The organism is Blautia pseudococcoides, assembly GCF_001689125.2.
Classification (GTDB): domain Bacteria; phylum Bacillota; class Clostridia; order Lachnospirales; family Lachnospiraceae; genus Blautia; species Blautia pseudococcoides.
Genome location: NZ_CP015405.2, coordinates 2,392,672 through 2,508,014, shown reverse-complemented (window position 1 = coordinate 2,508,014; position 115,343 = coordinate 2,392,672). Strand labels below are relative to the sequence as shown.

At 44.3% G+C, this 115,343-nt stretch carries 115 protein-coding genes, 1 pseudogene and 1 riboswitch (1 of these 117 running past the window's edge); of the genes and pseudogenes, 94 read left to right on the top strand and 22 right to left on the bottom strand.

The window, feature by feature from the left end; all coding sequences use genetic code 11:
• Nucleotides 1-262 precede the first annotated feature (262 nt).
• From A4V09_RS11975 to A4V09_RS11965, 3 genes are read left to right on the top strand one after another with little or no spacing between them, the layout of a single operon-like run.
• On the top strand, nucleotides 263-1,489 hold the full coding sequence (locus tag A4V09_RS11975) for a molybdopterin molybdotransferase MoeA (protein WP_065542555.1): 1,227 nt from the start codon (nucleotides 263-265) through the stop codon (nucleotides 1,487-1,489).
• A 17-nt stretch (nucleotides 1,490-1,506) separates the two neighbouring features.
• A complete protein-coding gene (locus A4V09_RS11970) occupies nucleotides 1,507-2,913 on the top strand; it encodes an NAD(P)/FAD-dependent oxidoreductase (RefSeq protein WP_065542554.1) in 1,407 nt (468 codons plus the stop codon).
• Nucleotides 2,900-3,778, top strand: coding sequence for an NAD(P)/FAD-dependent oxidoreductase (locus A4V09_RS11965; protein WP_065542553.1), 879 nt, complete (start codon nucleotides 2,900-2,902; stop codon nucleotides 3,776-3,778). Before A4V09_RS11970 ends, A4V09_RS11965 begins: the two co-directional genes overlap by 14 nt.
• A gap of 33 nt (nucleotides 3,779-3,811) precedes the next feature.
• Here A4V09_RS11965 and A4V09_RS11960 read toward each other — a convergent pair whose 3' ends face one another.
• Genes A4V09_RS11960 through A4V09_RS11950 form a run of 3 tightly spaced genes read right to left on the bottom strand, consistent with a single transcriptional unit; the run spans nucleotide 3,812 to nucleotide 6,410 of the window.
• A complete protein-coding gene (locus A4V09_RS11960; RefSeq protein ID WP_065542552.1) occupies nucleotides 3,812-4,501 on the bottom strand; it encodes a HesA/MoeB/ThiF family protein in 690 nt (229 codons plus the stop codon).
• 52 nt (nucleotides 4,502-4,553) lie between these two features.
• A complete protein-coding gene (locus tag A4V09_RS11955) occupies nucleotides 4,554-5,438 on the bottom strand; it encodes a LysR family transcriptional regulator (RefSeq protein WP_065542551.1) in 885 nt (294 codons plus the stop codon).
• A 15-nt stretch (nucleotides 5,439-5,453) separates the two neighbouring features.
• Nucleotides 5,454-6,410, bottom strand: coding sequence for a TIGR03943 family putative permease subunit (locus A4V09_RS11950; RefSeq protein WP_065542550.1), 957 nt, complete (start codon nucleotides 6,408-6,410; stop codon nucleotides 5,454-5,456).
• Between the two features lie 353 nt (nucleotides 6,411-6,763).
• On the opposite strand from A4V09_RS11950, the gene A4V09_RS11945 reads away from it, so the two are divergent.
• Both A4V09_RS11945 and A4V09_RS11940 read left to right on the top strand, forming a co-directional pair.
• The gene (locus A4V09_RS11945; RefSeq protein WP_157766947.1) at nucleotides 6,764-8,023 is read left to right on the top strand and encodes a lyase family protein; all 1,260 of its coding nucleotides are present in this window, start codon (nucleotides 6,764-6,766) and stop codon (nucleotides 8,021-8,023) included.
• A gap of 76 nt (nucleotides 8,024-8,099) precedes the next feature.
• Entirely contained in the window at nucleotides 8,100-9,215 is a 1,116-nt protein-coding gene (locus tag A4V09_RS11940) for a Zn-dependent alcohol dehydrogenase (protein ID WP_084043564.1), read from the top strand.
• Nucleotides 9,216-9,289: 74 nt separating this feature from the next.
• On the opposite strand, the gene A4V09_RS11935 is transcribed toward A4V09_RS11940, so the two are convergent.
• Entirely contained in the window at nucleotides 9,290-10,081 is a 792-nt protein-coding gene (locus tag A4V09_RS11935) for an IclR family transcriptional regulator (protein ID WP_065542548.1), read from the bottom strand.
• A gap of 157 nt (nucleotides 10,082-10,238) precedes the next feature.
• On the opposite strand from A4V09_RS11935, the gene A4V09_RS11930 reads away from it, so the two are divergent.
• The 28 genes from A4V09_RS11930 (at nucleotide 10,239) to A4V09_RS11795 (ending at nucleotide 42,704) form a co-directional block, all read left to right on the top strand.
• Nucleotides 10,239-11,654 (top strand): lyase family protein, encoded by a 1,416-nt coding sequence (locus A4V09_RS11930; RefSeq protein ID WP_065544755.1) that lies wholly within the window; start codon nucleotides 10,239-10,241, stop codon nucleotides 11,652-11,654.
• A 25-nt stretch (nucleotides 11,655-11,679) separates the two neighbouring features.
• Entirely contained in the window at nucleotides 11,680-12,855 is a 1,176-nt protein-coding gene (locus tag A4V09_RS11925) for an NAD(P)-dependent malic enzyme (protein WP_065544754.1), read from the top strand.
• An 11-nt stretch (nucleotides 12,856-12,866) separates the two neighbouring features.
• Nucleotides 12,867-13,121, top strand: coding sequence for a ubiquitin family protein (locus A4V09_RS11920; protein WP_065542547.1), 255 nt, complete (start codon nucleotides 12,867-12,869; stop codon nucleotides 13,119-13,121).
• Between the two features lie 99 nt (nucleotides 13,122-13,220).
• On the top strand, nucleotides 13,221-15,098 hold the full coding sequence (locus A4V09_RS11915) for an aldehyde ferredoxin oxidoreductase family protein (RefSeq protein ID WP_065542546.1): 1,878 nt from the start codon (nucleotides 13,221-13,223) through the stop codon (nucleotides 15,096-15,098).
• Nucleotides 15,095-16,726 (top strand): BCCT family transporter, encoded by a 1,632-nt coding sequence (locus A4V09_RS11910; RefSeq protein ID WP_065542545.1) that lies wholly within the window; start codon nucleotides 15,095-15,097, stop codon nucleotides 16,724-16,726. Before A4V09_RS11915 ends, A4V09_RS11910 begins: the two co-directional genes overlap by 4 nt.
• A 24-nt stretch (nucleotides 16,727-16,750) precedes the next feature.
• Complete coding sequence (locus A4V09_RS11905; RefSeq protein ID WP_065542544.1) at nucleotides 16,751-17,146, top strand: 4Fe-4S dicluster domain-containing protein; 396 nt, start codon at nucleotides 16,751-16,753, stop codon at nucleotides 17,144-17,146.
• A 252-nt stretch (nucleotides 17,147-17,398) separates the two neighbouring features.
• Entirely contained in the window at nucleotides 17,399-19,327 is a 1,929-nt protein-coding gene (locus A4V09_RS11900) for a molybdopterin biosynthesis protein (protein WP_065542543.1), read from the top strand.
• 162 nt (nucleotides 19,328-19,489) lie between these two features.
• Entirely contained in the window at nucleotides 19,490-20,026 is a 537-nt protein-coding gene (locus A4V09_RS11895) for a phosphatase PAP2 family protein (RefSeq protein WP_065542542.1), read from the top strand.
• Between the two features lie 48 nt (nucleotides 20,027-20,074).
• Nucleotides 20,075-20,902, top strand: coding sequence for a Cof-type HAD-IIB family hydrolase (locus tag A4V09_RS11890; RefSeq protein ID WP_065542541.1), 828 nt, complete (start codon nucleotides 20,075-20,077; stop codon nucleotides 20,900-20,902).
• Between the two features lie 35 nt (nucleotides 20,903-20,937).
• Nucleotides 20,938-22,860 carry a DNA gyrase/topoisomerase IV subunit B gene (locus A4V09_RS11885; protein ID WP_065542540.1) on the top strand — a complete coding sequence of 641 codons (1,923 nt, stop codon included), beginning with the start codon at nucleotides 20,938-20,940 and terminating at the stop codon, nucleotides 22,858-22,860.
• A gap of 10 nt (nucleotides 22,861-22,870) precedes the next feature.
• On the top strand, nucleotides 22,871-25,117 hold the full coding sequence (locus tag A4V09_RS11880; protein ID WP_065542539.1) for a DNA gyrase/topoisomerase IV subunit A: 2,247 nt from the start codon (nucleotides 22,871-22,873) through the stop codon (nucleotides 25,115-25,117).
• Between the two features lie 117 nt (nucleotides 25,118-25,234).
• The gene (locus A4V09_RS11875) at nucleotides 25,235-26,155 is read left to right on the top strand and encodes a magnesium transporter CorA family protein (RefSeq protein ID WP_157766946.1); all 921 of its coding nucleotides are present in this window, start codon (nucleotides 25,235-25,237) and stop codon (nucleotides 26,153-26,155) included.
• A 12-nt stretch (nucleotides 26,156-26,167) separates the two neighbouring features.
• Nucleotides 26,168-27,385 (top strand): transglutaminase domain-containing protein, encoded by a 1,218-nt coding sequence (locus A4V09_RS11870; RefSeq protein WP_157766945.1) that lies wholly within the window; start codon nucleotides 26,168-26,170, stop codon nucleotides 27,383-27,385.
• Between the two features lie 191 nt (nucleotides 27,386-27,576).
• A complete protein-coding gene (gene rimP, locus A4V09_RS11865) occupies nucleotides 27,577-28,041 on the top strand; it encodes a ribosome maturation factor RimP (protein WP_065542538.1) in 465 nt (154 codons plus the stop codon).
• A gap of 44 nt (nucleotides 28,042-28,085) precedes the next feature.
• A complete protein-coding gene (gene nusA, locus A4V09_RS11860) occupies nucleotides 28,086-29,321 on the top strand; it encodes a transcription termination factor NusA (RefSeq protein ID WP_065542537.1) in 1,236 nt (411 codons plus the stop codon).
• 8 nt (nucleotides 29,322-29,329) lie between these two features.
• Complete coding sequence (rnpM, locus tag A4V09_RS11855; protein WP_065542536.1) at nucleotides 29,330-29,608, top strand: RNase P modulator RnpM; 279 nt, start codon at nucleotides 29,330-29,332, stop codon at nucleotides 29,606-29,608.
• Nucleotides 29,595-29,909 (top strand): L7Ae/L30e/S12e/Gadd45 family ribosomal protein, encoded by a 315-nt coding sequence (locus tag A4V09_RS11850; RefSeq protein ID WP_065542535.1) that lies wholly within the window; start codon nucleotides 29,595-29,597, stop codon nucleotides 29,907-29,909. Before rnpM ends, A4V09_RS11850 begins: the two co-directional genes overlap by 14 nt.
• A gap of 16 nt (nucleotides 29,910-29,925) precedes the next feature.
• Nucleotides 29,926-33,009: a translation initiation factor IF-2 gene (infB, locus tag A4V09_RS11845; protein ID WP_084043558.1), complete on the top strand. Its 3,084-nt coding sequence runs from the start codon at nucleotides 29,926-29,928 to the stop codon at nucleotides 33,007-33,009.
• 10 nt (nucleotides 33,010-33,019) lie between these two features.
• Nucleotides 33,020-33,415, top strand: coding sequence for a 30S ribosome-binding factor RbfA (gene rbfA / locus A4V09_RS11840; RefSeq protein WP_065542534.1), 396 nt, complete (start codon nucleotides 33,020-33,022; stop codon nucleotides 33,413-33,415).
• On the top strand, nucleotides 33,396-34,361 hold the full coding sequence (locus A4V09_RS11835) for a DHH family phosphoesterase (protein WP_065542533.1): 966 nt from the start codon (nucleotides 33,396-33,398) through the stop codon (nucleotides 34,359-34,361). The genes rbfA and A4V09_RS11835 overlap by 20 nt, the downstream gene beginning before the upstream one ends.
• Complete coding sequence (truB, locus tag A4V09_RS11830) at nucleotides 34,354-35,274, top strand: tRNA pseudouridine(55) synthase TruB (RefSeq protein WP_065542532.1); 921 nt, start codon at nucleotides 34,354-34,356, stop codon at nucleotides 35,272-35,274. Before A4V09_RS11835 ends, truB begins: the two co-directional genes overlap by 8 nt.
• Entirely contained in the window at nucleotides 35,271-36,197 is a 927-nt protein-coding gene (locus A4V09_RS11825) for a bifunctional riboflavin kinase/FAD synthetase (protein ID WP_065542531.1), read from the top strand. Before truB ends, A4V09_RS11825 begins: the two co-directional genes overlap by 4 nt.
• Before the next feature lie 66 nt (nucleotides 36,198-36,263).
• Entirely contained in the window at nucleotides 36,264-37,922 is a 1,659-nt protein-coding gene (locus A4V09_RS11820) for a Na/Pi cotransporter family protein (RefSeq protein WP_065542530.1), read from the top strand.
• A gap of 169 nt (nucleotides 37,923-38,091) precedes the next feature.
• Complete coding sequence (locus A4V09_RS11815) at nucleotides 38,092-38,844, top strand: C40 family peptidase (protein ID WP_065544750.1); 753 nt, start codon at nucleotides 38,092-38,094, stop codon at nucleotides 38,842-38,844.
• A gap of 167 nt (nucleotides 38,845-39,011) precedes the next feature.
• Nucleotides 39,012-39,278 carry a 30S ribosomal protein S15 gene (gene rpsO, locus A4V09_RS11810; protein ID WP_065542529.1) on the top strand — a complete coding sequence of 89 codons (267 nt, stop codon included), beginning with the start codon at nucleotides 39,012-39,014 and terminating at the stop codon, nucleotides 39,276-39,278.
• A 158-nt stretch (nucleotides 39,279-39,436) separates the two neighbouring features.
• The gene (locus A4V09_RS11805) at nucleotides 39,437-41,533 is read left to right on the top strand and encodes a polyribonucleotide nucleotidyltransferase (protein ID WP_065542528.1); all 2,097 of its coding nucleotides are present in this window, start codon (nucleotides 39,437-39,439) and stop codon (nucleotides 41,531-41,533) included.
• 139 nt (nucleotides 41,534-41,672) lie between these two features.
• Entirely contained in the window at nucleotides 41,673-42,164 is a 492-nt protein-coding gene (nrdG, locus tag A4V09_RS11800) for an anaerobic ribonucleoside-triphosphate reductase activating protein (protein WP_065544749.1), read from the top strand.
• Between the two features lie 27 nt (nucleotides 42,165-42,191).
• Nucleotides 42,192-42,704, top strand: coding sequence for a dUTP diphosphatase (locus A4V09_RS11795; protein WP_065542527.1), 513 nt, complete (start codon nucleotides 42,192-42,194; stop codon nucleotides 42,702-42,704).
• A gap of 169 nt (nucleotides 42,705-42,873) precedes the next feature.
• Here the strand turns inward: A4V09_RS11795 and A4V09_RS11790 are convergent, their stop codons facing one another.
• Together A4V09_RS11790 and A4V09_RS11785 are read right to left on the bottom strand one after the other, a co-directional pair.
• Nucleotides 42,874-43,638, bottom strand: a complete 765-nt coding sequence (locus A4V09_RS11790) for a nucleoside phosphorylase (protein ID WP_065542526.1) — start codon at nucleotides 43,636-43,638, stop codon at nucleotides 42,874-42,876.
• 51 nt (nucleotides 43,639-43,689) lie between these two features.
• The gene (locus A4V09_RS11785; protein ID WP_065542525.1) at nucleotides 43,690-44,283 is read right to left on the bottom strand and encodes a TetR/AcrR family transcriptional regulator; all 594 of its coding nucleotides are present in this window, start codon (nucleotides 44,281-44,283) and stop codon (nucleotides 43,690-43,692) included.
• Nucleotides 44,284-44,597: 314 nt separating this feature from the next.
• On the opposite strand from A4V09_RS11785, the gene fabV reads away from it, so the two are divergent.
• The 4 genes from fabV (at nucleotide 44,598) to A4V09_RS11760 (ending at nucleotide 47,005) form a co-directional block, all read left to right on the top strand.
• Nucleotides 44,598-45,773, top strand: coding sequence for an enoyl-ACP reductase FabV (gene fabV / locus A4V09_RS11780; RefSeq protein WP_065542524.1), 1,176 nt, complete (start codon nucleotides 44,598-44,600; stop codon nucleotides 45,771-45,773).
• 490 nt (nucleotides 45,774-46,263) lie between these two features.
• Nucleotides 46,264-46,530 (top strand): hypothetical protein, encoded by a 267-nt coding sequence (locus tag A4V09_RS11770; protein WP_065542522.1) that lies wholly within the window; start codon nucleotides 46,264-46,266, stop codon nucleotides 46,528-46,530.
• Entirely contained in the window at nucleotides 46,527-46,778 is a 252-nt protein-coding gene (locus A4V09_RS11765; RefSeq protein WP_065542521.1) for a hypothetical protein, read from the top strand. Before A4V09_RS11770 ends, A4V09_RS11765 begins: the two co-directional genes overlap by 4 nt.
• Before the next feature lie 23 nt (nucleotides 46,779-46,801).
• Nucleotides 46,802-47,005: a hypothetical protein gene (locus A4V09_RS11760; protein ID WP_065542520.1), complete on the top strand. Its 204-nt coding sequence runs from the start codon at nucleotides 46,802-46,804 to the stop codon at nucleotides 47,003-47,005.
• Between the two features lie 65 nt (nucleotides 47,006-47,070).
• On the opposite strand, the gene A4V09_RS11755 is transcribed toward A4V09_RS11760, so the two are convergent.
• Both A4V09_RS11755 and A4V09_RS11750 read right to left on the bottom strand, forming a co-directional pair.
• Nucleotides 47,071-47,964 (bottom strand): amidohydrolase family protein, encoded by an 894-nt coding sequence (locus A4V09_RS11755; protein WP_065542519.1) that lies wholly within the window; start codon nucleotides 47,962-47,964, stop codon nucleotides 47,071-47,073.
• An 81-nt stretch (nucleotides 47,965-48,045) separates the two neighbouring features.
• A complete protein-coding gene (locus A4V09_RS11750) occupies nucleotides 48,046-48,441 on the bottom strand; it encodes a DUF1292 domain-containing protein (protein ID WP_065542518.1) in 396 nt (131 codons plus the stop codon).
• Between the two features lie 262 nt (nucleotides 48,442-48,703).
• Here A4V09_RS11750 and A4V09_RS11745 point away from each other — a divergent pair, with 262 nt between their 5' ends.
• The 7 genes from A4V09_RS11745 (at nucleotide 48,704) to A4V09_RS11715 (ending at nucleotide 56,342) form a co-directional block, all read left to right on the top strand.
• Nucleotides 48,704-50,278: a ClC family H(+)/Cl(-) exchange transporter gene (locus A4V09_RS11745; protein WP_065542517.1), complete on the top strand. Its 1,575-nt coding sequence runs from the start codon at nucleotides 48,704-48,706 to the stop codon at nucleotides 50,276-50,278.
• A gap of 13 nt (nucleotides 50,279-50,291) precedes the next feature.
• On the top strand, nucleotides 50,292-52,190 hold the full coding sequence (locus A4V09_RS11740; RefSeq protein ID WP_242964077.1) for a glycogen operon protein GlgX: 1,899 nt from the start codon (nucleotides 50,292-50,294) through the stop codon (nucleotides 52,188-52,190).
• The gene (locus A4V09_RS11735; RefSeq protein ID WP_065542516.1) at nucleotides 52,190-52,726 is read left to right on the top strand and encodes a DUF5662 family protein; all 537 of its coding nucleotides are present in this window, start codon (nucleotides 52,190-52,192) and stop codon (nucleotides 52,724-52,726) included. The genes A4V09_RS11740 and A4V09_RS11735 overlap by 1 nt, the downstream gene beginning before the upstream one ends.
• 123 nt (nucleotides 52,727-52,849) lie before the next feature.
• Nucleotides 52,850-53,851 (top strand): TM7S3/TM198-like domain-containing protein, encoded by a 1,002-nt coding sequence (locus A4V09_RS11730; RefSeq protein ID WP_157123499.1) that lies wholly within the window; start codon nucleotides 52,850-52,852, stop codon nucleotides 53,849-53,851.
• A gap of 150 nt (nucleotides 53,852-54,001) precedes the next feature.
• Entirely contained in the window at nucleotides 54,002-54,964 is a 963-nt protein-coding gene (locus tag A4V09_RS11725; protein WP_065542515.1) for a beta-ketoacyl-ACP synthase III, read from the top strand.
• Between the two features lie 14 nt (nucleotides 54,965-54,978).
• Nucleotides 54,979-55,458: an LURP-one-related/scramblase family protein gene (locus A4V09_RS11720; RefSeq protein WP_065544746.1), complete on the top strand. Its 480-nt coding sequence runs from the start codon at nucleotides 54,979-54,981 to the stop codon at nucleotides 55,456-55,458.
• A gap of 41 nt (nucleotides 55,459-55,499) precedes the next feature.
• Nucleotides 55,500-56,342 (top strand): class I SAM-dependent methyltransferase, encoded by an 843-nt coding sequence (locus A4V09_RS11715; RefSeq protein WP_065542514.1) that lies wholly within the window; start codon nucleotides 55,500-55,502, stop codon nucleotides 56,340-56,342.
• Between the two features lie 41 nt (nucleotides 56,343-56,383).
• On the opposite strand, the gene A4V09_RS11710 is transcribed toward A4V09_RS11715, so the two are convergent.
• On the bottom strand, nucleotides 56,384-57,883 hold the full coding sequence (locus A4V09_RS11710) for a tagaturonate reductase (protein WP_065542513.1): 1,500 nt from the start codon (nucleotides 57,881-57,883) through the stop codon (nucleotides 56,384-56,386).
• Between the two features lie 91 nt (nucleotides 57,884-57,974).
• The gene (locus tag A4V09_RS11705; RefSeq protein ID WP_065542512.1) at nucleotides 57,975-59,456 is read right to left on the bottom strand and encodes a UxaA family hydrolase; all 1,482 of its coding nucleotides are present in this window, start codon (nucleotides 59,454-59,456) and stop codon (nucleotides 57,975-57,977) included.
• Nucleotides 59,457-59,734: 278 nt separating this feature from the next.
• Here A4V09_RS11705 and A4V09_RS11700 point away from each other — a divergent pair, with 278 nt between their 5' ends.
• The 6 genes from A4V09_RS11700 to uraA all read left to right on the top strand — a co-directional run bounded on the left by A4V09_RS11700 (nucleotide 59,735) and on the right by uraA (nucleotide 66,514).
• Nucleotides 59,735-60,736 (top strand): LacI family DNA-binding transcriptional regulator, encoded by a 1,002-nt coding sequence (locus A4V09_RS11700; RefSeq protein ID WP_065542511.1) that lies wholly within the window; start codon nucleotides 59,735-59,737, stop codon nucleotides 60,734-60,736.
• Between the two features lie 68 nt (nucleotides 60,737-60,804).
• The gene (locus tag A4V09_RS11695) at nucleotides 60,805-61,827 is read left to right on the top strand and encodes a TRAP transporter substrate-binding protein (RefSeq protein ID WP_065542510.1); all 1,023 of its coding nucleotides are present in this window, start codon (nucleotides 60,805-60,807) and stop codon (nucleotides 61,825-61,827) included.
• Nucleotides 61,828-62,331, top strand: coding sequence for a TRAP transporter small permease (locus A4V09_RS11690; RefSeq protein WP_065542509.1), 504 nt, complete (start codon nucleotides 61,828-61,830; stop codon nucleotides 62,329-62,331).
• Nucleotides 62,332-62,351: 20 nt separating this feature from the next.
• On the top strand, nucleotides 62,352-63,659 hold the full coding sequence (locus A4V09_RS11685) for a TRAP transporter large permease (RefSeq protein ID WP_065542508.1): 1,308 nt from the start codon (nucleotides 62,352-62,354) through the stop codon (nucleotides 63,657-63,659).
• Between the two features lie 21 nt (nucleotides 63,660-63,680).
• Nucleotides 63,681-65,096: a glucuronate isomerase gene (gene uxaC / locus A4V09_RS11680; RefSeq protein ID WP_065542507.1), complete on the top strand. Its 1,416-nt coding sequence runs from the start codon at nucleotides 63,681-63,683 to the stop codon at nucleotides 65,094-65,096.
• Between the two features lie 155 nt (nucleotides 65,097-65,251).
• Nucleotides 65,252-66,514, top strand: a complete 1,263-nt coding sequence (gene uraA / locus A4V09_RS11675) for a uracil permease (protein WP_065542506.1) — start codon at nucleotides 65,252-65,254, stop codon at nucleotides 66,512-66,514.
• Nucleotides 66,515-66,669: 155 nt separating this feature from the next.
• Here the strand turns inward: uraA and A4V09_RS11670 are convergent, their stop codons facing one another.
• Nucleotides 66,670-66,996, bottom strand: a complete 327-nt coding sequence (locus A4V09_RS11670; protein WP_065542505.1) for a helix-turn-helix domain-containing protein — start codon at nucleotides 66,994-66,996, stop codon at nucleotides 66,670-66,672.
• A gap of 608 nt (nucleotides 66,997-67,604) precedes the next feature.
• On the opposite strand from A4V09_RS11670, the gene A4V09_RS11665 reads away from it, so the two are divergent.
• Complete coding sequence (locus A4V09_RS11665; protein WP_065542504.1) at nucleotides 67,605-67,940, top strand: hypothetical protein; 336 nt, start codon at nucleotides 67,605-67,607, stop codon at nucleotides 67,938-67,940.
• A 20-nt stretch (nucleotides 67,941-67,960) separates the two neighbouring features.
• On the opposite strand, the gene A4V09_RS26800 is transcribed toward A4V09_RS11665, so the two are convergent.
• Entirely contained in the window at nucleotides 67,961-68,197 is a 237-nt protein-coding gene (locus A4V09_RS26800) for an AraC family transcriptional regulator (RefSeq protein ID WP_065542503.1), read from the bottom strand.
• Between the two features lie 524 nt (nucleotides 68,198-68,721).
• On the opposite strand from A4V09_RS26800, the gene A4V09_RS11655 reads away from it, so the two are divergent.
• The 15 genes from A4V09_RS11655 to A4V09_RS11590 all read left to right on the top strand — a co-directional run bounded on the left by A4V09_RS11655 (nucleotide 68,722) and on the right by A4V09_RS11590 (nucleotide 80,871).
• On the top strand, nucleotides 68,722-69,762 hold the full coding sequence (locus tag A4V09_RS11655) for a CapA family protein (RefSeq protein ID WP_065542502.1): 1,041 nt from the start codon (nucleotides 68,722-68,724) through the stop codon (nucleotides 69,760-69,762).
• A gap of 211 nt (nucleotides 69,763-69,973) precedes the next feature.
• Nucleotides 69,974-70,648 carry a response regulator transcription factor gene (locus A4V09_RS11650; protein ID WP_065542501.1) on the top strand — a complete coding sequence of 225 codons (675 nt, stop codon included), beginning with the start codon at nucleotides 69,974-69,976 and terminating at the stop codon, nucleotides 70,646-70,648.
• A 17-nt stretch (nucleotides 70,649-70,665) separates the two neighbouring features.
• Nucleotides 70,666-72,039 carry a sensor histidine kinase gene (locus A4V09_RS11645; RefSeq protein ID WP_065542500.1) on the top strand — a complete coding sequence of 458 codons (1,374 nt, stop codon included), beginning with the start codon at nucleotides 70,666-70,668 and terminating at the stop codon, nucleotides 72,037-72,039.
• A gap of 119 nt (nucleotides 72,040-72,158) precedes the next feature.
• On the top strand, nucleotides 72,159-72,896 hold the full coding sequence (locus tag A4V09_RS11640) for a polyphosphate polymerase domain-containing protein (RefSeq protein WP_065542499.1): 738 nt from the start codon (nucleotides 72,159-72,161) through the stop codon (nucleotides 72,894-72,896).
• A complete protein-coding gene (locus A4V09_RS11635; protein ID WP_065542498.1) occupies nucleotides 72,889-73,578 on the top strand; it encodes a DUF4956 domain-containing protein in 690 nt (229 codons plus the stop codon). The genes A4V09_RS11640 and A4V09_RS11635 overlap by 8 nt, the downstream gene beginning before the upstream one ends.
• A 5-nt stretch (nucleotides 73,579-73,583) precedes the next feature.
• The gene (locus tag A4V09_RS11630; protein WP_084043556.1) at nucleotides 73,584-75,338 is read left to right on the top strand and encodes a carbohydrate-binding domain-containing protein; all 1,755 of its coding nucleotides are present in this window, start codon (nucleotides 73,584-73,586) and stop codon (nucleotides 75,336-75,338) included.
• 120 nt (nucleotides 75,339-75,458) lie between these two features.
• Nucleotides 75,459-76,397, top strand: coding sequence for a cysteine synthase A (gene cysK / locus A4V09_RS11625; RefSeq protein ID WP_065542497.1), 939 nt, complete (start codon nucleotides 75,459-75,461; stop codon nucleotides 76,395-76,397).
• Between the two features lie 81 nt (nucleotides 76,398-76,478).
• Complete coding sequence (locus tag A4V09_RS11620; protein ID WP_065542496.1) at nucleotides 76,479-77,786, top strand: O-acetylhomoserine aminocarboxypropyltransferase/cysteine synthase family protein; 1,308 nt, start codon at nucleotides 76,479-76,481, stop codon at nucleotides 77,784-77,786.
• Nucleotides 77,787-77,855: 69 nt separating this feature from the next.
• Nucleotides 77,856-78,290 (top strand): RrF2 family transcriptional regulator, encoded by a 435-nt coding sequence (locus A4V09_RS11615; RefSeq protein WP_065542495.1) that lies wholly within the window; start codon nucleotides 77,856-77,858, stop codon nucleotides 78,288-78,290.
• Entirely contained in the window at nucleotides 78,254-78,457 is a 204-nt protein-coding gene (locus A4V09_RS24435; protein ID WP_157123498.1) for a hypothetical protein, read from the top strand. Before A4V09_RS11615 ends, A4V09_RS24435 begins: the two co-directional genes overlap by 37 nt.
• Before the next feature lie 5 nt (nucleotides 78,458-78,462).
• Nucleotides 78,463-79,341: a helix-turn-helix domain-containing protein gene (locus tag A4V09_RS11610; RefSeq protein WP_065542494.1), complete on the top strand. Its 879-nt coding sequence runs from the start codon at nucleotides 78,463-78,465 to the stop codon at nucleotides 79,339-79,341.
• A gap of 65 nt (nucleotides 79,342-79,406) precedes the next feature.
• Nucleotides 79,407-79,658: a hypothetical protein gene (locus A4V09_RS11605; protein WP_065542493.1), complete on the top strand. Its 252-nt coding sequence runs from the start codon at nucleotides 79,407-79,409 to the stop codon at nucleotides 79,656-79,658.
• Between the two features lie 146 nt (nucleotides 79,659-79,804).
• The gene (locus tag A4V09_RS11600; RefSeq protein WP_065542492.1) at nucleotides 79,805-80,161 is read left to right on the top strand and encodes a DUF2089 domain-containing protein; all 357 of its coding nucleotides are present in this window, start codon (nucleotides 79,805-79,807) and stop codon (nucleotides 80,159-80,161) included.
• A gap of 26 nt (nucleotides 80,162-80,187) precedes the next feature.
• Entirely contained in the window at nucleotides 80,188-80,592 is a 405-nt protein-coding gene (locus tag A4V09_RS11595; protein WP_065542491.1) for an SHOCT-like domain-containing protein, read from the top strand.
• A 15-nt stretch (nucleotides 80,593-80,607) separates the two neighbouring features.
• Entirely contained in the window at nucleotides 80,608-80,871 is a 264-nt protein-coding gene (locus A4V09_RS11590; RefSeq protein ID WP_065542490.1) for a hypothetical protein, read from the top strand.
• Nucleotides 80,872-80,914: 43 nt separating this feature from the next.
• Here A4V09_RS11590 and A4V09_RS11585 read toward each other — a convergent pair whose 3' ends face one another.
• On the bottom strand, nucleotides 80,915-81,511 hold the full coding sequence (locus A4V09_RS11585) for a cytidylate kinase-like family protein (protein ID WP_065542489.1): 597 nt from the start codon (nucleotides 81,509-81,511) through the stop codon (nucleotides 80,915-80,917).
• A gap of 348 nt (nucleotides 81,512-81,859) precedes the next feature.
• A riboswitch (Lysine riboswitch) is annotated at nucleotides 81,860-82,029 on the top strand.
• Between the two features lie 161 nt (nucleotides 82,030-82,190).
• Here A4V09_RS11585 and A4V09_RS11580 point away from each other — a divergent pair.
• Complete coding sequence (locus tag A4V09_RS11580; protein WP_408606834.1) at nucleotides 82,191-83,777, top strand: Na+/H+ antiporter NhaC family protein; 1,587 nt, start codon at nucleotides 82,191-82,193, stop codon at nucleotides 83,775-83,777.
• 301 nt (nucleotides 83,778-84,078) lie between these two features.
• The gene (gene gnpA / locus A4V09_RS11575; RefSeq protein ID WP_065542488.1) at nucleotides 84,079-86,247 is read left to right on the top strand and encodes a 1,3-beta-galactosyl-N-acetylhexosamine phosphorylase; all 2,169 of its coding nucleotides are present in this window, start codon (nucleotides 84,079-84,081) and stop codon (nucleotides 86,245-86,247) included.
• Between the two features lie 462 nt (nucleotides 86,248-86,709).
• Here the strand turns inward: gnpA and A4V09_RS11570 are convergent.
• The 3 genes and pseudogenes from A4V09_RS11570 to A4V09_RS11560 all read right to left on the bottom strand — a co-directional run.
• Nucleotides 86,710-87,144 (bottom strand): annotated as a pseudogene (locus tag A4V09_RS11570) (ABC transporter substrate-binding protein); the annotation flags it as partial.
• A 21-nt stretch (nucleotides 87,145-87,165) separates the two neighbouring features.
• A complete protein-coding gene (locus tag A4V09_RS11565) occupies nucleotides 87,166-88,521 on the bottom strand; it encodes a recombinase family protein (protein ID WP_084043554.1) in 1,356 nt (451 codons plus the stop codon).
• Between the two features lie 299 nt (nucleotides 88,522-88,820).
• Complete coding sequence (locus A4V09_RS11560) at nucleotides 88,821-89,201, bottom strand: helix-turn-helix transcriptional regulator (protein WP_065542486.1); 381 nt, start codon at nucleotides 89,199-89,201, stop codon at nucleotides 88,821-88,823.
• A gap of 182 nt (nucleotides 89,202-89,383) precedes the next feature.
• On the opposite strand from A4V09_RS11560, the gene A4V09_RS25765 reads away from it, so the two are divergent.
• The gene (locus A4V09_RS25765) at nucleotides 89,384-89,512 is read left to right on the top strand and encodes a hypothetical protein (protein WP_274537202.1); all 129 of its coding nucleotides are present in this window, start codon (nucleotides 89,384-89,386) and stop codon (nucleotides 89,510-89,512) included.
• Between the two features lie 6 nt (nucleotides 89,513-89,518).
• Here A4V09_RS25765 and A4V09_RS11555 read toward each other — a convergent pair whose 3' ends face one another.
• Nucleotides 89,519-89,698, bottom strand: a complete 180-nt coding sequence (locus A4V09_RS11555) for a hypothetical protein (protein WP_065542485.1) — start codon at nucleotides 89,696-89,698, stop codon at nucleotides 89,519-89,521.
• A gap of 155 nt (nucleotides 89,699-89,853) precedes the next feature.
• On the opposite strand from A4V09_RS11555, the gene A4V09_RS24430 reads away from it, so the two are divergent.
• The 16 genes from A4V09_RS24430 (at nucleotide 89,854) to A4V09_RS25760 (ending at nucleotide 102,666) form a co-directional block, all read left to right on the top strand.
• Complete coding sequence (locus A4V09_RS24430) at nucleotides 89,854-90,003, top strand: hypothetical protein (protein ID WP_157123497.1); 150 nt, start codon at nucleotides 89,854-89,856, stop codon at nucleotides 90,001-90,003.
• A 52-nt stretch (nucleotides 90,004-90,055) separates the two neighbouring features.
• Complete coding sequence (locus tag A4V09_RS11550) at nucleotides 90,056-90,307, top strand: hypothetical protein (protein WP_157123496.1); 252 nt, start codon at nucleotides 90,056-90,058, stop codon at nucleotides 90,305-90,307.
• On the top strand, nucleotides 90,307-90,543 hold the full coding sequence (locus A4V09_RS11545) for a hypothetical protein (protein ID WP_065542483.1): 237 nt from the start codon (nucleotides 90,307-90,309) through the stop codon (nucleotides 90,541-90,543). The genes A4V09_RS11550 and A4V09_RS11545 overlap by 1 nt, the downstream gene beginning before the upstream one ends.
• 114 nt (nucleotides 90,544-90,657) lie before the next feature.
• On the top strand, nucleotides 90,658-91,014 hold the full coding sequence (locus A4V09_RS11540; protein ID WP_089280627.1) for a hypothetical protein: 357 nt from the start codon (nucleotides 90,658-90,660) through the stop codon (nucleotides 91,012-91,014).
• A 920-nt stretch (nucleotides 91,015-91,934) separates the two neighbouring features.
• Nucleotides 91,935-92,915 carry a 3-oxoacyl-ACP synthase III family protein gene (locus tag A4V09_RS11535; protein ID WP_065542481.1) on the top strand — a complete coding sequence of 327 codons (981 nt, stop codon included), beginning with the start codon at nucleotides 91,935-91,937 and terminating at the stop codon, nucleotides 92,913-92,915.
• Nucleotides 92,916-92,927: 12 nt separating this feature from the next.
• On the top strand, nucleotides 92,928-93,914 hold the full coding sequence (locus A4V09_RS11530) for a 3-oxoacyl-ACP synthase III family protein (RefSeq protein WP_084043553.1): 987 nt from the start codon (nucleotides 92,928-92,930) through the stop codon (nucleotides 93,912-93,914).
• A 111-nt stretch (nucleotides 93,915-94,025) separates the two neighbouring features.
• Nucleotides 94,026-94,730, top strand: a complete 705-nt coding sequence (locus A4V09_RS11525) for an ABC transporter ATP-binding protein (protein WP_065542480.1) — start codon at nucleotides 94,026-94,028, stop codon at nucleotides 94,728-94,730.
• On the top strand, nucleotides 94,730-97,003 hold the full coding sequence (locus tag A4V09_RS11520; protein WP_065542479.1) for an ABC transporter permease: 2,274 nt from the start codon (nucleotides 94,730-94,732) through the stop codon (nucleotides 97,001-97,003). Before A4V09_RS11525 ends, A4V09_RS11520 begins: the two co-directional genes overlap by 1 nt.
• A 13-nt stretch (nucleotides 97,004-97,016) precedes the next feature.
• Nucleotides 97,017-97,463: a PaaI family thioesterase gene (locus A4V09_RS11515; RefSeq protein ID WP_065542478.1), complete on the top strand. Its 447-nt coding sequence runs from the start codon at nucleotides 97,017-97,019 to the stop codon at nucleotides 97,461-97,463.
• 345 nt (nucleotides 97,464-97,808) lie between these two features.
• Nucleotides 97,809-98,375, top strand: coding sequence for a TetR/AcrR family transcriptional regulator (locus A4V09_RS11510; RefSeq protein ID WP_065542477.1), 567 nt, complete (start codon nucleotides 97,809-97,811; stop codon nucleotides 98,373-98,375).
• An 84-nt stretch (nucleotides 98,376-98,459) separates the two neighbouring features.
• Nucleotides 98,460-99,305 carry an ABC transporter ATP-binding protein gene (locus tag A4V09_RS11505; protein WP_065542476.1) on the top strand — a complete coding sequence of 282 codons (846 nt, stop codon included), beginning with the start codon at nucleotides 98,460-98,462 and terminating at the stop codon, nucleotides 99,303-99,305.
• The gene (locus A4V09_RS11500; RefSeq protein ID WP_065542475.1) at nucleotides 99,302-99,985 is read left to right on the top strand and encodes a fluoroquinolone export ABC transporter permease subunit; all 684 of its coding nucleotides are present in this window, start codon (nucleotides 99,302-99,304) and stop codon (nucleotides 99,983-99,985) included. Before A4V09_RS11505 ends, A4V09_RS11500 begins: the two co-directional genes overlap by 4 nt.
• On the top strand, nucleotides 99,982-100,695 hold the full coding sequence (locus A4V09_RS11495; RefSeq protein WP_065542474.1) for an Rv2686c family ABC transporter permease subunit: 714 nt from the start codon (nucleotides 99,982-99,984) through the stop codon (nucleotides 100,693-100,695). Before A4V09_RS11500 ends, A4V09_RS11495 begins: the two co-directional genes overlap by 4 nt.
• A gap of 276 nt (nucleotides 100,696-100,971) precedes the next feature.
• Nucleotides 100,972-101,283, top strand: coding sequence for an IS66 family insertion sequence element accessory protein TnpA (gene tnpA / locus A4V09_RS25375; protein WP_065542473.1), 312 nt, complete (start codon nucleotides 100,972-100,974; stop codon nucleotides 101,281-101,283).
• Nucleotides 101,193-102,005 carry an IS66 family transposase gene (locus tag A4V09_RS24420; protein WP_330396578.1) on the top strand — a complete coding sequence of 271 codons (813 nt, stop codon included), beginning with the start codon at nucleotides 101,193-101,195 and terminating at the stop codon, nucleotides 102,003-102,005. The genes tnpA and A4V09_RS24420 overlap by 91 nt, the downstream gene beginning before the upstream one ends.
• On the top strand, nucleotides 101,974-102,666 hold the full coding sequence (locus A4V09_RS25760; RefSeq protein WP_274537201.1) for an IS66 family transposase: 693 nt from the start codon (nucleotides 101,974-101,976) through the stop codon (nucleotides 102,664-102,666). Before A4V09_RS24420 ends, A4V09_RS25760 begins: the two co-directional genes overlap by 32 nt.
• A 251-nt stretch (nucleotides 102,667-102,917) precedes the next feature.
• On the opposite strand, the gene A4V09_RS11480 is transcribed toward A4V09_RS25760, so the two are convergent.
• The gene (locus A4V09_RS11480; protein ID WP_065542471.1) at nucleotides 102,918-103,199 is read right to left on the bottom strand and encodes a transposase; all 282 of its coding nucleotides are present in this window, start codon (nucleotides 103,197-103,199) and stop codon (nucleotides 102,918-102,920) included.
• A gap of 234 nt (nucleotides 103,200-103,433) precedes the next feature.
• Here A4V09_RS11480 and A4V09_RS24925 point away from each other — a divergent pair, with 234 nt between their 5' ends.
• Nucleotides 103,434-103,865 carry a hypothetical protein gene (locus tag A4V09_RS24925; protein ID WP_065542470.1) on the top strand — a complete coding sequence of 144 codons (432 nt, stop codon included), beginning with the start codon at nucleotides 103,434-103,436 and terminating at the stop codon, nucleotides 103,863-103,865.
• A gap of 121 nt (nucleotides 103,866-103,986) precedes the next feature.
• Here the strand turns inward: A4V09_RS24925 and A4V09_RS11470 are convergent, their stop codons facing one another.
• The 3 genes from A4V09_RS11470 to A4V09_RS11460 all read right to left on the bottom strand — a co-directional run bounded on the left by A4V09_RS11470 (nucleotide 103,987) and on the right by A4V09_RS11460 (nucleotide 105,155).
• A complete protein-coding gene (locus tag A4V09_RS11470; protein ID WP_084043552.1) occupies nucleotides 103,987-104,130 on the bottom strand; it encodes a cyclic lactone autoinducer peptide in 144 nt (47 codons plus the stop codon).
• Between the two features lie 17 nt (nucleotides 104,131-104,147).
• Nucleotides 104,148-104,714 (bottom strand): accessory gene regulator B family protein, encoded by a 567-nt coding sequence (locus A4V09_RS11465; RefSeq protein WP_065542469.1) that lies wholly within the window; start codon nucleotides 104,712-104,714, stop codon nucleotides 104,148-104,150.
• 84 nt (nucleotides 104,715-104,798) lie between these two features.
• The gene (locus A4V09_RS11460) at nucleotides 104,799-105,155 is read right to left on the bottom strand and encodes a helix-turn-helix domain-containing protein (protein WP_157766943.1); all 357 of its coding nucleotides are present in this window, start codon (nucleotides 105,153-105,155) and stop codon (nucleotides 104,799-104,801) included.
• Between the two features lie 613 nt (nucleotides 105,156-105,768).
• Between A4V09_RS11460 and A4V09_RS11455 the strand changes: the two genes are divergently transcribed.
• Nucleotides 105,769-106,344, top strand: a complete 576-nt coding sequence (locus A4V09_RS11455; RefSeq protein WP_065542467.1) for a hypothetical protein — start codon at nucleotides 105,769-105,771, stop codon at nucleotides 106,342-106,344.
• 236 nt (nucleotides 106,345-106,580) lie between these two features.
• Here the strand turns inward: A4V09_RS11455 and A4V09_RS24920 are convergent, their stop codons facing one another.
• Nucleotides 106,581-106,772 (bottom strand): hypothetical protein, encoded by a 192-nt coding sequence (locus A4V09_RS24920; RefSeq protein WP_065542466.1) that lies wholly within the window; start codon nucleotides 106,770-106,772, stop codon nucleotides 106,581-106,583.
• A gap of 288 nt (nucleotides 106,773-107,060) precedes the next feature.
• Here A4V09_RS24920 and A4V09_RS11445 point away from each other — a divergent pair, with 288 nt between their 5' ends.
• From A4V09_RS11445 to A4V09_RS11420, 7 genes are all read left to right on the top strand, one after another.
• Complete coding sequence (locus A4V09_RS11445) at nucleotides 107,061-107,780, top strand: LytR/AlgR family response regulator transcription factor (protein ID WP_084043549.1); 720 nt, start codon at nucleotides 107,061-107,063, stop codon at nucleotides 107,778-107,780.
• Entirely contained in the window at nucleotides 107,777-109,090 is a 1,314-nt protein-coding gene (locus tag A4V09_RS11440) for a sensor histidine kinase (protein WP_065542465.1), read from the top strand. The genes A4V09_RS11445 and A4V09_RS11440 overlap by 4 nt, the downstream gene beginning before the upstream one ends.
• 23 nt (nucleotides 109,091-109,113) lie before the next feature.
• Nucleotides 109,114-109,269: a hypothetical protein gene (locus A4V09_RS24405; RefSeq protein WP_157123495.1), complete on the top strand. Its 156-nt coding sequence runs from the start codon at nucleotides 109,114-109,116 to the stop codon at nucleotides 109,267-109,269.
• Between the two features lie 55 nt (nucleotides 109,270-109,324).
• Nucleotides 109,325-112,438 (top strand): type 2 lanthipeptide synthetase LanM, encoded by a 3,114-nt coding sequence (gene lanM / locus A4V09_RS11435; RefSeq protein WP_065542464.1) that lies wholly within the window; start codon nucleotides 109,325-109,327, stop codon nucleotides 112,436-112,438.
• Between the two features lie 83 nt (nucleotides 112,439-112,521).
• On the top strand, nucleotides 112,522-113,382 hold the full coding sequence (locus A4V09_RS11430) for a hypothetical protein (protein WP_065542463.1): 861 nt from the start codon (nucleotides 112,522-112,524) through the stop codon (nucleotides 113,380-113,382).
• Between the two features lie 298 nt (nucleotides 113,383-113,680).
• Nucleotides 113,681-114,259: a helix-turn-helix domain-containing protein gene (locus A4V09_RS11425; protein WP_065542462.1), complete on the top strand. Its 579-nt coding sequence runs from the start codon at nucleotides 113,681-113,683 to the stop codon at nucleotides 114,257-114,259.
• Between the two features lie 477 nt (nucleotides 114,260-114,736).
• On the top strand, nucleotides 114,737-115,343 hold the beginning of the coding sequence (locus A4V09_RS11420; protein WP_065542461.1) for a thiamine pyrophosphate-dependent enzyme. Its footprint extends 1,139 nt past the window's final position; 607 of the gene's 1,746 nt are visible here — the first part of the coding sequence; the start codon lies at nucleotides 114,737-114,739; its stop codon lies beyond the right edge, outside the window.

Here is a 115,343-nt window from a genome sequence, read left to right as displayed (position 1 = left end):
AGAACTGCTGTGATTCTGACTTTTGATTCGTACAGGCAGTCATCTTTTGAAAATGATTATAGCATAGGCTTTATACAATTTCAATAGTTTTATCATTTCGTATTGTATATTATGCTTGATTGATATTAGTAACCGTTCAGATGTCTGAACGGTTATAGATATTTTCAAAGTCTTGAAAAATATTTGTTCAAAAAAGCGGGTTGTGTGATATCATAGATTTCAGTTCCATAAAAACTGTGGATTTTAATGGGAGGTAAATAGTATGCTGCAAGTAAAAACGCCGGAGGAGGTCCTGGAGCTCATAGAGCAGGAGTTCGTTCCTCTGAAAGAGAGTATGGAAACGGTACCGCTTCTGTCTGCCATAGGCAGGGTACTGGGGGAAGATATTTTGGCAAAGGAATATGTTCCGGATTTTAACCGGTCCACTGTGGATGGATTTGCGATCCGTGCCAGGGACACTTTTGGCTGCTCTGATGCCATTCCCGCCATCCTGCCTCTTGCAGGGGAGGTGCTGATGGGGGAAGGGGCAGAATTTGAACTGCAGCCGGAAACCTGCTGTGCAGTTCCCACAGGCGGTGCTGTACCGAAAGGTGCAGACTGTGTGGTCATGGTTGAATATACGGAGGATTACAGTGACGGTACTATGGGGATTACAAAGCCAGCCGCACCGGGAGAGAATATGATCTTCAGGGGAGATGATGTGGAACCGGGAAAAGTGGTTCTGAGGAAAGGACGGGTTCTTGGGGCCCAGGATATAGGAGCACTGGCCGCTGTGGGCTGTGTCCGGGTACCTGTCAGGAAAAAGCTGGTGGTGGGGGTGATATCCACCGGGGATGAACTGGTCCCGCCTGAGAACAGTCCAAAAGCCGGACAGATCAGGGATGTAAATGGTCCAATGCTGGAAGCCATGCTCACTTTTTTTGGGGCAGAGGTGAAAAACTACGGCATAGTCAAAGATGATGAGAAACGGCTTGCCGCCGTGATGGAGGAAGCGGTCTCGAAATGCGATGCCGTACTGCTCTCAGGAGGAAGCAGTGTGGGGATCAAGGATGCCTCCTGCAGGATCATCCAATCCATGGGAACACTGCTGCTGCATGGTATTGCCATCAAGCCCGGAAAACCTACCATTTTGGGAAAGGCGGGGAACAAACCCCTTGTAGGTCTGCCGGGGCATCCTGTGGCTGCCTATTTTGTCACAAAACTTTTTGTCCTTTCGCTGCTTGGAAGACTGTCCTGCCGGGATATGAGCAGCTATACGGTCACGGCAAGGATATCGGAGAATGTCAGTGCAAATCATGGCAGGGCGCAGTACCACTGTGTCCGTCTTGAAAAGAGAGACGGAGAACTGTTTGCATTCCCTATCCGCGGAAAGTCGGGCCTGATCACAACGCTGGCGGGAACGGATGGTTATTTCTGTATCGACAGAGACTGTGAAGGGGTAGCAAAAGGCGCCGAGGTACAAGTGACCGTGGTATTAGAGCGTGTTTGAGATTGGAGGTGCCTGGTATGAGAACGGTTGACACAGTCGTGATAGGCGGCGGCATCCTGGGATGTATGGCAGCGCGTGAACTGATGCGATGGAAGATACGGACAATACTGATCGAGGAAAAAGAGGATATCTGCACAGGTGTCACCAGAGCAAACAGCGCTGTGGTTTATGCCGGTTATGATAATCCGCCGGGAAGCTTGAAAGCGGCCATGACGGTTCGGGGCAATGGAGCGTTTGATGTCTTGTGTGAGGAACTGGAAGTGCCGTTTCTGCGAAGAGGATCTTTGATGGCTGCCTTTGGGCCGCGGGCTGAAAAAGTGTTACAGAAAAAATACAGCAATGGCCAGAAAAACCAGGTACCGGGACTTAAACTGCTTTCAGGAAAGGAAGCTTGTAAAATGGAGCCACATCTGGCTCCCCATGTGACGGCGGCACTCTATGCCCCCACCACCGGGACGGTGAATCCCTGGCAGCTGGGGATTGCAGCTTATGAAAATGCGGTACAGAATGGATGTGATATCCTGTTGAATACAAAAGTGCTGGGAATCCAAAAAAGAGAGAAGGGATATCTCATTGAAACGGACAGAGAAGGGATCGCATGCAGGGCGGTCCTGAACTGTGCAGGGATTTTGGCAGATAAGATACAGGAAATGCTGTTTTTGCCATCCGTTCGGTTATTTCTTGACGGGACAGACTTTCTGGTGTTGGACAGGGAGGCAGATGTTCCAAAATATATCATTTTCCATGAATCTGAAGAAAAAGGGAAAGGCATCACCGCAGTGCCCACTGTGGAGGGAAACCTGCTGCTTGGCTCTTCTAAGCGGGCCTTTGACGGAGCGTATTTTGCGGTGGCCTCTGGCAGCATAGAACGTCTGCGCCACAGTGCGGCCTGCGTGCTGCCAAAGGTGGATCTGAACCAGGTGATCCGCGCTTTCGGCGCGGTCCGTCCGAACCCATATCAGGTGAAGAAACAAGAGGGGGGATTTGTTTCGGACGGGAAAAGTATTGGAAGTTTTGTTATTGAAAATCCTGCTGCCGGTTTTTACAGCCTGATCGGAATTAAGACGCCGGGACTGACATGTGCCAATGAGTTGGGGAAATATCTTGCCCGGTGCCTGGCAGCATATTTAGATGCGGAGCCGAACCGGGCGTTTGATCCTAAGCGAAGGGCGATCCGGAGGGTTCACGGCATGGACTTTGCGTCCAGAGCATCTCTGGTCAAACAAGACCCGGATTACGGAGACATTGTATGTCCATGCGAGGATATATCCAGAGCAGAGATATTGGAAGCTATCCGCCGGGGAGCAGTTACGGCTGCCGGGGTAAAGCGGAGAGTGGGGGCTGGTATGGGAAGGTGCCAGAGCAGCCGATGCAGCCGGGTCATCGCTGCATTGTTGGAGGAAGAGGGATATGGAGCATTGTGATATAGTAATTGTGGGTGCCGGCGCTGCCGGGATCGCCGCTGCGCGCTCTGCTGATGAAGCGGGAGGCAAAAGTATCCTACTGGTTGACAGCAAACAGAAGATGGGAGGGGTCCTGCTACAGTGCGCTCACCATGGCTTCGGCCCGCAGCTTACCGGTGTGGAGTATGTGCAAAAACTGCTGGAACAGTTTCCAAAAGAAATCAAAGTCATGCTGGGAACCACGGTTGTGTCGGTCTCCTCTGACCGTACTATGGTGTTGTCAAGTCCGTCTTGCGGCCTTCAAAAAATCCGGTTTGAGCAATTGATCCTGGCTGCAGGCTGCCAGGAGATTCCAATAGGAGCCCTGCCGATTGGGGGGACACGTCCGGAAGGGATTTATACAGCTGGTCAGGCCCAGGAACTGGTGAATATCTGTCACAAACTGCCAAAGGGACCGTCCGTGATCCTGGGAAGCGGGGATTTGGGCTTGATCATGGCGGAACAATTAAGTCTGGAAGGGGTAAAAGTCGCAGCAATGATTGAACAGAAGGCTGTCTGCGGCGGTCTGGCCAGAAACCAGCGATGTCTTGAAACGTATCATATTCCCCTCCTCTGTTCCTCCACGGTTACGGAGGTGCTGGGGCAGGAGGTTCTGACCGCAGTGAAGGTCAGCAGATCAGACACAGGGGAGGAACAGATCATCCCATGCAGCAGTCTGTTGGTAGCTGCGGGACTGCGCCCGGACAGGTCCCTGTTGCTGGGGCTTGGCAGTCCGGACTGGGTGCATCTCTGCGGTAACTGCCGTAGAGTACACCCCATGGTGGAGGCAGTGACTGCAGAGGGAAAACAGGCTGGGGCCGCTGCCTGTGTGAGAATGAAAAAATAATATCCCGGCGGTAGACTGTCATGCTGACACACGCTAATCCACCGGGATCATTCTTTGTTCCATAGTTTCCAGATTGAAAAGCAGAAGTCTGCCGCACAGAGAAGGCTCATGGCTTGTGAGTATTTTGACTGCCTGTGCGGTCTGTACAGCAGCGCAGGCTGCCGGGGTCATGGGAAGGCTGGTTTTTGAGACCGCATCTGTGCAGGAAGGGGCTGTGCCTGTGCCATAGATACGGTGCAGTACCCGGCTGCCCGGACGCCCCACGGTGACCTGCAGATTCCATCCCAGAACAGCACCGTGGATGAAAGTTACCCCCTGCCTTTCACAGGCATCCTCCATCAGAAAGCGGGAGGGGATATTGTCAAGCGCATCTATGACCAGATCCTGGTTTCGGATGAGACGGTCAGCATTCTCTTCACCAAAGAAAGCCTCCACCGGTAGGATATCTATGCCGGGCGCTATTCGCTTCATGCGCTGGGCGGCAGCAGCAGCTTTTCTGTGTCCGATCAGATCAGGGGCGCTGAGAAGCTGACGGTTCAAATTGCTCACCTCGAATACATCGTTGTCGACAACCGTAATATGCCCAACCCCAAGCCGGGCAAGATATTCCAGAACATATCCCCCCAGGCCTCCGCAGCCAATGACCAGAACTTTTTTTGAGACAAGTACAGCCTGTTCTTCTTCACTTATGGAAGGTATATTTCTTTCGTAACGTTTCTCCATAATTCTGATACCATCCTTTCTTTACTCTTGCAGCTATGAGGATAACGGATAGCTACGATATCTCCTTTAAGGAAAAATAGTTTATAGTAAAATCCCTGAAACTGCGGCCGAAATCTGTCAGATGTTTATCCCGCTTGAAGCAGATCCTGAGCTCACGCGAGAAACGGTGGTCCAGCAGAGGGATCAGCCGTATGTTTTTGGAACGGTAAAAATCAGAGCAGTTTTCGGAAACAAAACCGACAGCGATGCCGGAGGCGATTATCTGCCGGTGCATCTCACGCGAATCGACAAAGGACTGGGAGGCCCCCCGGATGGTCAGCGCCTTATAGATTTTGTAAGCATGTTCAGGGAAGGACTTCTTATGGCGGAGAAAGACAAAATCAAGTTCGTTCAGCATTTTCAGGCTGACTGCCGTACTTTTGGAGAGACTGTGCACTGTGGGGACGGCCAGCATGTAATTTTCTGTGCTAAAACCGAAGCCGGTGAACCGGTCATACTGAAGTTCTGCGGGATAGATGAGGACATCGTATTCATTGATGTCCAGATACTCCACATCCTCGATATAGCTGTTAAGCGTATATTCTGTTTCCGCATGGATATTCTTAAAACCTGCCATACAGGGGTACAGCCTGTCAATGGACCCGCAGCTCCCGATCTTTATCCGGGTATCGGATCCTGTGGTCATGAGCTGGATGTCGTTTTTCAGAGTTTGATATTCCTGCAGTATAAGATCACAGCTCTTTAAGAAGCGTTTTCCGGCAGGATTGAGTGAGAGCTGCTTGGATGTCCGGTCAAAAAGCGGTGTCTCAAGCTCTGACTCCAGCGCAGCAATGGTTTTAGACAGAGAGGATTGGGATATATGGAGCAATTCCGCAGCCCTTGACATATTTTCAAGCTGTGCAATGGTTATAAAGTAGCTTAATTGTGATATTTTCATTTTATCCCCCTGGTATTAAAAGGTTACAATACTGTCATCAGGATTGAGTGGTTCCATACGGAGCACCTCCAGATACGGCATTACGGCATTGTATTTCTGCATAAAGCGGTAGCGGACCATGGCCTCAGCGTGTACATGGGCAAACTGAGGAATGGAATCAATCAGGTCGTAATGTGCCATATAGCCCAGAAACTCCATATCTGCCTCACAGCAGGTGATGGCAATCCTTCCAAGCGCAAAGCCGCCGGTTCCAAGGACCGGTGATTTTTTTACGCTGGCATTCATGGATATCCGCCTGCCCTTGTATCTGTTTTGGTGATCCTGGCAGTCATAAAACCAGCAGACATAGTTTTCAGGTGTGATGACCACAGGATCTGCCTCCAGTGTGTATGGAAGGATATCTCTGATATCGTCAAAGGCATAGAGACTTCCTTGTGATTCAATCATGACAGCGGAAGTATCATCAAGAAGCGGTCTCAGCTTTGCCTTTACAGGACTGAGCATACCGGTGCCGCCGCTGTCACATCTGTTGATGAAGATCTGATCACACCGACTCAGCATAGGTCCCAGAAATGCTCTCATGTTATCAAGGTACAGACCAAGTGTAGGCCCACATAATACGGCAATTCTTTTCTCTACCTTCCAGTTCTGTGGCAGCTCGAATTCGACCAGATCCCACATGGCATTACATTCAAGGATGATTCTTTTCGGAGCATAGAGCGCATCAAGACGTTCCAGGTACTCCCGGTTCAGGCGGGATTCGTCTTCAAGCCCGATCACGGTTATGTTCTTTTGGTTAAGGCAAGTGTCGTCATATGCAGTTTCACCCTCCTCGCAGGAGAGGAGCAGTATGTCTTCTTTCTCCGGACACAGAGTGCCGCCTTGGGCCAGCCGGTTGATCAATGTGGATTTTCCCGCATCCAGAAATCCTCTTATAAGTGTTACCGGAATAAATCGCTTCATGCTGTTCATTGTAAACTCCTTTATCATGTCAGTTGAATGTTCGCAATGTGTACTTTATGTTACGAATTTAGCAAAATCCCATTTGAATGTCAATAAGGATATATTCTATTTTGGAATGGTAAAAATGTGAAATATTAATCAAAAAGACAATAAATATAGTGCATATTCAACAATGAAATTGGGTAATTACATGATTTTGCTCTATGTTTTCCATAATTTTTAATTTGAAATTAGAATGATAAATGGCAGTGGCTTTCTTGATTTCTATTTTGTTAAGTGATAAATTTAAATCAGTAAAAATAGGAAAATGTTCATAATACAAATTTTTAGTTCATATTACAAACAAAATGGAGGCAAAACCAATGATTGCATTATATGGTGAACAGACAAGACTGACACTGGAAAATATGAGTTTCTCAGGCGTCAGGCTAGCAGAGTTTCCATCTTATCTCACTGCGCTTGCCCAGGTGAAGAAAGCCTGTGCCATTGCAAATCACCGGGCAGGACTTCTGGATGATGAGAAGAAAGAGGCAATATGTCAGGCATGTGATGAACTGTTGCAGCACGATTATTCGGAACAGTTCCCTGTGGATGCTTTTCATGGCGGCGGCGGTATCGGAACTAACATGAACATGAATGAGGTGATCGCCGGCCTTGCAGGACATGGGGTACAGTCTGTGGATGATGTCAATATGTCCCAGTCTACCTCAGATGTGTGCCACACGGCACTGCGGTTATGTCTCAGCAGAGAGGCCGGCAGCCTTGTGAAGGTCATTGGGCCGTTGATTCGCACCGCCGAAGAAAAGTCTGAGGCCTTTCATCCCCATCCGACGATTGCAAGGACCTGCTGGCAGGACGGGATGTCTGTTCCGGCAGACGCGGTGCTTAAAGGATTTGCAGATGCCCTCTCGGAACAGCTTGAGCTGTTGGAGGATTATAAGGATACCCTTTGCAAGGTCAATCTCGGATGGACGGTGATCGGTTCAGGGACCGGAGCATCGGATGGTTACAGGCGGCATATCATGGAGGCCCTCAGAGAGGTGACAGAGCATCCGTTTTCCTGGAAGAAAAGTGCTTATCAGGCGGCCCAGTATACAGAAGACTTGTCCGTATTATCGGTCTATATACGGATAATTTCCTCCATTCTAGCCAAGTTTGCAAGAGATATACGGCTTCTGGCATCCGGCCCGGAGACGGGGCTTGGGGAATGGCGGATACCGGCTGTGCAGGCAGGTTCCTCCTTCTTTCCCGGCAAGGTCAATCCTGTAATTGCAGAAATGGTCATTCAGTGCGATATGCTCATCGGAGGAAATGACAGTGTGATCCAGAATGTACTGGCACAGGGAGAGGTCCACCTTAATGTATGGGAGGATATGGCCGGGTTTTTACTGGTTCAAAATATTATGAGGCTTTCTAAAGCGGCAGACCTGTTCCACAGGAACTGTGTCAGCGGATTAGAACTAAACGTGGAGACCGGCGTGGGTTATTCCAGGGCCTCCATCCCGCTGATCGTCCGTTACAAAGAGAAGTATGGATATAAAAAGCTTGCGGTACAGGTAAAGAAATATGGCTTTGAGGAGACTGTTTTGAGGATCCGGAAAGGGGAGCTTGACCAGCCTTGAAAATGGAAGCAATACCAACTTTGTATAGTAAACACTATAAAATAAATTTAAAAAACCTGATAAGGAGGAACGTAAAATGAAAATGAAAGCTGCTGTAATGACCGCTTTAGGAAAACCGCTGGAGGTAAGAGAGGTAGAGCTTGCCGAACCGAAATCAGATGAGGTGCTTGTAAAGATACTGGCTACTGCGGTATGTCACAGTGATCTGAACATACTCAATGATCCGACCACACCGATTCCCCAGGTCCTGGGACACGAGGGTGCCGGAGAGGTGGTAAAAGTAGGGGACAGCGTCACTACCTGTAAAGTGGGCGATAAAGTAGCACTGAGCTGGGTTCCTTACTGCGGTACATGTCCATTCTGCCGTGCGGGAAAGACAAATCTCTGCGAGACGGCATTTGGCCCCATGTTCAATGGCACTTTGCTTGACGGAACAAGCAGACTGAGCCTGGACGGCGGTCCCTGCTACCATATGAGTCTGCTCTCCACGTTTGCAGAGTATACTGTGGTTCCCCAGATGAGCTGTGTGCCGATCCCCGATGAGATGCCTATGGCGCCTGCCAGTATGATCGGCTGCGGCGTTGCTACCGGATACGGTTCTGCGGTGCGTGCCGCACAGGTCACCCCAGGCTCCTCTGTTGCGATCTTTGGTGTGGGAGGAGTAGGCGCCAATGCTGTGCAGGCCGCAAAACTCTGTGGAGCGGCTACTATCATTGCCTGTGATATCAAGAATGAGAACCTTGAACTGTCTAAGAATTTTGGCGCCACCCATACGATCAATACACTAGAGGTCAAAGATGTTCCGGCAGCTATTCGTGAGATCACGGAAGGGGTGGGAGCAGAATATACCATTGATTGTACCGGTAACACAATGGTTGGAAGAATGGCATGGATGAGCGGCAGAAAGGGTTCTACGAATGTAGTGATCGGAGCCTATCCGGCTGACGGGACGTTAGAACTTCCCTCCGGAAGTTTCCACAGAGTCGCGAAAATCCTGAAAGGAAGTTTCTATGGGGATGTGAATCCATTTGAAGATTTTCCTAAGATCGCACAGTTGTATCTGGAAGGAAAATATGATCTTGACAGCCTTATCATCAAAAAAATCAAACTGGATGATATCAATGTGGCCTTTGATGCATTCCATGATCCAAAGGCAAAGAACATGGGACGCTATATTATTGATTTCCAGTAAGAGATACTATTTTTCATGAGACCGGAAGCCGGCACACGGTTGTCGGCTTCCGGTGATTCAGACAGCTCTAAAGTCTAATGAGAAAGCTTCCTTGCTATACGGGCAGCGGAAGCCTTCAGTTTGGGAATATAAGAAAGCATATGGTCCTTTGTGAAACGTACGGTAGGACCGGCAATATTGAGAATCCCCACCAGCTTTTTATTTAAGGAGATGGGTACAGACAGACCACTGTCCCCTTGATTATATTCATCAATGATATAAGCATATCCATCCCTGCGGCATTCCTCGATGCGCTGCAGGATATCCTCCCTGTTTGTTGGAGTAAATTCGGTATAGGAGGGAAGTTTATCCGGGAATACCGTCTCAATCTCCTCATCGCTCATGAAGCTTAACTGAACAAGGCCGGTGGAAGTGCCGAACAGGGGAGTAACCATGTTGGTGTAGTCTTTTAGACGTATGGTTTCAAAGGAATCGAGCTGAAGAATCGTCCGGGCTCCAATCCTTTCAGGCAGCAGGAGCATAATAGTTTCACCGATCAGATGGCGGAGCTGTTCCATTTCCGGTCTGGAATATTCCACCAGGGCAACAGAGCTGGCGGAAGAGGCGGAAAGCAGGTTACAGGCTTTGCAGGAGATGCAGTACTGTTTCGTGTTTGGGAGCTGAGTGATAAAATCACTTTCTATCATGGTAGAAAGAATACGCCATATGGTGGTACGGTTCAGGCCTGTTGCATTCTGCAGAACCTGGATGGTTACGGGTGATTTAGACAGGCTGATGATTTCAAAGATCTTGAGGGCCCGCTCTAGAACCTGAATATTGTACTTAAAGGCTTCTGGTTTCGTAAGGCTATCGTTTGATGAGTTCATATGTTACATCCTTAATCTTTTTCTTGGTAATTATAAAATTCTATCATTGTGTGAATGGTCTGTCAATGCTTTGACTTGATTTGATTGAATCAGCATAACGGTTCAATAGTCTGAACGGTTCCACAGAATGAGGATAGATATAATGGAGGTAAAATGCATGATAGAACATGACCTGCTGGGAAACATCACGGTTCCGGATGTCAGGTATTATGGAGCTCAGACACAGAGATCTCTTGATCTGTGCAGAACTTCCAGAGAGACCTTAGAGTGTTATCCCGAGCTGATTTACTGTATAGCGGCGATCAAAAAGGCTTATGCCCAGGCACACGGGAGTCTTGGGGTCTTGGACAGCAAAACTGCGGATTGTATTGCCCGTGCGTCCCTTATGATCATGAATGGGGAGATGGCGGGTGAGTTTCCGTCGGATGTCATCTGCGGAGGCGGATGCGTCAATATCCATATGAACGTCAATGAGGTTGCCGCAAAAAAAGCCAATGAACTGCTGACGGGACATAAGGGCACGGATGTGATACATCCCAATACCCATGTAAATAAAGGGCAGTCAACCAATGACGTCATACCGGCAGCGATCAAGCTGGCGCTGTATCGGAATCTCACTGCGGTAAAAAAATCTGTAATGGTACTCAAGAATGCCTATGAGCAAAAAGCAAAAGAATACAAAGACACTGTGAAGGTGTCCAGAACCTGCATCCAGGATGCAGTGCCGATCACGTTTGGACAATTTTGGGGGGCAGCGGTATCCTTCCTTGGAAGGCAGATAGAAGAGATGGATTCTGTGATGCAGGAATGTCTTGCGCTCCCCCTTGGGGCCACCGCTGTAGGAACCGGTCTGAATCTGTATGAGGGGACTCCGGAGCTGGTACTGAAAAGCCTCACACAGACATTCGGAGTTGAGATCACCCAGGAACATGACCTGTTCGACGGGCTACAGTATACGGATATATACATCAGGGCTTCCTCAGCCATAAAGGCAGCCATGACCGGCATATCAAAAATGGCACGTGATCTAAGGTTTATGTCCAGTGGTCCCCGGTCAGGACTGGGGGAAATCCGTATCGCTCCGGTGCAGAACGGTTCCAGCATCATGCCGGGTAAGGTGAACCCGGCGCTTCCTGAATCAATGAATGTCCTTTCTTATCTGGTGATCGGAATGGATGCTGCGGTGACGGCAGCCGCCGAAGGCGGAGAACTTGAGCTGAATGTATGGGAGGCAGTCATTATCTCAGAACTGCTGCGTATGACACAGATACTGCCGGATATGATAGAGACATTTGCCAAAAAATGTGTGAAAACGATCAAAGTGAACATAGAGCGGTGCCTGAAAGAAGCGGAGGATACACTTTCATCAGCCGCCGTCATTTCGGCCTTAAAGGGGTACCAGATTGGCACAGAGGCAGCGCAGTATGCAGCCGCCAGGGGATTGTCCTTAAAGGAGGCCGCGGTTGCATGTGGATGTCTGAGCCGGGAGGAGGCAGACGATCTGCTTGATCCGCTGATGCTCACAGATGTATTGAAGACAGGAAAGCTGCTTCTTGAATATAAAGACAAATAAAGACTTTATGAAGGATGAGATTGTGATGAATTATGCGGAAGAATCATTAAAAAAGCATTATGAATGGAAAGGAAAACTGGAAATCACACCGCGTACTGCCGTGGACAGCAAAGAAACGCTTTCCCTGGCCTATACACCTGGTGTAGCACAGCCCTGTCTTGAGATACAGGAAGACGTGAATAAAAGTTTTGAACTCACGAGAAGATGGAATACGGTAGCGGTCATCACGGACGGGACGGCTGTCCTGGGCCTTGGAGACATAGGACCAGAGGCGGGGATGCCGGTTATGGAGGGCAAATGTGTTCTTTTCAAGGCCTTCGGAGATGTGGATGCCATACCACTGTGTGTCCGCTCAAAAAGTGTGGATGAGATTGTGGAAACCATTACTTTACTGGCAGGTTCTTTCGGCGGCATAAATCTTGAGGACATTTCAGCGCCCCGCTGTTTTGAAATTGAAAAGAGACTGAAAGAGAACTGCGATATACCAGTTTTCCATGATGACCAGCACGGAACGGCTGTCATCACATTGGCCGGGCTCATGAATGCACTGAAAGTGACAGGAAAAAAGATGGAACGTGTTAAGGTGGTGGTAAACGGGGCTGGCGCAGCAGCAGTGGCGATCACGAAACTGCTGATTTTTGCAGGTATTACCAATGTGATCCTCTGCGACCGGAAAGGTGCGATTTATGAAGGACGCCGGGAAAATATGAATCAGATCAAGGAAGAGATGGCCAAAATCACCAACCGTGACAAAATAACAGGAAGCCTGAAAGACGTTATAAAAGGAGCGGATGTGTTTATAGGGGTTTCTGCTCCGGCTGCTATGAATACAGATATGGTCAGGACAATGAATCAAGATGCGGTTATCTTTGCCTGTGCCAATCCCACTCCGGAGATTTTTCCGGAGGATGCAAAAGCGGGCGGTGCCGCCGTTGTTGCCACGGGAAGAAGTGATTATCCGAATCAGATCAACAATGTCCTTGCGTTCCCGGGAATCTTCAGAGGTGCGCTGGATGTAAGGGCAAGTGATATTAACGATGCGATGAAACTTGCAGCGGCACATGCGCTGGCAGAACTGATCAGCGAAGAGGAGCTGAATACTGAGTATATCATCCCGGAGGCATTTGATCCGAGCGTAAAAACTGCTGTGGCAAAAGCAGTGAAGCAGGCGGCCTATGATTCGGGAACCGCAAGAGTTTAGGAGGAAAATGGATGAGGATCAAGATTATTGTGGAGAGCATCATCATCCCAAAATCAGGCAGGGATCATGAGCTGGAAGTAGGAGCAGATGCTTCAGCGGCAGACGTTGTAAAAAAGATGGAGGAAGAAGGTCTGACAGGAAGCCTGACAGCTGCAGAGGTGCTTCAAACGCATATGCTGATCTGCAATTCAAAACATATTGGGCCTGAGGCAGAGTTAAAAGATGGTGATACGCTTATGATCATCAAAACACTTCTGGGAGGCTGAACAAACCCCCGGGAAATATCGTGACTTAAATTCTTAGGGCTGCACGCAGCCTGGCTGCTGAATATGGTATGAGATAAAGGAAAAGGAGGAAGTGAAACGATGCTGTATGGTTATATGGGCAAGCTGCTTTTTGTGGATCTCAGCAACGGTACCTTTGAGATCCGCGAGCTGACAGAGGAACTTGCCAGGAATTTTATAGGCGGCTATGGGCTGGGGGCCAAGATATTATATGATGAGATGCCCGCGCATACAGATGTATTTGCCCCGGAAAGTATGGTTGGATTTCTTGCGGGGCCTATGAGCGCATCCCGGGCATTTTTCGGGGGCAGATATATGGTGGTATCCAAATCCCCGGTCACAGGTATGTGGAATGATGCCAATTCCGGAGGGTATTTTGGGGCGAAGCTCAGACATTCCGGTTTTGACGGTATTTTTGTAAAGGGTATTTCGGAAAAGCCGGTCTATCTGTATCTGAATGACGGAAATGTGGAAATCCGTGATGCTTCCCATCTCTGGGGCAAGCGGACGATCGAGACAGAAGAAATCCTGCGCGCAGAAGTGGGTGAGGATATGAATGCGGCGATCATAGGGGCAGCAGGAGAGCGTTTGAGCCACATGGCCTGTGTCATGAATGATGAACATAGGGCAGCAGGCCGCGGAGGAACAGGCGCAGTCATGGGGTCTAAAAAATTGAAGGCCGTGGTTGTGCGGGGAGACCGGGAGGTGCCGGTTTTTGACAAAGAGCGGCTGGTCGCTCTCAACAGACAGGTTGCAGAGGATATGCTGCACGGTGCTAACAAGGATATCCGTGAATGGGGAAATTACGGAACTGCCGGCCAGATGCGGGCAATGCTTCTTATAGACGATGCCGGAGTAAAAAACTGGAGCAGTACATATGAGGCGGATTATCCCTTAGATAAAGGAAATGCCATATATGAGCCCGCCTATGAAGCCGGTTATAAGGTGACAAGATACGTCTGTCACTGTTGCCCTCTTGGCTGTGGGGCAAAATATGAGATTGACGATCCGAAAGGAAAACTTCCAAAACACGGCGCAAGCCGTCCGGAATATGAGTCACAGGCAGGTCTCAGCTCTAATATGCTGAATTCTGACAGAGACGCAGTAGTCTATGTGAATTATCTGACCAATGAATATGGCTTTGACAGCATTGCTTTTATCAATACACTCTCCTGGGCCTGTGAATGCTATGAAAAAGGTGTTCTGACGAAGGAACAGCTCAACGGGATTGATTTTAAATGGGGAGATCCTGAAGCCATGGAGGCAGTTGCTGAGGCAGTCTGCCAGGACGTGGGGGAGGCGGCAAGGATTCTTAGAAACGGGACACAGTTTGCGGCGGATCTGATCGGAGCCGGCCATGAATATTTGTTCACGATCGGAGGAATCGAGTCGGCTCTGCATGACCCCAGAAACTCGCCCTGGTATCTGGCAGAGGGAGCCGTGGAACCGACGCCCGGACGCCATATGAAGAGTCCTTTGGGCGGTTCCCTGCGGGGACAGGCACGTGAGATCAGATACAACCAGCGGGGACTTGGTTTCACGGATGCAAAATTAAAATCAGAAAATATGTTTTCTGAATGCTGCGGTTACTGCCATATGTATGACACGGCCATTGCAAACCTGAAATGGGATTATCTCCAGGCTATCACAGGATTTACATACACCCCTATTGAGAAGCATCTGGTGGGAATGCGTATCTTCCATATGAGAAACGCTTTTAACGTCAGGGAAGGGTGGAAGAGAGGAGATTTTGCATGGAGTGACAGGATCATCGGGAAACCACCTCTTGAATCGGGGGCTAATGCAGGGGTCACCCATGATGTGAACCAGGCCATTGACAGTTTCTACGAGGCAATGTGGATGGATATGGACGGAAAGCCTTATAAAGAGACTTTGGAATGGCTGGGGCATATGGAGGAAGTAATCGAAGATTTATATGGAGAGGATGGGAAAGTATGAAAAATAAAGTAAAAGTAAGATATGCTGTGCTGTTGGTGCCAACCTTGATCTTTGCAGTTGTGCTGATTCTTGGCATATTAGATGGAAATGCTTTTATAGCTGCTCTTACAAGTACTTTCGAGTTAGTGATGCAGAAACTGGGCTGGGTTGTGAGTATTACCATGCTTTTGTTTATTATTTTCTGCCTTGTGGTTCTGTTGGGACCCATGGGGAAAATCAAACTCGGAGGGCCAAATGCAAAACCCAAGATGAGTTACTGGCAGTGGTTCGCAGTGGCTCTGACTGCAGGGATCGGAACCGGCGTTGTCTTCTGGGGGGCCGTAGAACCGTTGTTATTTACCATGGAGCCGGCGCCCAGCCTTGGACTGGTGCCCGGAAGCAATGACGCCGTGATCTGGGCCATGAGGACCACATTCCTACATTGGACCCTGACTCCTTATGCCATTTATGTTGCATTCGGTATTGTCATGGCATATGTTATCCATAATATGCGCAAACCATTCAATGTAAGCTCCGGCTTGGTGCCCATGTTTGGGGATAAGGTGGTAAACAGCAAACTCGGCGGAGTCGTGGACGTATTGACTGTTTTTGCCCTGGTAGGCGGTGTGGCCGGTTCTCTCGGTTACGGCATTCTGCAGTTGGGCAGCGGCGTATCCGTGGTGTTTGGCATTGATACCAATGTACTGGTGTACACCCTCATCGCAGTGGTTATTTTCCTGGCTTACACAGCGACCAGTATCAGCGGACTGAACAAAGGTATCTTATGGCTGGGAGATAAGAATTCATGGTTTTTCATGTTCATGCTGCTGTTCCTGGTCCTGGTTGGACCCGGATCTTATATAGGGAATCTTTTTACCCAGTCATTTGGTTCTTATATCAATCATTTTGTTGAATCCATGACGTTTACCGCGCCTTTTGCAGACAGTGCACTCTGGCCTCAGTGGTGGGATATGTACTGGTGGATTGACTGGCTGTGTTACGGCGCCATTATGGGACTGTTTCTGGTACGTCTCGGTTATGGCCGTACGTTAAGACAATTCGTAGTAGTGAACTGGCTCATGCCATCCGCATTTGGAATTCTCTGGTTTTCCATCTTTGGCGGAACGGTACTCTACGGACAGATGTATCAAGGTATTGATTATTATGCCCTCTATCAGGAAAAAGGTGCGGAGGCTATGACGCTGGCAGTGTTTGAGCATGTACCGTTTTCCGGTATCATCCGCCCGTTTATGCTTTTGATCATAGCGATTTCCTTTGTTACCCTGGCAAACTCCATGATCTCCACCATTTCCAGTATGTCTGTAAAAGGCAGTTCTGAATCGGAGGAGGCGCCGTTCTGGCTGAAACTGATTTGGGGTATTATCATTGCTGTGGCATCCTTGGTGTTTACGCTGACCGGCGGTATTGACGGAATCAAGTTCGTAAAAGTGTTCACAGGATTCCCGATCATCATCATCGGCTGGGTGGTGATCATTGGATTCCTGAAGTATATGGCCCGCAGGCCGCGAAAAGAGACGGGAGAGTATATTTATGAGGAAGTGATCGCCGATGCGCCGGATTCCGGTGAGCCGGCAGTGGAGTCTTCAAAGACATTTGAAAAAATCAAAGCAATGTTCACTAAAAAATAACAGATGTTTTTATGGAGATAAGATATGGCATATAAAATTGATATGTATTTTTGCGTGGGATGTGAGGCCTGCTATCAGGCCTGTGCATTTGACGCCGTCGAAATTGTGATTGAGGAACATAACTGCAGGATCAATCCCGAAAATTGTGTGGAATGCGGCATGTGTGTGAAAGAATGTCCGGTAGCAGTTATAACTTTGGATCAACCGGAAGAGCGCAACCGGGAAGAAAGGCACTGGACAGAAGTCTGGATTGAGGAGTCTGCATGCATCGGATGCTCCAAATGTCAGAGGAACTGTCCGGCAGATGCGATCAAAGGCGTGAAAAAACAGCCATTTTACATTGATGGCATCAAGTGTATCAAATGTGGTCTTTGTATAGAGAATTGTCCGAAACATGCAATCCATGGTAAAACGGATTAATCTTATAAGCTTCAAATGGAGGGTTCCTGTGAAAATACAGGAGCCCTCTTGGGGATTAAAGTATTTCCTGCTTTTTGCTTGATTTTCCTTCTTATTAATGGTAGGATACAAATTATAATAGAAAATGTTCATAATGCAAATATAAAGTTCGGTATATGAACTATATGGCGCGCAAAATAAGGAGGGCCATAAAGAAATGCAGTTCAGAAAATTGTTTTAAGCATGCTTCGTGATGAAATTAAGGAGGTACATATGGCGTTTCAGTATTTGACGAATGTTCCGCTTGCCAAGGCGAGAGCGGAGTATGAAGAGGTATTAATAAAGGAAGGGTTTGCCGGAAAGACGGAGAATATTTCAGTTATGGAAAGCTGTGGGAGAATCACTGCCCATGCGGTCTACGCACAGATTTGTGCTCCTCATTATCATTCCAGTGCCATGGACGGGATCGCAGTGAATGCCAAAGATACATTTGGTGCCACGGAGACCACCCCGGTCCATTTAAAGACCAGTCAATTTACTGTTGTGGATACAGGGGATGCTATCCCTGAGGGGTGCGATGCGGTCATTATGGTGGAGGATATTGTGCAGGAGCAGGACGGTGTATGTCTCTACGCTGCGGCATCTCCATGGCAGCATGTCCGTCAGATCGGGGAGGATATCTGTGCAGAAGAGATGATCCTGTGTTCCTGCCAGAAAATCACCCCCTCTGCCATAGGAGCCCTTATCGCAGGCGGAGTATTGGAAATTGATGTGTTCAGACGTCCGGTTGTGGGTATCATACCCACGGGAGACGAAATTGTGCCGCCCACAAAGAGTCCAAAGAAGGGGGATATCCTCGAATTCAACGGTTCCATTTTTTCGGCTATGATACGTGAATGGGGCGGGGAGGCAGTGATCTATCCCATTGTGCCGGACCGGCTTGAAGCCATTGAAGAGATGGTAAAACGGGCCGTAAAAGAGTGTGATATGGTACTTTTAAATGCGGGTTCCTCGGCAGGCCGTGAGGATTATAGCTGCCAGGTCATAGATAAAATAGGGGATGTGCTGTATCACGGGCTTGCCATCAAACCGGGAAAACCGGCAATCCTTGGTTACCGCAGGGAAAAACCAATTCTGGGTGTGCCGGGATATCCTGTGTCCGGGATCATTGTGATCGAGGAAATTCTACACCCGCTTATTGATCTGTGGAATCACAGAAAGGGAGAAGAGCATCCGTATGCAGATGCAGTCCTTTCAAGGGCAGTGGTCTCAGGTCTGAAATATCACGAGTTCGTCCGGGTGCGCCTGGGATATGTGGGGGAACGGCTGATCGCATCACCGCTCAGCAGAGGGAGCGGAGTCATCAGTTCTTTTATGAAAGCGGACGGTATGCTGGAAATCCCTCAGGGATTGGAAGGGTGTGAGGCGGGAAGCCGGGTCAAAGTCCGGCTGCTGCGTCCCTTATCAGAATTAAAGCAGATGCTGGTGGACATCGGCAGCCATGATCCGCTGCTGGATGAGCTGGCAGATTTGCTTCACCGCAAAAATCCGGAAATGTATATGAGCTCCGCCCATGTAGGTTCTATGGGCGGAATCATGGCTGCGCGGCGGAAGGAGAATCATATTGCCGGAATCCATCTTCTTGATGTAAAGGACGGCAGTTATAATGTAAGCTTTCTTAAAAAATATTTTCCCAATGGAGGCGTCCGCCTGGTGGAGTGTGTGGGGAGAACCCAGGGACTGATGGTGGCGCCGGGGAATCCCCACAATATACAGGGAATAGAAGATCTTCAACACAGCGGACTGCGGTATGTCAACCGTCAAAAAGGCTCCGGCACCCGCATCCTGATCGACTATCTGTGTAAAGAAAAGGGCATTCGTACGGATGTGATTTATGGATATGAAAGAGAGGAGTTTACACATACCTCCGTAGCGGCACAGATTGCCTGGGGGACTGCAGATGCAGGGCTGGGCATTTTTTCGGCTGCAAATCTTTATGGACTGGATTTTCTGCCTGTCTGTATTGAGCAGTATGATCTGCTGATCCCGGATGATGCATGGGATACGCCCATGGTACAAGCGCTTATGGAAATATTAAAGAGTGATGCATTTAAGGCAAGCCTTAAAAAAATGGGAGGATATGAGATCGGAGAGCCGGGAAGAGTCAGAGAACGCCTTGAACCGGCAAAAAAGAGTGAATAAGAGAGAGCATAAATTACAGTCGAAAAGCCTTTGCCTCCCCATCCGGGAGCCAGAGGCTTTTTACCGTCCCCCGTCATATTCACCGATTTACAGAATAGATTTGAAAAAATCCCCAAAATAAGTTATGATATAGGTCGAATCCGAAACAGAAAGGAAAAACGTATGGGTTGGGAATTTACAATATTGGATGCATTGCAGCAGATACATACCCCTCTGCTGGACAAAATTTTAGTATTTATCACATCCCTTGGAAACGCAGGATGGTTCTGGATCGTACTGGGCCTGGTGCTGCTCTGCGTGAAGCGATACAGAAAGTACGGTGTCCTGGTGCTGGGAGCGCTGATATTTTCCGCATTGTTTGGAAATATTATTCTAAAGCCGCTTGTGGCGAGGCAGCGCCCTTGCTGGATCAACGAGACGGTGGAGCTTTTGGTCCAGGTGCCAAAGGATTATTCATTTCCCTCCGGGCACACCCAGGCTTCCTTTGCGGCGGCCACGGCACTTTTTACAGGAAATAAAAAAGCAGGCATCTGCGCCTTTGTGCTGGCTGCCCTGATCGCCTTTTCACGTCTGTACCTGTATGTACATTTCCCTACAGATGTGCTGGCGGGAATTGTCTTTGGCATCTGCTGCGGTCTTCTGTCCGCCTTTGTGTTTGACTGTGTGAAGCGTAACAGGGGGAACGAGGCAAAAGGATAAGGGGAGAATAAGCCTGAGACTTATAGGAAGAATAACAGGAGAACAGAGATGAGAAAAGATTTAAAAATGATAGCCATTGACCTGGACGGTACACTCCTTCGGGACGACTGTACCATTTCAAAGCGGACCAGGGAGGCGGTGGAGGAAGCGGGCAGAAGAGGATATCGGATCGTTCCCACCACGGGCCGCTCCTACCGCAATACCCGGTTTGTTTTAAAAGAGTTTCAAGAGATTTCCTATTTTATAAACGGCAACGGTTCCGTTATCACAAGCGGCAGGACAGAGGATGTCCTGTATTTTCATGAAATGGACATGGATAATGTCAGGGAAATTTATGAGCTTGCGGCAAAATATGATGCATATGTGGAAATCTATGCAGGTCAGGATGCCTACATGGATGCCAAAGGACAGGAAGTGATCAGAAGATGCGGACTTCCGAAAGAATACTGTGACCAGCTTTTGGCCACCAATAGAATTACTGCAGATTACAGGAAACTTCTGGCAGGGGATCATATCCGTGTGGGAAAGGTACATATCTTGGTATCCAAAATGGAAGAAAAGGATAAGCTGATAAGGGAAATCGATCTGCTCCCCGGTGTACATCCCATCTCCGTTATCCCCAATAATATAGAAGTGGTACAGGGAAGATGGAGCAAATGGAATGCCATTGCAAAGCTGGCCGACATGGTTGGAGTCAGACAGGAAGAGATCATGGCAGTGGGTGACAGTAATAATGATTATGAGATGCTTTTGTATGCCGGATACTCTGTGGCAATGGGCAATGCCTGTGACAGGGTGAAGGAGATCAGCAGTGCGGTGACAGACACCAACGAAAATGACGGTGTTGCAAAAGCAATTGAACATATACTAAATTGAACAGTTACCATCAGAAATAGAAAGGACGAACAAAAATGGCCATAAAAACAACCTATGATGCCAGCAGTATTACAGTTCTGGAAGGACTGGAGGCTGTAAGGAAACGGCCCGGTATGTATATCGGCAGTGTTTCCCGGAAAGGTTTGAACCATTTGATCTATGAGATCGTGGACAATGCGGTGGATGAACATCTGGCCGGATTCTGTACGGATATCCGTGTGACGCTGGAGCGGGACGGTTCCGCCACGGTGGAGGACAACGGAAGAGGAATCCCCGTAGGGATGCATGAGAAGGGAATGTCAGCCGAGAGGCTTGTATTTACCACTCTGCACGCAGGCGGTAAGTTTGATGACTCGGCCTATAAGACAAGCGGAGGCCTTCACGGTGTAGGCTCCTCCGTAGTGAATGCGCTGTCCACATACCTGGACATTAAGATCAGCCGGGAAGGTTATATCCATCACGACCACTATGAGCGGGGAATCCCCACCATTGAACTGGAAGAGGGCCTTCTGCCGAAACTGGGAAAGACAAAAACCACGGGGACGCTGGTGAACTTCCTCCCGGACCCGGAGATTTTTGAGAAGACGCGTTTCTCCGCCACGGAGGTCAAGAGCCGTCTCCACGAGACCGCTTATCTGAATCCTGAGCTGACCATTGTCTTTGAGGACAAGAGAGGGGATGTGCCGGAGTGTATCACCTTTCACGAGCCGGAGGGGATCGTAGGATTTATCAAAGACCTGAATAAAAAATGTGAGATCCTCCACGAGCCTGTATATTTTAAGGGGGAATCCGAAGGTATTACCGTTGAGGTGGCCTTTCAGTATATCAACGAATTCCGAGAGAACGTTCTGGGCTTTTGCAACAACATTTACAATGCAGAGGGCGGCACCCATCTGACCGGATTCAAGACCACATTTACCTCTGTGATGAACAATTACGCCAGGGAACTGGGAGTCCTGAAGGAAAAAGACCCCAATTTTACAGGCGCGGATATCCGAAACGGCATGACTGCCGTGGTTTCCATCAAGCATCCATCCCCACGTTTTGAGGGGCAGACCAAGACCAAGCTGGACAACCAGGACGCCGCAAAAGCCACGGGAAAAGTAACGGGGGAAGAGGTTGTTCTCTTCATGGACAGAAATCTGGACACCCTGAAAAACATCCTTTCCTGTGCGGAAAAATCAGCAAAGATAAGAAAGACAGAGGAAAAAGCAAAGACCAACCTGCTGACAAAGCAGAAATATTCTTTTGATTCCAACGGCAAGCTGGCAAACTGCGAGAAGCGTGACCCCTCCCTGTGCGAGATATTCATTGTGGAGGGAGATTCCGCCGGGGGCAGTGCCAAGACCGCCAGGGACAGGAATTTCCAGGCCATCCTTCCCATCCGGGGTAAGATCCTGAATGTGGAGAAAGCCACCATTGACAAGGTGCTGGCAAATGCGGAGATCAAGACCATGATCAATGCCTTTGGCTGCGGATTTTCAGAAGGATACGGCAACGATTTTGACATCAGCAGACTGCGCTATGACAAGATCATCATCATGGCAGATGCGGATGTGGACGGTGCCCACATTTCCACCCTGCTTCTTACCCTGTTTTACCGGTTCATGCCGGAACTGATCTATGAGGGACACGTGTATATCGCCATGCCTCCCCTCTATAAAGCCATGCCCGCAAAGGGAAAAGAGGAATATCTCTATGATGACAAGGCCCTGGAGCGATACAGAAAAAGGCATAAAGGCCCCTTTACCCTGCAGCGGTACAAAGGCCTGGGTGAGATGGACGCGCAGCAGCTCTGGGAGACAACCCTGAACCCGGAGACCAGGCTGTTAAAGCTGGTGGAGATTGAGGATGCCCGCATGGCGTCGGAGGTGACCGAGGTACTCATGGGAACCGAGGTGCCTCCCAGAAAAGCATTCATCTATGAACACGCCCAGGATGCGGAATTAGACATATAGGAGGAGCGAAATGGCGAACGTACAGGACAATATCATCAGAACAGAATATTCGGAGATCATGCAGAAGTCATATATTGACTATGCCATGAGCGTCATTGTTGCCCGCGCCCTTCCGGATGTGCGGGACGGCTTAAAGCCGGTGCAGCGCAGGACCCTTTACGATATGTATGAACTGGGGATACGCTATGACAGGCCGTACAGGAAATGCGCCCGTATTGTGGGTGACACCATGGGAAAATACCATCCCCACGGGGACAGCTCCATCTATGAATCCCTGGTGGTCATGGCCCAGGAATTTAAGAAAGGCCAGACACTGGTGGACGGACATGGAAACTTCGGTTCTATAGAAGGGGACGGGGCTGCGGCTATGAGGTACACGGAAGCCCGCCTGGAAAAAATAACACAGGAGGTCTATCTGGCAGACCTGGATAAAAATGTTGTGGATTTTGTGCCAAACTTTGACGAGACAGAGAAGGAGCCGGAAGTGCTTCCCGTCAAGGTCCCCAACCTTTTATTAAACGGTGCGGACGGCATTGCTGTAGGTATGGCTACCAGCATTCCCCCCCACAATTTAAATGAGGTCATCGACGGCGTTGTGGCTTATATGAAGGACAATACCATCACCACAAAGGCGCTGATGAAGTACATCAAAGGGCCGGATTTCCCCACAGGTGGAATTGTGGTCAATAAAGATGACCTGCCATCCATCTATGAAAGCGGGAGCGGCAAGATCAAGCTCCGGGGAAGGGTGGAGGTGGAAAAGGGAAAAGCCGGAAGAATGCTTCTGGTCATCACAGAGATCCCATACACCATGGTCGGGGCCAATATCGGCAAGTTCCTGAACGATGTGGCAGCTCTGGTGGAGACGAAAAAGACCACGGATATTGTGGATATCTCCAACCAGTCCTCAAAAGAGGGGATCCGTATTGTACTGGAGCTGAAAAAGGGCGCGGATGTGGAAAATCTCACCAATATGCTGTACAAGAAGACCAGGCTGGAGGACACATTTGGCGTAAATATGCTTGCGGTCGCAGACGGAAGGCCGGAAATTTTAAGCTTAAAACAAGTCATTGAGTATCACGTGGACTTTCAGTTCGAGGTGGCAACCAGAAAGTATCAGACATTACTTTCAAAAGAACGGGAAAAACAGGAGATACAGGAAGGACTCATCAAGGCCTGTGACGTGATCGACCTGATCATTGAGATCCTGCGGGGGAGCAAGAACAGGGAGCAGGTGAAAAACTGCCTGGTAAGCGGAATAACAGACGGAATCCGCTTCAAGACTAAGACAAGCGAACGGCAGGCCAAAAAACTGCAGTTTACAGAGCGGCAGGCCACAGCCATTCTGGATATGCGCCTCTATAAACTCATTGGCCTGGAAGTCCAGGCATTGATGGCGGAGCATGAGGTGACACTTAAAAATATTGCCCGCTATGAAGATATTCTCAACAACTATGATTCCATGGCTGCCGTGATCATGGATGAATTGAAAGCCGTGAAAAGAGAATATGGAAAAAAACGCCTCACATCTATTGAAAATGCGGCGGAAGCGGTATATGAGGAAAAGAAGATCGAGGAGATGGAGGTTGTGTTCCTGATGGACCGTTTCGGCTATGCAAGAACCATAGACAAGGCGGCCTATGAGCGGAACAAGGAGACAGCCGACAGTGAGAACAAATATATATTCCCCTGCCTGAACACAGACAAGATATGCGTGTTTACCGATTCGGGCAGGATGCATACTATCAAAGTGCTGGACCTGCCCTTTGGAAAGTTCAGGGACAAGGGGACGCCCATTGACAATGTGAGCAACTTTGACAGCTCCGCGGAGCAGATGGTATTTGTCTCCAGCCTGTCGGGGATCAAAGATTCCATGCTGTTTTTTGCTACAAAAACAGGTATGCTCAAGCAGGTGGCGGGAATGGAATTTGATGTATCAAAACGGACCATAGCAGCCACAAAGCTTTCGGAGGGGGACAAGCTGATCCTGGTGCAGATTGCAGACCCCATGGAATATGTGGTGCTTCAGACGAAAAACGGCCTCTTCCTGCGCTTTATGAAAGAGGAAGTTCCGGATAAAAAGAAGACTGCCATCGGCGTGCGGGGGATCCGTCTTGCCGGGGATGATGAAGTGGAGCACGCGTATCTTCTGGAAAACCGGACAGAATATTTGGTTTCCTATAAAGAAAAGAATGTGACGCTGAACAGACTGAAGCTGGCAAAGCGCGATACCAAGGGTACAAAAATCAGGCTGTAACAGGAAGCCTTAATGGCAGGCCGGAGTCGATGTGGTGCGGATGCCCGGCAGTGACAGCCAGCCAATGGTATGGCTCATACGACAGTTTTAGGAAGAAGAGTGCACGCGGGAGGGGCTATGAGATATGGTTTGAATAAGAAAATGTCAGGTCTCGGAGAAAAAGAAATTCCCGCTCCGGGAGACTGCCTTATTGAGATACTGAACATGGAATCCTACAAAAGAAAATACGGGGACACAGGCCCCGGACGTCTGCTTCTACGGAGCCTGGAGCATGTACATTTCTGTAAGGGTGAGATGCAGAAGGACTGTGTGCTGGGAACCTTTTCCATACCCCAGAAAGAAAAACTTCTGGAAAAACCCGTTTCTTTCGGGTATTATATGGATAAAGAGAAGCTTTTGTTCGTGGATGAGTCCGGATTTGTGGCTCATATAGTAAAGAGTATGGTAGAGATCCGGTTTCAGGAGCAGAGCTATGCGGCACATTTCCTCTTTGAGTTCATGGAACGTCTTTTGGAAGATGACGTGCGTTTTCTCCAGGCATATGAGCTGAAAATGACAGACATGGAGGACGGGCTGTTCCGTGAGGAGATCAAGGACTGTCCGGCCAGGATGCTGGCTGTGCGCAGAGAGCTTTTGCGTATGAATACTTACTATGACCAAATGGTGGATTTCTGCGAAATGCTGGAAGAAAATTACACGGGATTTCTCGGAGAGGAGGACTGCCGTCTCTTCAGGGTCATGGGGAAGAGGATCCAGCGCCTTGCGGATAATACCAGGAACCTGCGGGAATATACACTTCAGATCCGGGAGATGTACCAGGCCAGGACTGCGGAAAGGCAGAATAAGATCATGCAGTTTCTCACCGTGGTGACCACCATATTTATGCCCCTGACACTGATCACGGGCTGGTACGGCATGAATTTTATCAATATGCCTGAGCTTCATTATAAAGGCGGTTATTTTATCATCATTGGTGTGGTGATCCTGATCGTTATTATAGAGATTTTGTATTTCAAACATAAGAAATGGTTTGACTAGGAGAAGATGCCTATGAGAAAAAAAGGAAACAGTCTGCTTCTGTGCATAGTAATGGTGATTTCTTTCATGGTTTCCGGCTGCGGCAGGGAGATAAGCACAGAGGCAAAAGACAGTGTGACGGAAACGGTACAGAAGAAAATATATAAGGTTTTTGAGCCGGAGAAAGAAGTGAGCAAGGAGGCAGATGCCCTGCAGTATGTAAACGGTGATTACATACCTTACGGCTATGAAAGCCTGACAGAGAACCAGCAGAAGCTGTACCGGCAGCTTTTGAACGGTATCCTGGAATACAAGGATGAGGTTTCTGTGGACCCCTGTACGGAGGAGGATATCAACCTGGTCAATAATATGGTGTTTGTGGACCACCCGGAATTTTTCTGGCTGGACCAGCAGTCTTATACCTTTCAGGGGGATGGTTCCCCGGATACGGCAAGCAGCGTGGATCTGCAGCTTGTTTACAATATGGATAAGTCGGAAATAGAGCCCGTGAAGGCCGGCATTGAGGCAGCGGCAGACCAGTGGCTTGCCCAGGTGCCCCAGGAGGCGGATACTTACGGCAGGATAAAATACATCTATGAGTTTCTGAGCCAGAACATTGCTTACGACCAATCCAGTCCCAACAACCAGAATATCCAGAGCGTCTTTTTAAACCAGGTCACCGTATGCGCCGGATTTTCAAAGGCAACCCAGTATCTGCTTGGGAAGATGGGGATTTTCTGTACCCTGGTCACAGGAACGGCTGCGCCCAACAATGAAGAACACGCGTGGAACCTGGTAAAAATAGGGGATGATTTTTACTATGTGGATACCACCTGGGCCAACCCGGGATTTTCGGAAAAACAGGAGGGAGCAGTACAGGAAATATCCTACACCTATCTGTGCTGCGACGCCGCCACACTTTTGGCCACACATACACCGGATGCGCTTCTGCCGCTGCCGGAATGCGCCGATGACAGCTATAACTACTATAAAATGAATGGCACCTGGTACTCCTATTATGATGAAAATGAGATCTACTATATACTGACCTCCTCCATATCGGAAGGACGGGAGCGGGAGGACTTTAAGTTTGCCGATGGGGACAGCTATCAGCAGGCGGTGGCGGCCATGGTGGACGGGGATCTGATCGAACGGGCCGTGCGGGAAGCCTATCATTTCGGGGAAGGTGAGACCTACCAGTGGAATATAGGATACAGTGATGAGGACAAGCTCCTTACCGTGTATTGGTAAAAAAGACTTGCAACTTCACACTTTTAGTGGTATTCTGGTATAGAACTTGATAATCACGATAACATAAGAGTGGGCCTTCGGTCCACTCTTATTATGTAGTGGAAACTAAGTACCCATAAAGTTACCACAAATAAATTTAAATTCATAACTTTATCGAGTACCGGACAGAAGATGCGGAAGAAGGTGAAAGAATGAGTCAGAGAGAAATATACGAACAGAAAGCAGAAGCCCTTATAACACCCATACTGGAGAGCCATGGATTTGAGCTTGTGGATATGGAATATGTGAAGGAAGGCAGCAACTGGTATCTGCGTGCCTACATCGATAAAGAAGGCGGCATTGCTGTGAACGACTGTGAGGTTGTAAGCAGGGCATTTTCTGAAAAGCTGGATGAAGAAGATTTTATCGACACTGCTTATATTATGGAAGTAAGCTCTCCCGGTCTTGGGAGACCACTTAAGAAAGAGAAAGACTACCAGAGAAACATGGGTAAGGAGCTGGAGATCAGAACCTACCGTGCCATTGACGGGGAGAAGGAATTCTACGGTATACTGAAAGCCTACGATGCGGACAGCGTGACCATTGAAAACGAGGATGGGGAGCGCACCTTTTTAAAGGCTGACATTGCACTGATCAGGCAGGCGTTTGACTTTTAACAGCAGTGGATATTATATAGAAGAAATTCAGGAGGATGTAAAACATGAATACAGAGTTATTAGAGGCGCTGGATATTCTGGAAAAAGAGAAATCCATCAGCAAAGATACGCTTTTGGAAGCCATTGAACAATCCCTGATCCAGGCGTGCAAGAACCATTTCGGCAAAGCTGACAATGTGCACGTGAATATCAACCCTGAGACCTGTGACTTCGGCGTGTATGCGGAGAAGACTGTGGTTGAGGAAGTGACGGATCCGGTCATGGAGATCAGTCTGGCAAATGCCAAGATGATGAATTCCCAGTATGAGCTGGGCGATGTGGTGAATGTGGAGATCAAGTCAAAGGAATTCGGACGGATCGCCACCCAGAATGCCAAGAACGTGATTCTGCAGAAAATCCGCGAGGAAGAGAGAAAAGTGATCTTCAACCAGTATTACGGAAAAGAAAAAGATGTTGTGACGGGAATTGTCCAGAGAAGCCTGGGCAGGAACTACAGCATCAATCTGGGGAAGGCCGATGCCATCCTGACAGAAAATGAACAAGTGAAGACAGAGGTGTTCCGCCCCACAGAGAGGATCAAACTGTATATCCTGGAGGTAAAAGACACCCCCAAGGGACCAAAGATCCTTGTGTCCAGGACACACCCGGAGCTGGTGAAGCGTCTCTTCGAGGCTGAGGTCACAGAGGTGAAGGACGGCACGGTGGAGATCAAGAGTATTGCCAGAGAAGCCGGTTCCCGTACGAAAATCGCTGTGTGGAGCAACGACCCGGATGTAGACCCCGTAGGTGCCTGTGTTGGTATGAACGGTGCCAGGGTCAATGCCATTGTGGAAGAGCTTCGCGGCGAGAAGATTGATATTATCAACTGGAGTGACAACCCGGCGCTTCTGATCGAGAATGCCTTAAGTCCGGCAAAGGTCATTTCGGTTATGGCTGATCCGGATGAGAAGACCGCCATGGTCATTGTTCCGGATTACCAGCTTTCCCTGGCCATCGGCAAAGAGGGACAGAATGCCAGACTTGCAGCAAGACTGACAGGGTTTAAGATAGACATCAAGAGTGAGACACAGGCAAGGGAGTCCGGTGATTTCGATTTCTATGAGGAAGACTACGAAGAAGAGGGCTATATAGAAGACAGTTACGAAGACCAAGGGTACGAAGAAGAGGGAGACATGGCGGAATCCTACGAGGAAGAGGATCTGGAAGACATTGCTTCTCTTGAGGCACCGGATTCCTATGAGGAACCGGAAGCCTCCGGGACACCCGGTGAAGAAGAGTAGGTGATAGTATGGGTACGGTCAGGAAAGTCCCTATGCGGAAATGTACCGGCTGCGGTGAAATGAAGAACAAGAAGGAAATGCTCCGCGTTTTAAAGACACCGGAGGAGGAGATCATTCTGGATGCCACCGGCAGAAAGAACGGCAGAGGGGCATATCTGTGTTTTGACAAGGAATGCCTGCGAAAGGCCAGGAAGAACCGGGGATTGGAGCGTTCTCTCAAGACAGCCATACCGGCATCCGTATATGAGAGCCTGGAAAAGGAGTTTGATAAGCTTGAACATCAGTAAAGAACTGTCCCTATTGGGATTGGCGGCCAAAGCAGGGAGAGTGGTGAGCGGCGAGTTTGCCACAGAGAAAGCAGTGAAGGCTGGAAAAGCGCGCCTTGTCCTTGTGGCAGGTGATGCATCAGATAATTCTAAAAAAAAGTTTTCCGATATGTGTGCCTACTATAAGGTCCCGGTTTATTTTGTCGGAACAAAGGAGGAGTTGGGAGGTGCCATTGGAAAGGATTACCGCGCGTCTCTGGGCGTGACGGATGATAATTTCGCAGTGGCGATGAAGAAAAAGATGGAACAGATGGGTAAATAAAAAAGGAGGGCAATATATGTCAAAACTGAGAGTGCATGAAATTGCAAGAGAATTAGATAAAAGCAACAAGGAGGTCATGGATTTTTTGAAATCCAAGAATATAGATGTAAAAAGCCACATGAGCAGCCTTGAGGATGATCATGTGAGCCTGATACGCTCAAACTTGAGAAAGGGAAATATGGCAGCCGCCAGCACGGATACTGCAAAGCCGGCAGCGTCAGCGGAAGAGAAACCGAAGAAAAAACTGATCCAGGTATTCAGACCGCAGAATGCAAGTCATATGCCTGAGAGAAAGCAAAAACCACAGAATCATCCTGCGGAAGCAGGAAGTGCGCACAGCAGCAGCCAGCCGGGGAATAATCGTCCGGCACAGGGAGGAATGAAAACGGAAAGTACAGCAAATACTCAGAACAGGACAGATAACCGTCCGGGCAGCAATAACGGGGAACGTCCAAACCGGTATAACAGCGATAACAGAAACACAGACCGTCCGAATCGTTACAATAACGATAACAGAAGCGGGGATAACCGCCCAAGATACAACAACAGCGGAGACGGGCAGAATCGTTATAACAACGATAACAGGAATGGTGATAACCGTCCGAGAACCAACAGCGGAGACGGCCAGAACCGCTATAATAATGACAACAGAAACGGCGACAACCGTCCCAGGACCAATACAGGAGACCGTCCACGCTACAACAGCGACAACAGGAACGGTGACAACCGTCCCAGGACCAATACAGGAGACCGTCCACGCTACAACAGCGACAACAGGAACGGTGACAACCGTCCCAGGACCAATACGGGAGACCGTCCGCGCTATAACAGCGACAACAGGAACGGTGACAACCGTCCAAGGACTAATACGGGAGACCGTCCGCGCTATAACAGCGACAACAGGAACGGTGACAACCGCCCCAGGACCAATACGGGAGACCGTCCCCGCTATAACAGCGACAACAGGAACGGTGACAACCGTCCAAGGACCAATACGGGAGACCGTCCGCGCTACAACAATGACAACAGAGGCGGAGATAACCGTCCAAGAACAGGCAGCGGTCCCAATCGTTTCGGAGACAACAGGCAGAGAGGCACGGATAACCGTCCGGGCGGCGGATTTAACAGGGATAAAGGCGGAAAAGCAGATGCTCCCAAGCTGGAATTTGTGGAGAAAGACAGCCGCAAGTTAAACCGTGAGAATAAGAAAAAGGACGTTAAGAAAGATGACTTAAAGACAGGCAGCAAACGCCCCAACCAGGGAGGCGGAAGACGTCCGAACCAGAGACTGCCAAGAGCTCTGCAGAGACCAAACACACAGCCTAAGGTGGAAGAGAAGAAGGAAGTTGTAAAGGAGATCACACTTCCGGAGAAAATGACGATCCGTGAGCTGGCAGATAAAATGAAGATGCAGCCTTCTGTTATTGTCAAGAAACTGTTCATGGACGGAATAATGGTTACCGTGAACCATGAAATTGATTTTGAGAAAGCGCAGGAGATCGCTCTGGACTACGATATTATCGCAGAACCGGAAGTAAAGGTGGATGTGATCGCAGAACTCCTCAAAGAGGATGATGAAGACGAATCCTTACTGGTTTCCAGACCTCCGGTAGTCTGTGTTATGGGTCATGTAGACCATGGTAAAACATCACTTCTGGACTGCATCAGAAATACACACGTGACAGACAGAGAGGCAGGCGGTATCACACAGCACATCGGTGCTTATATGGTTACCGTCAATGATCAGAAGATCACGTTTTTGGACACACCGGGCCACGAGGCATTTACCGCTATGCGTATGCGTGGTGCCAATGCGACCGATATTGCCATCCTGGTAGTAGCTGCGGACGATGGTGTTATGCCGCAGACCGTGGAGGCTATCAACCATGCAAAAGCTGCCGGAGTTGAGATTATTGTTGCCATCAACAAGATTGATAAACCAAGTGCCAATATTGAGAGAGTAAAACAGGAATTATCCGAGTATGAGCTGATCCCGGAAGACTGGGGCGGAAGTACCATCTTTGTACCGGTATCCGCACATTCTGGCGAGGGGATCGAAACCCTGTTAGAGATGATCATTCTCACTGCCGAGGTGGCAGAGCTGAAAGCCAATCCAAAGAGAATGGCAAGAGGTCTTGTCATCGAAGCGGAGCTTGACAAAGGAAAAGGCCCTGTTGCCACCATTCTGGTACAGAAGGGTACCCTGCATGTGGGTGACTTTATTGCTGCCGGAGCCTGCTCCGGTAAAGTCCGTGCCATGATGGATGACAAGGGAAGAAGAGTAAAAGAGGCATCCCCGTCCACTCCGGTGGAGATTTTGGGTCTGGGTGATGTGCCAAACGCAGGAGAGATCCTGGTTGCAACAGAAAACGACAAAGAGGCAAAACATTTTGCTGCTACCTTTGTTTCCGAAAATAAAAACCGTCTTCTGGAAGAGACAAAAGCCAAGATGTCCCTGGATGATCTGTTCACACAGATTCAGGCAGGTAATCTGAAAGAGCTTCCTCTGATCGTAAAAGCCGATGTACAGGGTTCTGTGGAAGCCGTGAAACAGAGTCTTGTGAAGATTTCCAACGAGGAGGTTGTGGTCAAAGTTATCCACGGCGGTGTGGGTGCCATCAATGAATCTGACGTTACCCTTGCAAGTGCATCCAATGCCATCATCATCGGCTTCAATGTACGCCCCGATGTGACAGCAAAGGCAATTGCAGAACAGGAAGGCGTTGACCTGCGTCTGTACCGTGTCATCTATCAGGCCATCGAGGATGTGGAAGCAGCCATGAAGGGTATGCTGGATCCGGTATACGAGGAAAAGGTTATCGGCCATGCGGAAGTGCGCCAGACGTTCAAGTCATCCGATGTGGGTACCATTGCCGGCGGATATGTTCTGGACGGTATGTTCCAGAGAAACTGCAAGGTCCGCATTACCAGAGGAGAAGAGCAGATTTACGAAGGTGTTCTGGCATCTCTGAAGCGTTTCAAGGATGATGTAAAAGAAGTGAAAGCAGGTTATGAGTGCGGTCTCGTATTCGAGGACTTCAGTGACGTACAAGAGGAAGACAGGGTAGAAGCTTATATTATGGTGGAAGTGCCGAGATAGGAGAGCTTTTATGAGAAAAAACAGTATTAAAAATACACGGGTGAACGCTGAGGTTCACAAAGAACTGGCAGAGATCATCCGTAATGGTATTAAGGACCCGCGCATAAAACCCATGACCAGTGTAACGGCAGTGGAAGTGGCGCCGGACCTTAAAACCTGCAAAGCATATATCAGTGTGCTTGGCGATGCGGAAGCGAAAAAGGACACCCTCACGGGGCTTCGCAGTGCGGAAAGCTATATCCGCAGGCAGCTCGCCAAGACGGTGAACCTTAGAAATACGCCGGAAATACGGTTCATCCTGGATGAATCTATTGAATATGGCGTGACCATGTCTAAGCTGATTGATGAAGTCAGCAAAAAGGACACAGCATCGGAGGTGCATGAGGATGGAGAAGATAGCCAGTGAACTGAAAGGAATTAAGAGGGCAGCCATCGCCGGACACGTTCGTCCGGACGGTGACTGTGTGGGTTCCTGTATGGGACTTTACCTCTATCTGCGGGAAAACTATCCGGAGATCGAGACGGATATTTATCTGGAAAAGCCAAGAGATGCGTTTTCTATGATCTCACATCTGGATGAGATAAGGACTGCCTACACCGATGAGGAGGCATATGACGTGTTTTTTGTCATCGACACCAGCACGTCAGACCGTATCGGTGTGGCGTGGGAGGCTTACCAGAAGGCAAAGAAAAAGATCTGCATTGACCACCATGTGAGCAACAAAGGCTTTGGGGATATCAATGTGGTGAAGCCGGATGTGAGTTCTGCTTCTGAGGTGCTGTTTGGAGTTCTGGATGAGGAAAAGATATCAAAGTCTGTGGCGGAGGCCATTTATATGGGAATGGCCCATGACACAGGCGTGTTTAAATTTTCTTCCACAACCCCGGAAACTCTGCGTATTGCGGCAAAGCTGATGGAAAAAGGAATTGATTTTACCAGTATCATTGATGAGACGTTTTTCCAGAAAAGCTATGTACAGAACCAGATCCTGGGCAGATGCCTGATGGAGAGTATCATGCTGCTGGACGGTAAGTGCATTATCGGCTGTATCAGAAAGCGGGATATGGAGTTTTACGGTGTGGAACCAAAAGATCTGGACGGCATTGTTGACCAGCTGCGTATCACCAAAGGCGTAGAGGTTGCTATCTTCTTATACGAGGTAAAAACACAGGAATTTAAAGTGAGCATGCGCTCCAACGGACCTGTGGATGTGAATGTGGCAGCCAGCTATTTTTCCGGCGGCGGTCATGTGAAGGCAGCGGGCTGTACCATGCAGGGTTCCGTCTATGATGTCATCAACAACCTGACAGGACATATCGAAAAACAGATAAAGGAAAAATGCAGTGATTAACGGAGTTATCAATATATACAAGGAAAAGGGATATACATCCCATGACGTTGTGGCAAAACTTCGGGGCATTTTAAGGCAAAAGAAGATAGGCCACACGGGCACACTGGACCCGGACGCCGAAGGGGTCCTTCCGGTATGTTTGGGAAAGGCGACTAAGCTGTGTGACCTTCTGACCGATAAGCGGAAGACATACGAGGCAGTTCTGCACCTGGGGATCAGCACAGATACTCAGGATATGACAGGCAATGTGCTGGTGGAAAGAGAAGTTACAGTTGATCCGGCCACAGTGCGTTCCTGTATAGAGAGTTTTCTGGGAGAGCAGCAGCAGATCCCGCCCATGTATTCTGCTTTGAAGGTAAACGGCAGAAAGCTTTACGAACTTGCCCGGGAGGGAAAAGAAGTTGAGAGAAAACCGCGGCGTGTGGTATTTTACCACATAGAGATACTGGAGATGGAACTTCCGCTTGTGCGGTTTAGAGTGGCTTGTTCCAAAGGGACCTATATCAGGACTCTGTGCCACGATATTGGCCGGAAGCTGGGATGCGGGGGCTGTATGGAAAGGCTGCTGCGCACCCGGGTGGAGCGTTTTGATGTGAAAGATGCCATGAGGCTTTCAGAGGTTGAGGAGGCAGTGGGAGCGGGCTGTATTTTATCCCATGTTGTCACCATTGAGCAGATGTTTTCCGAATACGGGGAGATTCACGCCCCTGCACAATTTGACAAAATGCTGCGCAACGGGAATGCTGTCCCTGCTCAGGAGGAGATGGAGGACGGTACCAGGGTCCGCATGTATGACAGCGGACAGCGGTTCATCGGTCTCTATGAATATGAAAAGAAAAGAGAACAGTTTCGGCTGATCACCATGTTCTGCACCCCGGAGGATTTTGCGGAGAGCAGAAAGGAGACACCATGATATATACAACAGATGTGCCAAGGCTTGGCGGGGGGGAGACAAGTGCAGTCACCCTGGGAAAATTCGACGGGCTGCACAGAGGACATCAGAAGCTCATGAACTGCATACGGGAAAAAAAAGAAGATAACTGTAAGGCGGTTATCTTTACTTTTGATGTATCCCCTGTGGTAAGACTTCTACATACCCCTGCAAAGGGACTTCTGACCAATGAGGAGCGGGAGGAGCTGGCCTGTGAGCGGGGCATGGATATTCTGGTGGAGTGTCCCTTTACAGATGAACTGATGCACATGGAGGCAGAGGTGTTTGTAAAAGAATTTCTGGTGAACCGGATGCATGTAAAATATCTGGCAGTAGGCCCTGATTTCAGATTCGGCCACGACAGGGCCGGTTCCCCTGCGCTTTTGGATGACATGGGAAAAACTTATGGTTTTACTGTGGACGTAGTGGAGAAATTAAAAGACGGGAATCGGGAGATCAGCAGCACCTATGTGCGGGAAGAACTGGAAAAAGGGAATATGGAAAAGGTCAACGAGCTTTTGGGATATGTGTATTTTACCAGAGGTGAGATTGTACACGGCAGGCAGCTTGGGCGCACTATAGGAGTGCCTACTGCCAATCTGATCCCTCCGGTCTGTAAAAAACTGCCGCCCAACGGTGTCTATATCACCCGCTCCCGCATTGGAGACAAAATATACCAGGGAATTACCAACGTAGGGTACAAGCCCACAGTGGCAGAACATTTTCTGGGTGTGGAGACATACCTGTTTGACTGTGACGAGGATTTGTACGGACAGGACGCGGAGGTGCGTTTTTACCGTTATCTGAGGCCGGAGAGAAAATTTGCCTCCCTGCAGGAATTAAAGGGGCAATTGGATGTGGATGTCCAAAAAGGTCGAGAATTTTTCAAGGCGTTTGACAAATAATGATGGACAAACCTCAAAATTTCTATTATAGTTTATAACGGAATCTTTTTTACCAAGGAGATAAGAATGAACGTAGGAAACATTTTAACGCTGATAGGCGGCTTAGGGTTGTTCCTGTACGGCATGCGGGTGATGAGTGACAGCATTGAAAAGGCCGCAGGAGCAAAGATGCGTAGTTTTCTGGCTTTCTTTACAAAAAACAAGGTTGTGGGAATGCTGTTCGGCATGATTTTCTGTGCCATTATCCAGTCATCCAGTGCAACCACAGTAATGGTGGTCAGCTTTGTAAACGCAGGGCTGATGAATCTCTTCCAGGCGGCAGGCGTGATCATGGGTGCCAACATCGGTACGACCATCACGTCACAGCTTGTAGCGTTTAACCTTTCCCAGATCGCCCCGGTATTTTTGATGCTGGGTGTGATCATAGTGATGTTCTGCAAGAAGGAAAAGGTGAAAAAAGTCGGTGAAGTTATTCTGGGCTTTGGTATCCTGTTCATGGGCCTTTCGCTTATGTCGGGCAGTATGGCAGGTCTGAAGGAATCACCTATTATCATCAGCCTTTTATCCAATCTGAAAAATCCGTTATTAGGTATCTTCATCGGATTTTTGATCACGGCCATTGTTCAAAGTTCATCGGTAACGGTCAGTATACTGCTTTTGATGGCGCAGCAGGGACTGCTTCCGTTGGGAATCTGCTTTTACATTATTTTAGGCTGTAATATCGGTGCGTGTACCTCTGCACTGCTGGCAGCACTCAATGGAAACAAAGACGCAAAGCGCGCAGCGCTGATCCATTTTCTGTTCAATGTGATCGGCACCATGATCATGGCAGTGCTGCTGCTGGCAGGTGAGACTTGGATAGAGAATGCGATCACCACACTTTCCGGAGGCAACATAGGACGGAGCGTGGCAAACGCCCACACCCTGTTCAAAGTTTTCCAGGTGCTTATTTTACTGCCGTTCTCAGGTGCCATTGTGAAGATGACATATCTGTTCGTACCCGGAAAGGATGAAGTGGCAGCGGACGGCGGTTTCCAACTGGAATACATAGGGCCGACCAATGTATTTTCCCCCAGCACGGCTGTAGTGGAAGCTACAAAAGAGCTGGAGAGAATGGGCAATATGGCTATCACCAATTTAAACAGGGCTATGAATGCTCTGATCACGCTGGATGAGGACGAGATCGCAGAGGTGTACCGGGTGGAGAAACATATTGATTATATGAATCATGCCATCACGGATTATCTGATCGCCATCAACCAGAGTACCCTGCCCATTGATGATATTAAAAGCATAGGCGGTCTCTTCCACGTGGTGAACGATATTGAGAGAATCGGGGACCATGCGGAAAATGTGGCAGATTCAGCCATTGAGCGCAGGGAGAAAGATATTGAATTCAGTCCGGCGGCCCAGAAGGAGCTGGCTGAAATGATGGACAAGGTTATAAGGATCATGACCTACTCCATGGACATGTTCTCCAATAACAGCCAGAAACACCTCCAGGAGATTCTGGAGCTGGAGGACAGTATTGATGAGATGGAGAGACATCTCCAGGCAACGCATATACAGCGTCTTACCAAAAACGAATGTACACCGGACGCCAGCATGATCTATTCAGACCTTATTTCCGGTCTGGAACGTGTGGCTGATCATGCGACCAACATTGCATTTTCTATTCTGGATGAAGAACCGGAAGAAGATAAAAGAATTGTAATGGAATTGTAATAAAATCGTAAAAAACAGGCAATACTCTATAATACAATAAAAGATATGCTTTTATTGTTCAGAATACCAAAGAAAAAGCCTGCGGCAGATGAGCCGCGGGCTTTTTGTGTCCTGCCGGAAGCAAATCCGCCAGGAAGGAATTTATGGATTCTTTGAAAAGGAGTATTTTATGCAGAATTTTATGAAAAAAATCAGTTATACATTAGTAGGAACCAGTATGCTTCTGACAGCAGTGCCCGTATTTGCAGAGCCTGCCGAGGAGGTACCGGAACAGGAGTGCTGCGCTGTGGCGGATGTGGATACCTGTCTGAACATCAGGGAGGGCGCCGGCACAGATGCAGCCATTATCGGCAAGCTCCCCAAAGACGGGCTCTGCTATGTGGAGAGCACAGAGGGGGAATGGTCCTATATCACATCAGGGGAGATGAGCGGATATGTGTGCAACCTGTATCTGGACATGCTTGGAAGCAATGAGACGGATTACCTGGAAATGACAGGGCTTGCAGAGCCTGTTCTGGCGTATCCTGTGGATGACCCGGAGCCGGTGCCGGTCATCAATCCTTCGGATGTGCGTACATCCATCGTCAACTATGCTCTTCAGTTCGTGGGAAATCCCTATGTGTGGGGCGGGACAAGCCTGACGAACGGCGCGGACTGCTCCGGATTTGTGCAGACACTCTACAGTGACTTTGGCGTGCACATCCCCAGGGTGGCAGAGGACCAGGCAAATGTGGGGCAGAGGATATCTGTGGAGGAAGCGCTTCCGGGGGACTTGATCTTTTATTCGGAAAATGGTTATATTTATCATGTGGTCATGTACATCGGAGACGGCCAGGTGGTGCATGCCAGCAGCTCAGCTACCGGTATAAAAGTGTCCAATCTGTACAGGGAACAGGCCGTTTGGGGCGTACGTTTATTTTAATAAACGGTTACTGCTTACAGGCTGTATTTGGTGATAAAAAGTTACTTTACAATTATAGGTTGTTATGCTATACTAAGCAAGTATGAGTACAGCCCTGATTCAGGAATTGGAAACTCCGACCGTTTCTTAATCAGAGGCGATTATAAAAAAATATGGAGGAACATACAATGATTTCTAAAGAAAAGAAACAAGCTATCATGACAGAATATGCAAGAACACCGGGTGACACAGGTTCACCGGAAGTGCAGGTTGCAGTTTTAACAGCAAGAATTGAGGAACTGACAGAGCACTTAAAGGTAAATCACAAAGATCATCATTCCAGAAGAGGTCTTCTGAAAATGGTAGGTCAGAGACGTGGTTTACTTGCTTATCTGAAGAAAACTGATATTGAGAGATACCGTGCTTTGATCGAGAAGTTAGGTCTTAGAAAATAATCAGTCAAACCTAGGGGCGGAGTATTCCGCCCCATTTTATCACGGCGAAGATACTGGAACCGAGACCACTGAAAAGGGTATTTCCCGGCTTGTTTTGGAAGTGCATTTTTCAGTTGTTTCGGACAGCGCAACGCCGAAGAACGAAAAGGAGATATAATATGTACAAGAGTTTTACCATGGAACTTGCAGGCAGAAACCTGACGGTAGAGATTGACCGTGTGGCAAAGCAGGCCAACGGCGCAGCCTTCATGCATTACGGTGATACCACCGTTTTATCTACAGCAACAGCTTCCGACAAACCCAGAGAGGGAATTGACTTTTTCCCTATGAGTGTTGAGTACGAAGAAAAATTATACGCAGTCGGAAAAATCCCGGGAGGATTTAACAAGAGAGAGGGAAAGGCCAGCGAACATGCGATCCTGACCTCACGTGTCATTGACCGTCCCATGCGTCCTCTGTTCCCTAAAGATTATAGAAATGACGTTACTCTGAGCAATATGGTAATGTCTGTTGATCCGGACTGCAATCCTGAGGTGGTTGCTATGCTGGGTTCTTCCATCGCAACCTGTATTTCCGATATTCCGTTTGACGGCCCCTGTGCTGCAACTATGATCGGAATGATCGGCGGAGAGCTGATCGTAAATCCTACACTTGCGCAGAAGGATGTCTCAGACCTGCAGCTTACCGTTGCATCCACAAGAGAAAAAGTTATCATGATCGAAGCCGGAGCCAACGAGATTCCGGAAGACAAGATGATCGAGGCGATCTTCATGGCGCATGATGTGAACCGTGAGATCATCACATTTATTGATAAGATCGTGGCTGAATGCGGAAAAGAAAAACACACCTATGAAAGTTGCGCAGTTCCGGAAGAACTGTTTGCGGCGATCAAGGAAGTTGTCACACCGGAAGCCATGGAAGAAGCTGTATTCTCAGATGACAAGCAGACAAGAGAAGGCAACATCCGTGTGATCACAGAAAAACTGGAAGAGGCCTTTGCTGATAATGAAGAGTGGCTGGCACTGCTTCCTGATGCTGTTTACCAGTACCAGAAGAAGACTGTCCGCAAAATGATCCTGAAGGACCACAAGCGCCCGGATGGCCGTGACATCAGACAGATCCGTGCTTTGGCAGCAGAGACAGACCTGATCCCCAGGGTACACGGTTCCGCTATGTTTACCCGTGGACAGACACAGATCTGTACCATCACGACACTGGCTCCTCTTTCCGAGGCACAGAGACTGGACGGACTGGATGAGTTTGAGACCAGCAAGCGCTACATGCACCACTATAATTTCCCATCCTACTCCGTAGGTGAGACAAAACCATCCAGAGGACCGGGACGCCGTGAGATTGGCCATGGTGCTCTGGCTGAACGTGCCCTGGTGCCGGTACTCCCCACAACAGAGGAGTTCCCGTACGCGATCCGTACCGTATCTGAGACTTTCGAGTCCAACGGTTCCACATCACAGGCAAGTATCTGTGCTTCCACTATGTCTCTGATGGCAGCAGGCGTTCCGATCAAGAAAACAGTAGCGGGAATTTCCTGTGGACTTGTGACAGGCGATACAGATGATGATTATCTTGTACTGACTGACATCCAGGGTCTTGAGGACTTCTTTGGAGATATGGACTTCAAGGTGGCTGGTACACATGACGGTATCACAGCGATCCAGATGGATATTAAGATCCACGGACTGACAAGACCGATCATCGAGGAGGCCATTGCCAGAACAAAAGAAGCCAGAGAGTACATCCTGACAGAAGTTATGGAAAAATGTATTCCGGCTCCGAGAGACCACGTGAATGCGTATGCACCGAAGATCATCCAGATCCAGATCGATCCTGAGAAGATTGGTGATGTGGTAGGCCAGAGAGGAAAGACCATCAATGCGATCATTGATGAGACTGGTGTTAAGATTGACATTGATGATACCGGTGCTGTTTCTGTCTGCGGCACAGACCAGGAGATGATGGATAAGGCGCTTCACTATGTGAAGGTCATCACCACAGATTTTGTGGAAGGCCAGATTTATACAGGCAAGGTTGTAAGCATCAAAGATTTTGGTGCATTCCTGGAATTCGCTCCCGGCAAAGAAGGTATGGTTCATATCTCTAAGATCGCCAAAGAGAGAATCAACCGTGTTGAGGATGTGCTGACTCTTGGAGACAAGGTAAAGGTAATCTGCATGGGCAAGGACAAGATGGGAAGAATCAGCTTCAGCATCAAGGACGTGCCGAAGGACGCACAGTAATTCAAAAATAGTGAGGGGAGAGCCAAGCCGCCTGTATCCGGGCCGCCGGTTCTCCCCTTTTATGCGCGGAGGCGCAGTACATGCGTCAGGATGCATGCGGCCTGTCAGCCGCCGCTGCATGCTTATGGAGGGAAAGTTCATGAGATATCACAATATTACAAAAGATGACATGCTAAACGGGGATGGCCTGCGGGTAGTCTTATGGGTATCCGGCTGCTCTCACTGCTGCAAGGACTGTCAGAATCCCATCACCTGGGATTGGGGAAATGGCCTTATTTTTGACGAGGCAGCAAAAGAAGAGGTTTTTGAACAATTGAGCAGGAATTACATATCCGGGATCACATTTTCCGGAGGTGATCCTCTGTATTTTCAAAATGTGCCGGATGTGACGGCACTGGCGAAGGAAATAAAGGAAAAGTTTCCAGCCAGGACCATATGGCTGTACACAGGATATCTGTGGGAGGAACTCCAGGGAAAAGAGATACTTCAATATCTGGATGTGCTGGTGGACGGCGAATTTGTCACAGAGAAGAAAGACATTGCCCTGAAATGGAAGGGAAGTTCCAACCAAAGGGTAATTGACGTACAGAGGTCCCTGAAAGAGGGGAATGTAATACTGCACGCAGAGTAAATAAAAAACAACATACAGGAGATGACAATGAGAAGAATCGCGAAATTTCATAAAGTGAGCAGAGAACAGTTTGCAGAAGGATGGAAGGATACCTTTGGCCAGGTGACAGAGGCGGAGACAGTGGCAGTATATGACAGCATAAAGCTTCCAAAAAGAGCTACCGCCGGAAGCGCAGGGTATGATTTTTACAGCCCTCTTTCATTTGAACTGAAACCGGGTGAGACTATGAAGATCCCCACAGGGGTGCGTGCTGAGATGGATGAGGGGTGGGTACTTAAGCTGTATCCAAGAAGCGGGCTGGGATTCAAATACCGCCTGCAGCTTAATAATACGGTTGGTGTTATTGACAGCGATTACTTTTATTCAGATAATGAAGGCCATATTTTTGTGAAGGTCACCAATGATTCCAATGAAGGCAAGACCGTAAACGTGGAGGCAGGTACTGGCTTTGCGCAGGGTATTTTCGTAGAGTATGGGATTACCGTGGATGATGATGTATGTGAAGTCCGCAACGGAGGCTTTGGCAGTACAACGAAATAATAGTTTTCTAGAAAACCTGGATGATTTTTCCCCTATCCGTCATTGTTTTCCCTATCTGTTCAGACTGCACAATAATCTGCGCAGCCTGCCGGGTTTTTACCGGATTGAACACTGCATTTTCTTTTATTCTGATATTCAGAATGCAGATATCAAATATAAAAGGGAAAGTTTACATAGCAAGAGCACATTCAAAAGCAAGGGCCAAGTACTTATTTGCTCCGGAAAGGCCGTAGTCGGTCAGATCGCGGGGCTGCCATGTGGGATTGTCCAGGCTGTCTGCCCCGTAGAAAAACTGGATAAACGGCAGATTACGGAATTGTGCAGCGGCCAGCAGAGCGGAATACTCCATATCCACGGCAATACAGCCCTGGTTTTTCCTGGCTTTTATCTGTGGTGTTGTCTCCCGGTATATGGCATCTGTTGTCCAGATCTTACCGCAGACATAGGGGTATCCGCATTTTTCAAGGCAGCCCTTTAATATTTCTGCAGAGTGGCTGTCAGAAAGGATCTCATTATCCGGGAGGAGATAGTGGTAGCTGGTCCCCTCATCACGGACAGCCCCTGTGGGAACAAGGATTCGGTCCTGGGCAGCCTCTTCATTCAGGATACCGCAGCATCCAAAGAAGACAAATTTCTCTGCACCCATGGCTGCCACCTCCTCCAAACCACATACACAGGCAGGGGCACCTACCAGAGACATATAAAATGCAATTTCCCTGCCGCCATAGACAATTTTATAAATTGGAATACGTCCATTGGCTGTATACAGATGTGCAATGATCTCCACACCGTCAAGGGCAGCCATGTGTTTGATGATTTTTTCGGAATATGTGGACACGCATAGTTTGGGAAATCCCGGCACCCGCGGAACGGTATCCGTGGGATTGATAAAGGCCTGGCCGGGAAGTTCATTTCTGTAAAATACGGTTTGCATGTTTTCCCCTTTCTATCATTCATATTTGTGGTTACAGTACCTGACAGCCGGTCAACAGCCAGCCGGGTCTTTTAACAGGAGCGTTTTGATCTGACTGGTGATCCCTTTGGGAATACGATCATCAATCTCCATAAGTTTGCTGTACATGCGGACTCCCTGATAAGAAAACACGATCAGGTTGTAAACAGCTTCCGGGTTTACTGAAGAGAATTCTCCGGTCTGTATCCCGTAGCGGATAAGGGCAGTCCACATGTCTTTTGACGTTTCATATTGCTCCCGGATAGAGTTATTGCTCTTGGTCATGGAAGGGCTGCTGAAAAATTCATAGATGGCAATACTGAGAGAATGCTCACTGTCAGTCATTTCGTTTTCATAGCGTTCCAGCACATCATATAGGATATCACGTGCGGGAACCTTTGCTTTGATTTTCTCTTCAAACTCGTTTTGCTGGCTGGCCATCAGCACTTTGACAATTTCCAGGAAGATCTGTGAAGTGCTTTCATAGTGGCGGTAAAGCCCGCCCCGGCTGAGTTTTGTTCTCTCACAGATATCCTTCATAGTTACATCTTTGAACCCTTTTTCTGCAAACAGACAAAATGCGCTTTCACAGATTAGCTGTTTTGTTTTTTCACCTTTTGCTCCCATAGGATATTTTACCTCACTTGCGACACATGTGTTGCTTTTTATTATGCGACATGGATGTCGTTTTGTCAATGGGAACTAGAGTTTTTTTGAAAACTGCTTTTGGCAGGATGTGTGTTACACTCTGGAATAAAATTACCGGGTTGCATTTCACCTGTATTTATGATAATATACTTTGGTAATCAAACTATTAGAAAATAAAAGTAAGTGGAGAGGCAAGGGACCAGTGCCGCTGTCCTGTCAGGCAGAGGGCAGGCAATCCTTGTGCGGAAAGAAAACTCTGCTTTCAGATAATAAAAAAGTCGGAGGATAGAGAAATGATCGTTGAACCTAAGGTAAGGGAATTTATCTGTACAACAGCACATCCCGAAGGGTGCCGGGAAAATGTAAAAAGACAGATCGCATATGTGAAGGAAAAAGGTCAGGTATGCGGACCGAAAAAGATGTTGGTAATCGGCGCATCCACAGGATATGGGCTGGCAAGCAGGATTACGGCAGCTTTTGCATGTCAGGCAGCTACCATTGGCATTATGTTTGAAAAACCGTCCAATGGCAAGAGAACAGCCACACCCGGCTGGTACAACACGGCGGCTTTTGAAGCGTTGGCGCAGGAGGAAGGTCTCTACGCAAAATCCATCAATGGAGATGCCTTTTCAGCGGAAGTAAAGCAGCAGGCAATTGAGATGATAAAAGAGGACCTGGGCCAGGTTGACATGGTGATCTACAGTTTGGCAGCCCCAAGAAGGACAACTGCGGACAATAAAACATGGTCCTCCACACTGAAGACGACAACAGGAGCTTTCACGGAGAAGAGTTTGGATTTAAGAAACAATACCATTGTAACCAAGACGGTAGAGTCAGCCAATGATGAGGAGCTGGAGGGCACCATCAAAGTTATGGGCGGCGAGGACTGGATGGACTGGATGGACGCGCTGACAAATGCAGGCGTGCTGGCTGAGAATGCGGTGACTGTGGCCTATTCCTACATTGGGCCGGAACTTACCTATCCTATTTATACAGAGGGAACCATCGGACAGGCGAAAAAGCACCTCACAGAGACCGCTGGCAGGATCAGGGAAAAACATCCGGGCATCCAAGCCTATATTTCAGTGAACAAAGCCCTTGTGACACAGGCCAGTGCAGCCATTCCCATTGTGCCTCTTTACTTTGCCATTCTGTATAAAGTAATGAAGGAGCAAGGGACACATGAGGGATGTATTGAGCAGATTTCACGCCTGTTTCATGACAAGCTGTTTGCAGGAGAAATTCCCATGGATGAACAGGGCCGCATCCGCATGGATGACTGGGAACTGGCACCTCAGGTACAGGATGCTGTCATGGACTGCTGGAAAGAGGTGGATACAGAGAATGTAAAGAAGCTTTCAGATATAGAAGGATACTGGGAAGATTTCTATCATATGTTCGGTTTCCATTTTGACAATGTAGATTACAGCAGGGATGTGGACATACAGGTGGAGATTCCAAGTCTGTAATGATCACGGGGATGTATTTTCAGACACGCTTTGACTCCGGGCAGATCACGGGGTGGACTGACCGGGAGGCGTTTTGAGTGCCGGCACAAAAACGTAGGCGCAGCGGAAGGTGCGGATGGTTTTTCTGCCGGTACTGTTGGAAAATAAAGATTGCTTTTTTTCGGTTTTTTTCGTATACTTTAAACATAGCAGCTGCAGCATACATATATGCATCGGCCATCTGCTTTTGTAAGGCAGGTTTTCTCGGACTGCGGTATTCTCTGGTAAGTTATCCGCTCTGTTATGCTTTATTACAATTTTATTTAAAATCTATCACGTCCTGTTCAGGACAGAATTTCCAAAAAAACAGAAAAATAATGGTAAAACCGTTTTCTGCAAAGCGCTAATTTGCTATTGCATTATTAGGGAACCTGTATCTATATTTACGGATACAGAGACAGTGATATTGATGTAAGCGGATGCTTTTTCAGAGTACCTGCAAGGAGGTACGGTGAAAAAATCCAGACCGTCCGGTGTACAGCAGATGTTTCCTGCCCATTCGGAGCATGAAGACAAGGCTATGAAGACCGCTGTGTCTTTTTTTGCCAAAGAACTGCTGCCTATGGTGGGCGTGAAACAGAAGGTAATAAGGATAGCGCCCACAGAGAGCGTTCATCTGGAACTGAAAAAATACTATGAGGATCTGAACCTGATCCTGGAGGATGATTCCTGCGGGCATCTGGAGTTTAGAGCAGAGACGGAGGAATCGAGGATATGAGGTGGTTCCGGCTTTATGAGAGTATTATCAGCTACCAGTTTGGGATTGATGTTGTGACCTATGTTATGTACAGCCGTCAGGTAAAACATCCTGTCACAAGTATGAGATGCGGTAAAAATACTTATAAAGTGGTCCCTGTGATACTGTCTGAAAAAGATGGAGACGGGCTTTTAAGAAAGCTGGAGGGGAAACAGAGACAGGTGTTTTGTACACACTGGCAGAAAAATTTCTGGAAAAAGAGGAGTTAGAAGAGATTAAGGAGGTGCTTAGTATGACGTGGCTGTACAGTATGCTGACCGAGGATGCAAAACGGGAAGGAGAAAGAAGAGGAGAAAGGCGGGGAACACTGAAAGGCATGGAAAAGGCGGCCGTGAGTTTTCTTGATATTCTGCCCCCCCAGGTAGTATCAGAGAAATCAGGCATTCCGCTGGAGCGGCTTAAAGAGCTGCAAAGCATGACACAGAAACAGACATAAGAAAAGCCGGCCGGATGGATGAGCTTCAGCTATCCTCCGGCTGGCTGTATTACTTTCCGGTCTGCCTATGACAAAAACCGTATCAGATTGTCGCCCATCACATCATTCCACTCTTCCTGCGTAAGCCCTCCATGTTTTCTGATATCTTCCACAAACATGGAAAAATCCATCTCCCTGCATTTGGAGGGATAGAGCAGCAGCGGAAAATCACTTCCGAAAAGCAGACGTTTACTTCCGATCATGGAGATGACAGCCCGGAAACTGCGGATATTATACAGCAGAGGATTCGCGGCTGTGTCGTAGCAGACATTTTTGAAGTTCCCGCTGTATTTGGGATTCATTTCATAGAAAGGAAGTCCGCCGCCCATATGGGCCAAAATGAGCTTTAAATCGGGATATTTCTTAACCAGTGCGGGAATAGGAGCCAGGCTGGTAAAGTCCCTGCCGGGATAGGCATGTCCTACCGGTTCCCCGCAGTGAATACACACAGTAAGGCCATAGTGCTGTGCACACTCCAGCACATCTATAAAATCAGAATCCTCAAAGTCATATCCATTTCCACCCGGCCCCAGCTCACCGATGCCGGTAAAACCCAGTTTTACACAACGCTCAATCTCAGCGATAGCTTTTTCACGGAACTTTGGGTTGATGGAAAGAAAACCTTTCAGCCTGTGGGGATGACGTTTCATCATATCAGCCATGTAATCATTGTGCATGGTCATGAGGCCCTCATCGTTCCAATACCAACCCTGCATAACAAGGCCGTAAATACCGGCTTTGTCCGCGCATTCCAAGGCTTCCTCCGCATTGGCCCAGGCCTCCTCCGTTCCTTTGCCGTTTTCCGGCTTTTTTGTGAGAAGGGCAAACCAGTTATCCCTGGCAGCGTATTTCTCCCAGTTCTGATAAATCTCAGGGGGAAACAGATGCACATGGCTGTCCCAGATCTTAAAATCATGCATGGCAATTCCTCCGCTTCTTTCGATCCAAACCCGGTAATTTTACAGATGGGGGTTACCGGTTTCTCTCCCCCGTCACTGCCGTTACTCTTTTTCTGTTGCCTCTTCACTTGGAAGATTGGCGATAAATTCATGGAAGCTCTCAGCAGCAGCCATGTACTCATCCTCCCGTTCAATATTAGTCACAACAGGGTTGCCGTCTCCATCCTCTGCATAACGGAACAGATAGGTCTCCCCGGATGTACTCTTGCCGTCTTTGTCAAGGGGAACAAGAGCAATGAACTCGCCGAAGTCCTCCACAGGGAAAGTGGTGAGTACGGCACACTCCAAAACCGTATTGTCCTCAAGGGTCAGCTTGATGGTTGGGTTCGGAACCCTTGGGATAGAGCCTTTGCCGGCGCTTTGACAGTCAGAACTGCAGGAAGCGCAGTCGCTTGGGTCGCAGCCTCCGATATTTGCTGTGAATGTTTCTTCACTCATATGTGATACCTCTCTTCTTTTCTTTCAGTGTAACTGTCCAGTGATTTTACAGTTACCTTTCAGTTTTCCAAATGCGGCTCTGCACCGCATTTGGACTGCTTTCATACTATCAGATTAAGGAAAAGATTGCAACTGTTACGAATTGGCGATTGCAATTTTATGGGGGCACACGTATAATGAGAATAGTCGTAACTGTGAACGTACGGAACAGTTGCGGGTAGTCTTTTGTAAAAGGCGAGGTACCAAAGAGGGAGGAATCATTGTGAAGCGGGACACTTCCTATGTGATTAAGAGAGCAGAGCATTTTAAGTCTATTTTGACAGCAGAAGGGTTTCTGGTGGGAATTGTGGCCGGACTTGTGGTCCTTTTGTACCGGGTACTGCTGGAGTACGCGGGCAGGGGCATGAACATGGTCCTTGATTACGGAAGAAAATATCCCCTGGTTGCAGGGGGCTGGTTTTTGGTATTATTTATTCTGGCCTGTGTTGTGGGGCGTCTGGTAAAATATGAGTCATTTATCTCCGGGAGCGGTATTCCGCAGGTGGAGGGAGAGATGGCAGGAAAATTAAATCAGATTTGGTGGAAAGTGCTGCCTGCAAAATTCTTGGGCGGCTTTTTGTCATTGTTCGCAGGGTTGTCCCTGGGAAGAGAAGGCCCGTCCATACAGATTGGGGCCATGGCGGGAAAGGCAGTATCGAAAATACTGGACAGGAGCAAGACAGAGGAAAAGTTCCTGCTCACCTGCGGTGCAAGTGCCGGTCTTTCCGCTGCATTCCATGCGCCGCTGGCAGGCGTTATGTTTTCTCTGGAAGAAATCCACAAGAACTTTTCCGTGTCTGTGCTGGTGTCAGTCATGACAGCGTCCATCACGGCAGATTACATATCTTCCAGATTTCTGGGATTCCGTTCTGTGTTTCAGTTTGAGATAACAGGCTCTATTCCGGCTAAGTATTATGGACATATTATTGTGCTGGGGATCATCTTGGGACTGATGGGAGCTTTTTATAATAAGATGACGCTTTTTTCCCAGTCATTGTTTGGAAAAATAAAGGGAAAGAGAGCGGAGACGACCAGGCTTCTCATTCCGTTCCTGCTGGCTGGGGCATTGGGTTTTCTTATGCCGGAAATCCTGGGCAGCGGACATAATATTATTGATATTATCACAGAGGGCAATGTGATGCTGAGAACCATCCTCCTGCTGTTTGTGATGAAACTTATATTTTCCGCCATCTCCTTTGGTTCCGGCGCACCGGGAGGCATTTTCTTTCCGCTGCTGGTTCTGGGAGCTTTGATCGGCGGAGCATACGGAACTTTTGCGGTGCAGTACCTGGGACTTGACCCGGATTATCTGAATAATCTGATCATGCTGGCAATGGCTGGATATTTTACAGCTATCGTGCGGGCGCCTATCACAGGTATTATCCTTATTTTTGAGATGACAGGCAGTGTCAGCCAGATGCTGTCCCTGTCTCTGGTGTCTATTGTGGCCTTTCTGGTGGCAACTGCTGTGAAGTCACAGCCTATTTATGAGAGTCTGCTGGAAAATCTGCTGAGAAAGCGGGGCGAGCCGGTGCCGGAGAAAACAGGAGAAAAGATTTTACAGGAGTTTGTGGTACGCCATAACTGTGAGCTGCAAAATAAAATGGTGCAGCAGATTGAATGGCCGAAAAACTGCCTTCTGGTGGCAGTACAGAGAAGCGGTGTGGAACTGATCCCAAAGGGGCGCACCATACTAATGGCCAGTGATACCATTATTACCATGACAGATGAGCAGGATGCGCCGGCAGTACATGACAGGATGGAGGTCCTGTGTTCGGAGCAGGAGAAATTGAAATGAGGTGGACAGCTTGATGAAGAGAAGTGACGAGGCATCAAAGGAGATACAAGCTTTGCCCGTATATCCGGGAAAACCGGGAGTTACCAGGACAGATAAGGGATATCAGTTTACAGTTTCTGTCCCCGATGGGGAGGAGGCATTTTTACTTCTGTACTATACAGGAGAGAAAGAGCCGGTGAAGGAGATTACACTAACAGACGGGAAAAAGATAGGAAATTTGATTTCTGTCTGTGTGGATGGTATTTCTCCGGACCGCTATGAGTATAATTACCGTATCGGAAATGAAGTGATACAGGACCCCTATGCGGTCTATCTGTCCGGTACAGGGCCGTTCGGCCAGGCCCAGAGTGAAAATCCGGATATCATCCGGTGTGGTTTCCGGAAAGACAAGTACAGATGGCAGGATGAGGATTTTAAGCCCTCCTCCCTGGCCGATACCATTATCTATAAGCTGCAGGTGCGGGAGTATACCATGCAGAAAAATTCCAGGGTGCGTTTAAAAGGGACATTTAAGGGACTGGAGCAGAAGATAGAGTATCTGAAAAACCTGGGGGCCACGGCAATGCTTTTAATGCCTGCCTATGACTACAGGGAAACAATAGGAGAACGAAGCAGCGGGAGACGGGGAAACCCTTCCTTAGCCTATCAGAGCAGTGAGCCAACGAAGGTAAATTGCTGGGGATATACAGGGGAAGCTAATTATTTCGCACCAAAGGCATCTTTTTGTGCCACGGACCGACCCGTGCGGGAATTTTCCCATCTGGTGGATTCTCTTCATAAGGCTGGGATGGAGTGTCTGATGGAGTTCTATTTTGATGGTTCTGTCAGTCCTTCAGTTATGCTGGATATTCTGCATTACTGGAAGCTGCAGTACCACGTGGATGGATTTCATCTCATGGGGAGCGGCATCTGCCAGGAGGTTTTGGTGAGGGATGCACTGCTTTCCAGGACGAAACTCTTTTTCCATGATGTGGACGGCGGATACCTTTACCGGGGAAAAGAACCTGCCTATAAAAATGTGGCAGAGTATAATGAAGGATTTCTTTACTGCATGCGCCATCTGCTGAAAAGTGATGAGAACATGCTGGAGGATTTTATTTATCGGAACCGCAGGAACCCAAAAGAGACGGGAATCATTAATTATTTGGCGGACCAGGACGGCTTCACTATGATGGATATGGTGTCCTATGATGAAAAGCACAATGAGGACAATGGTGAGGACAACAGGGACGGCATGGAGTATAACTGCAGCTGGAACTGCGGGACGGAGGGGCAAACCAGGAAGAGAACGGTCAGGGAGCTGAGACTGCAGCAGCTTAAGAACGCATTTCTGCTCCTTCTGTTAAGCCAGGGAACGCCTCTGATCTTCCAGGGCGATGAGTTTGGAAATTCCCAGAAGGGCAACAATAATGCCTGGTGTCAGGACAATGAAATGGGCTGGGTGGACTGGAATGCTTTCAAATCCAATCAGGAATTGTACGAATTTGTGAAAGAGGCCATTGCCTTCAGAAAAAAATATTATATCCTGCACATGCAGGAGGAGCTGAAGGGCGTGGATTACAGGGCACTTGGGTATCCTGATCTGTCTTATCATGGAGCGCAGGCATGGTATGCGCCCTGTGAGAGAAATCTGCGGCATCTGGGCATGATGTACTGCGGAGACTACGGCAGGCAGGAGAAAGAGTTTTTGTTTGTAGCCTACAATCTGCACTGGATGCCCCATGACTTTGCACTCCCCAATCTGCCGAAAGGGGCTGTGTGGAAATTCGTGGTGAGCACCAGCAAGCAGGAAGGAAAGGTATTTACAGAGGAAGATGTGAAGACGGCCAAGCAGAAAGGAAAAGGAAAAAGATCTGTGGAGGTGCCGTCCAGAACCATTGCAATATTAATCGGAAAGCAGGAAACAGCGTAATGCATATATGGGCACATTTCAAGACAATTACCAGCCATAAGCTGCTGGTCATGCGCTACTGTTTTAAGATAGGTCTGTACCGGCAGGGACTTCTGCACGACCTGTCAAAATATTCCTGGACGGAGTTTTCCGTGGGATGCAGGTATTATCAGGGAAACAGAAGCCCGAACAATGCAGAGCGGGAGGCCACGGGACTGTCTGCTTCCTGGATCCATCATTATGGAAGAAACAAGCACCATTTTGAACACTGGGTGGACTATGGTGTGGATTGCAGAACCGTCATACAGGGCGTTCCCATGCCCAGGAGATATATTGCAGAGATGGTCATGGACCGGATCAGTGCTTCCAGGGTCTATAATCCCGGAACCTATACGGACCAGGCACCTTTGGCGTATTTTCTGAAGAGCAGGGACCGGCTTTGGTTTGTGCATGAGAAGACCAATGAGGATCTGGAGTTTTTGCTGCGCATGCTGGCAGAAAAAGGGGAGAAAGATACCCTGGAGTATATTAAAAACGTGTATTTAAAACAAAAGTAAAATCCGGTATCAGGGGAGAGAGTGGTTTTTACTTGTACGGGGGCCTTTGGGCAGTACCGGGAAGGAAACAGACGTGAAGCGTTACAAATAAATACATTTCAGATAAGGGGTAAGGTGATTAATATGAATCCGGCAGATATTTTAAACATTGTAACTTCCCAGTATGGGAATGTTACGGAAAAGTATACGACGGGAATTATGCTGGCAGGGCTTGTTTTTGCACTGCTGAATTGTTTTATGGGATATAAGCTCAGAAAAATCTGGGGCAGTATCCTTGGATTTTTGATCGGTGCCGCGGGAGGCGGAATCGCGGGATATTATTTTCTTCATGAGGCAAAGTACGCGGTAATTGCAGGGATCGCTGGTGCATTGGTGCTTGGCCTGCTTGCCTGGGTTTTCTATAAATTGGGGATTTTTGTGCTGTGCGCGGGCCTGGTGTATGCGCTGGCAAACTCTTTTTTAAGCGCGCCCACAAATACAGGCAGGATCATCTGCATTGCCATAGGAATCTTTGCCGCTACCATGGCCATCGGTTATGAGGAATATGTGATCATCGGTATTACAGGGATCTGCGGTGGTTTGGGAGCGATCAGGATCCTGTTTTCTATGACAGGCAAAGACGGCGGTGCAGGGACCTGGCTGCTGGGTCTGATCCTGGCTTTTTTGGGTATTGCGGTGCAGGCGGCTCCCCTTCTTCGGAACAGGGAGAAAAAACAGGGCAGGGGGAGCAGCGGGGAGCCTTTATTTAACCGGAAAAAGAGGAAATTCAGCCTTCCTTCGCTGCCGGGCAGAAAAAAGAAGACAAAGAAGAAGACCGTTTACAAGACTACAGAGAAGAGCCGCGGCAATGCATCATCCGGGCGGACCCCTTTAAGGAGCGGAAGAAGCGGGAGCAGCAGCCAGGGAAGCGGCCGCCAGAGTCAGACACTCCGCAGACAGACAGAGGAGCCGGGAGAAAGGACAAGGGAAATCCCCGATATGGCAAAACTGCGGGAACAGGATTATAATACCGGACTGAAACCGGGCCATTCCTCATACAGTGGTGTGGGAGCGGGAATTGACTTGGATGATCTGAGCCGGGAACTCTCCCAGGAAATCCAGAAAATATATAAAGAAGACGAGTAAGAAGGCGAGAGGCCGTTTGTGTAGTTGACAAACGGCTTCTTTCTTAGTATACTTTGAAAGAAAAGATTTGATTATCAAACTATTTAAGACATAAAGGAATTCCCGGATAGGATTCGGTGAAAATATGATGGAATAAGAGGTAGGAAAAGTATGGTAGCAAGGATAGTGGGAACAGGCAGTGCAGTTCCTGAAAATATTGTGACAAACGATGATTTATCCAGGGTTGTGGACACAAACGATGAATGGATTTCCACGCGTACCGGAATCCGGGAGAGAAGAATCGCAAAAGAGGAAAATACAGCAATACTGGCATGCCGTGCCGCGAAAAAGGCACTGGAGAATGCCAGCATGGATGTTGAGGATGTGGAGCTGATCATAGTGGCTACCTGTACGCCGGATTCCTTTTTCCCAAACACTGCCTGCCAGGTGCAGAAGGCCATCGGCGCCTCTCATGCTGTGGGATTTGACCTGAGCGCAGCCTGCTCCGGGTTTGTGTTTGCACTGAGTACAGTCCAGGCGTATATAAAGAGCGGAGTTTATAAAAATGCACTGATAATCGGAGCGGAAACCCTGTCAAAGCTGCTGAACTGGGAAGACAGGAGTACATGCGTGCTGTTCGGGGACGGAGCGGGCGCTGTTGTGGTAAGAGCTGATGAGAGTGGGGTTGTGGACATGGTCCAGTGGTCAGACGGCAGAGGTGACGGCGTTCTCACCTGCGGCGCACGCCAGATGAAAAATATACTGGTGCCAGGTGTACAGGAGACGGACTATGTAGCCATGGAAGGACAGCCTGTGTTCAAATTCGCAGTGAAGAAGGTACCGGAGTGTATCATGCAGGTGCTTGAGAAAACAGGAATAAATAAAGAGGAGATCAAGTATTATGTTCTGCACCAGGCTAACAGCAGAATTATCCAGTCTGTGGCAAAAAGGCTGAAGGAGGATGAGGAGAAATTCCCCGTAAACCTGGAGCGATACGGTAATACCTCGGCAGCCAGTATTCCAATCCTGCTGGATGAGATGAACCGTGAGGGAAAATTAGAAAAAGGGGACAAGCTTGTCCTGTCAGGTTTCGGAGCAGGGCTTACCTGGGGTGCTGTACTGGTTGAATGGTAAAGGAGGAAGAATATATGAGATTACTGATAAAACAGAGAGTGTTTTCCTGGACGGATACTTATGATGTATATGATGAGAACGGAACACCAAAATATTTTGTCAAAGGAGAGTTTCTTTCTATTGGCCACAAGATTCGTATTTATCGCCACGACACCGGTGAGGAAGTGGGTATGGTGAGAGAGAAACTGATGACCGTCATGCCCAGATTCGAGCTGATAACAGGCGGCAGGGTTCTGGGAAGTATACAAAAGCGCTTTGCTCTGTTTAAACCCAAATACGAGATTGATTACAACGACTGGAGAGTGGAGGGAGACTTTCTGGAATGGGACTATGATGTCTATCAGGAATGCTGCCCTATCATGCATATCCGGAAGGAACCCTTCCATTGGGGTGACACGTATGTGATTGATTATGCCTGCCTGGATGATGAATTGATCGGGCTGCTGACCGTGATCGCCATTGATGCCGCAAACTGCAGTGATGGAAAACGGTAGACACAGCAGAGAAAACAGAGCGTTTGACAGGGAGGGATCATATGGAAAATATAATCAGTTACATGAAACAAAAGCCTAAGGTCTATGAGCCAAGTACCTCTGCTTTCTGGGATGATGTACATATTTCCAAGTATATGCTGGAAGCGCACCTGGATCCGGATGATGAGGGGGCCACCAGACAGCATGATTTTATAAAAAAATCTGCGGACTGGATCGCAGATTTCTGCGGGGGTGGGACAGGAAAAAGACTTCTTGATCTAGGATGTGGACCGGGGCTTTATGCCGAGTTGTTTGATGCGCGGGGATTCCAGGTGACAGGTCTTGATTTTTCCAGGCGTTCTGTCCGGTACGCGGAAGAACACGCTGCGAAGGTGGGCAGGGAAATCCGATATTATTATAAGAATTATCTGGAAATGGATTACCGGGAGGAATTTGATGTCATTACCTTGATCTATTGTGATTTTGGGGTGCTGCCTCCAATGGACAGGAAGATTCTTCTTGGAAAAATCAAAAAAGCCCTGAAAAAAGGCGGGATTTTGATTCTCGACGGATTTACGGATGCGGCACCGTTTGAAGAACTTGAAACGGTCCAGTATCAGAAGGAGGGATTCTGGTCCGCGGCCCCCCATGTGGTGATACGGCGCAATTACCGATACCGGGAAACTGCCAATACCCTGGAACAATATCTGATAATCACGGAAGGCGACTGTGCCTGCTATAATCTTTGGAATCAACGGTACACCAGGGAAACCTTTAAGGCGGAAATAGAAGGTGAGGGACTTACCTGTACAGAATTTTATGATGATGTGGCAGGGAAACAATATACAGGGAAAGATGTTACAATCTGTGCAGTCGCACAGAAACTAGCCCCAAATGGAAACTGAAAAATACAGGTTTCCATTTGGGGTTATTATATTGCACTAAATCAGCAGACAGACTTCATCATCTCATATGCGCCGTCTTTCTGAATCTTTTTCAGCATATCTGTCACAGCAGTTTCAAATCCGGGCAGGGATGTCAGATCCATATCCCAGAGTGTCTCATTGGTGCAGACTGCGTGTACATATTCTTCCGGTCCATCCTCTTTATGGGCGGCGAAGAAGGTAAGCACACTCCGGTCGTCCGATACGGTGTAAGTGTCACCTTTTGGGCGGCTGGCAGCAAGCCCGGTATCTGTCAGTTCCCTGCCCTGGTAGAAGGCCAGATAAAAAGCAAAAGATGCGGTGAGGCAGACAGGCAGTTTTCCTGTCTGTTCCACATAGGCTTTCAAGGACGGCAGTACCCTTGCTTTCCACTTGGAAGTGGAATTCAGGGAGATGGACAGCAGTGCATGGTCTATAAACGGATTTTTAAAACGCTCTGTGACAGCAGATGCGAAACTTTCCAGTTCTTCCTTTGGAAGAGACAGGGTAGGGATGATTTCGTCATAGACCGCATGATTCATAAAACCGCAGATGACGGCATCCTCCATACAGTCACGCACAATGTCAAATCCGGCCAGATACGCGCCCATGACCATGGAGGTATGGGCACCATTTAAGATGCGCACCTTGCGCTCCTTGTATGGTTTGTGGTCATCTGTGATGAGTACCGGGAGTCCTGCCTCCTCAAACCGGAGTTCCTCTTTTAAGGAGGCAGGTCCTTCTATTACCCAGAAGGCAAATACTTCTCCGGTATCCATGGCGGCATCCTCCCAGCCGTTTTCCTGGTTCAGCTTATCCTCCTCCCCTTTGGGATACCCGGTCACGATCCGGTCCACAAGTGTGGAACAAAACATGTTTTCTTCGTCCAGCCAAGTGAGGAAATCTTGTTCCAGGTTCCACTGTCTGGCATAGGAGAGCACAAATTTTTTCAGCTCTTTTCCGTTTTCAGCGATCAGTTCGCAGGGGAGGATGACAAATCCATTTCCTTTGTTACGGCCAAAGATTTCATAGCGGCGGTATAGGAACTGGGTCAGTTTACCCGGAAAGCTGGCAGCCGGCTTATCCTCAAACGCGCAGGAAGGGTCGTACACAATCCCTGCCTCAGTTGTATTGCAGGTTATGTAGCGAAGGTCCGGATTCTCCGCACAAGCCATAACTGCCTCATAGTCTGCATAGGCATTGAGACATCGGCTGACACAGGAAATGACCCGCTTATCGTTGACCCTTCTGCCATTTTCAAAGCCCCGCAGGTATAAAGTATAGAGCCCTTCCTGTGTATTCAGATCATCGGCAAGGCTGTGGCCTGGGCGCTTTGGCCTGGGCTGTACAAGGACTGCTTTGCCGTTAAACCCCGTCTTTTCATTTAATACATCAATAAAATAGTCTGTAAAGGCGCGCATAAAATTGCCTTCTCCGAACTGGAGTACACGTTCAGGAGCCTCAGGGAGAAGATAGCCTTTATATTTTTTTTCTTTTAATATCTGATAACCGAGTTTTTCCATGATTTCTATTCTCCTGTCGGTATATTTACCTTTAAGCTGCAGACAGACCCGATTAAAACCCGGCTTTGTGTCTGACTGCAGCGGTGTGGATTTAGAGGGTCACACCCTGTTTAAAAATCGCCATGTCGTGAAAACCAGCTTCCTCTGCCTTAACCTTCTCCCCGGAAGCTACGCGCAGCACATATTCAAAAAGCTGGCCGCTCAACTCCTCCAATGTGACACCCTCCACCAAGGGGCCGCAGTTGAAGTCGATCCAGTTTTTCTTCTTCTCATAGAGCGCTGAATTGCTGGAAATTTTCACAGTGGGCACAGGGGATGCAAAAGGGGTGCCTCTTCCTGTGGTAAACAGGACAATATGAGCCCCTGAAGCAGCCAGAGCAGTGGAGGCTACCAGGTCATTGCCCGGAGCGCTCAACAGGTTCAGTCCCTTTTCCTTCACAGGTTCACCGTAGGAGAGAACACCTTTCACGGGCGCGCTGCCTGATTTCTGGGTACATCCCATGGACTTGTCCTCCAGAGTGGAGATTCCGCCTTTCTTATTGCCGGGTGACGGATTTTCGTAGATTGTCTGGTTGTGGCTTTTGAAATAATTTTTAAAACCATTGATCAGGTCCACCGTCTTGGCAAACAATGCCTCATTGGCACAGCGGTTCATTAGCAGGGTCTCTGCGCCGAACATCTCAGGTACTTCCGTCAGAATAGTGGTGCCGCCCTTGGAGATGAGCAGATCAGAGAAACCTCCCACAGTGGGGTTGGCAGTGATGCCGGACAGACCGTCGCTTCCGCCGCACTTCATACCGATGACAAGTTCCCTGCAGCTTATGGGTTCTCTTGTAAAGCAGCCTGCATAATCTGCAAGTTCCCGGATCATAGCAAGTCCATCACGGATCTCATCCTCGGATTCCTGGGCTGTCAGGAATCGAACCCTTTGGGGATCGTAGGACCCAATATATTTTTTCAATTCCTCAATATTGCTGTTTTCACATCCAAGCCCAAGTACAAGAACACCGCCTGCATTGGGATGGTTGACCAAGTCTGCAAGTATCTGCCGTGTGTATTCCTGGTCATTCCCCATTTGGGAACATCCGTACGGATGGGGAAATGCTGCGATATTGTCAATGGTGCCGGTCTTATAAATCTGTGCCTGTTTTTCAATGGCGGATGCCACGTTATTGACACAGCCTACAGTAGGGATGATCCAGATTTCGTTGCGGACACCCACCCGGCCGCTGTCTCTTTTGTAGCCTTTAAAGAAGCGGTCTTCTGTAGCGGGAAGTTCAGCCGTGTTCTTATGATACGAATAGGTGAGAAGCTCGCCCAGGCCTGTCTTCATATTATGTGTATGAATCCAGGTGCCTGGGGCAATATCCTCCTTAGCCAGTCCGATTGGGGAGCCGTACTTGACGACTGCCTCACCTGTCCGGATGTCCTTCAGGGCAAACTTGTGCCCCTGGGGAATATCCTCTGATAACAGGAGTTCCTTGTTGTCCAAATGGACAGAAGTGCCTTTTGTAAGCGGTGTAAGCGCTACGGCAACACTGTCATCCAGATGGATCTTCAGATAAGTCTGCATGGGAATTTTCATCCTCCTTCATAAATTGCAATTCCAAATAATAGGAAAGTTTGAAATGTAAGGGCTTACATTAAATCTACAACTTGGCGGAGATTTCGTCAACATGAATTTTCAAAATCCGGGAAAAAATAAGAAATTTATTAAAATCATACAAAAACACAGAAGAAAACTTGTGAAAAATGTGGCGGCAAAAAGAATTGCTTTTTCTTTTTCCTATCTGTATAATAAAAAATAAAGTGTAAGGGCTTACACTTCCGCAGCGAAAGGAAAGTGGAATTATGAATATATACGATATCGCGAAACTGGCAGGGGTATCCATTGCAACCGTATCACGGGTGGTCAATGACAGCCCAAAGGTAAGTGAAAAGACAAAAGAAAAAGTACGGGCAGTTATGGCGGCCAACGACTACATACCCAATGTATTTGCCAGGGGCATGAGCCTTAACTCCATGAAGACTGTTGGCATTATCTGTCCCAGTGTTTCAGACCATTATATGGCGTCTGCTGTGTCTTACCTGGAGAAGAATCTGAGAAATTATGGGTATGACTGTATTTTGTACTGCAGCGGATATGAACAGGAGGACAAGGAGATCTCTGTGCAGATGATCCTGCAGAAGCGCATTGACGCACTGCTTTTAGTTGGTTCCTGTTATGCAGGGGACAAGGAGTATGGGGAAGACATTACTTATATTAAGAAAGCTTCCGAAGAAATACCGGTCTTTCTTATGAACGGCTTTATCAGCGGGGAGAATATCTACTGTATGCTCACAGATGATTACCAGTCTGTCTATGATGCCGCTTCCGCCATGCTTGCGTCCGGCAGGAGGCAGATTCTGTTCCTCAGCGACTCTTATTCATACAGTGCGATGCACAAATTGCAGGGATATGAGGATGCGTTGAAGGCAGCAGGCATTCCGGTGCTTGGGGAGCGCAAGGTCTATATTAAGAATGAGATCCATCTGGTGCGGGATATTTTGCTGGCCAGAAGGGATCTGGAGTTTGACGGGGTCATGGCAACAGATGACGGCCTGGCAGTGGGCGCTGTAAAATATGCCAGGGCAAAGAGACTGTCCGTGCCCAAGGATATCAGTATTATAGGTTACAATAATTCAGAACTTTCCATTGGATGTGAGCCGGAGCTGACAACCATAGACGGCAGGGGTGATCTGTTATGTAAAATGACGATCGACTCCCTGATGGAGGTCTTAAAAGGGGAGGATGTGGAGCACAGAAAATATGTGCAGTGCCGTCTGGAAAAACGGTGTACCACGGACTTTTGACAAGAATAAAGAGCAGGATTTTAAGATTTCAGCGGATTAAGAGGAAAAAGAGTGAAAGGAAAAGAAAGATGAGAGGATTAAAGAAAGCCTTTATACTTGCTTTATGTGTCAGTACAGCCCTGGGACTTGGCGGCTGTTCTTCCATAAAAAGTGAGAAGCGGATCGTCCGGATCTCCCATGCGCAGTCGGAGACACATCCGGAGCATCTGGGACTTCTAAAATTTAAAGAATATGTGGAGGAAAATCTGGGTGACAAATATGAGGTCCAGATTTTCCCAAATGAAATACTGGGTTCCGCCCAGAAAGCTATCGAGCTGACACAGACAGGGGCCATTGACTTTGTGGTGGCAGGTACTGCCAATTTGGAGACATTTGCCGATGTGTATGAGGTGTTCAGTATGCCATACCTGTTTACCTCCGAGGAGGCGTACCATGAGGTCATGGGTGATACGGATTATATGAATCAGATTTACGCGTCTACCGATGAAGCCGGTTTCCGTGTTCTGACCTGGTACAATGCGGGAACGAGAAGTTTTTACGCGAAAAAACCAATCCATACACCCGAGGACTTAAAAGGGCTGAAGATCCGTGTGCAGCAGAGCCCGGCCAGCGTAAATATGGTAAAGGCATTCGGCGCAGCAGCGTCCCCTATGAGCTTTGGCGAGGTTTACACGGCCATTCAGCAGGGGGTCATCGACGGAGCGGAGAACAATGAGCTTGCCCTCACAAACAATAAGCACGGAGAAGTGGCAAAATACTACTCCTACAACAAGCATCAGATGGTGCCGGATATGCTGATCGGAAATCTGAAATTCCTTAACGCACTAAGTGACCGGGAACGTGAGGTCTTCGAGCAGGCAGCTCTTCTGTCCACAGCGGTGGAGATGGAAGAGTGGGACAAACAGGTGGAAGAGGCAAAGGATATTGCACAAAACCAGATGGGCGTGGAGTTCATCGACGTAGATATACAGGCTTTCAAGGATAAGGTTTCCAATGTACAGCAGGAAATGCTGGATGACAACCCTGATATTCAGGATTTATATGACCATATCCAGGAGATCAATGAAAAATACGCAAAGGGGGAAGAGTAAATGAAGACGCTGCATTCGGTCAGAAAAGGAATCAACATGGTTTTAAGCTCCGCCTGTGCCGTTATTTTTGCTTTCATGGTATGTATCGGAACCTATCAGATTGTTATTCGTTATTTTTTTAACAGCCCCAGCACAGTTTCCGAGGAGCTTCTGACTTACAGCTTTACCTGGATGGCACTGCTGGCCTCCGCTTATGTGTTCGGAAAGAGAGATCATATGCGTATGGGATTTTTGGCTGACAAGATTACCGGAACCAAAAGAAAAGTCTTGGAAATTGTGATCGAGATTCTGATCATGATCCTGGCTGGAAGTGTAATGATATACGGCGGGGCAACTATTATGAACCTTACCATGACCCAGAAGACGGCATCCCTGGGAATCCCCATGGGTATGATCTACACAGTGGTACCGCTCTCCGGCGTGCTCATTATGCTATACTCCATTTTAAATATTGTGGATCTGTGCAAAGGTTATGAGCAGGAGCATCGGGAAGTAAAAGAATAAGAGGAAAAGGAGTTTCAATTATGAATACAGCATTAGTTTCAGGACTGATCATATTGGTCCTGCTGGTTATCATGCTTCTGGCAGGTGTCCCTATTGCCGTTGCGCTGGGAATCTCTTCCGTATGCGCGATCCTGCCGGTTATGGATACAAGCGTTGCGGTTCTCACGGGAGCGCAGAGGATTTTTTCCGGTATTTCCGTGTTCAGCCTGCTGGCCATACCATTTTTCATTCTGGCAGGAAATATTATGAACAAGGGGGGCATTGCAGTCCGCCTGATTAATCTGGCAAAGCTTATCACAGGGCGCGCTCCCGGTGCGCTGGCTCAGACAAATGTGATTGCAAATATGCTTTTCGGAGCTATCTCCGGTTCCGGTACAGCGGCGGCATCTGCTATGGGCTCCATTATCGGTCCTATTGAGAAGGATGAGGGATATGACCCCAATTTCTCCGCAGCAGCCAATATTGCCACTGCTCCTACAGGACTTCTGATCCCCCCCAGCAACGTTATGATCACTTTCTCCCTGGTCAGTGGCGGAACTTCCGTGGCAGCGCTTTTTATGGCTGGCTACATACCTGGAATTTTGTGGGGACTGGCATGTATGGTAGTGATCTATTTCATTGCGAAGAAAAAAGGTTACCGTGCCAAAACTAAATTTACCTTCAAGGAGGCCATGAAAATCATTTTACAGGCTCTGCCGTGTCTGCTTCTGATCCTTATCGTTATCGGCGGTATTATCGGTGGTATCTTTACAGCTACGGAGGGGTCCGTGGTGGCAGTTGTGTACAGCCTGGTTTTGTCACTGTTCTTTTACCGTTCCATCAGTCTGAAGGATCTGCCGAAGATCTTCAAGGAAAGTGCTGAGATGACAGGCATTATCATCTTCCTGATCGGCGTTTCCAGTATTATGTCATGGGTCATGGCATTTACCAATATACCTACAGCCGTGTCAAACGGCCTGTTGGCAATCAGCAGCAACAAGATCGTTATTTTCCTGCTGATCAACGTGATCCTGCTGATCGTAGGCACATTCATGGACATGACACCTGCCTGCCTGATCTTTACACCGATTTTTCTTCCGGTTTGTACAGCTCTTGGCATGAATCCCATCCATTTTGGTATCATGCTGATATTTAATCTCTGTATAGGAACCATTACACCTCCTGTTGGTACTACATTGTTTGTAGGCGTCAAAGTGGGGAAGGTCAAGATAGAGACTGTGTTCAGACAGCTTTTAATATATTTTGCAGCGATTTTCGTTGTACTTATGCTGGTAACCTATATCCCCCAGCTCAGCCTGTGGCTGCCAAGCCTGATGGGATATGTATAAAAATATAAGGAGGTATGTTTTATGAAACAATTTATGGACAAAGATTTTCTTTTAAGTACACCCACCGCGCAGGAATTATATCATGATCTTGCGGCAAAGGTGCCGGTTCTTGATTACCACTGCCATATCAATCCCCAGGACATCGCAGAGGACAGAAAGTTTGAGAACATCACGCAGGTATGGCTGGGCGGAGACCATTACAAATGGCGCCAGATGCGTTCCAATGGTGTGGAGGAGCGCTATATTACCGGGGACGCGCCGGACAGGGAAAAATTTCAGAAATGGGCGGAGACACTGGAGAAGGCCATTGGCAATCCCCTGTTTCACTGGAGCCATCTGGAACTGCAGCGGTATTTTGGATATACAGGTGTCTTAAACGGGGACACAGCGGAGGAGGTATGGAACCTGTGCAATGCAAAACTCCGGGAGCCTTCCATGAGTGCAAGAAACCTGATCATCCAGTCAAATGTTACACTGATCTGCACCACAGACGATCCGGCGGATGACCTGAAATGGCACAAAATACTTGCCCAGGATAGCAGCTTTCCGGTACAGGTGCTTCCTGCATGGAGACCGGACAAGGCCATGAATCTGGAAAAAGCGGATTACGGCCAGTATCTGGAGACTTTAGCGGCAGCAGCCGATATGGACATCCAGTCTTTTCAGGATTTAAAGGCAGCTCTTAAGTCCAGAATGGCATTTTTCAATGAGATGGGATGCCGTGCGTCAGACCATGGGCTGGAGTTTGTTATGTATGTTCCGGCAGCAGAGCATGAGGTAGAAGCTATTTTCCAGAAACGTCTGAATGATGAGACGGTTACCAGGGAGGAAGAGCTGAAGTTTAAGACTGCATTTATGCTTTTTGCTGCCGCGGAGTATGCAAAGATGGGCTGGGCTATGCAGCTTCATTATGGCTGCAAACGTGACAATAACAAAGATATGTACGCAAAAGTGGGGCCGGATACAGGGTATGACTGTATCAATAATTATGCGCCGTCAGGACAGATCGCGGACTACTTAAACGCACTGGATCAGGAAGGAAGTCTTCCAAAAACCATTATCTACAGCCTGAATCCCAATGATGATGAGGCCATTGGTACTATTATTGGGTGCTTCCAGAACTCTGACGCTGTGGGGAAAATACAGCAGGGTTCCGCATGGTGGTTCAATGACCATAAGACAGGGATGACAAAACAGATGACATCCTTGGCTAATCTGGGGCTGCTGGGAAACTTTATCGGTATGCTGACAGATTCGAGAAGTTTTCTTTCTTATCCGCGGCATGAGTATTTTAGAAGGATACTTTGTGAGCTGATTGGAAATTGGGTGGAAAATGGTGAGTATCCTAAGGATATGAAGATGCTGGAGAAAATTGTGAAAGGGATTTCTTATAATAACGCGGTGCGTTATTTTGGGTTTGAACTGGATGTAAAATAAAATTTGAGACAGAGGCCTGTGTGGAAGAGATTCCATGCGGGCTTTTTTCTTGGCAGATAGGATTTATTACCTTTGGAAACGTCGAATTTTGTATGGCAGATTACCGGCTATTGTGTTAAAATAAACGGAAAAGGATTTAAGAGAGGAGAAATATTGTGGAAAATCGAAGAATTATCCAGGTGGAAGAGAAAGTTCCGCCAAAACTGCTGATACCACTCAGTATCCAGCATATGTTTGCCATGTTCGGCGCGTCTGTGCTGGTTCCGTTTTTGTTTGGTATCAATCCGGCAGTGGTTCTGTTTATGAACGGTGTGGGAACCCTGCTTTTTATACTGATAACTAAGGGGAAGGCGCCGGCTTATCTGGGTTCCAGTTTTGCTTTTATTGCCCCTGCCAGTATTGTGATCAGTAAGTTTGGATACGCTTATGCACTGGGCGGGTTTGTGGCAGTGGGATTTTTGGGATGTATCCTGTCTTTTGTTATTTATAAATTTGGCTCTGACTGGATAGATATTGTGCTCCCTCCGGCAGCCATGGGACCGGTGGTGGCCCTTATCGGTCTGGAATTGTCAAGCACAGCAGCCAGCAATGCAGGTATGCTGGACGAGGCAGTCAACCCGAAAAATGCGGTGGTGTTTTTGGTGACTTTGGGCGTTGCTGTGATCGGGTCAGTAGTATTCCGCAAATTCTTGTCGGTGATCCCTATTCTCATAGCGATTCTTGCGGGATATGCAGCGGCACTTCTCTGCGGCATCGTGGATTTTACGGAGGTGGCAAATGCCTCCGTCTTTGCAATGCCAAATTTCTCAGCGCCTAAGTTCAATCTGCAGGCAGTATTGATCATTCTTCCGGTCATTCTGGTCATTGCTTCGGAGCATATCGGACATCAGATCGTTACGGGTAAAATTGTGGGAAGGGATTTGATCAAGGACCCCGGACTGCACCGCTCCCTTTTTGCGGATAACTTTTCTACCATGATCTCCGGTTTTATCGGCTCAGTGCCCACCACCACATACGGTGAGAATATCGGTGTTATGGCAGTGACAAGGGTTTACAGTGTATATGTGATCGGCGGAGCCGCAGTGCTTTCTATTGTCTGCTCCTTTGTGGGAAAGCTGTCAGCACTTATCAGCACCATTCCGGGACCCGTTATCGGAGGAATTTCTTTCCTTCTGTATGGTATGATCGGTACTTCCGGCATCCGGATTCTGGTGGATGGACGTGTGGATTATGGCCGTTCCAGAAATCTGGCGCTGACATCTGTGATATTTGTGACCGGTTTGTCGGGAATCTCTGTCAGATTTGGACAGATAGAATTAAAAGGTATGGTCTTGGCTTGTGTGGTTGGAATGCTCTTAAGCCTGTTGTTCTATGTGCTGGACAGATTTAAACTGACCAATGATTTTGAGGAAGAATAGAATTGTATAAATTATAGGGGACCGGCATTGGTTTAAAAATAAAAACCAATGCCGGTTATTATATTGGGATCAATTTACAGCGAGAAGACACAGAGAATCCATAGGGCCTGTTATTTAGATGCAGCGGCGGATGTATTTGCAGATGGATCTCTGAGTTATTTCGGATAGTTTTTTAAGAATATTTCAATGATCTCCTGAAGGACCCTCTGGCTTTTGAAATCCAGGGAACGCATTTGCTCTGCGTACTTTGACATTCTGGCCTCATGGCTGGCACTGATGACTCCCGAGAGAAGTTCATCTGCAGAAGCTTCCAGAGCGTTGGCGATCACGGAGAAGGTTTCCAGTGTGGGGATTTTTTCACCGCGCTCGATCATTCCAATATATGCTGCACTTAGATGAACTTCCTCAGCCAGTTTTTCCTGGCTCCAGGATTTTGCCTTGCGTTTGGCGCGAATCTGAAATCCGATGTCTGAAAAATCCATATGCTTTCTCCTTCGTGTTTGCTCTGCTATAAGTATAGGTGAGAAAGGAGAGAAAGGACAGCAACCAGTAGTGAACTATTTGCACTGCCAGTTTATGCATATGAAAAAATATAGTTTTTAGGGAATCGGATTAGGATAATCTATAGGTATTTTTTGCGGAGATTGACTTTTTTGATAATTGCCCATATAATGATTCCTATATTCCAGTTGTGGGTGTACAGCAGGCAACAGGAAATAGTGAGCGGCACCGTGTGCGTGAGGCCAATCCCTACATCCTTGAAATTGGTCCCGCACAGGACAGAGAATCTTTCCTGACTGGGGTATGAACCGTTGCTGAAAAACGAGGTGCTTTTCGGTCCTGCTCTATCAATTCAAAATCAGCACTGTATGTTTCAAGTGTTCCATCAATTGGTGAATGGAATACATTCTGAAATCTCATTTCCTTACTTTTTATTCATTATAACAATCACAACACTGTATCCGGCTATGCACCAGCAGATTAGTTTTACATAAGGAACAACTCCGACGGAAAATGCATCACTGGCAAAGGCGGCGCGAATGATCTGCACCATGGAATCCAGTGGCAGAAAGATCAGCATAAAAGCTGTATGGAACGGGAACCGAAAAGAGGCCTGCAGAGGTGGAATTTTCCGTTTACGTCTTTGGAGCAGGCAAAGCTCTATCTGCGAACTGCTGATTTTACCATGAAAAAGTCATGCGGAATTTATGAACTGAAGAATACCCAGGGAAGAGTTTCATATAAAATCTTCCCCGGTACAGAAGAATTGCAGGTTTATTTGAAAAAGAACCGAAATAAGAGATGTGAAACCATGCTGCCTGTTTTTTCTGAGAAAGAATATCGGGAGTACCCAAACACCCGGATACGGAGATTGGAGCAGGAGGAAATAGAAAGGTATCTGCAGGAGAAAAATGCTCTGAGATAACTACAAATCTGTTTCCTTTTTCAGCCTGTACGCGGCAAAGAAAAATCCCAGCATTCCGCCTTCAGCATATAATTCATGATACCGCGTTTTTCTCCATGTTTTCTGTCAGTGGGATATGCATTCAGAACACATCCTTCATTTCTGGCGGCTGTGGGAGGAATCCCGTGGACACTTTGAAAGGCACGGTTGAATGAGGTAGGCGAAGGATAGCCGTACTTCAGGGCAACGCGGCGGCATTGCTTAATTTTGTTAATCATTCCATTGTTTTGTCTCCTTGCTTACAGCATATCTTATAAAAATAGTATAATCCTCTCTTTTGGTTCCCTGTTTTGTAAAGGGAAGTTCTGTTTTCATGTCCGGTTTAGGATCACAACACCAAACGTTTATGCGGATATGGGTTACGTTCACACTATTATCATGTAAAATAATATATTGTCTGATAATATACGGATGAGTGATCCGGTGATACGGTCTGCCAGAATGTTACACACCTGTAACGCATTTTGTCATAGATTACATCCCGAACCGGGCTTAATCTGCGGAAAGAGGATAGAAATTTTATATTTGTGGTATATGACATGTTAAGAATTTATTTTCTATTGTACACAAAAATGAAAAAATAGTCACAAACTTTGTCATTTCATTAAAAAAATAGTCACTGGATTGTACATGTAAAGTCTTTCAAACTTAAAACAAGATAGCTTATATTAGTAACAACTTTTCTATATAATACCAAGCATGGACAGCAAATCCAGTCATTTGCTGTGAAAGAGGGGCTATTATGGATAAAAAGATCAGAAAGAACAGGATAAGGCGTGCCCGGCAGGTCAGGCGTATCAAGAAAAGACTCACATCAGGTGTGCTCCTGCTGGCAGCGCTGCTTTTCGTTTTCCTGTTTTTTGTGCCAAAGGTATCTGCAAAGAGAGAATTAAAAGCACAGGCAGCCCGGGAACAGGAACTGGAATCTAAGATGACAAAGGTTACCATTGGAGCTGTCGGTACCTGTATCTTCGGCGACGAGCGGGGGACAGGGGAAAAGGGAAGTTTCCTGGAAGCATACAAAAAGGAAGAAAATCCTGCTTACTTTTTTCAGAAGGTGAAAAAAGAGCTGGATAAAGCCGATGTAAATGTTGCGAATTTTATCGGAGATATGTCAGATGAGACCGCAGCAGGCAGGAAGCATCCCATTAAGGGACAGAAAGAATATGCAGATATTTTCAAAGCGGGTTCCATTGATTTGGTGAACCTGGCCAATGACAGAACAAAGGACTACGGACAGGAAGGATATTACGATACAGCCATTGCATTGAACGAAGCGGGAGTGGGAGCATTTGGACATGACCGGGTTTCTTTTAAAAATGTAAATGGAATTCAAATTGGCTTCATCGGCATTGATGTGCTTGACAAATCTATGGATATGCAGGCACTGCTGGTTAAGAATATACAGCTGGCAAAGGGCGCAGGCGCACACATGATAGTTGTGTGTATGAACTGGGGCAGTGAAGGGGCCCAAAAGCCCGGCAAAAGCCAGGAGGAATGGGCACACAGAGCCGTTGAAGCGGGGGCAGATCTGGTGCTGGGGTATCACCCTTCCCATGTACAGCAGGTAGAGAGATATGAGGGGAGTTATATCATATACAGCCTGGGAGTATTTTGCAATGGGGCAGATAAGAACCCTGAGGTTTGGGACAGTGTGATATACCGCCAGACATTCGGGTTTTTGGATGGAAAGCTTGCGAAGGCCTGGGAACCGGAGCAGATTCCATGCAGGATATCATCCGATTCCGGGGAAAATAATTTTCAGCCGGAATTGGGTGTTTAAAACCCGCCCCTGAAGATGTGAGGGGATGAATTTCCATGGTATTCTGTTCCCGGAACTGCAGAGGATTATCTGCAGTTCCGGGGATTTTTTTAGCTTCTTTTAAGGTTTTTATGATATTATGATAATAAAATAATTAATGATTTCCTTTCCCGGATCCGTTTCATGGGGGAAAGGTGACCATCTAGCTTATGGCATCCACAGGAGGGAAAACATGCGGTTACTTCTTGCAGAAGACGAAAAAGAGCTGGCAAACGCGCTGGCAGCAGTGTTGAAGCACAACAAGTATTCCATAGATGTGGTTTATAACGGGGCAGATGCCTATGACTGGGCCCAGGCGGCTGCGTATGACGGTATGATCCTGGATATCATGATGCCCAGGATGAGCGGCCTTGAAGTGCTGGAAGCGCTGAGAAAGCAGGGCTGTACTGTGCCTATCCTGCTTCTTACTGCTAAGGGGGAGATTGAAGACCGGGTCACAGGACTGGATTTGGGAGCGGACGATTATCTTCCAAAACCGTTTGCCATGAAAGAACTGCTTGCCAGAATCAGGGCCATGACCAGAAGAAAGTCAGAGTTTTCAGCAAATGTGCTGGATTTCCATGAGCTGACCCTGAACCGGGAGAATTTTGAACTGGGTTATAAAAGCCAGGCTCTCCGTCTGGGAAATAAGGAGTTTCAGATGATGGAAATGCTTATGAGAAATTCCAACCAGTTTATTTCAGCAGAGCAGTTCATGGAAAAGATATGGGGATATGAAGCGGAGGCCGAGGTGAGCGTGGTATGGGTCTATCTCTCTTATTTGCGAAAGAAACTCCAGAGACTGGGTGCACCTGTAGAAATCAAGGCAGCCAGAGGGATCGGCTATAAACTGGAGAAAAAAGCCTGAGCCGGAAAGGTGTGCATATGATAAAAAAACTACAGAGGAAGTTTGTCATGATAACCATGATCTCCCTGCTCGCTGTGCTTCTGCTTGTGGTAGGGGGGATCAATGGGCTGAATATTTACCAGACCAACGGCAAGTCCAATATTCTTCTGGATATGCTGGTTCAAAACAGCGGGAGTTTTCCAAAGCAATGGGATAAGGGCACCCACCCTCCAGAACCCGGTGAGGAGACAATGCCAAAGGATGGGGAGGACAAGTCTGAGGTACAGCAGAGTCCCGGAGAACCGCCGGCTTCGCAGGAGGGCGATGGTATACGCGGACGGGGCGGGCTGTTTGGCTACCGGATATCAGAGGAGACTCCTTTTGAGACCCGGTACTTTTCCGTGACCATTCCAAAAGAACTGGCAGATTCCAGTGAAACGGTGTCTGTCTCACAGATGCAGATGGATTTGACACATGTGGCGGCAGTTACAGAGGAGGAGGTGGCTGCATTTGCCAATGAGGTTTTGAAAAAGGGAAGGGAAAAGGGCTACTGCGGCCAATATAAATACCAGAAGACTGTGAAGGAGGATGGGCAGACGCTTCTGATATTTGTAGACTGCGGCAATGATTTGCAGTCTATCCGGAATTTTGCGGGAATATCTTTGCTCGTGGCATTTCTCTGCCTGGTGCTGGTGCTGTTTTTGGTAAGTGTGTTCTCCAGAAGGGCAATCAGGCCGGTGATCGAGAGTATGGAAAAGCAGAGGCAGTTCATAACGGACGCAGGTCATGAAATCAAGACCCCCATTGCCATTATCTCTGCCAATGCAGAGGTGATCGAAATGTGTGAGGGGGAGAGTGAATGGACCAGGAGCATCCGAAACCAGGTGGAGCGTCTGGGAGAGCTGGTGAAAAATCTGCTTACGCTGTCCCGGCTGGATGAAATGCAGGAGAGGCTTCAGACCGCAGATTTTTCCTGCTCCGAGACGGTAAAAGAGTGTGTGGATGCTTTTGCGCCCATGGCGCAGGCAAAAGGGCTGCAGATACAGAAGCAGATACCCCAAGGGCTTTATATGAATGGATGTGAATCCAATATCCGGCAGTTCGTGACGATCCTTATGGATAACGCAGTCAAATATGCCCCGGATGGAGGAGGTATCCGCATAACTCTGGAGAAAAAAGAGCGAATACTGGAGCTTTCTGTCTACAACGATTGTGAGGAGATTCCGGACGGGGATCTGAACAGGCTTTTTGACCGGTTCTACCGGGCTGACAGTTCCCGCTCCAGAAAGACAGGGGGATACGGGATCGGACTGTCAGTGGCTCATGCCATTGTAAAAGCACATAAGGGAAAGATCACAGCCAGGGCAGAGGACACGGGTATATGCTTCACGGCAAGGCTTCCATTGAAATAGACGGCTGCTTTAAGGCAGACAGCAGAAAAAAATTTGCTGTCTGTCTTTTTAAGTTAATTTAAGGTTGAAGCGCTATACTGAGGCAGAAGTAAAAAATAAGTAAACCGAGGAGGAACATCATGGGCAGTTATCAGATGACATTTAAGCGTTACGAGAAGAAATACCTGCTGGACGACAGTCAATATAAAGAATTTGTAAAAAGGACAAGCGGGAGGCTTATCCCGGATCAATATGGGACAACCACCATATGCAATATTTATTTTGATACACCGGATGCCCGGCTCATCCGTGCATCCCTGGACAAGCCGGTCTATAAGGAAAAGTTCCGGCTTCGCAGTTATGGAACACCGAAAAAGGACGGGCCTGTCTTTCTGGAACTGAAAAAGAAATATGAGGGTATTGTATACAAGCGGCGGGAGCGTATGGTGCTGACCGAGGCTGAGGGATATCTTCTGCGCCGTGAGATGCCGGGGGTAGAGACACAGGTTCTGCGGGAAATTGATTGGTTTTTACAGTATTATAAAGATATCAGGCCGGCCATGTACATCGCTTACGACAGGGTGGCTGCCTATGATATGCAGGAGCCGGAACTCAGAGTGACATTTGACTGGGATATCCGGTTCCGGAGCCGGGAACTGGATTTGAGAAAGGGCCCATGGGGCCGGCAGATATTGGAGGAGGGGCAGCGGCTTATGGAAATAAAAATTCCAGGTGCCATGCCTGTATGGCTGTCGGAACTTCTGGACCAGCTTCACATTTATCCCATATCGTTTTCCAAGTACGGAAAGGCCTACCAGCTTCAAAATGCCCGGCATACAAGGGAAGGAAAACGGGAAGGAGGGAAATATTGTGCTTAATACCTGGTTTCAGTCAATTTTGGTGAACGAAACAGCAGCCACATTTTCCCTGGGGACTTTTCTGGCATGTACAGCAGCCTCCCTGGTTCTGGGGCTCGCGGCCGCAGTGATTTATATGTACCGCAATACATATACAAAGGGATTTGTTGTAACTCTGGTGCTGATGCCTGCCATTGTGCAGATGGTGATCATGCTGGTGAATGGGAATCTGGGCACCGGTGTGGCAGTGATGGGGGCATTTTCCCTGGTCAGGTTCCGCTCTGTGCCCGGAACGGCCAAAGAGATCAGCAGTATTTTCCTTGCTATGGCTGTGGGGCTGGCTACGGGCATGGGATATATTGGTATTGCGGCACTTTTTGTGGTGGTGATCGGTGCAGTCAACACCATTTTTACAGTCAGCAGGTTTGGGGAGAAACATACGCAGGAGAGAGCGCTGCGCATTACGATTCCGGAATCCCTGGATTACACGGAGGTGTTTGATGAGATTTTTGAAAAATATTTGAAGAGATGGGAACTGATCCAGGTAAAAACAACCAATATGGGCAGCCTGTTCCGTCTGGAGTACCAGGTTGTGCTGAAAGAGCAGAAAGATGAAAAGAGGCTGATAGATGCCATTCGCTGCCGAAATGGAAACCTGGAGATATTAAGCAGCAGGGCTGCGATTGTCAGAGAGGAGCTGTGAGACAGATGTATAATAAAAAAACAGCAGCAGTGCTTCTGTGTATTCTACTGTCGGCGGGTACCCTTTGGGGATGCGGAAGTGAACAGGCAGACAGCCGGGAGGCTGATAAAACGGTATCCGATACGGCGCCCGGTGGCAGAGCCGGTATGATGGGGGGAAGCGGCAGCACGGAAGGTGTGGACCGGAATCTGGAGCTGACAGGATCAGAGGTTGATACGGAATTTACCGAACGCGACCGAGAGGGTACTTATGCGGCGGATGAGGCGGATGATATAACCCTGAATGGAGATACCATTCAGTCGGAGAGCGGCAGTGCAGAGGTCTCCGGAAGCACGATCACCATTAACGGGGAAGGTGTCTACCGTATTACCGGGGAACTCGGTGACGGGCAGATCGTGGTAGATGCAGGGGACAGTGACAAAGTACAGATTGTTCTTGACGGAGCGGAGATCCGCTGTGAGACAAGCGCTGCTATTTATGTGAAAAACGCGGACAAAGTGTTTCTCACGCTGGCAGAGGGAAGTCAGAACAGTCTGAGCGGAGGAAATACATATACACAGACAGATGACAACACGGTAGACGGGGTAGTCTTTTCCAAGGATGATCTTACTGTAAACGGCAGCGGGGCTTTGAAAGTGACCGCCTCTTATAAACATGGCATTGTATCAAAAAATGATCTGGTCATCACAGGCGGAGAGATCACAGTCAATGCCGCGGAACACTGCATGACCGGAAAAGACTGTATAAAAGTATGGGACGGCACATTCAGCCTCACATCCCAGGGCAAGGGAATGAAAGCGGAAAATACAGAGGAGACGGAAAAAGGCAATATCTATATTGCAGGGGGCACCTTTGTTCTTAATACAGAAGATGATGCCCTGCACACCGGCGGCAGTATTGTCATAGACGGCGGCAGTTTTACGGTGGACTCAGGGGATGATGCCTTTCATGCGGATCTGGATGTTGTGGTGAACGATGGAGTGATTGCTGTAAACTCCTGCTATGAAGGACTGGAAGGCCGCAGAGTGGTGGTAAATGGCGGTGAAACCAGTCTGACGGCCAGTGATGACGGGGTAAATGCGGCAAAGGCGAAGACGGAAGAGGAGGAGGCAGATGTGCCCGGCGGAAGCGGGGACGGAAGCATGGACAATGATACGGAGGCCTACATTAAGATCACAGGGGGAACTCTGGAAGTGGACGCTGAGGGGGATGGCCTTGATTCTAACGGCAGTCTCTTTCTGTCAGGAGGAACCGTATATGTAAACGGCCCTGTGTCCGGCGGTGATGGTGCTCTTGACTATAACGGTGGCGCGGATATCACAGGCGGAACCATCATAGCTGTGGGAAGTTCCGGTATGGCACAGGGATTCAGTGATTCCTCCACCCAGTGTTCTATTCTGCAAAATCTCACAGAATCCCAGGAGGCACAGTCTGCGGTTATCTTAATAGATGCAGACGGCAATGAGCTGTTAAACTGGGCGCCTGAGAAAAATTATTCCTCTGTGCTGATCAGCTGTCCGGAAATGAATGAGGGGGAGACGTATACCCTTACTATCGGAAACGAGAGTAAGGAGCTGACCCTGGAATCCATAGTCACGTCCAATGGCACAGCAGAAGGTATGGGACGAATGGGCGGCGGCATGAAAGGAAATATGAAGAATGGCCAAAAGCCGGGTCATGCGGATGGAGAGATGCCGGAGGGAATGGAACCACCGGACGGAGAGATGCCGGAAGGAATGGAACCGCCGGGTGAAATTTAGCAAGATCCCAGATTGTATCTGAAAAAAATCAGGCAATCTGGGATTTTTTTCTTGACAGAAGGGACAGATACAGTTATAATTCCTATTAATTCGATGGGAAATATATGAAAGGAGAAAATGATGAGCAGAGATCATATTTATAGAAGCGCAGCAGAGCTGGTTGGAGGTACTCCCCTGATGGAAATGCAGAACATGGAAAAGGAGGAGGGGCTGAACGCGTCAGTTCTGGCAAAGCTGGAATATCTGAATCCGGCGGGAAGTGTGAAAGACAGGATTGCGAAAAATATGCTGGATACTGCGGAGGAGGCCGGGCTGATCGGTCCGGGTACGGTGCTGATAGAACCAACGTCCGGCAACACAGGCATAGGCCTTGCATCCATGGCAGCAGCCAGGGGATACCGCCTGATCCTTACAATGCCGGAGACTATGAGCGTGGAGCGCAGGAATATACTGAAAGCCTACGGTGCGGAGCTGGTGCTGACGGAGGGAGGCAAGGGCATGAATGGAGCCATAGCAAGAGCGGAGGAACTTAGCCGCGAAATTCCCGGCAGCTTCATTCCGGGCCAGTTTGAAAATGCCTCCAATCCGGAAATGCACAGAAAGACCACAGGACCTGAAATTTGGAACGATACGGAGGGCACCGTGGATGTCTTTGTTTCAGGGGTTGGCACAGGCGGAACCATCACAGGTACCGGAGAATATCTGAAATCGAAAAATCCGGCTGTTAAAGTGGTGGCGGTAGAGCCGACAGATTCACCGGTCCTCTCAGGCGGCAGGCCGGGTCCTCACAAGATCCAGGGCATCGGGGCAGGTTTTATCCCAACGGTGCTGAACACAGAGATATACGATGAGATCATGCAGGTGGAAAATGATGCAGCCATAGAAACCGCAAAGAAAATCGCAAAAAAAGAAGGCATTCTGGTAGGAATCTCCTCCGGTGCGGCCATGTATGCAGCTATGGAACTGGCTAAGAGAAAAGAGTATGCAGGGAAAAATATCGTTGTGCTTCTTCCGGACAGCGGAGACAGATATTATTCCACGCCATTATTCCAAAATTAAAATTCCGGAACAAAAAACAGCTTTTTGAGCCAAAGCTTGAAGGGCGTTATAAAAATATCAAAAAAGGTGAGGGTGACAACTATGAAAAAAACAGAGAGAAAAGACAGAAATTTTAAATTCGAGACTTTACAGCTTCATGTGGGCCAGGAGGCTCCGGATTCGGCAACAGGTGCAAGGGCAGTACCTATATATGCTTCCTCCTCCTATGTGTTTGATGACTGTGCACATGCGGCAGCACGTTTTGACCTGTCAAATGCGGGGAATATTTACGGAAGGCTGACAAATCCCACTCAGGATGTATTTGAACAGAGAATTGCGGCACTGGAGGGCGGCGTGGCAGCACTGGCTGTTGCGTCAGGAGCTGCGGCTATCTCCTATACCTTCCAGAATCTGGCAAAACAGGGGGACCACATCGTCTCCGCAAAAAATATTTACGGGGGGTCTTATAACCTGCTGGAACATACTCTGCCGGACTATGGGATTGAAACCACATTTGTGGATATATTTAATAAGGAAGAAGTGGAGGGCGCCATTCGGGAGAACACGAAAGCTATTTTTATTGAGACACTTGGAAATCCCCGTTCTGAGGCGGTGGATATTGAGGCTGTTGCGCAGATCGCTCATGCCCATAAAATTCCTTTGGTGGTTGACAACACGTTTGCCACGCCTTTCCTGGTGCGCCCCATTGCATACGGGGCGGATATTGTGGTACATTCCGCCACAAAGTTTATCGGCGGTCATGGTACGGCTCTGGGCGGTGTGATCATAGACAGCGGAAAATTTGACTGGGAGGCATCTGGAAAATTCTCCTCCCTTGTGGAACCCAATCCCAGCTACCACGGGGTAAGCTTTACAAAAGCCGCTGGTCCGGCTGCCTTTGTGACGAAGATCAGAGCCATTTTGCTGCGCGACACAGGTGCTACGCTTTCTCCCTTCCATGCATTTTTCTTCCTTCAGGGACTGGAAACTCTGTCTCTGCGGGTAGAACGCCATGTACAGAATACGCTGAAAGTGGTAGAATATTTACAGAAACATCCGCTGGTGGAGGAAGTTCATCATCCGTCTGTCAGCGAAGATCCCGAACAGCAGAGATTGTATAAAAAGTATTTCCCCAATGGGGGCGGTTCTATCTTTACATTTGAGGTAAAAGGAGATGCCGGGAAGACAAAAGAATTTATCGACAACCTGGAACTTTTCTCTTTGCTGGCAAATGTGGCTGATGTGAAATCCCTGGTCATTCACCCGGCTTCCACCACCCATGCCCAGCTCACCGAAGCAGAACTTACAGAGCAGGGAATCCGTCCAAATACTGTCCGCCTGTCCATAGGTACGGAGAACATTGATGACATCCTTCAGGATTTGGAGGAGGCATTTCGTGCCATATCCTGACAGGTACAGGGGGGAAGCGGGGATGACAGCATCTGCCTTCGGAAAGAAAGGGATATCTGGAGGTAACTCATGAAAATATCAACAAAAGGACGTTATGCACTGCGTATGATGCTGGATATAGCCATACACGATGAGGGCGGTCCGGTGAGAGTAAAAGAAATTGCGTCAAGACAGGAAATCTCCACAAAATACCTGGAGCAGATCGTGTCTATCCTTGCCCGCGCCGGTTATGTGAAAAGCATCCGCGGGCCCCAGGGCGGTTACCGCTTGTCCAAAAAGCCGGAGGAGTATTCCGTTGGTTCTATTCTCCGTTTGACAGAGGGCAGCCTGGCACCAGTGGAATGCCTGGAAGGGGAGACCAACGAATGTACCCGTGCAGAAGCCTGCCCCACGCTTGTTCTCTGGAAGGAGCTGGACAATGCCATAAAAAGTGTGGTGGACAAATACACACTGGCAGATTTGGTAGAATGGCAGAAGCAGTGCTCCCTGAATTATATAATATAAGAAAAATTGTGATACAAAAGAAAGCTGCTGCGGCCTGCCGGTATTTGAACCATTCAGCAGATTATGATCAAAATCCTTTTGGAAGGAGAGACAACCGTTTTGGGTTGGCAAAAAAGGTCGAGAGTAATATTAGAAGTTCCGGTATGATAACAAGTGTAGGGAGGTGACAGAAATGACGGAGCAGATTCTGGCTGTCCAGAGAATGCAGGATTACATCGAACAACATTTAAGTGAAAGTATGACGCTGGCGAAGCTTTCGGAAGTGTCCCTGTATTCTCCCTGGTATTCATACCGCCTGTTTAAGGAGTATACCAATCTCACTCCGGCAGATTACATCCGCCGCCTGCGCCTTTCCCGGTCCGCCTTGCGCCTGCGGGATGAGAAATGCAGGATTCTGGATGTGGCACTGGATATGGGATTCGGCAGTGTAGATGGGTATCAGCGTGCTTTTTTTCGGGAGTTTGGCTGTAATCCCAGAGAGTACACGGCGAATCCGGGGCCTCTGCTTCTGTTTATCCCCTACGGCGTAAAATACAGAAACCTGCGAAAGGAGCCGGAAGATATGGAAAGTGTAAAAAGTGTATTTGTTCAGATGACAGAGCGACCAGCAAGAAAAGTGATCATAAAAAGAGGTAAGAATGCGGAGGATTATTTTCAGTATTGCGGGGAAGTAGGGTGTGATGTGTGGGGGATCCTCACCAGTATAAAATCCATCAGCGGCGAACCTGTATGTCTCTGGCTTCCGGAAGCATACCGCACTTCGGGCACATCGACATATGTGCAGGGTGTGGAAGTGGCAGCAGATTTCCAGGAGCCGGTGCCGGAGGGATTTGAATGTATAGATCTTCCGGCAGCAAAATACCTGATGTTTCGCGGAGAACCCTTCGAGGAGGAAGGGTACTGCCAGGCGATCACGGAAGTGCAGCAGGCAATTGAAAAATACGATCCGGAAGTGATCGGCTGCTGCTGGGATAAGGAAAATCCCCGCATACAGCTTGAACCGGTAGGTCACAGGGGATATATTGAACTGCTGCCGGTGAAAGAAATCTGATGAGCCGCTGCCCCTGTTAAGTATTTCATACTGATGTTTCACGTTTCGCTGTACCCAGGTGATACGTGAAGTATACAGCACTCCAGAGAATCCGTTCTTTCTGGTTTCCAGAAGAGCGGGTTCTCTGGATTTTTGTGTGGAAAAAACTCAGGCAGAATACGGTCTTTGGTATTTTTTCGGATGTGAGATTACAGGAGGTAAAACCGGGAGTGGGAAATATCACCTTTGGCGGCAGCAGGGGGCGTGCTGGAAGAGCCGGTACATTAGAGTTAATAGCTCTGTTGATGGGAGTGAAAGGACGGATAGAGAATACATGAGGTGATTTATAAAAGGAATGAATGTTTAAAATGAATATATTTAATGATATAATTAAGATAATTAATATATGTATTAAAAATATGAATATTTATGTTGACATATACGAAGTGTAGGTATATTATATAAACCATAAGGAGGAAAACAAATGTATAAAGTAATCAGTCAGTGCCCGGTCTGCGGCGGTCAGCTCAAAGTGATCAAATTAAAATGTGACAAGTGTGATACAGTTATTGAAAATGATTTCCGCCTGAACAAATTTGACTACCTGTCCGAACAGGAGCTTTTCTTCACCGAAACATTTATCCGCTGCCGCGGCAACATCAAAGAAGTAGAAAAAGAACTGAAAATCTCTTATCCCACAGTCCGTTCCCGTCTGGACGAGGTGATAGAGAAGCTGGGATACAAATCGGCTCCGGCTCCGGACAATAAGAAAAAGGAAATACTGGATGCCCTGGAGCGCGGAGAAATCACCCCGGAGGAAGCTCTGGAGCAAATGAAATAAAAATATCAAAATAAAAGGAGAATATCATGGAAGAACAGTTAAGAATTTTAAAAATGTTAGAGGAAGGCAAAATTACAGCAGAGCAGGCATCAGAGCTTCTGGCAGCTCTGACACCACAAAAGGAGGTGGGGGCAGCTTCCTATGAAGTGGCAAAAACCGAACCGGTCAATATGGACTATGACAAAAGAATGGTACGCATTGTGGTCGACAGCAGTGAGGGGGACAAAGTCAACGTGCAGCTTCCGGTGACAGCCATCCGACAGATCCTCAAAGTCACAGGAAAACTTCCTGTTGTCAGTGAAAATATGCAGGGTATTGAACTCACGGAGGTTCTGGATACCGTTGTGGACTGTCTGGATGCGGAAGCAATCGGTGATATTGTGAATGTAGTGTCTAAAGCTGGTGATGTTGTAAAAATTTACATCGGTTAAGCAAGGGGAGAGAAGATGAGGATCATTATACGCTCCAAGGATGTACGACTTTTCATTCCGGTACCACTGCGGCTTGCGGGATTTGCCATAGCCTGCATCCCGGAGTGTGCTGTTCGGGAAATGCAGAATGCTCTGCCTGCTCCTTACGGAAAAGATATCAACAAAAAATTTCTCCGTCAGGCCTGCCGTGAATGCTATCAGGTTCTACGGCAGTATAAAGGCCTGGAGATCATAAACGTCACAGCGCAGGACGGAACTTATGTTTCTGTCAGGCTTTGAAAAAGGGACATCCATTGATGTCCCTAGTACTTGATCTGGTCATTTACATGTCTCTGTAAAGAGCCTCCAGCATATCCAGGATGTGCTTCTGGGAAAATTTGCTGCTGTCTAAACAGAGGTCATAATGGGTCATATCCAGCCATTTGGCATCTGTGAAGTATTCATAGTAGGAACGTCTTCTTTTATCCATTTTTTTGACCAGAGAGCGGGCGCTTCGCTCTTCTCTGCCGATACGTTCCATAATGTTTATTACCCTGTACTCAAAGGGGGCAAAAATGAAAATACTTTTGCATTTATTCTCCAGGATCTGATCAGCACAGCGTCCTGCAAGAATACAGTCTCCCTTTTCTGCCAGGTCATGAATGATTTTAGACTGGGACCCAAAGAGCACGTCGTTCATGGGCTGAAAATGATACTGGGGTTCCATCTGCATGGCGTCTTTTACCGGAAGATGCCATTGGTTTGCCCGCGTTTCATCTACTTTTTTCAGTTCCTCCAGGGGAATATCATTTTCCTGGCTTGCCAGGGTGATGAGCTCTTTGTCATAAAACGGAATATCAAGTCTTTCTGCAAGTGCTTTTCCGATCAGTCTTCCATTGCTGCCATACATTCGGTTGATCGTAATGATGCGGTTAGTCATATCTATCCCTCCTTGTATAAAACTGTGGGTAACGACGGGTGTCCGTTGTCTATTATTCTTACAACTATTATACCATATTATCTGAAAATATTCTATATATATAGAAAATTAAAAGCGGTAATTCAGCCCATTATACAGCTAAAACCTGAGTCAGTCAGCGCCGAAATGCAATGCATCGTATTTTGCACCTCAAAGGCGGGAACACCCCTAAAGGGTAGAAATTAGCGGATCATAATAGATGAAATGAATTTTAGAAAGAAATGTGTCAAAAATACTTGGATTTCTGACAGGATAATGTTATGATAACATAGAAATAAAAAACGGTTTCTGACAATGTGTCAGGAACGGCAGAATGATAGAGGTGCAGGTTTCAAGAGTATTTCCGCAGAAAAGGCCGGGCGGCCGCCGGAAAGAAAGGGGAAGCTGCCGAAGGGATGGACACCTGCCCGGGTGTCTGTTTCTGGGACGCCGCATAAGATGCGTCGTACTGTCACTGGAAGTGGAGCGCTATCATCTTGGACAGAGAAAGAAATTTTGCTGCCATGAACGCGTTCCCGTAAGGGATTGCCGTTCATGGCTTTTTATTGTCTGTAATAATAGAAAGCACTGTAGTACAGGGCAGAAACCGGGAAAAGAAAGAGAGGATGTTTCTATGGGAAGCAGGAAAAGAAGATGGGGCATGTGGGTGTCCGCAGCGCTTATGGTGCTGCTGTGTGCAGTCACAGTATTTGCCGGGGAGGGCGAGACGGCATATGAACCCAAAATGTACGCGACCTTCTGGGCCCTTGTGCCGCCGGTTGTGGCGATCGCGCTGGCACTGATCACAAAGGAAGTTTATAGTTCTTTGTTTATTGGAATTTTAGTGGGGGCTTTATTTTACTCCAACTTTTCCTTTGAGGGAACTGTAACACAGATTTTTCAGGGAGGCATAATCAGCGTGCTTTCCAGTGGCAACAATGTAGGGATCCTTGTATTCCTGGTCATTCTGGGCATTATGGTGTGTCTCATGAACAATGCAGGAGGTTCCGCAGCTTTTGGGCGCTGGGCAGGCGGGCATATTAAGAGCCGTGTGGGAGCGCAGCTTGCCACAATCCTGCTGGGTGTGCTGATTTTTATTGACGACTATTTCAACTGTCTCACCGTGGGCAGTGTTATGCGTCCGGTGACGGATAAGCAGCAGGTTTCCAGGGCAAAGCTGGCCTATCTTATTGATGCCACGGCAGCTCCGGTCTGTATTATAGCGCCTATTTCTTCATGGGCGGCTGCAGTCAGTGGATTTGTAGAGGGAGAAGATGGGCTTTCCCTTTTTGTGCGGGCCATTCCTTATAATTTTTATGCCCTTCTTACCATTGTCATGATGGTGGGAATGGTACTGATGAAGGTGGAGTTCGGCTCCATGGCAGTGCATGAGAAGAATGCAATGCAGGGTGATCTATATACCACTCCGGGCCGCCCTTATGCCAGTGCAGAGACACAGAGAGAGAACATGAAGGGGAAAGTGATTGACCTTGTCATCCCTATTTTGTGTCTGGTAGTGTGCTGTATCATCGGCATGATCTATACAGGCGGATTTTTTGACGGGGCTGGGTTTGTTGAGGCATTCTCCCAGAGTGATGCATCCGTAGGCCTTGCGATGGGCAGCTTTTTTGGTCTGGTGATCACAGTGGTTCTGTATATTGCCCGCCGGGTTCTCTCTTTCAGGGATTGTATGGCATGTATACCGGAGGGATTTAAAGCCATGGTTCCTGCCATCCTCATCCTGACCTTTGCCTGGACACTGAAAGCCATGACGGACAGCCTGGGTGCAGCAGAGTATGTGGAAGTCCTGGTGAAATCAGGAGCAAGCGGATTTATAAACCTGCTTCCTGCTATTATCTTTTTAGTCGGATGCGGTCTGGCATTTGCCACCGGAACTTCATGGGGAACCTTTGGTATCCTGATCCCCATTGTGGTTTCCGCATTTTCCAACACCAATCCGCAGCTTATGATTATTTCCATATCTGCCTGTATGGCAGGGGCTGTATGTGGTGATCACTGCTCTCCCATATCAGATACTACAATTATGGCGTCAGCGGGAGCCCAGTGTGACCATGTAAACCATGTTTCCACGCAGCTTCCTTATGCGGTCACAGTGGCAGCGGTCAGCTTTGTTTCCTACATTATTGCAGGATTTGTGCAGACTGCATGGATTGCGCTTCCTATAGCGATTCTTCTTATGCTGCTGGTGCTGGTTGTAATAAAAATACAGAACAGGCCTCTTTCCTAAGGATTGGGCAGAGACAGGTGTGCAGACCCTTCGTCTAGGTGCTGCACACCTTTTTTGTGCCAGTTTTTGGGCTGTGCGGAAAACGCTTCCGGGGGTATGGAACAGACTGATACCTCATCTATATTGTTGGAATGAATTTAAAAAAAGCAATATATCTAATATTGTTAGCAAGAAGAAGATAGACTTATGAGGAAAATTTGCGTATGCTATAGATAGTAAAACGAAAGTTCCGGCAGAGAGCGGCAGTAGTCTGCAAAGGAGAAAAAAGTTGAAATATTTTACCGGATGAAAGGAGATTCTTATGAGTGAAAGAGCGGAAATGAAGGGGCGGGTTACAATTCCTACAGATGTGGATGTGGTTCCGGAGACAATGGAGCTTGTGAAACGGTGGGGCGCAGACGCTATCCGTGACTGTGACGGAACAGACTATCCTGAGGAGCTGCGCCATGTGGATGCTAAGGTTTACTCCACTTATTATACAACCAGAAAAGACAATACATGGGCAAAAGCAAACCCGGATGAGATTCAGCAGATGTATATCATGACACCTTTCTATAATGCGGCTGAAAGTGAGCTGTCCATTCATCTGATGAACCATTTGTATCCGGACATGCTCAAGGTTAATTCCAGGGATGATATCACCCGTTGGTGGGAAGTGATTGACCGTACAACCGGTGAAGTGGTTTCCACTGAACAGTGGGAGTACAGTGACGAGACAGGGAATGTGACCATCCATGATGCCAAAGCATTCCATGATTATACGGTCAGTTTTCTGGCCTATATTATGTGGGACCCGGTACATATGTATAATGCAGTGACCAATGACTGGAAAGACGTGGAAAAGCAGATCACTTTTGATGTCCGCCAGCCGAAGACCCGCAAATTTTCCATGGAGAGGCTGCGCAAATACATACAGGACAATCCTCACATTGATGTGATACGTTATACAACTTTTTTCCACCAGTTCACTCTGATCTTCGATGAACTGGCAAGAGAAAAATATGTGGACTGGTACGGATATTCCGCGTCCATAAGTCCATACATTCTGGAACTGTTTGAGGCTGAGGCGGGGTATAAATTCCGTCCGGAATACATTATTGACCAGGGTTATATGAACAATACCTACCGCATTCCGTCAAAGGAATTCCAGGATTTCCAGAGATTCCAGAGACGCGAGGTTGCCAAGCTGGCGAAAGAGATGGTGGATATCACACATGAGTGCGGCAAGGAAGCCATGATGTTCTTAGGTGACCACTGGATTGGAACTGAGCCATTTATGGATGAATTCAAATCCATAGGTCTGGACGCTGTTGTGGGAAGTGTGGGAAATGGTTCCACCCTGCGCCTGATCAGTGATATTGAAGGTGTGAATTATACAGAGGGACGTTTTCTTCCCTACTTCTTCCCGGATACATTCCACGAGGGCGGTGACCCGGTGAAAGAGGCAAAGGTGAACTGGGTAACAGCCAGAAGAGCTATTTTGAGAAAGCCGATCGACCGTATCGGCTACGGCGGATATCTGAAGCTGGCTATGCAGTTCCCGGATTTTATTGACTATGTGGAGAGCGTTTGCCGGGAATTCAGGACCCTGTATAACAATATCAAGGGAACCACACCGTATTGTGTAAAACGTGTAGCTGTGCTGAACAGCTGGGGCAAAATGCGTGCTTGGGGCAATCATATGGTACACCATGCCATTTACTACAAACAGAATTATTCTTATGCGGGTATTATTGAGGCTCTGAGCGGTGCGCCCTTTGATGTGAAATTTATCAGTTTTGATGACATCAGAGAGAATCCGGATATCTTAAAAGATATTGACGTTATTCTCAATGTGGGCGGTGCTTACACTGCATATTCAGGAGGCGGGAACTGGGCGGATGAGAAAATTCTCACAGCAGTGAAACGTTTTGTATATGAAGGCGGCGGATTCATCGGTGTGGGTGAACCTACAGCCTGCCAGAGAGAGGGACGTTACTTCCAGCTCTCCGGGGTTATGGGAGTGGAGAAAGAGAACGGATTCACTCTGAATGTGGATAAATACAACTGGGAAGAACATAAACACTTTATCACAGAAGACTGTACAGGGGAGGTAGACTTTGGCGAGGGCCAGAAGAGTATTTTTGCCCTTCCGGAAACTACGATCATCAAGCAGGTAGATAAGGAAGTACAGCTTGCTGCCAATGATTTCGGAGATGGAAGAAGTGTATATATCAGCGGCCTTCCTTACAGCTTTGAGAACAGCAGGCTTCTCTACAGAGCCATCCTCTGGTCATCCCACGATGAGGAAAACCTGCATAAATGGTTCTCATCGAATTATAACGTAGAAGTCCATGCATATGTGAAAAATGGAAAATACTGTGTGGTCAACAATACTTATGAGCCCCAGGATACAGTGGTATATAAAGGGGATGGAAGCAGCTTTGAACTGCATCTGGAAGCCAATGAGATTATCTGGTATGAAATTTAATTAAAAGTGGAAGCAAAAAAGAAGTGTTCCTGTCTATGAAGCTGCTGACAGGAACGCTTCTTTTCATTGATCACTTTTTAATTTACGGGAAATAGTCTTAAAGACATCTGCCACCAGTCGTACCTTTATCATAACAGATCCAAAGAACACAGAAACAGTCGTTGGCGCAAAAAAACTGCTTTGCGCAGAGCAGCGGAATCTCTATCATATCATCATAGCGAAAAAGCAGCTGTTCTGTCAGTGAAGATGCTGACAGGACAACTGCTTTTTACAGCAAGAAGTTCAAAGGATTTTACATCACTTTTTATGTGTTTCAGGTATAAGAAGTGATATATTATATATGATATCAGATTAAAAACGATATTACAAGGGGTTAGTATAAAAAGTTTGTGATAAGCTCCATGTTTTACCAGGAAAAATAGGTTTGCGTGAGTTGTGGTATCAGATTAAAACTGACACACCTTATTTTTTTGCGTTCTCTGCGTAATCGGTAACCACAAGTTTAGAGTAATCCACTCGGGCTTTCAATTCACCTGCACTGTCCAGAATATCCTGGAGAAGTTCAAAACTGTCTTTTTCAAAGACAAGGTTATCTTTCCAGGTATCCTGGTCTTTATAACGTTTTACAATGGTTGTGATGGTATCTAAGTCGTTTTCCTTGAACTGGGGTTTTATGATCTTGGCAATCTCCTGGGCTGTGTGGGAGTTCACATAGTCCATACCTTTTTGCATGGCATTGACAAAGCCCTGAATGATTTCCGGATTTTTCTCTATAAAACTTTTTTTGGCACTGTAGGCTGTGTAAGGAACATAACCGGAATCAACGCCGCAGGAGGCCACAACATAACCGGCCCCTTCTTTTTCAAGGGCGGTGGCGCTTGGTTCAAACTCAACAGATTTTTATAAGTTACTACACCTCTATACTAAAAATTCAAACCCACAGATTTTATGGGTTTCAGGTTCCACATATATTTCTTTGATGGTACGTTTCCAAAATGCTTTACGATGCTCTACATCTAATTTTTCATATAATTTCTGCCAGTCTCCAGAAATAGATTTCTGGATCTCCAGATATTTTTCAATGGGGACGGTAACGGCCTGCTCTTTTTTCAGTTCTTTTTCAAGTTTATCGTATTCTTGTTCATAGTATGATTCATCAATGCGCCCTTTTTGGTACAGGAGGTTCAGACGATCCATTTCTGATTTGAGTTTTGAGGTCTGATTTTTTGTTTTCTTTTCTAAGGCTTTTTGTTGCTGCAGGTTGAAGATATTTATTTCCAACTGATGCGTAAGATTGGTAAGCATGTATTCTTCCACAACAGACTCCGTGATGCAGGGAGAGTTGTGGTAATCATATTTCTTGCTGCACCGATATCTTTTATAATAGCTAATATCACCATTCCCCAATTTTTGTTTTTTAACAAATCCGGTCAGCCGGGTGCCGCAATGAGGGCATTTTATCAAGCTGCTAAACAAATAGGGTTCGCGAGTATGCGGGTAACTTTTGGCTGCAGAAATTTTGTGGATTTGACTGTATTGCTCTGGGGTTATATATGCAGGGTGATATCCTTCAATGCCATCATAAATGCCAGCATAAGCTTCATGGGATAGAATACGGTTAATTTTATATTCTGTAAGCTTTTCATCATTTCTGTATTTTCCCAGGATATAAAACACGGTCTGTCGTTTTGAGAAACAGGAAAAGTAGTATTTAAATATCTCATTTACGATATGCTCACGATCAGGATCTTTATGTAGTTTTTTATCTTCGCCCAGGATATAACCATAGGGAGCTGCGCCGGTCACGTGTTGACCCTGACGTTTTTTATGTGAGAAGACAACCTTAATTCGTTCACTAGTGCGATCACACTCGTTTTGAGCCACGGCCAGCATGATATTAATTTTGAGTTGGCCATCGGCAGTTGAGGTATCATAATCCTCACAAACTGTCCGCCAATTGCAGTGATGGGCCTCCAGTATAGCCTGTGTATTGTGATAGTCTTTAACATTCCTAAACCAACGGTCTAACTTGGTTACAAGAATGAGATCAATCTTATCTTGTTGCACATCATTCAACAACCGCATAAATTCTTTGCGGTTCTGCAACTTCTTCCGGGCTGTAATTCCTTCATCGGAATATGTTCCCACAATTTCATAACCATGGTCTACAGCATAGTGCCGCAGATCTTCCATCTGGGTTACAAGCGACAGACCGTATTTAGCCTGCAGATCATGAGATACACGATCATATAATGCACATCGTATTTTTTTCATGATATCAGCTCCTATCTATTTATTTAGGCAATTTCTCCATCTATCTATAGAGAGGGGGGAATCCGCACTTATTATGATAAAGTTCCATTACAAAATTCTTAATAAGAACATACGTTCTTGAATGCGTAACAAATGTGTTGTATATTATAAAAAAGAACAGGAGTTCTCCGTAATGAAGGGGGCGCATTTATGAGTAATGAAGAAAAAAGAAAAGCTTTACACAAATTAATTGATGAACTTGATGATAAACAAATTTCAAAGTTTATACAATTAATTCGTGGAATATTAGGGAAGGCCATTTAGCCTTCTCTTAAAGCCTCATTATATTGATCCATTATTTTATCCCACTTGTCATCGGGCACTGTATACAGTAATTCAAGCAGTACTGCAAGAGCAGCTTTTTTTGACAAAGAAGAATTTTCCATTATATACCCGAAACGATTGTATGCTTTTTCCATAGGGGTAAATTTAACAAACATATCACCGGTTCCATTTCGTAGCCATTCTTCATTTATGGCAAATTCTCTGCATATGTCACGAATTAATCGTTCCGAAGGTTCTCTTTTTTTTGTTTCCAGCAAAGAAATGGTAGATTTAGTCACTCCTAAGATATTACCAAATTCCTCTTGATTTTTGTCAACAGCTGCTCTAACTTCTGCAATTCTATCCCGAATTTCCATTGATGGGTCACCTCCATTATTTGAGCACAATTTAAGAATATCATAAGAAATTTGCAAAGTCAACAAATATATTGACAAAATTAACAATATTGATTATAATAATGACATAGTTAACAAAAGGGCAATTGATTCAATCCACACTAGAAATTTCAGGAGTTCGCCATATAGAAGGATGCGTACATATGGAACATCAAAATTACCGAAAACCGATAACTAAAATTTTAAACGAAAAACATACCGTTGAATGGCTTAAAGCTGTTTATTCATTTGTTAAAAACTATCCAGATAGAGGGCCAGAAAAAAAGGAATAGCTTCGGCTATTCTTTTTTTTCTGCTAATGAAGCAGAAAATTCAACTAAGAAGTTCATAAGGATTTTTCTATTATTGGGGCTTAGTCTACTATATGTATCGACAAATGATTCAAATACTGGATCTTTCTCTCCTAATAGCATAGCGGCACGCGCAATCAAATCATTTTGTTCAAGTTCAAGGAACATATCGCCCTGCCTTAATCTGCTGAATTCCGCACATTATGGCATCGAATAAAATGTTCCGTAACAGAAAATACAGAAAGCAATATAGTCATTATCAGGAAATTAATTAGAACCCAGACAACCTGTTATGCATACCATATACAAGGAAGGTGAAGTGTATGAAGTCTATGGAAAATATGAGCAGTGCTGAAAGAGAAGAAAGGATCATCCAGATACTTGTGGAACTGCTGGAGGACCAGGATGGGTGTACATATGAATACAGGAAATTAACACCAGAAGAGGTCGCTAAAAGGGATGAAACCGCCTGATGGCGGTCAGATAGAAAGGACAAGCCCTAATGAGGCGAAAGGAGTAGAAGGTATGACGAAAATCGAAGAAATAGAACGGGATCAGGTTACAAAAAGTGCCAGAAAAGATATTATTCCGGAATTGACAGACAAGCAGTACAGCAGTCTGACACGGATGGAACTGCGTGCCGGCCTGCATAATGCAAGAGAGCTGATACAGTCTTTTGGCGCAGATCTGACGGCTGGCAGAGGAACGGCAGCGATGAAGAGCAGTTTGCCAATACCTGGTATGACAGAGCTTACTGTATCACCACAGATTTCCTGATGCCGCGGAGATACTACGTTTATAACTATGACCACGATATAGAGCAGTTCACAGAAGAACCGGACAGCCTGAAAAAGGCATACGAGCATTACTGTGAAGAATGTAAATGGGGCGAGGTGGAACCAGAGAGCTGGGACGAGGTGCTGAGGGTCAACCAGGAGCTTCTGCAGGAGGAGAAAGAGGACCAGGAACGGCTCATGCGGTATATCAAAGCAGAAAAGGCGGACATAAAATGAACCCGACAGATAAACACTGCCAGGCCCATGCATAGACAACATCATTTTAAATGATGGCAGGCGTTTGGTCAAGGATAATCGTCATTATATCAAATATTTATGACGAGCGTACCGATGGAAAAAGACAAAAAAGAAAGTGTCTTGTCAAAGATATATGGTTTTAAACCGGAAGAGATATTAGCGGCAAATAATGGGTACTGGGATATAGAGCAGTACATGGACGATGAAATGGTCTATCAGGCACGGATACTGCCGAATCAGGATACTTACATATCAGTCTTTACGAGGGATAGATTCCCGAAAACGATCGCTGAATATAAGTTTGAGCCAGAAGATGGGATCAAAGCGGAACAGAAGCAGGAGGAACACAGGGAAACAGTGAAAAAAAGAAGAGGTATTCCATCCGTTGAAACAGGGAATATTCCCCGCCTGTGGAACAGTGCCGGTATTGGAATTTCTATCGGAAGATAACTGTAAAATGATGCCTGCCTGGTAGCAGTTGCATAAGGATACGATTGGCAAAGATGGGTCATGAGAGATAATCAAAATGAGCGGAGGGCACTATCAGCATTTCGAGCAACCGGATAAAATTGTGAAAAAGGTTATTATGCGGATAAAAGGATTAATGTAAGCAACGGTGAAAAGCAATATCTTCAATATATAATCAACAGATTGCGAATAGAAGGATTTTTCCTTATAAAGGAAAGATATTGGGTTAACCGTTTTTGGAGAACTTTGGATGAGTTATTAAATAATAAATTTGAAGATTTAATTATAGAGATGAAAATATGATAAAATAAAGAAAGTAAAAAGATAACATCTTACATTTGGTGTCCAATGTTGGTCAGCTTTGCGGGATAGAACGGTTGATTTTATAGCTATATGACAAAAAGTTGTTTGTATCGTTGACAAAGATGGATTAGGAAAACAGGGCGGCATGTAATTGAATAATAAAAAGTCAGAACGAATTGTGTTTTGACTTTTTTCTCATTTATAAGGATTCTAAAAAATAAAAAAGAATTTATCGAAAGATTACACCTGTTGAGAGATTTGATTCTTTGGGAGTAAAAGTTAGACATGTTTCACGTAGTACCTTGAAATGATTTATATACTATCAGTTCAAGGGTTTACTTAAAAGTAATATTACAGACATAATTAACCTGTTGCCATATGCATAACTATTGAGCTAGGTATGAAAGATAATTTTCACAATATAACAGAAGTGTTGGATAAATATGTAGGAGTTAGGAATACTTATATAAGACAAAAATCAACAAATTACGGACAATCCACACATTTGTTTTTAGGTTGATATATACTGCTATTATATTTTTTTGGTTTTATATGACTATATATTTAAAATAGTTATATAATAAACAGAGGAGGGAAACATGAATACACAAGAAAAAAAAGTGGTTATTGAGTCTATAGGAGGATATTTACCTGAAAAAACTTTATCAAATGATTATCTACAAGCTGTATATAATGAGCAGTCTGTGGATAGTGCATATGATATTACTTTGAGACATATCGCTAATAATAATGAATCGCTTGCAGATATAGCTGTAAAGGCTGCCAAACGATGCCTAGGAAAAATTGGCATCGACGATATAGGATGCGTAATATTGGCAACAATGACACCAGATGTAAGAGGGATTGCTACAGCACCTGTAATTGCCAATCAATTAGAATTAGGGGATATACCCGCTTATGATGTTAGAGCAGGAGAAGCGGGAGGAATGTATGCACTTCAAAATTCAATATGTATGATTAAGGCAGAAGTATATAAAAAAATATTAATCATAGCTGCAGATATTAATTCTAAATATATAAATTATGCTGATACATATGATTCTTTCTTATATGGTGATGGGGCAGTAGCAATTTTGTTAAAGTCAAGTGAAGATGGGATTGCAATTTTTGATGGTGGGGAGTTTGGCGCCTTTGAAAAGTATTATACGGCTAAAATTTTACCGGTAGGAGGTTCTTCTGAATATTTTAATGTTATTGGAGAGAAAAAATTTGTTCAAGACGATGCATATTGGAAAATTGAGTATAGAAAGTTAGAACGTTTAGCAAACGAAGTATTAAATCACATTTTTAGTTCTGGTTGTGCAGGAAACGTAGATAAATATTTTATACAATTAACAAAAACAAGTATAGTTAAGCAAATCTTCGAGAAATATGAGGTGCCAATTGAGAAAGCGATATCTTACATAAATAAAATAGGGGACATTGGGACTGCAACTACGTTTTGGGGTTTACTTAATGCACACGAAAATTTGTTACTTAAAAAGAAAGAGAGGATATCGCTAATTTCTTATGGCACTGGCGGAAGTTATGGGATTACAAATTGGATTTGGAACAAGTGATGAGGTGATAAAATGAAAAAAATAAAATCTAAAATCATATCTAGTGGTAGGGCATTGCCATTAGATATAGTAACGAATAAAGAAATATTAAAAACTATTAATTCTTCAGAAGAATGGATTGAAACAAAAATAGGAGTTCGTGAGCGTCGATTTGCCAATGGTAAGGAAAATGCTTCAAGTTTGGGTATAAAAGCAGCCAAACAGTGTTTAGAAAAAGCAAATATTGAGGCTGATAGTGTTGAGGCAATTGTTGTTTCAGTAGGATGTCCAGATAATTTCGGGGCGAGTACCGGATCGCTGATAAAAGCTGCATTAGGTATTAAGTCTTGCTCTGTTCATGATATTACAGCAGGATGTAGTGGCTTTATTTTTGCTATGAGAATTGCAGACTCTTATATAGTAAGTGGAATGTATAAAAGGGTTTTAGTCATAGGCACAGAAATTTTATCTATAGCGCTAGACAAATATGATCGATCTACATATCCGTACTTTGGTGATGGAGCAGGTGCAGTTATTCTTGAATATACCGAAACTAGTGAGGGATTTCAGGGATTTTATATTGGGTCAGATGGAAGCGGAAATGATGTTATAACTAATTTGGCTGGCGGTGTAAAAAATCCAATTAGTTTTGACAGCATAATGCGGAGAGATTGCTGTTTAAAAATGAATGCGACTGCTGTTTGGAAATTTGCAACAAAAATTTTTCCATTATGTGTAAACAGGGTTTTAGAAGAGTCTGGATACAGTTTGAATGATATTGATTTTGTAATATCTCATCAATCAAATGAGAGAATGATAAAGCATTGCATGAACGCGTTGAATCTTCCGCTGGAAAAAACAGCAATAAATATTCAAAGATACGGTAATACGGCAAGTGCATCGGTTCCTATATTATTCTCTGAATTAATGGATTCCAATGTTTTTAAAAAGGGAGATCTTGTAGTTTGGGTTGCTTTTGGAGCAGGTTTGTCTTATGGATCAGCACTTTATAAATTTTAGGGGGCGATATTTTCAAGGACAACAACTATCCGGATTTGCCAGTTATATTGGCGAATGTGGGTTAGAGGTTAAGGGAGCTTAGTATAAAAAATAACTTTGGAGGGAAATGTTATGTCAAAATTAATTGAATTTGAAAACGTAACAAAAGAATATGGAAAAGGCCCAAACTGTGTACGTGCCGTAGACCATGCCACTTTTTCAATTGATAAAGGAGAATTTGTAGTTGTTTTAGGACCTTCTGGAGCAGGAAAAAGTACCATTTTAAATTTATTAGGTGGAATGGATTATTTAACCAGTGGCTCAATTCGCATTTCTGGAAAAAATATAGAAGGTTATAATGATGACCAACTTTCAGAATATAGAGGAGAATTTGTCGGGTTTGTATTCCAATTCTATAATTTAATAGGTGCCCTAACAGCATATGAAAATGTTGCCCTTGTTAGTGAAGTGGCAAAAAATAGTATGGATGCAAAGACTGTATTAAGCATGGTTAATTTGGAATCACATATTAATAAATTTCCAAGTCAATTGTCTGGTGGTGAACAGCAAAGAGTCGCTATAGCCAGAGCATTGTGTAAAAATCCGCAGTTATTATTATGTGATGAACCAACAGGAGCTCTTGATAGTGAAACTGGTGTTGTGATTTTAACCTTACTTCATAAGGTTTGTAGAGAAAAAGGGCATACAGTAGTGATAGTGACACATAATGCTGCTTATGCAGATGTCGCAGATAAAGTGATCAAAGTTAAGAACGGGAAAGTAGAAAATATAATAATTAATGAAAATCCAATGCCAATAGAAAGGATGATTTGGTAATGCTAATAAAGAAAATGATGAGGGATGTATGGAAAAATAAAGTGCAGTTTTTAGCTATATTTATTATGGCTGTTTTAGGTGCACTTATTTATGCAGGTCTAAATTGTGAATGGTTTACAATGAAAAATCAAGCAGATGCATATTATGAGAAGACTAATCTAGCTGATATATGGATTTATGATGAAGCTTTAGGTGAAAACGATATAGAAAAGATTAAAGCAATCAAAGGGGTAGAGTACGCAGAAGGTCGTTTTGTAATCAATGGGAGTGAAAAAACAACTGGCAATTCCACAGAATTACAGTTGAATTTTGTTACAGATGGAAAGATTTCAGATGTTCTTACACAAGAAGGTGATAAATTTTCAAATTCAAAGGAAGGAATTTGGATTGACTACCAGTATGCTTCAGCAAATAAAATATCAGTAGGAACTAAAATAACAATTTCTGTTCGGGGATTAGAAATAACAGAAAAGGTTAGAGGTTTAATTTTAAGCCCTGAATACGTGTATAATGTTAAAGATGATTCAGAAATGATTCCTGATCATCAAAAATTTGGATATGCATATCTACCATATTCAATAATTGAAAATTTGGGAATTAATACATATACTGAAATTTTAATATCAGCCGATGAAAAGAGCGTTGAAAAGGTTAAAAAAAATATTAGTGGCAACTTTAGCACTGTTATTGATAGAAATACTTATCCAAGTGTGACAGCATTAAATAATGAAATTCAACAACACAAAGCATTAGGGAATATATTTCCTGTGATTTTTTTGGCTATTGCAGTATTATCAATACTTACTACGATGACGAGGTTAACTAAAAGCCAAAGAATACAAATAGGAACCTTGATGTCATTAGGATTTAAAAAGGGTAGAATATTAAGACATTATGTTTCTTATGGATTCTTTATTAGTTTAATTGGAGGATGTATTGGTATTTTAATTGGACAGAGTGTTATCCCCAAAATACTGTTTGAAATACAGAAACCAATTTATACATTGCCATCATGGGATGTGAAAATACCAACTTTTAACTTTATAATGGTGGCATTAATCGTTCTACTTTGTACTGCGACAAACTATTTCGCATGTCGTAAAGAACTGAAAGATGTACCGGCAGAAACGCTACGAACGCTCCCACCAAAAACAGGAAAACATAATATCATTGAAAATACAAAAATATGGAATAAAATGGGGTTTAATTTTCAGTGGAATGTAAGGGATATTTGCAGAAATAAAATTAGAACTTTAATGGCAATAATAGGATGTTTAGGGTGTATGGCCTTGTTGCTTTGTGCATTTGGTATGAACGACACTATTAATAATGTCGGTGATAGAATGTATAATGAACTTTTTAAATTTCAGAATAAAGTAATATTTAAAGAGGATGCTGATATAAACGAAATAGAAGAATATAATGCAACACTAGCTGGTCAACTTATACAAGAAGAAAATATTGAGATGCAATATGGTGAAAATAAAAAAAATGGACTTCTTACTGTTGATTCTGGCGGAAAATGCATTAACTATGAAAATGATGAGGGAATGTTGAAAAAACTTCCAGATACAGGTGTTGCTATAAGTTATAAAATGTCAAAATTACTTGGAATAGAAAAGGGAGAAAAAATCAAATGGAGAATAATTGGTGATAAGCACTGGTACAATGCTGAGGTGAAAGCTTTTTATGAAATGCCAATAGGTCAAGGCATTTGTATGTCCACTGATGCGTATCAACAACTTGAACGTTTTAAACCCAATGCTATGCTTATTGATAAAAAAATAAGTAGTAGTGAAGTAAATGATTCAGTAGTCGATACAATAAAATCAAAGGACGAATTTATTGATGCATTTAATTCAATGCTTGACACAATGAAAATGATAGTTTTACTTTTAATTGTTTTTGCAGTACTTTTAGGTATTATTGTTTTGTATAACTTGGGTATATTATACTATACAGAAAGATTTAGAGAATTTGCCACTTTGAAAGTGCTAGGATTTAAAAGTAAGCGAATCCGTTCACTGATGGTTTCACAAAATATATGGTTAACTCTAATTGGTGCAATACTTGGAATACCAATAGGCTTTCTGGTTTTAAGTTATATGACTAATACATTGGGCGATAATTTAGACATGACTCCTAAAGTTTTTGGTAGTTCAATTCTTATATGCTTTACTGGAACAATTTTAGTTTCCTTACTCGTAAATTTATTATTAGCAAACAATATTAAAAAAATTGATATGGTTAGCGCATTAAAAAGTATAGAATAAAAGGAGAAATTTTATGGAAGATAATGATAGCAAAAAAAAAGATGTAATTATAAAAAATAGTGCACTTAGCAATGTACCTCTCTATAAAATGCTGAAACCGGAGATTGTAAAATGGGAAGAAGATAAAATAACAGTAAAATTCATTATTTATCCATGGGAATTAAATCATATGAGTACATTACATGGAGGAGTGATTGCTACTGTATTAGATTTGGTATGTGGTTTGTTGACGAGCTATTTAACTAATAGCTCGGCAATACCAACGATAAACTTAAATATAAATTTTTTAACAAGTGCAGTTGTTAACGAAGAATTATATGTGGAAGCTAATGCAGATAAAGTTGGAAAGACAATTGTGAACCTTTCAGCAAAGGCATACATCAGGAAAAATACTAATAATTCTGAGATTAAAAAAATTGCAACGGCAACGGCAACTTTTTATATTGTAAATAAGAATTGAGAAAAAAAGAATACCTTACACATCCAGGAGACATGAGGGTACTAAATTAGTGTTTTTAATATTAGGATGAGAAGGCAATGGGGTAGGCAGCCGCATCTTGAAAGGCTATATTATGTAGAGAATGTAGCGGGAAACAGTTTATATACCTCAAAATTCAAAATTTCTATTGTGTAAATTGGGCCGACCGGAGAGGAGTGGTTATAAATAAAAAAATCAAAAGTTACATATTAATCAATATTTTAGAATCTATTGACACCTGTTGCTAAATATTATATAATATATATGACTAAAAATAAAATATGGTCATAAAAGCGAACGATGAAAATGATAGGAGGATAACTATAGGTGCCAAGATTTAATGAAAAGGAAAGAACTGAGATTTATGCTGCATTAAGGAAAGAAGGTGAAAGATTATTCTCAAATTTAGGAACAAAAAAGGTGACAATTAGTGATTTATGTAAAGCTGTCAATATCTCTAAGGGGTCGTATTACTTGTTTTATCCTAATAAGGAAAATTTGTATTGGGATATAATAAATACATTACATCAAAAGATATTTAGGAATATGGATGCAATGATTCAAAATAAAGGTAAAAATTCCTTACTTGAATTAATACCTCAGATTATTAAAGGCTATTTGCAGGTAACACGAAAACACCCTATTTTAAGCATAAATAATAAACAGAAGGAATATCTTTATTTAAAAGAAAGAGATACAGATCCTAATATACTTTTTGGATTGCAAATAAATATACTGATGAAATTAATAGATGAAACTGGAGTTCAGTATAAATATCCGAAAGAGATAATAGTAAGAATGTTAGATATAATAGTCTTAATGTTGTCAGATAAAAAGTTATCAGAAAAAGAAGAAAGCATATTGATTAATATAATGACTACAGTTGTTTATTAAGCGTGTTTGGAAGAATGGACCAAACAATTTTTTATGTTTAATTATGACCAAATATATAATAAAGTCATATAGAAAGGAAAGGCTATGATTAGTGTAAAAGAACTTTATTTTAGTTATAATAACAAACCATTTCTTGAGGATATTAATTTTAATGTAGGAGATGGAGAAATATTTGGATTTTTAGGACCTTCCGGCGCAGGAAAATCAACACTTCAGAAAATTTTAACAGGACTTATTACAAACTATAAAGGTAGTGTTGTAATTGATGGCATAGAGAATAAAAAGCATAACAATACCTTTTATGAAAAAGTAGGTGTGGATTTTGAATTTCCGACTGTTTTTGAAAAGTTCACAGCAAGACAAAACCTGGAGTATTTTGCCTCACTTTATAAAGGTGCAAAACGTGATATAGATGAGCTTTTAAAATCTGTTGGCTTAGAAAATGATGCAGATAAAAAGGTGGGGGCTTATTCAAAAGGAATGAAATCCAGATTAAATTTTATTAAATCATTAATTCATAACCCCAAAATATTATTTTTAGATGAACCAACAAGTGGGCTTGATCCTACAAACAGTCATCTAATGAAAGATTTAATTCTTAAAGAAAAAAGAAAAGGAACTACAATCATTATAACGACACACAATATGTTTGATGCGACAGAATTATGTGATAATGTAGCATTTATTGTTGGAGGGGAAGTTAGTGCACTTGATAGTCCACACAATTTAATTATGTCTAGAGGTGCTGCCAAAATTGAATATCACTATTTTGAGAAGGAAGAAAAAAAACGAGAATGTCTGGTCACGAATAGCGGTCAGGATCAGAAGTTGAAAGAGTTGATTGCTAACAATAAAATTCTTTCTATACACAGTAGTGAACCAACATTAAATGATATTTTTATTGATATTACTGGGAGGTCATTACAATGAGACTTAAAAATTTAGTTCAAAAAGATATTTTTTTTCAATGGAAGTATGGATTTTATTATATCTATGCATTAATAAGTATTATCTATATTTGTGTGCTAAATTCACTGCCGGAAGCGTATAAAAATGATGTTTCGACGGTATTGGTATTTTCTGATCCAGCAGCAATTGGATTGTTCTTTATGGGAGCGATAATACTTCTTGAAAAGAGTCAGAGGATATTAAATGCGGTGGCCATATCGCCTGTAAAGGTAATGGAATATATTTTTTCAAAGGTTATAGCTTTGGCAATTATTTCTTCTATAGTATCTGTAGTCATTGCAATTTCTACGGGTATGAGTAATATATTTCTTGTCATAATAGGAACAGTACTAACATCTATTATTTTTACTTTAATTGGAATTATTGCAGCTACACAGATACAGAGCTTAAATCAATTTATGTTTATAAGCCTGATTATTGAAATAATTTGTTTTTTACCACCTATAGTTAATATTTTTAGTGATAAATTTCAGTTTTTAAAATTTTTTCCTTTGGATGCTGCTACACGAATTATTGGTGGAACAAGTGCAAATTTGATACTTGATATTATGTTATTAATAATAATTAATATAGTATTGTTTATCTTATGTAATCGATTCACAGAAAAAATGTTTTATAAAATAGGAGGTGGTGATATATGAAAAAATATTTGCAATCTTTCATTTTAGTATTTAGACAGATTAAAAGTGATTATATGTTATTTGCTGCATGTTTTGCGCCTGTTTTTTTGGGTATAATCATTAAGATTTTTGTGCCAATGATTAATGAAAATTTGATTGCTAAAGGTAGTGAGATAGCTTTTAGTAGGTATTTTCCAATATTTGATTTATTTTTAGCAATTATAGCACCAGTAATGCTGAGTTTTGCATTTACTATGGTTATGCTTGAGGAGATCGATGATAAAGTTGCACGCTATTTTATAGTTACACCGCTTGGGAAAGTTGGATATTTATTTTCTAGATTGGTATTGCCAGCATTTTTGGCGCTGATTTTATCAATAGCAATACTTTGGTTCTTTGGAATTTCTGCAGTAGTACATCATTTTGCAATAGGTCTTGCATTTTTAGGAGCATTACAAGCAATAATCGTATCACTAATGATTGTAGCATTTTCAAGTAACAAACTTGAAGGTATGGCAGTTACTAAACTTGGTGCATTATTTTTATTAGGTATACCAGCACCTTTTTTTATTACAGGTCCTACACAATATATTATTGGTGTACTGCCTTCATATTGGATGTCAAAAACAATAATAGACAAAAGTCCACTTTGTATTATAATTGGTTTTTTGATTTCAATAATTTGGATATTTCTGTTACAAAAAAAAATCGTACAGAAAGTATCTGGATGATATAAGTGATATGAAAGGAGGTGATTTTTATGGAATGGTACTGGTGGTTAGCTATTGTGGCATTTGTAGTTGTGGCAAGTATAGTGAAATTTAAAATAATGAAGGACTACAAAAAAAAGAATAAAAAGAATAAAGACAATTGATTTTAAAAAATAAAAAGAGGGAACGCTAAAGTTAAAATATTTGTATACGGTAAATAACTAGTACCGTGCTAGTTTTATTTACCCATGAGATAATAACTCCAGAAAACTACAAGTTTTTTAAAGGAGTTGTCTTATGGATAAGATCACACATCAGATCCGTGCAGTGTATTGGACCAAAATCCTGAATGAATGCATAAGCAGCGGAATGTCCAAAACCGCCTGGTGCAGAGCAAATGGGATCTCAGAAAAGCAGTTCTTCTACTGGCAGAGGATCTCCTGGGCAGGGAGGCTGTCGAGAATTCCCAGACTTCATCATTACATGGAGCGCCTGATTGAGCAGATCGCTGACGCTAAATTAAACGCTATGGGCGTTCTTCCGAAAAACTGGATGTCATCGCAGGCCAGCATGAGCTGGAACTCATCTTTAACGAAGCGGAAGCTCTGACAGAAACGCTTTATGTTGTTGTGCCCGCCGAAGAGGATGTGATCCAGGTCAGATGCCGGAAACGGAAAGGAAAACGGGAGGATGATTTAAAGGCTCTCCCCGTTGAAGTGATCCTTCATACCCTTTCGGAGGAAAAACTGCGGGAACTCTTCGGAGATAACGGATGGAAACAGCTTCCAGATGAAGTCTACAAAAGAGTGTGTGTCCAGCCAGCCGTGTACACAGTCGAAGAGTATCACATGGCTGTCTATGCCGGCAGGGGCAATCAGACCATCGTCAAGGCTGATCGTCCGAAAGACCTGCTCCGCAACAGCATCTTGACTCCTGCGGTAAGTATCATGAATGCCAAGTATATAAATGGGCTTCCTTTATATCGGATCAGTCAGGAATTCCTGCGTAACGATATCCACATCTCCAAGCAGGTGATGGCGAACTGGATGATCCCGTGTGCGGACCGGTATCTGGGGATCCTTTATGACTACTTGCATAAAGAATTGTACCGTTTCCATGTGCTGCAGCCCGATGAGACACCAGTCATGGTATCGAAAGACGGACGCCCCGCAAACAGTAAGAGCTATATGTGGATCTACCGTACCGGCAAGATCTACAAAGATACGCCGATCATCCTGTATGAATACCAGCGTACCCGGAAAGCAGACCATCCGGGGGAATTCCTGAAAGTTCCCGGGCATGGTTGTCTGCGACGGCTATTCCGCTTATAGGAAGCAGGACGGGGAAAATCCGGATATCACTTTTGCAGGGTGTTGGACACATGCGAGGCGATATTTCTCGGATGCATTAAAAGCGCTCCCGAAAGCGGCACAAAAAACCGCGAAAGATACCGTTGCGTATGAGGCCCTGAAGCGGATCGGTGCCATCTGCCATCTGGACAATCAGTTATCTGATCTGAAAGCAGATGAACGGAAGAAACAGCGGCAGATGACGGTCAAACCTCTGGCAGAGGCTTTCTTTGCGTGGGCAAAAGAGGTTCAGTCTTCCGGACGTCTTTCCAAAGGGAAAACACTGGAAGGGATCAACTACTGTATCAATCAGGAAGAGGCACTGAAAGTGTTCCTGAATGACGGTGAAGTTCCGCTTGATAACAACGTAACAGAAGGAGCCCTGCGCAGCTTCTGCCTGCACAAACATGCATGGAAACTGATCGATAGTATCGATGGCGCGAAATCCAGTGCGATCATCTACAGCATAACGGAAACAGCTAAGGCGAATAACCTGAATCCGTTCCGTTATCTGACCCACATCCTGACAGTATTGAAGGACCATCAGGATGATACGGATTACAGCTTTATTGAAGAACTGCTTCCATGGTCCGATCAATTACCGGAGATCTGTCGGAGCAAATCTAAAACAACTAATATGTAAACCTGACCGCCGGAAATGGCGGTCAAAAAATGGACCAGTACTCATGGTTTACCGTATACAGATATTTAGCATTCCCTCCTTTTTATTTGTGACATGTTTTTTGATTCTATACAACTAGAAGGAAGCCTACATGAAAGACCAACTATAAAAAGTCAAGTAGATAATTGAAAAAAGCCAAAAGAAATTTTGGGGTAAAAAAGAGCGTAACAATAAGGCCTGCTGTCTGGCAAGCCCAGGCAGAATACAAGGTTTTACGCCTTTGGAACGTAAGGCTGATTCTTTTTAAGAACAGCGTAAATGATGTTACACATTTTTCTGGCAACAACGACCACACAGGTCAGATGGTGTTTCCCTTCCGCCTTCTTTTTCTGATAATAGACGCTTAATACAGGATCGTGGAAGGAAGCAATTAAGGCAGCCTGAAAAACAGCCTTCCGAAGATAAGGTGAACCTGGTTTACTCATGGCATTGTGGATGGCTTCAAATTCACCGGATTGTGTGACAGTAGCATCAAGCCGGGTTATCCTGTGCAATATAAAATTAAAAGTTATTCACGTCCTGAAAGCTTCCTGTGAGTTTCTATATTCTCATGACTCAAAAACTTTTCGGATTGTGGATAACAGTCATAAATATCTGAATTTCAGGCATTTATTTTCAGGTATTCATGACTGTTATCCACCGTCAAAATGACGAAGGTGACAGAAATCAAAAATAGCAAAAAACCGTCGGTTCTGCTATAATACCACTCAGGAAAGTTTAGTTCGGTTATGGCAGTTAAGTATACGGAAGAACAAATAAATACCGTTGATAAGTCGTTTCTGATCCATCTTCTTTTGCAGCAGCAGGAACAGTTGGAAGCCTTAACAAAGGAACTTCATGCATCGAACGAGAAAATACAGCTTTCGATGGAACAGGTGATTCTTGGCAAGCAGAATCGTTTTGGCAAAAAGACAAGGATTAGGCGGCCTACGACGGAAACGCTCCAAATGATAAACCAGCTTTTTACTGATAAAAAAGAAGTACTGGAAAAGGTATCTAGGGAAAATGAAAGAAAAAATGTCTGGAAATTTATTTGTTGGAAAGCAGTGGCAGTCGTTCACATTCTGGCTGGTCGGAAGAACCGACTGTTGAAACCCCATAGAAGCCGAGACAGCGTAGCATTAGTAGCTTTAGAATCCAGAAGCTCAACGAAGATGTAAATAACTGCCGATTGCTTTTAATTATAGAGTTACTGGTAGCTTTTTTAGTCACTCTCTTATTTGACTTTTACTGTGTAAACAAAAGAAAGTGACTTAAGAAATAAATGATTATGGTTTAACGTTACTTTTTCTCTGATTTTTCATATTCACATTTAATTAATATTTCCGGAGTTTCAGGCTGAAAACTAAAGCCTGCGGAAGCGGTTCCAGCTCCCCACAGGGCAATTTTTTCAACTAAATTAGATAATAAAATTAACGCGTTCATATTTTCACCTCCATTGTTTAAATTTCTCTTTTATTAACAATGATCATTAACAATGCAACAAGAAATGTTGTTAATGACATAATAAGAGACAGTTGAGATTGTACAAAATATAAAGTCATTGTTATGATCAAGACTATAATTAAAATAAATTTGGTCTTTCTTTGATAAATTACTACTTTAGATTGACTAATCGGATGAAAAGAATTTGAAACAGGTGTATTTCTATATATGTAAAAACTTGAAAATAAAGAAAATATAGGAAATAAAAAATAAAAATCTCTCATGGATAAAGCTACATACATGATAATTAAAAAAAATAAATTATTGAGTATAAAGCATGAAAGATATGTTTTGGCATGAAAACCACCAGAATATATTCTTATTGAGACAAAAACAAAAATAAATATTATTGCATATATCGGACTATCAAATAAAATAAAAGACAACGTGCATATTGAAATTGCCGAAAAAACCATAGAGTATAACAATGTAAATCCATACTTATAGATAGAAAAGGCATCTTCAGAAATATTCAATTTTGAGGCTAAAAATTTTGTGCTATAAAAAGAAATTAATTCTAACATAATGTACCTCATATTTGTGTGAAAACCAATATATAGTGAGTTAATAATTTGATTTTATTAAGTTACATTATTGATTATTACAAACTATTTGTCTGTATCTTCCGTAAAAAGACTAACAAATAACTGCATGTTTTTAAGAAAATATTCTTTTTGCTTTTGATTCAACAGTTGCAGAATATATTTCAGTTGCCTGGTTGTGAGATCATCACTCGATTCATCATTTGAAATGAAATCATACAAAATAGAATCAATACCTGTTCCGAGTGCCTCAGCTATTGCTAAGAGTTTATCAATACTAACCATCGAATCTCCTCTTTCCAAACGACTGATGGTACTCCAAGATACACCGATTCTTTCGGCTAAGACCTCTTGTACCATATCTCTACTATTTCTTAGTTCTTTTATTCGCTTACCAATCAAGCATAAATCATAGTCATACATTCCATAACACCTTACCTCTGTGTATTTTGCAATTAGTTTATCAAGAATAGAAAAATAAGTGTAATAACTAATATGCATTATTAACTTTACTAATATGCATTGATATCTTCTCATAATAATGCTATAATATATAAAAGGTAATAAAACAATGTAGTTTTCTCCTTACGACCAAGTTTTAATATGAATGTAGGGGTAAAGGCAGCATTGAAAGTGAAGACGCCGTTAAAACATTTCAATACAGGATATGGCCAGCTGCAAAGTGATAGCAGTTAAGAGGAATTTTAGTTCTATGATTTGCTGAAATTGTAGACAGTCATATATGGAATTAGAGCTGACAATGACGGTACCGTAATAAAGAAATCGAAAAGCAATTTGAATTATTAACCAAAAGAATAGAGATTAAGTGGGAATGTATTTAAATAGTATAAGTGAAAACATCCAAATATCTGTAAGCGATTTTTCGTAAGCATGATTCTGGTAGAGCTTATAAGGGGAAATTCAACTATAGATAAGAGCAGGAATTCAAGTTATTACTTGCAGAATAGTTTGTTCTTTATGTGTTTAAATTGTTGACAGTTATAGTTTATTAAAAAGAAAGGGCGGATAAATAGGAATGTATCGATCTTATGATGGGAGTACAGAAAGTGAAATAATTAATGCTATGAAACTTTCTTTTGGCATGGTACATTATAGAGGATTATCTATAGAGGAGACCTTTTATCGAAGTATTAAAGAACTATATCGTATGTTTGAGGTGACTACCTCGAACAAATATTTGGAAACGGCAGTTTTGCAGATAAGGGCTTATTTAGAAATGGGATTCATTTATGATAAGTATTCTGAATTATTCGATAAGGTATTGACATCTTTAGGGACGAGTCGAGAAGTGACTTTTCCAAAAAGATTTTATTGTTCAAGTCAAATTAGGTTAAATAAGTCTCAGGTAAAAAAAATAATTCGGAAGTGGTCTACATCAAGAAATCATACAATGAAAATTGACGAGGTTGTAGATGATATAATTACTAAAGTAAAAAATAAAGAGAAAGGAATTTACTATTACCATAGTAACAAAGAGCCAATAGATATGAAAGATACTGTTTCGAATGATACATACGAATTGGTAATTGATGAGAATGGTTTATTTTTATGCGATATAAAACGTCAAAAATACTATACATTTAAGATTTAAGCGTCGAATTATAATAAGTATAATTCTACTCAGACTGTAGACAATCGACCTCCTTTGGGAGACGGTTGTCTATTTTTACTTTATAGGGTGCGCCCAGTAAAGGGCTTGAAGTTCGGTGGGTGAAAGTCCCACGTTGTAAGGTATAAGCCGTACCGCAGCAAGCGAGTCTTGGGGTAAACGCACCATAGTCGGAACTGTCATTTAACTTGATCCTTCCGACAGTGATTTCAACAGCACTATTCGCACTGCTGGTAATCAGGTTTGAAGGAACAGGAACAATATTTTGTGTCATTGGTTCTTCTGGAATATTGCTGCCCACACCATTCTTTTACAGATGTTCCAGGAAGTCTGTTTTGGCATTCTCTGATCTGAGCTGCCCACTCTTGCAGGCGATAGTTTCTGGCGACTGATGATGTTACTGATTTCATAGACTAACCTCCAATACTATAGTGGTATAAAAAGTTAAGCCTCAACTTTTCATACTTGGTAAGTCTATTGTCTCAAAAGTTTAGTAAGAATTCTACGCACCCACTATGGTGCGTTTACAAACGGTTCGCAAACATGATATTGTGAGCCGTTTTATCTACAGTCTGAGTACAATTATGATAAGTATAATTGTACTTTTTTTAGTCCATAAATATCTCGTTTTCAATATTTACTTGAACTACTTGACTGTTTTTGATATAATGTTCACATAAATCACAAGGAGGGCATGTATGACAATGAAAATAGCTATTGTTGATGATGAACCGGGCTTTCTTTCTCAAATCAAGCATTCTGTAAATACTTTTTGTATAGAAAAGCATATTCCAGTGCAAATAGAATTGTTTGAAACAGGTTATTCATTACTATTTCACATAGGTCCAGACGTATATTATGATGTGTTTTTAGTCGATATTGAGTTGCCTGATATAAATGGTATGGAGATTGCTAAAGCTATAAGAAATAATTATTCTGAGGCTTATATAGTTTTTATTACTTCTCATACTCAATACTCATTGGATGCCTATGAACTTGATGTATTTAGATATATTAAGAAAAGCAATTTACTTAAAAAATTGCCACTAGCATTGGATGACATTTGGAAAGAGATGTCAATGGGGGAAAATGACTTTTATATTATAGATACATATATGAGACAAGAAAAATTATACTATAAAAGTATTCTATATGTATACAAAGATGGAAAAAATTCGGTTTTTGTTACAACAGGGGGAGTGAGTAAAGTAAGAAAAGCTTTAGGAAAAGTATACGAAGAATTAGGACAAGACAGTTTCATCATTGTAGATCGTAGTTATCTTGTTGATTTTGCCCACGTAATGAAAGTGGTGAAAAATGAAATTATACTTCGTAATGGAGAATCCATTACTGTGAGTAGGCCCCACATACAAGAAGTTAAAAAAGAAATTTCAAATTTTTGGGGAAGAAATATATGATTATATTTTTTAATATAGTAGAATATGTTGTGACATTTATAGAAACTTTTATCTGTTACAGAATATTGAATCTTACATTTAAAAGTCGACAGGCAAAGAGTTATCAAGAGAGATTTATTTTGGGGTACACATTTTTTATAAGTACTCTTATATATATGAATAATCAAATTGCTTTAGTCTCTAATACACTTATATTGTTTGTAATAGGTATACTTTCTGCTACTGCAATTTTAATATTTAAATGTACATATATTCAAGCACTTGCAGAAATCAGCGCCTTTTATATGGTTATTTCTTTATGGGATATTTTATGGATATTTCTTATTAGTGAAATAAGTGAAAAAGCAGATATGGGTAGTCAGATGACAATGCAATTAGGTTTAGAACGCATATTATTTATTATCACTATGAAAGTCTTTTTGGTGATTTTTTATCTTATTCTTCGTTCTTCAAAAATTCAACTTGAGAAGTTGATAAATCCAAATGCTAAGGGGCTAATTATATTATCGGCTGGGTGTTATATTGCAATATGTTATTTCCAACGGGTAAGTATATTAGATTTCAATAAAAAATTGGCGGAAAATTGGACGTATTTTTTGTTTGTTCTTTTTTTGATTATTTTGATAATGAGTATTTATAAGAAATATATTAAAGCTATAGAAAGACAAAACATTATTGAAATTAAAAATAATCTCACAATTGAAAATTTAAGACAATTAGAAAAAGAATATAGAAAAAGAGCATATGATTTTCATGATTTAAGTAATCATATACATGTAATAAAAACATATTTGCAAAACCAGGATATTAAAAGTGCTATTAAATATTTGAATGAGTTAGATGATTCGAATAGTGGAGAGAATAGCAGCACAGTTACATGGTCAGGTAACCATATAATTGACTCCATTCTCAACTGCAAGATTGCAGAAGCAGTGAGTAAGGGAATTGAGGTAACAGTTCAGACAAAAGTTTATAATAATATTATTGAGGATTATGATATATGTGTTATACTATCTAATTTATTGGATAACGCTATCGAATCGTATGCTACAGATGTGAATTCAGAAAAAAACATTGTAGTGATTATGAAGTCTAGTAATGATATGTTTGTTATTGTCGTTAAAAATAAACTCTCAAAAATACCAGATATGAAAAACGGAAAACTGGTTTCAAGTAAGGCGAAAGGTTCCTATCATGGAATAGGATTGGACAGTGTTAAAACAGCAGTCGAAAAATATGAAGGGATTTTAAAACTATCCTATGAAAATGATTGGTTTATTGCCAATGTAACTTTATTTTGTGTAAATTAATTGAAAGGAGAATTTGTTAAAAAATGAATGATTATAATGAAAATAAACTTTCTGGAGTAGCAGGAGATCTTTTGGTTGAACTTAGTGAAATTGATAAAATTTCTGAAGATGCAGAGAATCGTGATATTTTAACGATTACTGTTGAATGTAGTGCACTTTTTACAATAGTATGTTGTTAATAAAAGGTAGATAATGCAATGCATTATCTACCTTTTTGTAAAAGGAGTAAAAGCCATGAGTTTTGATAAAATAACATATTTACATGAGAGAATATACGAATATTCAAAAAAGAAAATAGATAGAACACAGACAGAATATAAATTGCTGTCATCAATACTGGGTGAGGATGTATTGGAGAAAATATTGAAAGAATATAATAATCTAATGCCTTTTATTAATAATGAACAATATGCTAACATTGATATTAATTGTAGTGAATATTTGGACTGCTTTAGTAAGTATATGTATAGTGCAGAAATTAAAAAAAGTTATAATTGTAAATATTTTACTTGTTTTTTTTCTTGGTATTTAGGATATGCAGAAATGTTGTTCAAAAAAAAATATGCTTGTAAAAATGATTTTTGCCAAATAGAACGGAGATATCTGGGATATGTTTGTAGGAAAATAGAAAACGTATGTATACGAGTGTTGATTTGGGAAATAAACAGTTATAGAGAGAAAAAAGTATTGAGAGGAAAAAACTCGGAAGAAGAGTATACATTTTTTAATGAGTCTTTTAAAAATCCGAAGCGATTTCGTGACCTTTTAGAAAAATATCCAGTTATGCATAGACAGTGCTTGGAAATTATTCATAATACTTTTTCTAATATAGAAATGTGCCTTCAGCGGTTTGAAAAAGATGCTGAAACCATTGTTAAAAGTTTTTTTTCAGGTGAAACATCAATAGAAATCACTGATATTATAATGGGGGTAGGGGATGTCCATCAGAACGGAGAAGAAGTACTGAATATAGTTCTTAATAATAAAGAAAAAATCATATATAAACCGAGAACAGGAAAAAATGAGATTATATATGCTGAAATATTAAATTTAATCGGGAATAGCTGCAACTTAAGAATGATAACAGCTTCGGTACAGGATATGGGTGAGTATAGTTGGCATGAGTATATCAAAAGTAGGGAATGTAAAGATATAAAGGAAGTAAAAGAATATTATCAGCGCGTAGGTATAATATTGTTTATTCATTATATTTTAGGAACAAAAGATATACATTATGAAAATTTTGTGGCCTGTGGGAAATATCCGGTTGTTATTGACATTGAGTTGATGTTAGCACCCGAAAAAAAAGGGGAAAATGTGGGGGAATTTTCTGATTCTGTATTAGAGAGTGGTATTCTTCCATTTGGTATATGGAAAAGCAAAGATAATGGTGGTACTGATTTTAGTGCAATCAATGGTACTGGACAACAATTATTACCGTTTAAGAAAGTAGTAATAGAAAATGCAAATAGATCCGATATAAAAATAGGGTATGTTAACGCATATAGTAACAGCAACATGAACCTAGTTAGAGTAAATGGAAAATTTTTAAAACCGCAGGATTTTGTCAAAGATATTATGAGAGGATTTGAATCTGCTTATATGGTAACATTAAAAGAAGAAAATGCCCGAAAAATAGTAAACTTGTTTACAAACAAACGTATACTATGTCGGTATTTATTAAGGGATACACAAGTATATTCAATGTACCTAAGAAGTTCCTTTCATCCTTTCATTTTAAGAGATGGTGGAATACGTGAAATGTTGTTTGCTCGTTTGATGAAACAAGCTACATATAGTGATGGTATCGTACCATATGAAATTAAGATGTTATTGAACGGAGCAGTACCATATTTTTATTTTGATTCATCAGAAAGAAATCTCAGAATGTTGGATGGATCTAAGATTGAAAACTATTTTGTAACAACAGCAAATGAAAATCTTGAAAAGAAGATAGAAAAATTGAATCTATCGGATTTACAATTTCAAAAACAGCTTATTATGTTAACTCTTGAGTTATCATCTTTAGCAAAAAATTCTGTTCAAAATGTTAAAGTACAATTCAAAAAAAATAATTTAGTAATTTCTAAAAATATTCGTCAGTTAGCAATGGAAGGAGTTAAAATAATTGCAGATAAAATATGCGAGTCAGCATATACAAAAAAAAATATTTCTGATATTAGTTTTATTGATTTTTCAATATCACATGATACTTTATATGATTGGAATTTTCATGAAATGAATCCATATTTTTATGATGGATATTCCGGAATTTTATTTTTTATGAATATAGTGGGCATGATGATAAAATCGGAAAAATATAAAAATTTTTCCAGATTGCTAAAAGAAAAATTGTTTAAGTATACGAACAATCTCTGTAGTTCAAGGACTACATTAAGTGGCGGTGCATATACAGGTGAAATTTCCATTGTGTATGCTTATCAATTACTATTTTTAATATCAGAGAACCACAATTATCTGGATTATGCTGAGAAACATATAACGATTATATGCAATAACATAAACCCAAGAGGAGATGCCGACTTAGTAAATGGGGATGCTGGGGTTATAGTTCTCAGTTTGAATATGTATAGATTAACAAAAAAAACAAAGTACATTCATTATGCAGAAGAGGTAGCAAATTATTTAATTGCTAAATTAACTGATATAGATAATGGTTGTGGTTGGAAGCACCCAAGTTATAACGAACCTCTAGCGGGATTGTCTCATGGATGTAGCGGGATTGCAATGTCACTTGCTTATTTATATAATATATCTAAGGATAAAAGATATTTACCTATAATAGAAAATTTAGTTAATTATGAAAATACATTTTATGACCATAAAGCTTTGGACTGGATAGATATAAGGAGTAAAAAACTCCAAAAATATAAAAAAGAAAATGTGGTTTCATGGTGTCATGGTTCAGGCGGAATTCTTTTATCGAGAATGGTAATTCAGGAATGTATATCAGAATTGCCCTGTAAAGAATTTTCACAATTTATTTTAAGAGATTATGAGAGAGCATTGTATACTGTAAGAAAAAATATATTTCGAACATCAAATTGTTTATGTCATGGAACTTTAGGAAACTTTGAGATTCTAAGAAAATCAGGGGTTCTTTATAGTGATGAAAAAATATACTTTATGTACATGTGCTATATTAATCATCTATTAGATGACAGTGATACATATTATAAAGGGTATAAATTAGATTTTACTTATTTAGGTCTGATGCAAGGTCTAGCAGGCATTGGTTATTCTTTAGCATGTTTTTTGGATAAAGATATTCCATCAATATTAATGCCAGTATTAGAAAAAGCGAACGGTCATAAACCGACAATTTAAGGACATATGTAACATAGGAAATATAAACATGTTATGATAAACAAATGACTAAATAAAATATTTGTATATATAGGAGGGGGGATATGGGATTAACAAATTATGGTTTGGTTTCTCCCTTATGTAAAACCTCTGCATGTGTTGTCGATGAGATGAGAGAAAAATTTGAGGATTTTGATATTGATTTAAAGGCATCATATGATTTTGTTAGCGTTATAGAAGATTTGAGAACTGGAATTAGTGACTTCGTAAAGGCAGGGAATCAGATCGATGCATGTATAGTAATACCGGAAAGCTTCGTTTTGAACAATGATATTCAAAAAATAATGAAATTATTAGGGATTAGTCCTAAAATACAATATAAAATGGTAGGAATAAGTCATGGAAGTATTGAGGCAATTGGTAAGGCTGTTGACATAATCCATACAAAAGGATATAAGCGTGTTCTTATATTGACTGGGGGGATTATATTTCAAACGTCGTTAAAAGAGAATATTTGTGAAAGGAATATAATGGGGTTTGCATGGTCCACTATTATGATAGAAAATCAGAACAATGCGTTGGATGGTTATGAAAGTAATTATATTGATAAAACATGCAAAACAATTGAAACGGGTTTTAACTTTAAGGAATTTGCGAAAGATATCACATATTTTATGTCAGTGAATAATTTCACAAATAATGATATAGATAATATCATTATTTGTGGAGGATATGGAGTTGCAGCAAAATCAGTATTGCGATCAATGGGAAGAATAACGGATTCTATCATTTTGTTAAATGATAAATATGGGGATTTTGGGGTATCATCTGTTGCAATGGCCATGAATTTGGGAAAGAAAATAAAGTCTGATTTTGGAAAAAGAGTAATAATAATAAATATTGGATATAACCAAGAAATAGAAATTATGAGTTGGCTATATGGTGAAAACTATATTTCTTTTTAAATTCTTTAACGAATTAGTGCTAAAAAGGATATACCTTTTAGCGCGGACTTTTGCTAAATGCAAAAACATATTGTTTCTTCCATCATTTTGTAAAAATAGAGTTGAAATTTACTTTTGAAAATTTCAACTCTATTTTGTTTTAATAGTAGTCTGTTATATTGTAGTTAAATACCATAAAATCTGTGAAGTTTGAATTATTGACAAAACTAAAAAATAAAAGTATAATATATAATATATGACGATATTTTTAATTTAGTCACAAAATCCGGCAATGCCGAATGATAAAGGAGAGAAATTTATGCCTAGATTTAATGAACAAGAGCGGGAAACCATATCTCATACTCTAATGTCTGAAGGAGAAAAACTTTTTTCTAATTATGGATTACGAAAGGTAACAGTTGATGACCTGGCAGAAGTAGCAAATATCTCAAAAGGTTCATTTTATGCTTTTTTTCAGAGTAAGGAGCATTTGTTTATAGAAATTAATTTTAAATTACAATCAAAACTTTTCGATGAGGTTGAAAATGAATTAAGAAAAAAAGAGAATTTACCCAAGGATGAACTACTCGTATTGGGAATAAAACTACTACTGCATGGCTTTTTACATCATCCTATTTTAACGAACCTTGAGAGTAATACATGGGAATATCTTAGAAGGAAATTACCAACAGAGGTATTTGAAAAACATACATTAGATGATAGTAAAATAATCGACAAATTCATTGAATTGGGTATAGAATTTAAAGAGCCATATAATGTATTAATTAGATTACTTAGAGTTATATTTTCCTGTCTTGCAGAGTTAAAAGATGATCCAGAACAGGAGAGAATCCTTGATATTGTAATTTATGGTATTGTCCAACAAATTGTTGTGTAATTGATAGGTTAAACTTTATATCATCCATCTACACCAAACGTATGAGAACGTCAACGTTTCATCTGTTACTATAGTGCTTTTAGGGGAGATGGATTTAAAGTAAGAATAAAGGTTGGTAGTTAGAATATTCGGTTGATGCACTTATTGGTTTTTTCTGAACTATGGGTAACAACGTGTTATAGTTATATATATAAATATCCGGGAAATCTTTAGAATATAAAGAACTCCCGGATATTTTTATTTGACTATTTTGATAATTTGCCCACAGATTAGAAAGGCTATACTCCTTTAGAGCTATTTATCTCCTATTAAACTTTCAGCAATAAGATATTAAGTGCTAGAGTGGCGAACGGACAAAATTTTACATTTTACGGACAAAATCAACACAAAATTATATTATATGATACTATGATAAATATATATGACCAAAAAGAAAATAAGGTCAAATATATACAAACGAAGCAAGGAGGATATTTGATGGTAAAGAAGATATTGTCTGGTAATGAAGCAATTGCATATGGTGCGGCTGAATCCGGTATAAGTGTAATAGCTGGTTATCCAGGACTCCCATCCACAGGGATTATTGAGGCGGCAGATGAGTTTGAAAATATTTACTGTGAATGGAGTTCAAATGAAAAAGTGGCTATGGATGTGGCGATTGGAGCATCAATTGCTGGAAGTAGAGTTATGGTTACGATGAAAGATTTAGGATTAAATGTTGCAGCAGATCCTTTTTTTGGAGTAGTTGGAACTAAAATTAATGGTGCCCTCATTATTGTGGTTTGTGACGATTCAGGAAGAGAACAGGGAGATGATATGAACGATGCGAGGCATTTTGCATATATGGGAGAAATTCCGTTGTTGGAGCCTGCAAGTGTGCAAGAAGCAAAATCGTTTGTCCATGTTGCTGTAGAATTAAGCGAAACGTATTGTGTTCCAGTAATAATTCGTATGACTGCAATTGTTACACATTCACAGGAGATAGTTAATACGGATGAAGAGTATTCTGAAAAACAACATTCTGCATTTCGTAGTTTATATGCAGCGAAAACAATTGCTAGTACAGTTGCAAGTTTTCCTCAAA

Coding starts and splice junctions, on each gene's coding strand:
- A4V09_RS11975 (WP_065542555.1), top strand. CDS start 263: ATGCTGCAAGTAAAAACGCCGGAGGAGGTCCTGGAGCTCATAGAGCAG.
- A4V09_RS11970 (WP_065542554.1), top strand. CDS start 1,507: ATGAGAACGGTTGACACAGTCGTGATAGGCGGCGGCATCCTGGGATGT.
- A4V09_RS11965 (WP_065542553.1), top strand. CDS start 2,900: ATGGAGCATTGTGATATAGTAATTGTGGGTGCCGGCGCTGCCGGGATC.
- A4V09_RS11960 (WP_065542552.1), bottom strand. CDS start 4,501: ATGGAGAAACGTTACGAAAGAAATATACCTTCCATAAGTGAAGAAGAA.
- A4V09_RS11955 (WP_065542551.1), bottom strand. CDS start 5,438: ATGAAAATATCACAATTAAGCTACTTTATAACCATTGCACAGCTTGAA.
- A4V09_RS11950 (WP_065542550.1), bottom strand. CDS start 6,410: ATGAACAGCATGAAGCGATTTATTCCGGTAACACTTATAAGAGGATTT.
- A4V09_RS11945 (WP_157766947.1), top strand. CDS start 6,764: ATGATTGCATTATATGGTGAACAGACAAGACTGACACTGGAAAATATG.
- A4V09_RS11940 (WP_084043564.1), top strand. CDS start 8,100: ATGAAAATGAAAGCTGCTGTAATGACCGCTTTAGGAAAACCGCTGGAG.
- A4V09_RS11935 (WP_065542548.1), bottom strand. CDS start 10,081: ATGAACTCATCAAACGATAGCCTTACGAAACCAGAAGCCTTTAAGTAC.
- A4V09_RS11930 (WP_065544755.1), top strand. CDS start 10,239: ATGATAGAACATGACCTGCTGGGAAACATCACGGTTCCGGATGTCAGG.
- A4V09_RS11925 (WP_065544754.1), top strand. CDS start 11,680: ATGAATTATGCGGAAGAATCATTAAAAAAGCATTATGAATGGAAAGGA.
- A4V09_RS11920 (WP_065542547.1), top strand. CDS start 12,867: ATGAGGATCAAGATTATTGTGGAGAGCATCATCATCCCAAAATCAGGC.
- A4V09_RS11915 (WP_065542546.1), top strand. CDS start 13,221: ATGCTGTATGGTTATATGGGCAAGCTGCTTTTTGTGGATCTCAGCAAC.
- A4V09_RS11910 (WP_065542545.1), top strand. CDS start 15,095: ATGAAAAATAAAGTAAAAGTAAGATATGCTGTGCTGTTGGTGCCAACC.
- A4V09_RS11905 (WP_065542544.1), top strand. CDS start 16,751: ATGGCATATAAAATTGATATGTATTTTTGCGTGGGATGTGAGGCCTGC.
- A4V09_RS11900 (WP_065542543.1), top strand. CDS start 17,399: ATGGCGTTTCAGTATTTGACGAATGTTCCGCTTGCCAAGGCGAGAGCG.
- A4V09_RS11895 (WP_065542542.1), top strand. CDS start 19,490: ATGGGTTGGGAATTTACAATATTGGATGCATTGCAGCAGATACATACC.
- A4V09_RS11890 (WP_065542541.1), top strand. CDS start 20,075: ATGAGAAAAGATTTAAAAATGATAGCCATTGACCTGGACGGTACACTC.
- A4V09_RS11885 (WP_065542540.1), top strand. CDS start 20,938: ATGGCCATAAAAACAACCTATGATGCCAGCAGTATTACAGTTCTGGAA.
- A4V09_RS11880 (WP_065542539.1), top strand. CDS start 22,871: ATGGCGAACGTACAGGACAATATCATCAGAACAGAATATTCGGAGATC.
- A4V09_RS11875 (WP_157766946.1), top strand. CDS start 25,235: ATGAGATATGGTTTGAATAAGAAAATGTCAGGTCTCGGAGAAAAAGAA.
- A4V09_RS11870 (WP_157766945.1), top strand. CDS start 26,168: ATGAGAAAAAAAGGAAACAGTCTGCTTCTGTGCATAGTAATGGTGATT.
- rimP (WP_065542538.1), top strand. CDS start 27,577: ATGAGTCAGAGAGAAATATACGAACAGAAAGCAGAAGCCCTTATAACA.
- nusA (WP_065542537.1), top strand. CDS start 28,086: ATGAATACAGAGTTATTAGAGGCGCTGGATATTCTGGAAAAAGAGAAA.
- rnpM (WP_065542536.1), top strand. CDS start 29,330: ATGGGTACGGTCAGGAAAGTCCCTATGCGGAAATGTACCGGCTGCGGT.
- infB (WP_084043558.1), top strand. CDS start 29,926: ATGTCAAAACTGAGAGTGCATGAAATTGCAAGAGAATTAGATAAAAGC.
- rbfA (WP_065542534.1), top strand. CDS start 33,020: ATGAGAAAAAACAGTATTAAAAATACACGGGTGAACGCTGAGGTTCAC.
- A4V09_RS11835 (WP_065542533.1), top strand. CDS start 33,396: ATGGAGAAGATAGCCAGTGAACTGAAAGGAATTAAGAGGGCAGCCATC.
- A4V09_RS11825 (WP_065542531.1), top strand. CDS start 35,271: ATGATATATACAACAGATGTGCCAAGGCTTGGCGGGGGGGAGACAAGT.
- A4V09_RS11820 (WP_065542530.1), top strand. CDS start 36,264: ATGAACGTAGGAAACATTTTAACGCTGATAGGCGGCTTAGGGTTGTTC.
- A4V09_RS11815 (WP_065544750.1), top strand. CDS start 38,092: ATGCAGAATTTTATGAAAAAAATCAGTTATACATTAGTAGGAACCAGT.
- rpsO (WP_065542529.1), top strand. CDS start 39,012: ATGATTTCTAAAGAAAAGAAACAAGCTATCATGACAGAATATGCAAGA.
- A4V09_RS11805 (WP_065542528.1), top strand. CDS start 39,437: ATGTACAAGAGTTTTACCATGGAACTTGCAGGCAGAAACCTGACGGTA.
- nrdG (WP_065544749.1), top strand. CDS start 41,673: ATGAGATATCACAATATTACAAAAGATGACATGCTAAACGGGGATGGC.
- A4V09_RS11795 (WP_065542527.1), top strand. CDS start 42,192: ATGAGAAGAATCGCGAAATTTCATAAAGTGAGCAGAGAACAGTTTGCA.
- A4V09_RS11790 (WP_065542526.1), bottom strand. CDS start 43,638: ATGCAAACCGTATTTTACAGAAATGAACTTCCCGGCCAGGCCTTTATC.
- A4V09_RS11785 (WP_065542525.1), bottom strand. CDS start 44,283: ATGGGAGCAAAAGGTGAAAAAACAAAACAGCTAATCTGTGAAAGCGCA.
- fabV (WP_065542524.1), top strand. CDS start 44,598: ATGATCGTTGAACCTAAGGTAAGGGAATTTATCTGTACAACAGCACAT.
- A4V09_RS11765 (WP_065542521.1), top strand. CDS start 46,527: ATGAGGTGGTTCCGGCTTTATGAGAGTATTATCAGCTACCAGTTTGGG.
- A4V09_RS11760 (WP_065542520.1), top strand. CDS start 46,802: ATGACGTGGCTGTACAGTATGCTGACCGAGGATGCAAAACGGGAAGGA.
- A4V09_RS11755 (WP_065542519.1), bottom strand. CDS start 47,964: ATGCATGATTTTAAGATCTGGGACAGCCATGTGCATCTGTTTCCCCCT.
- A4V09_RS11750 (WP_065542518.1), bottom strand. CDS start 48,441: ATGAGTGAAGAAACATTCACAGCAAATATCGGAGGCTGCGACCCAAGC.
- A4V09_RS11740 (WP_242964077.1), top strand. CDS start 50,292: ATGAAGAGAAGTGACGAGGCATCAAAGGAGATACAAGCTTTGCCCGTA.
- A4V09_RS11735 (WP_065542516.1), top strand. CDS start 52,190: ATGCATATATGGGCACATTTCAAGACAATTACCAGCCATAAGCTGCTG.
- A4V09_RS11730 (WP_157123499.1), top strand. CDS start 52,850: ATGAATCCGGCAGATATTTTAAACATTGTAACTTCCCAGTATGGGAAT.
- A4V09_RS11725 (WP_065542515.1), top strand. CDS start 54,002: ATGGTAGCAAGGATAGTGGGAACAGGCAGTGCAGTTCCTGAAAATATT.
- A4V09_RS11720 (WP_065544746.1), top strand. CDS start 54,979: ATGAGATTACTGATAAAACAGAGAGTGTTTTCCTGGACGGATACTTAT.
- A4V09_RS11715 (WP_065542514.1), top strand. CDS start 55,500: ATGGAAAATATAATCAGTTACATGAAACAAAAGCCTAAGGTCTATGAG.
- A4V09_RS11710 (WP_065542513.1), bottom strand. CDS start 57,883: ATGGAAAAACTCGGTTATCAGATATTAAAAGAAAAAAAATATAAAGGC.
- A4V09_RS11705 (WP_065542512.1), bottom strand. CDS start 59,456: ATGCAGACTTATCTGAAGATCCATCTGGATGACAGTGTTGCCGTAGCG.
- A4V09_RS11700 (WP_065542511.1), top strand. CDS start 59,735: ATGAATATATACGATATCGCGAAACTGGCAGGGGTATCCATTGCAACC.
- A4V09_RS11695 (WP_065542510.1), top strand. CDS start 60,805: ATGAGAGGATTAAAGAAAGCCTTTATACTTGCTTTATGTGTCAGTACA.
- A4V09_RS11690 (WP_065542509.1), top strand. CDS start 61,828: ATGAAGACGCTGCATTCGGTCAGAAAAGGAATCAACATGGTTTTAAGC.
- A4V09_RS11685 (WP_065542508.1), top strand. CDS start 62,352: ATGAATACAGCATTAGTTTCAGGACTGATCATATTGGTCCTGCTGGTT.
- uxaC (WP_065542507.1), top strand. CDS start 63,681: ATGAAACAATTTATGGACAAAGATTTTCTTTTAAGTACACCCACCGCG.
- A4V09_RS11670 (WP_065542505.1), bottom strand. CDS start 66,996: ATGGATTTTTCAGACATCGGATTTCAGATTCGCGCCAAACGCAAGGCA.
- A4V09_RS11665 (WP_065542504.1), top strand. CDS start 67,605: ATGGAACGGGAACCGAAAAGAGGCCTGCAGAGGTGGAATTTTCCGTTT.
- A4V09_RS26800 (WP_065542503.1), bottom strand. CDS start 68,197: ATGATTAACAAAATTAAGCAATGCCGCCGCGTTGCCCTGAAGTACGGC.
- A4V09_RS11655 (WP_065542502.1), top strand. CDS start 68,722: ATGGATAAAAAGATCAGAAAGAACAGGATAAGGCGTGCCCGGCAGGTC.
- A4V09_RS11650 (WP_065542501.1), top strand. CDS start 69,974: ATGCGGTTACTTCTTGCAGAAGACGAAAAAGAGCTGGCAAACGCGCTG.
- A4V09_RS11645 (WP_065542500.1), top strand. CDS start 70,666: ATGATAAAAAAACTACAGAGGAAGTTTGTCATGATAACCATGATCTCC.
- A4V09_RS11640 (WP_065542499.1), top strand. CDS start 72,159: ATGGGCAGTTATCAGATGACATTTAAGCGTTACGAGAAGAAATACCTG.
- A4V09_RS11630 (WP_084043556.1), top strand. CDS start 73,584: ATGTATAATAAAAAAACAGCAGCAGTGCTTCTGTGTATTCTACTGTCG.
- cysK (WP_065542497.1), top strand. CDS start 75,459: ATGAGCAGAGATCATATTTATAGAAGCGCAGCAGAGCTGGTTGGAGGT.
- A4V09_RS11620 (WP_065542496.1), top strand. CDS start 76,479: ATGAAAAAAACAGAGAGAAAAGACAGAAATTTTAAATTCGAGACTTTA.
- A4V09_RS11615 (WP_065542495.1), top strand. CDS start 77,856: ATGAAAATATCAACAAAAGGACGTTATGCACTGCGTATGATGCTGGAT.
- A4V09_RS24435 (WP_157123498.1), top strand. CDS start 78,254: ATGGCAGAAGCAGTGCTCCCTGAATTATATAATATAAGAAAAATTGTG.
- A4V09_RS11610 (WP_065542494.1), top strand. CDS start 78,463: ATGACGGAGCAGATTCTGGCTGTCCAGAGAATGCAGGATTACATCGAA.
- A4V09_RS11600 (WP_065542492.1), top strand. CDS start 79,805: ATGTATAAAGTAATCAGTCAGTGCCCGGTCTGCGGCGGTCAGCTCAAA.
- A4V09_RS11595 (WP_065542491.1), top strand. CDS start 80,188: ATGGAAGAACAGTTAAGAATTTTAAAAATGTTAGAGGAAGGCAAAATT.
- A4V09_RS11590 (WP_065542490.1), top strand. CDS start 80,608: ATGAGGATCATTATACGCTCCAAGGATGTACGACTTTTCATTCCGGTA.
- A4V09_RS11585 (WP_065542489.1), bottom strand. CDS start 81,511: ATGACTAACCGCATCATTACGATCAACCGAATGTATGGCAGCAATGGA.
- A4V09_RS11580 (WP_408606834.1), top strand. CDS start 82,191: ATGTGGGTGTCCGCAGCGCTTATGGTGCTGCTGTGTGCAGTCACAGTA.
- gnpA (WP_065542488.1), top strand. CDS start 84,079: ATGAGTGAAAGAGCGGAAATGAAGGGGCGGGTTACAATTCCTACAGAT.
- A4V09_RS11565 (WP_084043554.1), bottom strand. CDS start 88,521: ATGAAAAAAATACGATGTGCATTATATGATCGTGTATCTCATGATCTG.
- A4V09_RS11560 (WP_065542486.1), bottom strand. CDS start 89,201: ATGGAAATTCGGGATAGAATTGCAGAAGTTAGAGCAGCTGTTGACAAA.
- A4V09_RS25765 (WP_274537202.1), top strand. CDS start 89,384: ATGGAACATCAAAATTACCGAAAACCGATAACTAAAATTTTAAACGAA.
- A4V09_RS11555 (WP_065542485.1), bottom strand. CDS start 89,698: ATGTTCCTTGAACTTGAACAAAATGATTTGATTGCGCGTGCCGCTATG.
- A4V09_RS24430 (WP_157123497.1), top strand. CDS start 89,854: ATGAAGTCTATGGAAAATATGAGCAGTGCTGAAAGAGAAGAAAGGATC.
- A4V09_RS11550 (WP_157123496.1), top strand. CDS start 90,056: ATGACGAAAATCGAAGAAATAGAACGGGATCAGGTTACAAAAAGTGCC.
- A4V09_RS11545 (WP_065542483.1), top strand. CDS start 90,307: ATGCCGCGGAGATACTACGTTTATAACTATGACCACGATATAGAGCAG.
- A4V09_RS11540 (WP_089280627.1), top strand. CDS start 90,658: ATGGAAAAAGACAAAAAAGAAAGTGTCTTGTCAAAGATATATGGTTTT.
- A4V09_RS11535 (WP_065542481.1), top strand. CDS start 91,935: ATGAATACACAAGAAAAAAAAGTGGTTATTGAGTCTATAGGAGGATAT.
- A4V09_RS11530 (WP_084043553.1), top strand. CDS start 92,928: ATGAAAAAAATAAAATCTAAAATCATATCTAGTGGTAGGGCATTGCCA.
- A4V09_RS11525 (WP_065542480.1), top strand. CDS start 94,026: ATGTCAAAATTAATTGAATTTGAAAACGTAACAAAAGAATATGGAAAA.
- A4V09_RS11520 (WP_065542479.1), top strand. CDS start 94,730: ATGCTAATAAAGAAAATGATGAGGGATGTATGGAAAAATAAAGTGCAG.
- A4V09_RS11515 (WP_065542478.1), top strand. CDS start 97,017: ATGGAAGATAATGATAGCAAAAAAAAAGATGTAATTATAAAAAATAGT.
- A4V09_RS11505 (WP_065542476.1), top strand. CDS start 98,460: ATGATTAGTGTAAAAGAACTTTATTTTAGTTATAATAACAAACCATTT.
- A4V09_RS11500 (WP_065542475.1), top strand. CDS start 99,302: ATGAGACTTAAAAATTTAGTTCAAAAAGATATTTTTTTTCAATGGAAG.
- A4V09_RS11495 (WP_065542474.1), top strand. CDS start 99,982: ATGAAAAAATATTTGCAATCTTTCATTTTAGTATTTAGACAGATTAAA.
- tnpA (WP_065542473.1), top strand. CDS start 100,972: ATGGATAAGATCACACATCAGATCCGTGCAGTGTATTGGACCAAAATC.
- A4V09_RS25760 (WP_274537201.1), top strand. CDS start 101,974: ATGGTTGTCTGCGACGGCTATTCCGCTTATAGGAAGCAGGACGGGGAA.
- A4V09_RS24925 (WP_065542470.1), top strand. CDS start 103,434: ATGGCAGTTAAGTATACGGAAGAACAAATAAATACCGTTGATAAGTCG.
- A4V09_RS11470 (WP_084043552.1), bottom strand. CDS start 104,130: ATGAACGCGTTAATTTTATTATCTAATTTAGTTGAAAAAATTGCCCTG.
- A4V09_RS11465 (WP_065542469.1), bottom strand. CDS start 104,714: ATGTTAGAATTAATTTCTTTTTATAGCACAAAATTTTTAGCCTCAAAA.
- A4V09_RS11460 (WP_157766943.1), bottom strand. CDS start 105,155: ATGTATGACTATGATTTATGCTTGATTGGTAAGCGAATAAAAGAACTA.
- A4V09_RS11455 (WP_065542467.1), top strand. CDS start 105,769: ATGTATCGATCTTATGATGGGAGTACAGAAAGTGAAATAATTAATGCT.
- A4V09_RS24920 (WP_065542466.1), bottom strand. CDS start 106,772: ATGAAATCAGTAACATCATCAGTCGCCAGAAACTATCGCCTGCAAGAG.
- A4V09_RS11445 (WP_084043549.1), top strand. CDS start 107,061: ATGACAATGAAAATAGCTATTGTTGATGATGAACCGGGCTTTCTTTCT.
- A4V09_RS11440 (WP_065542465.1), top strand. CDS start 107,777: ATGATTATATTTTTTAATATAGTAGAATATGTTGTGACATTTATAGAA.
- A4V09_RS24405 (WP_157123495.1), top strand. CDS start 109,114: ATGAATGATTATAATGAAAATAAACTTTCTGGAGTAGCAGGAGATCTT.
- lanM (WP_065542464.1), top strand. CDS start 109,325: ATGAGTTTTGATAAAATAACATATTTACATGAGAGAATATACGAATAT.
- A4V09_RS11430 (WP_065542463.1), top strand. CDS start 112,522: ATGGGATTAACAAATTATGGTTTGGTTTCTCCCTTATGTAAAACCTCT.
- A4V09_RS11425 (WP_065542462.1), top strand. CDS start 113,681: ATGCCTAGATTTAATGAACAAGAGCGGGAAACCATATCTCATACTCTA.